The sequence below is a fragment of the Oceanicaulis sp. genome, assembly GCA_040112665.1.
Lineage (GTDB): Bacteria > Pseudomonadota > Alphaproteobacteria > Caulobacterales > Maricaulaceae > Oceanicaulis.
The window spans coordinates 1188937-1302649 of the sequence record CP157796.1; the positions used below are offsets into that span (position 1 = coordinate 1188937).

103 protein-coding genes, 1 tRNA gene and 1 pseudogene (2 of these 105 running past the window's edge) are annotated in these 113713 nt (G+C 66.6%); 76 read left to right on the plus strand and 29 right to left on the minus strand.

Annotated elements, in window-relative coordinates; translation table 11 throughout:
• Positions 1-2140, plus strand: the 3' portion of a protein-coding gene (locus tag ABL308_05615) for a CusA/CzcA family heavy metal efflux RND transporter (GenBank protein ID XBQ17356.1). The gene continues 956 nt to the left of window position 1, outside the view; only the last 2140 of its 3096 coding nucleotides appear in the window; its start codon lies off the left edge, out of view; it ends in the stop codon at positions 2138-2140.
• A 116-nt stretch (positions 2141-2256) separates the two neighbouring features.
• Here the strand turns inward: ABL308_05615 and ABL308_05620 are convergent, their stop codons facing one another.
• On the minus strand, positions 2257-2670 hold the full coding sequence (locus ABL308_05620) for a helix-turn-helix domain-containing protein (GenBank protein ID XBQ17357.1): 414 nt from the start codon (positions 2668-2670) through the stop codon (positions 2257-2259).
• Between the two features lie 86 nt (positions 2671-2756).
• Here ABL308_05620 and ABL308_05625 point away from each other — a divergent pair, with 86 nt between their 5' ends.
• Together ABL308_05625 and ABL308_05630 are read left to right on the plus strand one after the other, a co-directional pair.
• The gene (locus tag ABL308_05625) at positions 2757-3404 is read left to right on the plus strand and encodes a cation transporter (protein XBQ17358.1); all 648 of its coding nucleotides are present in this window, start codon (positions 2757-2759) and stop codon (positions 3402-3404) included.
• Positions 3394-3903 (plus strand): isoprenylcysteine carboxylmethyltransferase family protein, encoded by a 510-nt coding sequence (locus ABL308_05630; protein XBQ17359.1) that lies wholly within the window; start codon positions 3394-3396, stop codon positions 3901-3903. Before ABL308_05625 ends, ABL308_05630 begins: the two co-directional genes overlap by 11 nt.
• An 885-nt stretch (positions 3904-4788) precedes the next feature.
• Here the strand turns inward: ABL308_05630 and ABL308_05635 are convergent.
• The gene (locus ABL308_05635; GenBank protein XBQ17360.1) at positions 4789-5910 is read right to left on the minus strand and encodes an acyltransferase; all 1122 of its coding nucleotides are present in this window, start codon (positions 5908-5910) and stop codon (positions 4789-4791) included.
• A 203-nt stretch (positions 5911-6113) separates the two neighbouring features.
• Between ABL308_05635 and ABL308_05640 the strand changes: the two genes are divergently transcribed.
• From ABL308_05640 to ABL308_05650, 3 genes and pseudogenes are all read left to right on the plus strand, one after another.
• Complete coding sequence (locus ABL308_05640) at positions 6114-8528, plus strand: heavy metal translocating P-type ATPase (GenBank protein ID XBQ17361.1); 2415 nt, start codon at positions 6114-6116, stop codon at positions 8526-8528.
• Complete coding sequence (gene cueR, locus ABL308_05645) at positions 8525-8974, plus strand: Cu(I)-responsive transcriptional regulator (protein ID XBQ17362.1); 450 nt, start codon at positions 8525-8527, stop codon at positions 8972-8974. Before ABL308_05640 ends, cueR begins: the two co-directional genes overlap by 4 nt.
• A 116-nt stretch (positions 8975-9090) precedes the next feature.
• Positions 9091-9243 (plus strand): annotated as a pseudogene (locus ABL308_05650) (amino acid permease).
• Positions 9244-9993: 750 nt separating this feature from the next.
• On the opposite strand, the gene ABL308_05655 reads toward ABL308_05650, so the two are convergent.
• From ABL308_05655 to ABL308_05665, 3 genes are read right to left on the minus strand one after another with little or no spacing between them, the layout of a single operon-like run.
• Positions 9994-11088, minus strand: a complete 1095-nt coding sequence (locus ABL308_05655; protein ID XBQ17363.1) for a DUF2231 domain-containing protein — start codon at positions 11086-11088, stop codon at positions 9994-9996.
• A 10-nt stretch (positions 11089-11098) separates the two neighbouring features.
• On the minus strand, positions 11099-11881 hold the full coding sequence (locus ABL308_05660) for a copper resistance protein B (GenBank protein XBQ17364.1): 783 nt from the start codon (positions 11879-11881) through the stop codon (positions 11099-11101).
• Complete coding sequence (locus tag ABL308_05665; GenBank protein XBQ17365.1) at positions 11881-13755, minus strand: copper resistance system multicopper oxidase; 1875 nt, start codon at positions 13753-13755, stop codon at positions 11881-11883. The genes ABL308_05660 and ABL308_05665 overlap by 1 nt, the downstream gene beginning before the upstream one ends.
• A 292-nt stretch (positions 13756-14047) precedes the next feature.
• Here ABL308_05665 and ABL308_05670 point away from each other — a divergent pair, with 292 nt between their 5' ends.
• The 10 genes from ABL308_05670 (at position 14048) to ABL308_05715 (ending at position 23690) form a co-directional block, all read left to right on the plus strand.
• Positions 14048-15400, plus strand: a complete 1353-nt coding sequence (locus ABL308_05670) for an APC family permease (protein XBQ17366.1) — start codon at positions 14048-14050, stop codon at positions 15398-15400.
• Complete coding sequence (locus ABL308_05675) at positions 15397-15828, plus strand: ion channel (protein XBQ17367.1); 432 nt, start codon at positions 15397-15399, stop codon at positions 15826-15828. The genes ABL308_05670 and ABL308_05675 overlap by 4 nt, the downstream gene beginning before the upstream one ends.
• Positions 15829-15906: 78 nt before the next feature.
• Positions 15907-16242, plus strand: a complete 336-nt coding sequence (locus ABL308_05680) for an NADH-quinone oxidoreductase subunit A (protein ID XBQ17368.1) — start codon at positions 15907-15909, stop codon at positions 16240-16242.
• Positions 16233-17138: a hypothetical protein gene (locus tag ABL308_05685; GenBank protein ID XBQ17369.1), complete on the plus strand. Its 906-nt coding sequence runs from the start codon at positions 16233-16235 to the stop codon at positions 17136-17138. The genes ABL308_05680 and ABL308_05685 overlap by 10 nt, the downstream gene beginning before the upstream one ends.
• On the plus strand, positions 17135-18046 hold the full coding sequence (locus ABL308_05690; protein XBQ17370.1) for an NADH-quinone oxidoreductase subunit H: 912 nt from the start codon (positions 17135-17137) through the stop codon (positions 18044-18046). Before ABL308_05685 ends, ABL308_05690 begins: the two co-directional genes overlap by 4 nt.
• Positions 18040-18657, plus strand: coding sequence for an NADH-quinone oxidoreductase subunit J (locus tag ABL308_05695; GenBank protein ID XBQ17371.1), 618 nt, complete (start codon positions 18040-18042; stop codon positions 18655-18657). Before ABL308_05690 ends, ABL308_05695 begins: the two co-directional genes overlap by 7 nt.
• Entirely contained in the window at positions 18654-18959 is a 306-nt protein-coding gene (nuoK, locus tag ABL308_05700; protein XBQ17372.1) for an NADH-quinone oxidoreductase subunit NuoK, read from the plus strand. The genes ABL308_05695 and nuoK overlap by 4 nt, the downstream gene beginning before the upstream one ends.
• A complete protein-coding gene (locus tag ABL308_05705; GenBank protein XBQ17373.1) occupies positions 18956-20842 on the plus strand; it encodes a proton-conducting transporter membrane subunit in 1887 nt (628 codons plus the stop codon). The genes nuoK and ABL308_05705 overlap by 4 nt, the downstream gene beginning before the upstream one ends.
• 3 nt (positions 20843-20845) lie before the next feature.
• Positions 20846-22324: an NADH-quinone oxidoreductase subunit M gene (locus tag ABL308_05710; GenBank protein XBQ17374.1), complete on the plus strand. Its 1479-nt coding sequence runs from the start codon at positions 20846-20848 to the stop codon at positions 22322-22324.
• Between the two features lies 1 nt (position 22325).
• Entirely contained in the window at positions 22326-23690 is a 1365-nt protein-coding gene (locus ABL308_05715) for a proton-conducting transporter membrane subunit (GenBank protein XBQ17375.1), read from the plus strand.
• Positions 23691-23715: 25 nt separating this feature from the next.
• Here ABL308_05715 and ABL308_05720 read toward each other — a convergent pair whose 3' ends face one another.
• The 6 genes from ABL308_05720 to ABL308_05745 are packed head-to-tail and all read right to left on the minus strand — an operon-like array spanning position 23716 to position 31525.
• Positions 23716-24549: a CopD family protein gene (locus ABL308_05720; protein ID XBQ17376.1), complete on the minus strand. Its 834-nt coding sequence runs from the start codon at positions 24547-24549 to the stop codon at positions 23716-23718.
• Positions 24542-24901, minus strand: a complete 360-nt coding sequence (locus ABL308_05725; GenBank protein ID XBQ17377.1) for a copper resistance CopC family protein — start codon at positions 24899-24901, stop codon at positions 24542-24544. Before ABL308_05725 ends, ABL308_05720 begins: the two co-directional genes overlap by 8 nt.
• Positions 24898-25419 (minus strand): copper-binding protein, encoded by a 522-nt coding sequence (locus ABL308_05730; protein XBQ17378.1) that lies wholly within the window; start codon positions 25417-25419, stop codon positions 24898-24900. Before ABL308_05730 ends, ABL308_05725 begins: the two co-directional genes overlap by 4 nt.
• A gap of 2 nt (positions 25420-25421) precedes the next feature.
• Positions 25422-28616 (minus strand): CusA/CzcA family heavy metal efflux RND transporter, encoded by a 3195-nt coding sequence (locus ABL308_05735; GenBank protein ID XBQ17379.1) that lies wholly within the window; start codon positions 28614-28616, stop codon positions 25422-25424.
• On the minus strand, positions 28603-30330 hold the full coding sequence (locus tag ABL308_05740) for an efflux RND transporter periplasmic adaptor subunit (GenBank protein XBQ17380.1): 1728 nt from the start codon (positions 30328-30330) through the stop codon (positions 28603-28605). The genes ABL308_05735 and ABL308_05740 overlap by 14 nt, the downstream gene beginning before the upstream one ends.
• 4 nt (positions 30331-30334) lie before the next feature.
• Positions 30335-31525 (minus strand): TolC family protein, encoded by a 1191-nt coding sequence (locus tag ABL308_05745; protein XBQ17381.1) that lies wholly within the window; start codon positions 31523-31525, stop codon positions 30335-30337.
• 153 nt (positions 31526-31678) lie between these two features.
• Between ABL308_05745 and ABL308_05750 the strand changes: the two genes are divergently transcribed.
• The 6 genes from ABL308_05750 (at position 31679) to ABL308_05775 (ending at position 39091) form a co-directional block, all read left to right on the plus strand.
• A complete protein-coding gene (locus tag ABL308_05750) occupies positions 31679-31990 on the plus strand; it encodes a hypothetical protein (protein XBQ17382.1) in 312 nt (103 codons plus the stop codon).
• On the plus strand, positions 31987-32427 hold the full coding sequence (locus tag ABL308_05755) for a periplasmic heavy metal sensor (GenBank protein ID XBQ17383.1): 441 nt from the start codon (positions 31987-31989) through the stop codon (positions 32425-32427). Before ABL308_05750 ends, ABL308_05755 begins: the two co-directional genes overlap by 4 nt.
• A complete protein-coding gene (locus ABL308_05760; GenBank protein XBQ17384.1) occupies positions 32427-32990 on the plus strand; it encodes a sigma-70 family RNA polymerase sigma factor in 564 nt (187 codons plus the stop codon). Before ABL308_05755 ends, ABL308_05760 begins: the two co-directional genes overlap by 1 nt.
• Positions 32991-33293: 303 nt before the next feature.
• Positions 33294-35594, plus strand: a complete 2301-nt coding sequence (locus tag ABL308_05765) for a TerB N-terminal domain-containing protein (GenBank protein ID XBQ17385.1) — start codon at positions 33294-33296, stop codon at positions 35592-35594.
• Positions 35587-36897: an ATP-binding protein gene (locus tag ABL308_05770; protein ID XBQ17386.1), complete on the plus strand. Its 1311-nt coding sequence runs from the start codon at positions 35587-35589 to the stop codon at positions 36895-36897. Before ABL308_05765 ends, ABL308_05770 begins: the two co-directional genes overlap by 8 nt.
• 10 nt (positions 36898-36907) lie before the next feature.
• Positions 36908-39091 (plus strand): DEAD/DEAH box helicase, encoded by a 2184-nt coding sequence (locus tag ABL308_05775; protein XBQ17387.1) that lies wholly within the window; start codon positions 36908-36910, stop codon positions 39089-39091.
• A gap of 169 nt (positions 39092-39260) precedes the next feature.
• On the opposite strand, the gene ABL308_05780 is transcribed toward ABL308_05775, so the two are convergent.
• The gene (locus ABL308_05780; GenBank protein XBQ17388.1) at positions 39261-40055 is read right to left on the minus strand and encodes a WYL domain-containing protein; all 795 of its coding nucleotides are present in this window, start codon (positions 40053-40055) and stop codon (positions 39261-39263) included.
• Positions 40056-40128: 73 nt separating this feature from the next.
• Here ABL308_05780 and ABL308_05785 point away from each other — a divergent pair, with 73 nt between their 5' ends.
• Together ABL308_05785 and ABL308_05790 are read left to right on the plus strand one after the other, a co-directional pair.
• The gene (locus ABL308_05785) at positions 40129-41271 is read left to right on the plus strand and encodes an exonuclease SbcCD subunit D C-terminal domain-containing protein (protein XBQ17389.1); all 1143 of its coding nucleotides are present in this window, start codon (positions 40129-40131) and stop codon (positions 41269-41271) included.
• Complete coding sequence (locus ABL308_05790; protein ID XBQ17390.1) at positions 41268-44339, plus strand: SMC family ATPase; 3072 nt, start codon at positions 41268-41270, stop codon at positions 44337-44339. The genes ABL308_05785 and ABL308_05790 overlap by 4 nt, the downstream gene beginning before the upstream one ends.
• Before the next feature lie 911 nt (positions 44340-45250).
• On the opposite strand, the gene ABL308_05795 is transcribed toward ABL308_05790, so the two are convergent.
• On the minus strand, positions 45251-45478 hold the full coding sequence (locus tag ABL308_05795) for a helix-turn-helix transcriptional regulator (protein XBQ17391.1): 228 nt from the start codon (positions 45476-45478) through the stop codon (positions 45251-45253).
• A 62-nt stretch (positions 45479-45540) separates the two neighbouring features.
• Between ABL308_05795 and ABL308_05800 the strand changes: the two genes are divergently transcribed.
• The 13 genes from ABL308_05800 to ABL308_05860 all read left to right on the plus strand — a co-directional run bounded on the left by ABL308_05800 (position 45541) and on the right by ABL308_05860 (position 57328).
• Positions 45541-46491, plus strand: coding sequence for a hypothetical protein (locus ABL308_05800; GenBank protein ID XBQ17392.1), 951 nt, complete (start codon positions 45541-45543; stop codon positions 46489-46491).
• Positions 46492-46826: 335 nt separating this feature from the next.
• Positions 46827-48176: a DNA methyltransferase gene (locus ABL308_05805; GenBank protein XBQ17393.1), complete on the plus strand. Its 1350-nt coding sequence runs from the start codon at positions 46827-46829 to the stop codon at positions 48174-48176.
• A complete protein-coding gene (locus ABL308_05810) occupies positions 48177-48596 on the plus strand; it encodes a DUF5681 domain-containing protein (protein XBQ17394.1) in 420 nt (139 codons plus the stop codon). It begins immediately after the preceding gene.
• A gap of 94 nt (positions 48597-48690) precedes the next feature.
• The gene (locus ABL308_05815) at positions 48691-48894 is read left to right on the plus strand and encodes a hypothetical protein (protein XBQ17395.1); all 204 of its coding nucleotides are present in this window, start codon (positions 48691-48693) and stop codon (positions 48892-48894) included.
• A gap of 113 nt (positions 48895-49007) precedes the next feature.
• A complete protein-coding gene (locus tag ABL308_05820; protein XBQ17396.1) occupies positions 49008-49433 on the plus strand; it encodes a DUF3489 domain-containing protein in 426 nt (141 codons plus the stop codon).
• On the plus strand, positions 49433-49867 hold the full coding sequence (locus tag ABL308_05825) for a DUF2924 domain-containing protein (GenBank protein XBQ17397.1): 435 nt from the start codon (positions 49433-49435) through the stop codon (positions 49865-49867). The genes ABL308_05820 and ABL308_05825 overlap by 1 nt, the downstream gene beginning before the upstream one ends.
• Positions 49864-51564: a recombinase family protein gene (locus ABL308_05830; GenBank protein ID XBQ17398.1), complete on the plus strand. Its 1701-nt coding sequence runs from the start codon at positions 49864-49866 to the stop codon at positions 51562-51564. Before ABL308_05825 ends, ABL308_05830 begins: the two co-directional genes overlap by 4 nt.
• A gap of 499 nt (positions 51565-52063) precedes the next feature.
• Positions 52064-53311 carry an integrase arm-type DNA-binding domain-containing protein gene (locus ABL308_05835; protein XBQ17399.1) on the plus strand — a complete coding sequence of 416 codons (1248 nt, stop codon included), beginning with the start codon at positions 52064-52066 and terminating at the stop codon, positions 53309-53311.
• 3 nt (positions 53312-53314) lie between these two features.
• Positions 53315-54175 carry a hypothetical protein gene (locus ABL308_05840; protein ID XBQ17400.1) on the plus strand — a complete coding sequence of 287 codons (861 nt, stop codon included), beginning with the start codon at positions 53315-53317 and terminating at the stop codon, positions 54173-54175.
• A gap of 67 nt (positions 54176-54242) precedes the next feature.
• Positions 54243-54434, plus strand: coding sequence for a helix-turn-helix domain-containing protein (locus ABL308_05845; protein ID XBQ17401.1), 192 nt, complete (start codon positions 54243-54245; stop codon positions 54432-54434).
• Between the two features lie 2 nt (positions 54435-54436).
• On the plus strand, positions 54437-54766 hold the full coding sequence (locus ABL308_05850; protein ID XBQ17402.1) for a hypothetical protein: 330 nt from the start codon (positions 54437-54439) through the stop codon (positions 54764-54766).
• A 486-nt stretch (positions 54767-55252) separates the two neighbouring features.
• Positions 55253-55552 (plus strand): hypothetical protein, encoded by a 300-nt coding sequence (locus ABL308_05855; protein XBQ17403.1) that lies wholly within the window; start codon positions 55253-55255, stop codon positions 55550-55552.
• Positions 55553-55555: 3 nt separating this feature from the next.
• Complete coding sequence (locus tag ABL308_05860) at positions 55556-57328, plus strand: hypothetical protein (GenBank protein XBQ17404.1); 1773 nt, start codon at positions 55556-55558, stop codon at positions 57326-57328.
• A gap of 6 nt (positions 57329-57334) precedes the next feature.
• On the opposite strand, the gene ABL308_05865 is transcribed toward ABL308_05860, so the two are convergent.
• The 3 genes from ABL308_05865 to ABL308_05875 form a co-directional block, all read right to left on the minus strand.
• Complete coding sequence (locus ABL308_05865) at positions 57335-57937, minus strand: XRE family transcriptional regulator (GenBank protein XBQ17405.1); 603 nt, start codon at positions 57935-57937, stop codon at positions 57335-57337.
• A gap of 189 nt (positions 57938-58126) precedes the next feature.
• The gene (locus ABL308_05870) at positions 58127-58408 is read right to left on the minus strand and encodes a hypothetical protein (protein XBQ17406.1); all 282 of its coding nucleotides are present in this window, start codon (positions 58406-58408) and stop codon (positions 58127-58129) included.
• Positions 58409-58515: 107 nt separating this feature from the next.
• Positions 58516-58605, minus strand: a tRNA-Ser gene (locus tag ABL308_05875).
• Between the two features lie 231 nt (positions 58606-58836).
• Here ABL308_05875 and ABL308_05880 point away from each other — a divergent pair.
• The 21 genes from ABL308_05880 (at position 58837) to ABL308_05980 (ending at position 74741) form a co-directional block, all read left to right on the plus strand.
• A complete protein-coding gene (locus ABL308_05880) occupies positions 58837-59499 on the plus strand; it encodes a 50S ribosomal protein L21 (GenBank protein XBQ17407.1) in 663 nt (220 codons plus the stop codon).
• 30 nt (positions 59500-59529) lie between these two features.
• Complete coding sequence (gene rpmA, locus ABL308_05885) at positions 59530-59799, plus strand: 50S ribosomal protein L27 (protein ID XBQ17408.1); 270 nt, start codon at positions 59530-59532, stop codon at positions 59797-59799.
• A gap of 133 nt (positions 59800-59932) precedes the next feature.
• Positions 59933-60505: a GNAT family N-acetyltransferase gene (locus ABL308_05890; GenBank protein ID XBQ17409.1), complete on the plus strand. Its 573-nt coding sequence runs from the start codon at positions 59933-59935 to the stop codon at positions 60503-60505.
• A gap of 10 nt (positions 60506-60515) precedes the next feature.
• Positions 60516-61577 carry a GTPase ObgE gene (gene obgE / locus ABL308_05895; GenBank protein ID XBQ17410.1) on the plus strand — a complete coding sequence of 354 codons (1062 nt, stop codon included), beginning with the start codon at positions 60516-60518 and terminating at the stop codon, positions 61575-61577.
• A gap of 112 nt (positions 61578-61689) precedes the next feature.
• Entirely contained in the window at positions 61690-62295 is a 606-nt protein-coding gene (locus ABL308_05900; protein XBQ17411.1) for a nicotinate-nucleotide adenylyltransferase, read from the plus strand.
• Positions 62258-63334 (plus strand): L-histidine N(alpha)-methyltransferase, encoded by a 1077-nt coding sequence (egtD, locus tag ABL308_05905; protein ID XBQ17412.1) that lies wholly within the window; start codon positions 62258-62260, stop codon positions 63332-63334. Before ABL308_05900 ends, egtD begins: the two co-directional genes overlap by 38 nt.
• Positions 63335-63424: 90 nt before the next feature.
• Positions 63425-63787 carry a ribosome silencing factor gene (gene rsfS, locus ABL308_05910; GenBank protein ID XBQ17413.1) on the plus strand — a complete coding sequence of 121 codons (363 nt, stop codon included), beginning with the start codon at positions 63425-63427 and terminating at the stop codon, positions 63785-63787.
• Positions 63788-63844: 57 nt separating this feature from the next.
• Complete coding sequence (locus tag ABL308_05915) at positions 63845-64318, plus strand: 23S rRNA (pseudouridine(1915)-N(3))-methyltransferase RlmH (GenBank protein ID XBQ17414.1); 474 nt, start codon at positions 63845-63847, stop codon at positions 64316-64318.
• Complete coding sequence (locus tag ABL308_05920) at positions 64318-65556, plus strand: peptidoglycan DD-metalloendopeptidase family protein (GenBank protein XBQ17415.1); 1239 nt, start codon at positions 64318-64320, stop codon at positions 65554-65556. The genes ABL308_05915 and ABL308_05920 overlap by 1 nt, the downstream gene beginning before the upstream one ends.
• 36 nt (positions 65557-65592) lie before the next feature.
• On the plus strand, positions 65593-66897 hold the full coding sequence (locus tag ABL308_05925) for a S41 family peptidase (protein XBQ17416.1): 1305 nt from the start codon (positions 65593-65595) through the stop codon (positions 66895-66897).
• Between the two features lie 110 nt (positions 66898-67007).
• Positions 67008-68132, plus strand: a complete 1125-nt coding sequence (locus ABL308_05930) for a divergent polysaccharide deacetylase family protein (GenBank protein XBQ17417.1) — start codon at positions 67008-67010, stop codon at positions 68130-68132.
• Positions 68129-68617, plus strand: coding sequence for an RNA pyrophosphohydrolase (locus tag ABL308_05935; GenBank protein XBQ17418.1), 489 nt, complete (start codon positions 68129-68131; stop codon positions 68615-68617). The genes ABL308_05930 and ABL308_05935 overlap by 4 nt, the downstream gene beginning before the upstream one ends.
• A 59-nt stretch (positions 68618-68676) precedes the next feature.
• The gene (locus ABL308_05940; protein ID XBQ17419.1) at positions 68677-68931 is read left to right on the plus strand and encodes a type II toxin-antitoxin system ParD family antitoxin; all 255 of its coding nucleotides are present in this window, start codon (positions 68677-68679) and stop codon (positions 68929-68931) included.
• The gene (locus tag ABL308_05945) at positions 68918-69232 is read left to right on the plus strand and encodes a type II toxin-antitoxin system RelE/ParE family toxin (GenBank protein ID XBQ17420.1); all 315 of its coding nucleotides are present in this window, start codon (positions 68918-68920) and stop codon (positions 69230-69232) included. The genes ABL308_05940 and ABL308_05945 overlap by 14 nt, the downstream gene beginning before the upstream one ends.
• Before the next feature lie 190 nt (positions 69233-69422).
• Positions 69423-69983, plus strand: a complete 561-nt coding sequence (locus ABL308_05950; protein XBQ17421.1) for a F0F1 ATP synthase subunit delta — start codon at positions 69423-69425, stop codon at positions 69981-69983.
• A gap of 3 nt (positions 69984-69986) precedes the next feature.
• The gene (atpA, locus tag ABL308_05955; protein ID XBQ17422.1) at positions 69987-71519 is read left to right on the plus strand and encodes a F0F1 ATP synthase subunit alpha; all 1533 of its coding nucleotides are present in this window, start codon (positions 69987-69989) and stop codon (positions 71517-71519) included.
• Between the two features lie 78 nt (positions 71520-71597).
• Positions 71598-72482, plus strand: coding sequence for a F0F1 ATP synthase subunit gamma (locus ABL308_05960; GenBank protein XBQ17423.1), 885 nt, complete (start codon positions 71598-71600; stop codon positions 72480-72482).
• A 67-nt stretch (positions 72483-72549) separates the two neighbouring features.
• Complete coding sequence (atpD, locus tag ABL308_05965) at positions 72550-73989, plus strand: F0F1 ATP synthase subunit beta (protein XBQ17424.1); 1440 nt, start codon at positions 72550-72552, stop codon at positions 73987-73989.
• A gap of 6 nt (positions 73990-73995) precedes the next feature.
• Positions 73996-74211 (plus strand): hypothetical protein, encoded by a 216-nt coding sequence (locus ABL308_05970; GenBank protein XBQ17425.1) that lies wholly within the window; start codon positions 73996-73998, stop codon positions 74209-74211.
• A complete protein-coding gene (locus ABL308_05975) occupies positions 74204-74347 on the plus strand; it encodes a hypothetical protein (protein XBQ17426.1) in 144 nt (47 codons plus the stop codon). The genes ABL308_05970 and ABL308_05975 overlap by 8 nt, the downstream gene beginning before the upstream one ends.
• On the plus strand, positions 74340-74741 hold the full coding sequence (locus ABL308_05980) for a F0F1 ATP synthase subunit epsilon (protein XBQ17427.1): 402 nt from the start codon (positions 74340-74342) through the stop codon (positions 74739-74741). Before ABL308_05975 ends, ABL308_05980 begins: the two co-directional genes overlap by 8 nt.
• Positions 74742-74802: 61 nt before the next feature.
• Here the strand turns inward: ABL308_05980 and ABL308_05985 are convergent, their stop codons facing one another.
• A complete protein-coding gene (locus ABL308_05985) occupies positions 74803-76650 on the minus strand; it encodes a serine hydrolase domain-containing protein (GenBank protein ID XBQ17428.1) in 1848 nt (615 codons plus the stop codon).
• Between the two features lie 67 nt (positions 76651-76717).
• Complete coding sequence (locus tag ABL308_05990) at positions 76718-78895, minus strand: primosomal protein N' (GenBank protein ID XBQ17429.1); 2178 nt, start codon at positions 78893-78895, stop codon at positions 76718-76720.
• A gap of 127 nt (positions 78896-79022) precedes the next feature.
• Here ABL308_05990 and ABL308_05995 point away from each other — a divergent pair, with 127 nt between their 5' ends.
• Positions 79023-79682: a DUF484 family protein gene (locus tag ABL308_05995; GenBank protein XBQ17430.1), complete on the plus strand. Its 660-nt coding sequence runs from the start codon at positions 79023-79025 to the stop codon at positions 79680-79682.
• On the plus strand, positions 79667-80602 hold the full coding sequence (locus ABL308_06000) for a tyrosine recombinase XerC (GenBank protein XBQ17431.1): 936 nt from the start codon (positions 79667-79669) through the stop codon (positions 80600-80602). The genes ABL308_05995 and ABL308_06000 overlap by 16 nt, the downstream gene beginning before the upstream one ends.
• Here the strand turns inward: ABL308_06000 and proB are convergent.
• The gene (gene proB, locus ABL308_06005) at positions 80599-81753 is read right to left on the minus strand and encodes a glutamate 5-kinase (GenBank protein ID XBQ17432.1); all 1155 of its coding nucleotides are present in this window, start codon (positions 81751-81753) and stop codon (positions 80599-80601) included. The two genes, ABL308_06000 and proB, sit on opposite strands and share 4 nt — an antisense overlap.
• Positions 81754-82035: 282 nt before the next feature.
• Here proB and ABL308_06010 point away from each other — a divergent pair, with 282 nt between their 5' ends.
• From ABL308_06010 to putP, 3 genes are all read left to right on the plus strand, one after another.
• On the plus strand, positions 82036-82824 hold the full coding sequence (locus ABL308_06010) for a pyrroline-5-carboxylate reductase (protein ID XBQ17433.1): 789 nt from the start codon (positions 82036-82038) through the stop codon (positions 82822-82824).
• A 43-nt stretch (positions 82825-82867) separates the two neighbouring features.
• Entirely contained in the window at positions 82868-84151 is a 1284-nt protein-coding gene (locus ABL308_06015) for a glutamate-5-semialdehyde dehydrogenase (GenBank protein ID XBQ17434.1), read from the plus strand.
• Positions 84152-84232: 81 nt separating this feature from the next.
• Positions 84233-85762: a sodium/proline symporter PutP gene (putP, locus tag ABL308_06020; protein XBQ17435.1), complete on the plus strand. Its 1530-nt coding sequence runs from the start codon at positions 84233-84235 to the stop codon at positions 85760-85762.
• 18 nt (positions 85763-85780) lie between these two features.
• Here putP and ABL308_06025 read toward each other — a convergent pair whose 3' ends face one another.
• Positions 85781-87484 carry a hypothetical protein gene (locus ABL308_06025; GenBank protein XBQ17436.1) on the minus strand — a complete coding sequence of 568 codons (1704 nt, stop codon included), beginning with the start codon at positions 87482-87484 and terminating at the stop codon, positions 85781-85783.
• Between the two features lie 177 nt (positions 87485-87661).
• Between ABL308_06025 and ABL308_06030 the strand changes: the two genes are divergently transcribed.
• From ABL308_06030 to ABL308_06045, 4 genes are all read left to right on the plus strand, one after another.
• Entirely contained in the window at positions 87662-88366 is a 705-nt protein-coding gene (locus ABL308_06030; GenBank protein ID XBQ17437.1) for a response regulator transcription factor, read from the plus strand.
• Positions 88335-89984 (plus strand): stimulus-sensing domain-containing protein, encoded by a 1650-nt coding sequence (locus tag ABL308_06035; protein ID XBQ17438.1) that lies wholly within the window; start codon positions 88335-88337, stop codon positions 89982-89984. Before ABL308_06030 ends, ABL308_06035 begins: the two co-directional genes overlap by 32 nt.
• 99 nt (positions 89985-90083) lie before the next feature.
• Positions 90084-90488 carry a PTS sugar transporter subunit IIA gene (locus ABL308_06040; protein XBQ17716.1) on the plus strand — a complete coding sequence of 135 codons (405 nt, stop codon included), beginning with the start codon at positions 90084-90086 and terminating at the stop codon, positions 90486-90488.
• The gene (locus ABL308_06045; protein ID XBQ17439.1) at positions 90485-90757 is read left to right on the plus strand and encodes an HPr family phosphocarrier protein; all 273 of its coding nucleotides are present in this window, start codon (positions 90485-90487) and stop codon (positions 90755-90757) included. Before ABL308_06040 ends, ABL308_06045 begins: the two co-directional genes overlap by 4 nt.
• Positions 90758-90782: 25 nt before the next feature.
• Here ABL308_06045 and ABL308_06050 read toward each other — a convergent pair whose 3' ends face one another.
• Complete coding sequence (locus tag ABL308_06050; protein ID XBQ17440.1) at positions 90783-92384, minus strand: hypothetical protein; 1602 nt, start codon at positions 92382-92384, stop codon at positions 90783-90785.
• A gap of 290 nt (positions 92385-92674) precedes the next feature.
• On the opposite strand from ABL308_06050, the gene ahcY reads away from it, so the two are divergent.
• The 6 genes from ahcY (at position 92675) to ABL308_06080 (ending at position 102416) form a co-directional block, all read left to right on the plus strand.
• Complete coding sequence (gene ahcY / locus ABL308_06055) at positions 92675-94093, plus strand: adenosylhomocysteinase (GenBank protein XBQ17441.1); 1419 nt, start codon at positions 92675-92677, stop codon at positions 94091-94093.
• A gap of 111 nt (positions 94094-94204) precedes the next feature.
• Positions 94205-94642, plus strand: coding sequence for a TonB family protein (locus ABL308_06060; GenBank protein XBQ17442.1), 438 nt, complete (start codon positions 94205-94207; stop codon positions 94640-94642).
• A gap of 66 nt (positions 94643-94708) precedes the next feature.
• Entirely contained in the window at positions 94709-95398 is a 690-nt protein-coding gene (locus ABL308_06065; protein ID XBQ17443.1) for a hypothetical protein, read from the plus strand.
• 139 nt (positions 95399-95537) lie between these two features.
• Positions 95538-98006, plus strand: a complete 2469-nt coding sequence (locus ABL308_06070) for an ATP-binding protein (protein ID XBQ17444.1) — start codon at positions 95538-95540, stop codon at positions 98004-98006.
• 76 nt (positions 98007-98082) lie between these two features.
• Positions 98083-102021 (plus strand): CheR family methyltransferase, encoded by a 3939-nt coding sequence (locus tag ABL308_06075; protein ID XBQ17445.1) that lies wholly within the window; start codon positions 98083-98085, stop codon positions 102019-102021.
• A gap of 11 nt (positions 102022-102032) precedes the next feature.
• Complete coding sequence (locus ABL308_06080) at positions 102033-102416, plus strand: response regulator (protein XBQ17446.1); 384 nt, start codon at positions 102033-102035, stop codon at positions 102414-102416.
• On the opposite strand, the gene bioB is transcribed toward ABL308_06080, so the two are convergent.
• Positions 102413-103435, minus strand: a complete 1023-nt coding sequence (gene bioB / locus ABL308_06085; protein ID XBQ17447.1) for a biotin synthase BioB — start codon at positions 103433-103435, stop codon at positions 102413-102415. The two genes, ABL308_06080 and bioB, sit on opposite strands and share 4 nt — an antisense overlap.
• Between bioB and ABL308_06090 the strand changes: the two genes are divergently transcribed.
• Positions 103434-103889, plus strand: coding sequence for a VanZ family protein (locus ABL308_06090; protein XBQ17448.1), 456 nt, complete (start codon positions 103434-103436; stop codon positions 103887-103889). The two genes, bioB and ABL308_06090, sit on opposite strands and share 2 nt — an antisense overlap.
• Entirely contained in the window at positions 103886-104683 is a 798-nt protein-coding gene (locus ABL308_06095; GenBank protein XBQ17449.1) for a heme-dependent oxidative N-demethylase subunit alpha family protein, read from the plus strand. The genes ABL308_06090 and ABL308_06095 overlap by 4 nt, the downstream gene beginning before the upstream one ends.
• 56 nt (positions 104684-104739) lie before the next feature.
• Here the strand turns inward: ABL308_06095 and ABL308_06100 are convergent, their stop codons facing one another.
• The 3 genes from ABL308_06100 to ABL308_06110 form a co-directional block, all read right to left on the minus strand.
• A complete protein-coding gene (locus ABL308_06100) occupies positions 104740-106227 on the minus strand; it encodes a sodium:alanine symporter family protein (protein XBQ17450.1) in 1488 nt (495 codons plus the stop codon).
• A 107-nt stretch (positions 106228-106334) separates the two neighbouring features.
• Positions 106335-108032, minus strand: a complete 1698-nt coding sequence (locus ABL308_06105; GenBank protein ID XBQ17451.1) for a sodium:alanine symporter family protein — start codon at positions 108030-108032, stop codon at positions 106335-106337.
• 160 nt (positions 108033-108192) lie between these two features.
• Positions 108193-109182, minus strand: a complete 990-nt coding sequence (locus tag ABL308_06110; protein XBQ17452.1) for a cation diffusion facilitator family transporter — start codon at positions 109180-109182, stop codon at positions 108193-108195.
• A gap of 97 nt (positions 109183-109279) precedes the next feature.
• Here ABL308_06110 and ABL308_06115 point away from each other — a divergent pair, with 97 nt between their 5' ends.
• Complete coding sequence (locus tag ABL308_06115) at positions 109280-110083, plus strand: undecaprenyl-diphosphate phosphatase (GenBank protein ID XBQ17453.1); 804 nt, start codon at positions 109280-109282, stop codon at positions 110081-110083.
• A gap of 4 nt (positions 110084-110087) precedes the next feature.
• Here ABL308_06115 and ftsY read toward each other — a convergent pair whose 3' ends face one another.
• The 4 genes in view from ftsY to ABL308_06135 are tightly spaced (at most 58 nt apart) and all read right to left on the minus strand, a layout consistent with a single transcriptional unit that may run on beyond the window.
• Positions 110088-111461, minus strand: coding sequence for a signal recognition particle-docking protein FtsY (gene ftsY, locus ABL308_06120; protein ID XBQ17454.1), 1374 nt, complete (start codon positions 111459-111461; stop codon positions 110088-110090).
• Entirely contained in the window at positions 111458-112765 is a 1308-nt protein-coding gene (gene mtaB / locus ABL308_06125; GenBank protein ID XBQ17455.1) for a tRNA (N(6)-L-threonylcarbamoyladenosine(37)-C(2))-methylthiotransferase MtaB, read from the minus strand. The genes ftsY and mtaB overlap by 4 nt, the downstream gene beginning before the upstream one ends.
• A 58-nt stretch (positions 112766-112823) precedes the next feature.
• Positions 112824-113285 (minus strand): NAD-binding protein, encoded by a 462-nt coding sequence (locus tag ABL308_06130; protein XBQ17456.1) that lies wholly within the window; start codon positions 113283-113285, stop codon positions 112824-112826.
• Between the two features lie 15 nt (positions 113286-113300).
• Positions 113301-113713 carry the 3' end of a TrkH family potassium uptake protein gene (locus ABL308_06135; GenBank protein XBQ17457.1) on the minus strand. It continues 1048 nt past the right edge of the window, so the window shows 413 of its 1461 coding nt (coding positions 1049-1461); the start codon falls outside the window, past its right edge; it ends in the stop codon at positions 113301-113303.

The window sequence follows — 113713 nt, forward strand, 5'->3', positions numbered from 1 at the left end:
CAACGCCGCCCTGCCCGAAGGTGTCACGGCGCGCGCCTATTACGACCAGTCCGAACTGGTGAACAAAGCCGTGGCCACCATGACCACCGCCCTGTGGCAGGGCGCGCTTCTGGTCGTCGTGCTGCTCATGGCCTTCATGGGCGGCTGGCGGCCGGGCCTGATCGTCGCGGCCTCGATCCCGTTCTCGGTCGCCTTCGCGCTTGTGGCCATGGGCCTGTTCGGCGTGTCTGCGAACCTCATGTCGCTGGGCGGCGTCGCCATCGCCATCGGCATGATGGTCGACGGCGCGGTGGTGATCGTGGAGAACGCGCAGGCGCGGCTCGCCCGGGCGGAGAGCGCTGACCGCGCCGGCGTCGTCGCGTCGGCGGTGAGCGAAGTGGTCAAGCCGCTCGCCTTCTCCATCGCCATCGTCATGCTGGTCTTTCTGCCGATCGTCACCTTGCAAGGGGTGGAGGGGAAAACGTTTCGACCCCTCGCCTTCGCGGTGATCCTCGCCATGGCCGGATCGCTCGTCTTCGCGCTTCTGATCGCGCCGGCGGCGTCGAGCCTTCTAAAGACCGGCAAGCGCGAAGCCGCCGATCGGCCGAACCGCCTCACCGCGATCATGGGCCGCGCCGTCGGCTTCTTCGTGGCGCGCAGGATGTTGGCGGCCGGGCTCGCCCTCGCCATGCTCGCCGTCGGCGGACTCGCCTTCACAAGGCTCGGCTCGGAGTTCACGCCGCGCCTTAACGAGGGCGACATTCTGGTGCGCATGACCATGGCCCCCTCGATCTCGCTGGACGCGGCCGCCGAGACCGTCTCCCGCTTTGAACGCCGCGTGCTCGACGAGTTCCCGCAAGTGGAGCGCGTCGTCACCCGCGTCGGGCGCGGCGAGGTGGGCGCCCACGCCGACCCGGTCAACAATGCGGAGTCCTTCCTCGCCCTGAAGCCGCGATCGGACTGGGAGGGCGTCAGGAGCCAGGAGGCGCTTCTGGCTCAGATGAGCCATGCCTTCGAGGACTTCCCCGGGGCCCAGTTCAACTTCACCCAGCCCATCGCCGCGGCCACCGACGAGCTTCTGACCGGTTCGCGCGCGGAGCTGGCGATCAAGCTATTCGGTCCGGACAGCGACGTGCTCGCCCGAGAGGCCGAGGAGATCGCCGCTGTCGTGCGCGGGGTTCGCGGCGCGGCGGATGTGCAGGTCGAGCAGGTCGGCGGCGCGCCCCAGGTCCGCATCATCGTCGACCGGCCCGCGATCGCCCGCTACGGGCTTCAGGTCGCCGACGTGCTGGAGACGGTGCGCGACGCGGTGGGCGGGGCGACCGCCGGCGAGGTCTATGACGGCGTGCGCCGGTTCGACATCGTCGCGCGCTATGACGAGGAGGCGCGGAACACGCCCGAACGCATCGCGCGCACGCTCATCGACGGGCCGAACGGCGAACGCCTCCAGCTCGGGGCGCTGGCCCGGATCGAACGCATCGAAGGCCCCCGCCAGGTGACCCGCGAGAACGGCCGGCGCTTCATCACCATCCAGGCCAATGTGCGCGAGCGCGATATCGGGTCCTTCGTGGCGGAAGCCCGCGCCGCCGTCGCCGACGAGATCGCCCTGCCGCCCGGCAATCTGGTGGAATGGGGCGGCCAGTTCGAGCTGCAACAGCAGGCGAATGCCCGCTTCGCCCTCATCGTCCCGGTGACGCTGGGCCTCGTCTTCCTCCTGCTGCTGGCCGCGTTCGGCCGCATTCGAAGCGCGCTTCTGATCGTGTCGAACATCCCGCTGGCGCTGGTCGGCGGGCTGGTGGCGCTCTGGATCGCCGGGCTGAACCTGTCGGTGCCGGCCTCGGTGGGGTTCATCGCCCTGTTCGGGATCGCGCTCGGCAACGCCATGGTGCTGGTCTCTTTCCTCGACCGGCTGGCTCAGACCCGCAGCGACGTGGACGCCTACAGCGTGGAGGGCGCGCTGATGCGCGTGCGCCCTGTCCTGATGACCGCGGCGACGACCATGCTGGGGCTCGCTCCGCTCCTCTTCGCCTCAGGCGTCGGATCGGAGGTGCAGCGCCCGCTCGCCACCGTGGTGATCGGCGGACTGGTGAGCTCCACCCTGGTGACGTTGTTTGTCCTGCCGGCGGTGTACGGGTGGTTCGCGCAGACGAAGTCTCAATGACGCGGCGGCGTCCGTGTCGCGCTCTACCGCACCCGGATGCCTTGATGCGTGTTGCTTTGCAGAGTTGAGACGATGCGCGGCCTCGGTTTGGAGTTTGATCTGGTGCGGCATTGCGATCACTCTGGTGAATTGTGCCCAGCGATCGACTCCAGCACTCGGCAATCCCCGACCCGCTCGCTGGCGCAGGCGTGCAGCACGCGTTCCAGCTCGCCTTTCAGCGCCGTGAGGCGCGCGATCTTGCAGGCGATGGCGTCCATATGGCGCTGGGCGATCGTATCAACCGCGACGCACGGCCGGTCGGGATCGGCTGCAAGATCAAGCAGTTCCCGGATCGAGGACAGATCAAAGCCCAGCTCGCGCGCCTGCCGGATGAAGCCGAGCCGCTCGAGCGCCATCTCGTCATAGCGGCGATGGCCGCTGGCGGCCCGTTCAGGCTCCGCCATCAGCCCGTTCTGCTCATAATAGCGGATCGTCGTGACCTTCACGCCGGTGAGGCGGGAAATGTCCCCGATGGCGTAGCTGCGGCTCATCTTACAAAGTCCCTTGTATCTACAGTGGCTGTAGATCGTATGTGTACCACCGGCGCTGAACGCGCAAGCCGAACCGGAGACGATACATGGCCGGGTCCTGCTGCGAAGCGCAGCCGAAATTCGATGGAATGAGCGCAGGCTTCAAGCGCGCGCTCTGGATCGTCATTGCCATCAATGCGGTGATGTTCGCCGTGGAGATGGCGGCCGGCGCGTTCGCCGGCTCCCAAGCGCTGAGAGCCGACGCGCTCGATTTTCTCGGCGACACGATCACCTATTCGATCAGCCTGTTCGTCATCGGCCGGTCGATTCGGGCGCGCGCCTCGGCCGCCCTATTCAAAGGGCTGGGCCTCGCCGCCATGGGGCTGTGGGTGTTCGGCTCCACGCTCTGGCAAGTGATGGTGCTGGACCAGCCGAACGCGCCGGTAATGGGCGCGGTGGGCTTTCTGGCGCTCGCCGCGAACCTCGCCAGCGTCTTCGTGCTGATAGCTTGGCGCGACGGCGACTCCAACGTGCGCTCGGTCTGGGTGTGCAGCCGCAACGACGCCATCGGCAATGTCGCTGTGATCGGGGCGGCGGGCCTGGTCTTCCTCACGGGCGCGGCCTGGCCCGATCTCGTCGTCGCCGCGCTCATGGCCGGGCTTTTCCTCTGGTCGGCCGTCCAGATCCTCCGCCAGGCGCTGGGCGAGTTCGGGCTGAGCGGCGGCGAGCAAAAGGAGGCGGCCGATGCGCCCTAGCGACTTCTATGACCGGATCTTCGGCTCGGGGCCGATGATCGCCGCAGCTAGCGGAAGCGCGCTGGCGCTCGCCTGGATAGTTGAGCAGGCCAGCCCGGATCTGAGGTGGCCGATCCCCGCATGGCTCCGGCTGGGCGCCATCGCCGCGGGCTGCATTTTAGCTGCGGCGATCATCATCTGGAGCGTATTGACCCTACGCCCCGAAAGGCGCGGAGCCGAGCTTGTGACGGACGGGCCGTTCCGGTACGTGCGCCACCCGCTATACGCCGCCTGCCTGGCGATCTTCGGCCCCGCGCTTGTCGTGGCGCTCGCCCATCCGGCCTATGCGGGCGCGCTGGTGCTGGCGCATGTGGCGGCGCATCAGCTGATCCGGCGCGAGGAACGCCTGATGACAAGCTGGTTCCCGCAAAGCTACGACGCCTACGCCGCGCAAACCGGCCGGTTCCTGCCGCGCCCACGCATCGGCTCGGCGTCTGCTTCGCCGCCCCCGGAGGCTTAATGAAACTGAATCCGCAAACGCCCGGGTCACGAGCCCGGACCTCGCTCGAGCACAATAGATTTCACACAGGCCGACTATGACACGATCCATCCTCGCGCCCCCCTCTCCTCCACCGCGTTCGCCGGCTTTCGCAATCTATCCACCCCACGGCGACTACCCCGACCATGAAGCCGAGAACGCCCATGAAGAAAACGGCGGGGACCACGAAGGCGACCCGCATGCAGGGGCTCTATAGCTGCTACAGCCAGCTGCTCACCGACGGGCCGCCGCGATATAGCGGTTAGGCGGGCTCCATCGGCGTGTTGTTGATTCCGCCAATCGTTCTTGCTCGGGTCAAGGTGATTATGGGTTCGGCTTCCTCGCTCTTCGGCGCCTCGGAGCTGGGCGGGGTGATTAACCTAGCCTCCCGCGAGCGGGGCGAAGCTCCCCTATGCTGAAGTGCGCTTCGAGGCCACCACGCGCGACGGCCAAGACCTCACCAGCTTCGCCTTATCGCCGCTCACTAATCAGCTCGCGGCCTCGCTCCTCACCGGCACCCACCGCCAGAGCACGGTCGATATCGACTATGATAGCAGGATCGACATCCCGGCTATAAGCGATGCACTATGCGCGCCCGCCCCCGCTTCGAGAGCGAACCCGTCACCCCGGCCCGGATCAGGGGGCTGGGTCAATTTATATCGCCTTCCGGATATCCGCATACCAATCACGACGTACAATTTCCTCCCTGTGTGTGCCAGAGCCCGGGCCTGAAGCGACGGATAGCAAAGGGCAGAGCAATGTAAGAGCGGGCGTTCGTCTACTCTAAGGTCGCCGCTCTCGCCTGAAGGCTGAGAGAGCGCTAACTCAAAAAATCCTTTCACGAAACCGTCATTTAGCCGGCTCCAGTTAGTGCAGGAGATTGTCCCCCAAGACCCCGCTCGGCGAAGGCCGCTTTCGGCCAATGACGCCTTGCAAAGATAACCGCAAGCGGGGCTTCGCAGCCAGCGCCGGTTTCTCGACAAGACGGCGAAGCAGCACGGCCGTCACAAGCGCGCTTGCGCCCATAATCGCGAACAGAGCGCCGGTCCCGATCTCCGGATTCAGCGCGATCACCAATTGACCCACCGGCCAGTGAAGGATGTAGAGGCCGTAGGAGATATCCTCGACCTCGCGCACCTGGCGGCCAATCTCGCCGGGGACAGTCTTGAAGCCGAGCCACAGGAACACATAGGCGATGGCGATCTGACCGGCGATCATGCCTGCTGGTGTGGCATACAGCGCGAATGCTGCGAGACAGAGCAGCGCGGCCCCGGCGGCGTTCAAGGCGATCCGGTGACGGAAACGGTAGAACATCGCTCCGGTCAGGAAGGCTGGCCCAAACCGGGACATGACCTCGATCGTGTCATCGAGCGGTCCGGAGTATGGGAAGGCTTGGGCCGTCAGCGAGGCCGCCACGGCGAGGACGAACAGGACAGGCACGCCCCAGCTGCGCCGCCAGACCCCGACGGTCGCCGCCGCGCCAGCAAGGACATAACAGACCAGCTCATAGCGGATCGTCCACAGCGGCCCGTTGATCTCCGCCATGGGATTGGCTTCGAACACGCCGGGCAGCGTACCCTGCGGTTCAAGCTGACTGATGGCCAGGATCGGATACGCCCAGCTTTCAAGCGAAGTGAAGTACGCTGTGAGCGGAAGCCCTGTCATTACTGGCCCAAGCACCAACCAACACAGCAAGACCGCGACGATGAGGCCGGGAAAGATGCGCAGGCCCCGAGACAGCCAGTAGCCCGCCATGTCACGCGAGTGGAACAGCGAAGCCGCCAGCATGTAGCCTGACAGAATGAAGAAGCCGTCGAGCGCATACTGCACAACCGTATCCACAAACACCGCCCAGGCCCCGGTCATGGGCAGCCCCTGCGGCAGCATGAGCGCGTGCCCGTAGAGGATCAGAACTGCGAAGCCGATCCGCATGGCGGTGAAGTTATTGGCCCTGTCCTCGAGCCGACCGTGTCCCAGTGCGTTTTTCATGGTGCACCTTCCGAATTGCCTGCGTAAGCGTCGAGCAACTTTCGGGCCAACAAGATTGCCCGAGCGGGATCGGAAGAACTTGGTTGCCTTATGGGCAAAAACAGCTCCGCAGAGAAAAGCCGTATAGATTTTCGCTTGACCCTCCCATCGTTGGAACCCTCATCGTGCGTAGCGATGTTGGTTCCTGTGATGGAGTGAGCGGGATGATTGCGCCTTCGAGGATATCGCAACCAGTCAGTCTTCCGATCGAAGGCATGACCTGTGCGTCCTGCGTCGGACGGGTGGAGCGCAGCCTGCGCGCCGTGCCCGGCGTGACCGAGGCCAACGTCAACCTCGCCACAGAACGCGCCGACGTGCATTTCTTCGGCCCGCCCGACCGGGCGGCGCTGGTGAAGGCCGTCGAGGATGTCGGCTACGAGGTACCGGCGGGCAGCGTGGGACTCGCTATCGAGGGCATGACCTGTGCCTCTTGCGTCGGCCGCGTAGAGCGCGCGCTGAAGGCCGTGCCTGGTGTGACCGAGGCCAACGTCAACCTCGCGACAGAACGGGCCACGGTAAAAGGCACCGCCGATGCGGGTACGCTGATCGCCGGTCTCCTGACACTCCCCGTCTTCGTCCTGGAGATGGGCAGCCACGTCATTCCCGGCATGCACAATCTCATCATGGACACGATTGGGATGCGGACGAACTGGATGATCCAGTTCGCCTTCACCTCGCTCGTCCTCTTCGGGCCGGGGCTACAATTCTACACCAAGGGCATCCCGGCGCTCTTCAAGGGCGCGCCGGAAATGAACAGCCTCGTCGCGGTCGGCACCTCGGCGGCCTATCTCTTCTCGGTCATCGCGCTCTTCGCGCCAGGGCTGCTGCCACAGGGCACAGTCAACGTCTATTTCGAGGCGGCGGCGGTGATCGCCACGCTGATCCTTGCGGGCCGCTGGATGGAGACGCGCGCCAAGGGGCGCACCTCCGAGGCGATCAAGCGGCTCGTCGGTCTCCAGGCCAAGACGGCGCGGGTCCGTAGGGACGGTGGGGCCATCGAGATCGTCATCGCGGAGGTGGCGCCCGGAGACGTCATCGAGGTGCGCCCCGGTGAACGCGTGCCTGTCGACGGCGAGGTGATCGAGGGCAAAAGCTACATCGATGAAAGCATGATCACCGGCGAGCCGGTGCCTGTCGCCAAGGAGAACGGCGCCACGGTCGTCGGCGGCACGGTCAACCAGACCGGCAGCCTCGCCTTCCGCGCGACCGCCGTTGGCGGCGACACGATGCTCGCCCAGATCATCCGCATGGTCGAGGAGGCGCAGGGCTCCAAGCTGCCGATCCAGGCGCTGGTCGACAAGGTGACGATGTATTTCGTGCCGGCGGTCATTACGCTTGCGCTTATGACCTTCAGCGTCTGGTTCTTTTTCGGACCGGAACCCGCGCTGACTTTCGGCCTCGTGAACGCGGTGGCGGTGCTCATCATCGCTTGCCCCTGCGCCATGGGCCTCGCCACGCCGACCTCGATCATGGTCGGCACGGGCCGAGGCGCGGAGATGGGCGTTCTGTTCCGCAAGGGTGAAGCGCTGCAGCTCCTGAAGGAAGCTCGCGTCGTCGCGCTCGACAAGACCGGCACTCTGACCGAGGGCGAGCCGCGCATGACCGACCTGACGGTCGCCGACGGCTTCGACCCGGACGACGTGCTCGCCCGCATCGCCGCGGTCGAGGCGAAGTCCGAGCATCCGATCGCCCGCGCCATCGTCGCGGCGGCCAAGGACCAGGACCTGAGGCTGCCCGAGGTCACCGACTTCGACAGCGTCACCGGTATGGGTGTCGTGGCATCCGCAGGCGGACAGGAGGTCGAGATCGGCGCGGACCGCTACATGGCCTCGCTCGGCCATGACGTGTCTGTCTTCGCCGAGACCGCCGAGCGCCTCGCGGATGAAGGCAAGTCGCCGCTCTACGCTGCGGTTGACGGAATGCTCGCCGCCATCGTTGCCGTGGCCGACCCGATCAAGGAGACCACGCCCGCGGCGATCCGCGCGCTGCACGATCTCGGCCTCAAGGTCGCGATGATCACCGGCGACAACCGCCGCACGGCCGAAGCCATCGCACGCAAGCTCGGCATCGACGAGGTGGTGGCCGAGGTCCTGCCCGACGGCAAGGTCGACGCGGTGAAGGCGCTGAAGGCCGAGAATGGCCGCACGGCCTTCGTCGGCGACGGGATCAACGATGCGCCTGCGCTCGCCGAGGCGGACGTGGGTCTCGCCATCGGCACGGGCACGGACGTGGCGATCGAGGCGGCGGACGTGGTGCTGATGTCCGGCTCGCTAAAGGGCGTGCCGAACGCCATCGCGCTTTCGAAGGCGACGATCCGCAACATCAAGCAGAACCTGTTCTGGGCCTTCGCTTACAACACGGCGCTGCTACCGGTCGCGGCGGGCGTGCTCAACGCGCCTTTAGGGATCCTGCTCTCGCCGGTCTTCGCCGCCGGCGCGATGGCGCTGTCGTCGGTTTTCGTCCTCGGCAACGCGCTGCGCCTTCGCCGTTGGGCGCCACCCACACGTGAGCCCGCCGCAGCGATTGAGGGAGCGGCGACATCCCGACCCCACTTAAGGACTCGAGGAGCTGTTCAATGAATATTGGCGAAGCCGCACGGCGCTCTGGTGTGACCGCGAAGATGATCCGCTATTATGAACAATCCGGACTCATTCCCGAAGTCGCCCGGACCGATGCGGGATATCGCTCCTACACGGACGCAGATGTCCATCGGCTGAGGTTAGTGAGGCGGGCGCGCGATCTTGGCTTCACAGTGCAGGAGATTTCAGAACTCCTGTCGCTCTGGAGAGATGATGGACGTCGCAGCGCTGAAGTCAAAGCGCTTGCGCTTGGACATGTCGACGCTCTTCGAAACAAAATCACAGAGCTCAAAGCAATGGCGGATACGCTCCAAACCCTTGCAGACAGGTGCTCGGGCGACGACAAACCTAACTGCCCGATCCTCGCCGATCTTGAATCTGAAAATGATCGTTATTTCCCGAAAGAAGCCAAAACATTTGGAAGCTTCGGTTCAAGGCACAGGTAGTTTCATCCAGAACTGAGGCCTACGCCCGCGCTTCACATATTGGAACCCTCAGTTGATCGGCAACGCGAGTACTCTTTGCGACGTTCGGTGATTGGAAAAAACTGGAGGGATAGTTTTTGCAAGGCGAAGATCGATCGACAAACTATCAGCGGAATAGTCTGACCCTCGCCGGCGCCGTCGCGATGGGAACCGGGGCCATGATCGGCGCGGGGATATTCGCGCTGACCGGGCAGATCGCCGAGTTCGCCGGTCCCTGGTTCCCGCTCGCCATTCCGGGGTCCAAACCCAATCAGCCTATTGATGGCCATATGCAGATCATGACCCCAACGGCTTGAGGCTGTTGGAAGCCGGTGAATGGCACGCCTGTTTTGGCTGAGCGATGCGCGGTGTGCGCTGATTGAACGGCACGTTTCGAGAAACTGGCCTGGCGCACGGCGTGTCGATGATCGGTACGTGATTCCAAGCATCATACATGTCCTTAAGACAGGGTTCTGATGGTGTGATTGCCTGCCCTAGTGTGGTCCCTCTACGACGATCTACGACCGGTTCAATAGCTGGTCCCGGCGGCGCTTTTGGACCAATCTGGTCGAGGCTCTGGCGGTATTCGGAACGGTCACGAAATCGACCTCCCTCGACAGCACCTACGTGAAGGCGCACCGCTCGGCCCATGCCGTAAAAGGGGGGGCAAATATCAGGCGATCGGCCTCTCGAACGGCACCCAGGCAACTAGGGTCCACGCCCTCACCGAGACGCTCGGGCAGCCCTACGTCTTCGACCTGACGCCGGGCCATGTCTCTGACGTGAAAGCCGCAAACCTGTTGCTCCGCCGCGCAGCAGGCGCGCGCTACTTGATCGCCGACAAGGGCTACGACGCCGACGCAATCTGCAAGAGCCGGCGCCAGGAGGGCAAGGTCCCCGTCATCTCAGGGCGCATAAATCGAAGCGCAAGATCGGCTACGACAAGGCCAGATACCGCGACCGCCACCGCATCGCCTTCTGGTTATGAATGAGTCTGGACCCTAATGGTCGTGATCTGAGTGCTCATGCCCATCATCTGAGTCGGGATGATCTCCGGAATCAGCAGGGGACGCGGTCTCCGGTAGCGCACTGTTCGACCAGTGAACGTGCTCGATGGTCCAGCGCCCGTCCTCGCGGCGCATCACCAGGCTCTCCTGGCTTTTCACGGCGATTTCGCGGTCGTTGAAACGGCCGCGAAGGGCGGTCTCCGTCGCCACCCAGGCGGTATCGCCGAAGATCTCGGCGGTTTGCGACAGAGTCTCGCTCGACACGCTCGAGAGGAAAGCCATGTCCGACATCATGTGGTGGGAGGCGTATTGCGCGAGAGAACGCTCCGCACCTCCCGATTCCAGGATCAAGACGTCGTCCGCGAGAAGGCGGCGCACCTGGGCTTCGTCCTGCCGGGCAAGCGCGGCGTGAAAGGCGAGCGCCGTCGCTTCAGGCGTACCAGGCATCGGCTCCGCCGGCGCTCCGCTTTGCGCACGGCCGTTGCCAGAGGCGTGAGCGTGATCGCTGGAGCTTTCCCCATCGGGGGCGTGGCCATCCTCTCCATGAGCGTCTTCACGCGCTTGATCGCTGCCGTCCTCACCGGTCGCGTGAGCGTGCCCACCATCGCCGTGATCGTGGTCATGGCCCTCTCCTGTCACGGCGGGCAGGCTTTCCACGCCCAGCCCGTGCTTGAAGACGAGATTCCCGCCCCACCAAGCCGTCACGGTCAGAAGCGCCGCGCCGACAAGCCCGGCGAGGGCGAAGAGTGGGCCGGGCTGCTCCGAGCGCTTCAGCCAGCGCCAGACGCCGAGGCCGGCAAATACTGCTACGGTGGGCAGCGCCCAGTTACGGTGCGTGGTCATGGCCGCGTGGGAGGGGCCGTCGTGGGCGACCGAATAATAGGCGTCGAAACCGGCGATCACGGCTCCGAGCGCGGCCAGAATACCCAGCCCCAGCGTCCAGTCGCCAGCCGCCTGAAGCGTCGAGCGCCAGCGCGCATCGGTCGGAAGGAGGCTGCTCGCGGCCAGGCCAAGCGCGCTCGTGAACAACAATCCGACGACGAAATGAACGAAGATCGGATGCAGGTTCGGTTCGATCAGCGCGTCCATTAATTTCCCCTCAATACCAGAGCCGCAGACCGAGCACGAAGGAGACGCTGTGCGTATCCTCGCCTTCGAGCCGGGCAAAATCGGCCGTCTCGCCGAATTTTTCATGCCAGCTCAGGCCCAGATAGGGGGCGAACTGGCGATCGATCTCATAGCGCAGCCGCGCCCCGGCTTCTGCCGAGGTGAGCCCTGAGCCGAGGCCGAGTTCCGGGACGTCCTGGGCCGCAAAGGCCAGCTCGGCACGAGGCTGAAGGATCAGACGCTGGGTGAGCAGCAGCTCGTACTCGGCCTCGAACCCGGCCGTCAGGTCACCGTCCTCACTCAGATAGGCCGCGCCATCGACCTCGAACCAGTACGGGGCGAGCCCCTGCAGCCCGACAACGGCGTAGGTCGTCGCGAAGTCTGGATCGAAATCCTGGCGCACCCCGGCCTGCAGGTCGAAATACGGTGTGATGGCTCGGCTGTAGAGCGCTTCGACCTCGAAGCCCTCGATGGAGTCCGCCTCCAGGCTGTGTTCACCCTCGGTCTTGACCCAGATCCGGTTCAGATCGCCGCCATACCAGCCCTGCGCGTCCCACACGAGCAGAGGCGCGCCGTCATTGGACTGGTATTCGAGCCGGTCGGCCTGGAGGAAGAGGTGGCGCGTGCCGCCGCTCTCGTGCTGAAGCTGGCGGCGGGCCTCGTCCATTTCGGCCGGGTCGTAATATTCATCGGCGGCCGACCATTGACCTTCCTGCGCGAGCGCGGGCGCTCCAACGGCGGCGCAGAGGACACTGGTGGTCAGAAGAGCGCGCATCAGTCCCTCCCCGTAATATGAGCGTGATGGCCGGCATGGGCGTCAGCATCCGGAAGGCTTTCCGCGCCTGGGCGCACGGAGACGACCTGCATCATGCCGGCGTGCATGTGATAGAGCAGGTGGCAATGGAAGGCCCAGTCGCCGACCTCGTTCGCGGTGATGTCCACCGAGAGCCTTTCCCCCGGCTTCACGACGATGGTGTGCTTGCGCGGCAGGTGATCGCCCTCTTGGTTGACCACATCGAAGAACATGCCGTGCAGGTGGATCGGATGGGGCATCATGGTGTCGTTCACCATCGTCAGGCGCAGCCGCTCGTCTTCGTGGAAAACGATCGGCTCGACGACCTCGGAGAAGCGCACGCCGTCGAATGACCACATATAGCGTTCCATGTTGCTGGTCAGGTGCAGCTCGATCTCCCGGCCGGGCGCACGCGTATCGGGGTTGGGATCAAGGCTGCGAAGCTGGGCGTAGGTGAGCGTGCGGTGAGGCACATCCTCGAGCCCGATGCCCGGCTCGTCGAGGCGGCTGATCGGGGCCATCGCAACATTGGCGACGCCCGGTCCCTGCGGATGGTTGTGCTCGACCATGCCGCCGCCAGCGGCCATCGCGCGGTGATCCGTTGAGCCCTGATCCATCGAGCCGTGGCGCATCGCCTGCTGGCCCTGGCCATCGTTGCCCATGACCGCGTGCTCGCCGCCCGAGTGCTGATCCATCCCCATAGCCGCGCCAGCCCCCATCGCGCCGCCATGGCCGGCATGACCGCCCATGCCCATATCGGTCATGGTCAGCAGCGGGCGTTCTCTAAGCGGCGGGGCTTCGGCGCGCATTCCGGGCCGCGGGGCCAGCGTGGCGACGCCCATCCCGGACCGGTCGATCGCCTCGGCGACAATGGCATAGGCCCGGTCCTCGCGCGGCTGGACGATCACGTCATAGGTTTCAGCGACCCCGATCTGGAACTCGTCGGTCTCGATCGGCTGAACGTTCAGCCCGTCGGCCTGGACCACCGTCATGGGAAGGCCAGGGATGCGGAAATTGAGCAGGCTCATCGCCGAGGCGTTGATGATCCGCAGGCGGACCCGCTCGCCGCGATTGAACAAGGCGGTCCAGTTGTCTTCCGGGCCGTGCCCGTTGATCAGATAGGTGTAGGTCGCGCCGGTCACGTCGGAGATGTCGGTGCGCATCATGCGCATGCGCGCCCACATATCGCGCTGCACGAGCGCGTCGCCGAGCCCGTCCTCATGCACATCAGCGAGGAAATCGGCGAAGGTACGCTTCTGGTAGTTCAGGCTGTCCGCGCTCTTCTTCAGCTCGTCGAAAAGCCGGTGCGGATCCATGAAGGTCCAGTCGGACAGGACAATGACGTATTCACGGTCGTATCTCACCGGGTCGGGGCCGGCCGGATCGATGACAATCGGACCGTAATGGCCGAGTTGCTCCTGAAGTCCGGAATGGCTGTGATACCAGTAGGTCCCGGCCTGGCGCAGCGGGAAGCGGTAGGTGAAGGTCTCTCCCGGCCGGATCCCGGGGAAGCTGACCCCGGGTACGCCATCCATCTGGAAGGGAATAAGGATGCCGTGCCAGTGGATGGAGGTATCGGCATCCAGCGTGTTCGTGACGCGTAGCGTGACCTCGTCGCCCTCGCGCCAGCGCAGCAGCGGCGCGGGAATAGTGCCATTGATCGTGATGCCACGCCCCGGCCGACCATCGATCCGCACCGGAGAGCGGCCAATGGTGAGGTCGAACTCAGTTCCGTTCAGAGTCGTGTGGGGCGCCAACCCGCTCTGACTGCGCGCCCAGGCAGGCAGCAAGCCGGCTGCGGCCAGCCCGCTGGCAGCGCCGGTGGCGAGAAAACTGCGTCTGTTGATAATCGACATGGAGCTCAGACCCTCAAATCTTGCTTGAATTGCGCGCGGAGGGCGCTTGCGATTTATGACCTTAAACTAATTACGGCCCGCAAGGCGGCATCCCTCAGATCGGTTGCATCAGCCTGATCAAGGCTATCGCCTCTGAGGGACGGACGGATGCGCCGCGTAAAGGCATTGAGAGCTCCGCGCGGATGGTGACCCGTTCGACCAACGTAACCATGAGCGCAAGGATCGCAGCGGCGGCGATGCCCCTGTCATCGGTCTCCGCGTTCGGCTCTAGGCAGAAGCTGGAGGTCTTCCTTTGCAGAACGACGACCGCTCGGCGAAGTACGAGCAAAACAGTCTGACCCTCGCCGGCGCGGTGGCGATGGGGACCGGGGTCATGATCGGTGCGGGGATATTCGCGCTGACCGGGCAGATCGCCGAATTCGCCGGTCCCTGGTTCCCGCTCGCCTTCCTGGTGGCCGCCATCATCAGCGGCTTCAGCGCCTACACCTATATCAAGGTGTCCAACCGCTATCCGTCTGCGGGCGGCATCGCGATGATCCTCAACAAGGCCTACGGTCCTGTCGCCGTGACCGGCGGATCAGCTCTGCTCATGGCCTTCTCCATGATCATCAACGAGAGCCTCGTGGCGCGCACGTTCGCCACCTACACGCTGCAGCTCTTTCCAGGTGACACGCCGTCCGTGCTTATCCCGCTTCTGGCGGTCGGCCTCATCGTGTTCGCCTTCATCGTGAACGTCGCCGGCAACCGGTTCGTGGGAGGCCTTTCCAAGGTCGCAGCGGTGGTGAAGATCGGCGGCATTCTGGTCTTCGCAATCGTCGCGCTGGCCGCGGCCGGATTCAGCTTCGAGCCGGCGACGGGCGATGAACCGGCGCAAGCGGGTTCGATCGGGGGCTTTCTCGCCGGCGTCGCTCTCGCCATTCTCGCCTACAAGGGCTTTACGACCATCACGAACAGCGGGTCGGAGCTGAAAAATCCGCACCGCAATGTGGGCCGCGCGATCATCATCGCGCTCGCAATATGCCTCGTGGTCTACATGCTGGTCGCCTGGGCGGTCGGCTCGACGCTTTCCATTGAGGAAATCATCGCCGCGCGGGACTATTCGCTGGCTGAAGCTGCTCGGCCGGCGGTGGGAGATCTCGGGGTCCAGTTCACCGTGACGCTCGCCATCATTGCGACCGCATCGGGCGTCATCGCAAGCATCTTCGCCGTCTCGCGCATGATCGCCATGCTGACCGACATGAAGCTGGTCCCGCACAAGCATTTCGGGATGCCCGGCGACATCCAGAAGCATACCCTGGTCTATACGGTGGTCGCGGCGGGCGTCCTGGCCGCCTTCTTCGACCTGGGCCGCATCGCATCGATGGGGGCGATCTTCTATCTGGTGATGGACATCATCATCCATTGGGGCGTGCTCCGGCGCATGCGCGAGGAAGTCGACGCGAAGCCGGTCATCCTGGTCAGCGCGATCATTCTCGACGCCGTCGCTCTAATCGCTTTCATCGTGATGAAGGCGCTGAACGACCCGCTGATCATCGTGATTTCGCTCGGAGGCATCGTCGCGATCTTCGCATTTGAAAGCTGGTTCTTGCGCCGCGCAGGGGGGAGCGAGGCGGACGACGGCGAGACGGAGGCCGACGCGCAATGACAGCCATAACGGTCTCGCTGGTGGTGATGATCGGCCTCGCCGCGTTTCACCACCTCTCGCTGACAAGCCTCGTTCGGACCCGGCCTGACTGGGCCAAGCGCAGCACCATCGCGCCGATCTATGTCTTTACCGGGCTCGTCTTCGTACATCTGGCCGAGATCGGAGTGCTCGCCTGCGCCTCCGCCGCCGTCGACCGGTGGCTCTGGAAAGACAGCTTCGACCCGGCCTTCGGGCAGAGCTGGGTGGACTGGTTCTATCTCTCCGGAACGCTTTACACGACGCTGGGCTACGCCCCGTTCGACGTCGTGGGCGATATGCGGGTCCTGGCGGTCGCCATCGGGTTGGTCGGCTTCATGCTGCTGACCTGGTCAGCGACCTTCCTCTACGCCGTTTGCTCGCAGACGTGGAAGTCCGAGGCGGAAGACTGAGGGCGTCAAGATCGGAACCAAACTGCGTCTCGACCCGCTTTCGTAGCAAACCCAGCCAAGGGGAAGACCGGCGAATTCATGATCCTTGTCATCGGCACTCTAACCGCCGTCGCGACCGCGACGGTTCTGGCACTGTGGGCCCTTTCGGGGCCGACCTCCTCGGCGCCTGAGGCGCGGCCTTATCTCGGCGGGGGCGAGGCGAAAACGCACGCCTGGAACAGATTTCATTTCCGCGCCTACACGATGACGCTCGTCTTCATCGCCTTCGAGATGGAAATGATGTTCATGTACCCTTGGGCGGTGGTCTTTGTCGAAGAAGGTTCCAAGGCGATGGCGGAGATGGGCATGTTCCTGGCCATCCTCGCCGTCGGCTTGACTTATGGCTGGCGCGAGGGGGCGTTTCGATGGGCTTAGGCCTTACGACCGCTTTCGCCCGCCGCGCCCCGGTCACAGCATACGCCTGCATCGGGCCCGGCGCTCTGTCCGCCGTCGAAGCCGCGTTCCGCTCGCCGGCCCTGAGGCGCGCAGCGTCTCCCCGCGAGGCGTCCGTGCTGCTGGTCGCAGGCGAGCCGCCCAATGAGGATGCTGAAGGGTTCGACCGCGTCCACGACCAGATCCCGAAACCCCGCGCCGTTTACAGATGGGATTGCACTCAGGACCCCGCCGACGCTCTTGTGGACCTGCGGGATCGCCTTCTCGATGGCGCCAGGGGCGATCCCGACCGGCTGCCCGACACGCCGCCCAATCCGTGGCGCGGGCGCGGCGTTCATGGACAGGGCGGCGAAGGCATGATGGGCGGCACGCCCTACGGTCGCCCCATGGCGATGACCGACGCCGACATCCGTGACGGGCTGAACCTCGACGCCTACGCCTGCCGCGTGGGGCCTTTCGCCTCGATGCTACCGCCCGGCCTGACGCTGGACCTTGTGCTGCAGGGCGATGTGATCGTCTCCGCCAAAATCGCATCGGCCCCCTACGAACAACCGTCCGAGGCCGACGCGCCCGGCGCCTGCGCGGCGAGACTGCTTCGGCTGATGGGCCTCGACCATGCGGCCGACCGGGTCGCCTCGGGCGAAAGCGCGTTGGCTCCGTTCGCCACGCGTGCGCTTCCACCCGGTCTCGCCCAAAGCCCCGACGGCGACGACGCTCGCCGCCGCCTGGCGCGCTGGCTCCGCGGTTCGCCGGCGGGTGCCGTCGCGCCCGATCCGGCCGCCATGCTCCTTGGCCTTGAATGGTGCGAGGCTGTGCTGGCGCTCAACAGCTTCGCCCCGTCCCGCCTTCGCGCCGGCACGCTGGAGGAGGCGTCATGATCGAAGCGCTCCTCGTTCTCTTCCTCCTCGCCACCCTCGCCGCCGGCGCAGCGCTCGCCGCCGGCTTCGACCGCGCCGTCCCGATCCTGTGGGGTGCGCGCCCGGCGGGTGTGATTACGGCCTTGAACGAGGGCGCCGCGTTGATCCTGCGGCCCGTCGTGCGCACCGAAGCCCCGGACCGGCTCACCGGCGTCCTGGCGCCCGCGAGCTATCTCGCCCTCTCCTTCATCGGCCTGTCAGTGGTTCCGGTCGCATCGGGTTACGCGCTGGTCGACAGCCCCGTCGGCGTCGTGGTCTGGGGCGCGTGCGAGGCGCTCGTCGTGGTCGCGGTTTTCCTGCACGGATGGTCGCCGAACAGTCCGTTCCCGCTCATCGGGGCTTACCGATACGCGGCGATCGCCTTGCCCATGATGCTGCCCTCGATGTTCGTCCTGATTGCGGCCGCGCTCCCCGCGGAATCGCTTTCACTCACCGCAATCGTCCGTTCGCAAGAAACACTGTGGAATGTCCTGCGCCAGCCGCTCGGCCTTCCCCTGTTCTTGCTGACCGGACTAGCCCTGACATTGCGCGGGCCGTTCGACTTTGCCGACGGCGCCGACCTGGCGGGGGGTACGTCGGCGGAGGATAGCGGCCCGGCGCGCGCGCTCTGGCAGGGTGCGCGCCTCGCCATGCTCACCGCATTTTCTGCACTGGCCGCCACGGTGTTCCTGGGCGGACCGATCGGACCGTGGCTGCCCGGCCCGATCTGGCTGTGGCTGAAGAGCGCGCTCGTCATGGCGATCACCGTGGCTGCAGGGGCGGTCCTTCCGCGCCCTCCGCCATCGCGCATGCTCGGGCTTATCTGGACCGTGTTGCTTCCTCTCTCCTTTCTCCACCTGGTCTGGACCGGAGGGCTGGCGCTATGGTGACGCTCGGCGCGGTCGCGGCCCTTATCCTCTTCGCGGTTTGGACCGGATGGCGAGTTTTCCGCACCGACTCCATGGTGCGCGCGTCATTTTCCCTGATGCTGTCCTTCATCGCGGTCGGGGGCGTGGCGGTCATTCTGGCCACGCCCTACATCGGCGTGGCCACCGTCTTCATGATGGCGGTGGAGATGATGGTGATGGCGATCTTCATGGTCGCCTTCATGATGAACCCGGCCGGTCTGAACCCCATGCAGATGGTTCACAAGCACCGCGTGTCGATCGCGGCGGGCCTTCTTGCATGGCTGGGACTTTCGGCAGCAGTCATCGTCTCGGAGACGCCTTCGGTCCCCGCGCCGCAGAACGATCGCGATGTGTTCGAGCTCGGTCTCGAGCTGCTCGGTCCGTCCATGCTGATCTTCGAAACCGCCGGCGTGACCTTGCTGGCCGCCATGCTGGGCGCGGTGATCCTGTCGGCGCGAGGCGGGCGCTACGGCGACGCTGACGACGGGTCGCGGCCGCCAGGCCTGGCGCCCGGCGGCGACCCGGCCGGCCGCACGCCCGGCGAGGATGGTGACGAAGGCGGTCACCGCCATCACCATGGAGGCCACGGATGATCCTGGTCCTCGTCCTTCTCGGCGCCGCCGCCCTGTTCGGGATCGGTCTCTACGGCGCGCTCTCGCAGCAAAGTTTCGTCATGGTGATGATGGGCTTCGAGCTGATGCTGAACGGCGCCCTGCTGGCCGTGATCGGCTTCTGGAGCCAGGCGCTGGGCGGCATGCCCGAAGGGCAATTGCTAGCCATTCTGATCATGGCGGTGATGGCCGTGGAGATGGCGATCGGTTTCGCGTTGGTCGTTGCGGTTTATCGCCGGCGCCAGGCGGACGTCACTGAAAGCCTGGACACGTTGCGCGGATGATCTGGACGCTCGCCCTTTTGCCGGCCGCGACCGGTCTGATGATCTGGACGCTCGGCTCGGCGAGCCGCGTCGCTCTGGCTGTGCTCGGCGGCGCGGTCATGGTGGGGATCGCCGTTCTGAGCGCGCTTGAGCCGGCGCCGGCGAGCTTCGTCTGGGCGCCCGACTTTCCCTTGTTGCTGGATCTGACCGACACGGCGCGGGCGGTGGCGCTTACCGTGTCTGTGATTGGTCTGGCGGTGCTGATCTTCGCCGCGTTTCACGAGGCGCAGACCGGACTGGCCCGGCTCATGGGATTGCTGCTGATCTTCATCGGGGCGATGCAGCTCGTGGTGAGCGCGGCGGACTTCGTCTCGCTGCTGATCGGCTGGGAGGTCATGGGCGCGTGCTCGTGGGCGCTCATCGGCCACCGCTGGCGGGAGGCGCAGGCCGCACGGTCGGCCGGATTCGCGTTCGTGACGACGCGGCTGGGCGATCTCGGACTGTTTCTCGCCGCGTTCGCCTGCTACGCGGGAACCGGAGGCCTGGCCTTCGCGGACCTCGCAGACCTGGACGGCGGTCTTCTCGCCGTCGCTGCGTTCGGCGTCCTCATCGCGGCCGCCGCGAAGGCCGGCCAGGTGCCGTTCACGGCCTGGCTGTTTCGCGCCATGGACGGCCCCACCTCGGTGTCCGCGCTGCTGCACAGCTCGACCATGGTCGCCGCCGGGGCCTATCTGCTGATCCGGCTCCAGCCCGCCCTCGTCGAGGCCCCGGGCTTTTCGACCGGCGCGGTGATGATCGGGCTCTTTTCGGCGCTCGCCGCAGGCGCGGCCGCCCTAGTCCAGACCCACGCCAAGAAATTGCTCGCCGGGTCCAGCTCGGCGCAACTGGGCCTGATGATCGCCGCAGTGGGCGCAGGCTATCCCGGCGTCGCGGCGGTCCACCTGATCGTGCACGGCGCTTTCAAGGCGCCGCTGTTCTTCGCAGCCGGTCTGGCGAAGGAGGTTCGCGGCGGGTTCGACCTTGAAAGCCTGCGCCTCGGGCGCGTGCTTCCGCTTGTGGCGGTACTGGCCGGCGTCGCGGCGCTCGGCCTCGCCGGGCTGCCGCCGGCAGGCGGCGCCTGGAGCAAGGAGAAGATCGTCGCCGCCCTCGGCCACGCCTCAACGGGCTACGCGCTCGCCGCGATGCTGGCCGGCGCCCTGTCAGCGGCTTACGCCGCGCGCTGGTGGATGCTCGCCTTCGCTCCGGGCGAGGCGACACGCGACCGGGTGTCGCGCGCTGCTGTGGCCGCGCTCGGCCTCCTCGCCTCACTCTCGCTGGCCGCCACCGCCCTGTGGATCGGGCCGCTGCGCAGCCCGGTCCTACGCTGGGCCGGAGTCGACCCGGTATCGGGCCCTCTATGGGAGCTTGCGCTTTCGGTGACCCTCGTCATAGCCGGGCTCGCCGTTGGCGTAGCGCTCGCGCGCCGGCCGGTCGCCGCCCTCCAGCACGATGGTCTGGGGGCCGCCAGCTTTGCTTTCGCCGGCGATGCGGCGGACCGAACCGCGCGCGTAGCAGCCTGGATCGACGATCGCATTCTCGACGCGCCGCGCCGCGCCGTCGTCGCCGCCGCAGATCGGCTTCCAAGGTTGATCGAAACCGTCGAGGCGGTGCTGGTCGACGGCTCCGGTGAGCGGTCAAGGACCGGCGCGGTGGGCTGGAGCACGACCGCGGTGCGCGGCCTTTCCAGCTTCGGGGCGCGCGCGGGCGAAGCCGCCGCCAATCTGGCCGCGGCCGCGTCAGCGCGCCTCAGCGGCCGCGGCGCACAAGGCGCAAGCCGGCTGCAAACCGGCATGACCCACGATTACTTCATCTTGCTGGCCGCCGTGGCGTTCCTCGGCGCGGCGCTCTTGATTTTCGGAGGCTGACACATGCTCACCCTCGCCGTCCTCACGCCGATCCTGGCGTCCGTGCTGTTGTTCATGACGCCTTCGTCAAGGCCGGGCCTCGCGCGCGGCCTGGCGATCGCCGCCGCCGCCGTTCCGCTCGCCGCGCTAGTGATCGTGTGGACCCGGTACACGCCCGGCGCCGGATTTCAGCTCGTGGAGGAAGCCGTATGGGCGCCCGGGCTGGGCGTCGCCTGGCGAATGGGCGTGGACGGCGTCTCGCTGAGCCTGTCCTTGATGAGCGCGCTCGTCTTCCTCGCCGCCACGGCCTGGCCCATGCCCGGCCTCGCGCGGCCCGGCGCGTATTACGCCTGGATCCTGTTTCTCACCGGCGTTTCGCTCGGCCTGTTCCTGACGCTGGACCTGATCTGGTTCTATATCTTCTTCGATCTTTCGCTCGTCGGGATGTACTTTCTCATCGGGCGTTGGGGCCATGGCGACGCGCAGGGCGCCGCCTTGAAATTCTTTCTCTACACCTTTGTGGGGTCGCTTCTGATCCTGATCGGCATCATCGTGCTGGCCCTGTCCATGCCGACGCTGACCTTCGACATGCGCGCGATCATCGCGCAGACGCCCCTCGCCGGCGGCGGTCTCGGCGCAACTTTGGTGCTCTTCGCTTTCCTTGCCGGGTTCGCGATCAAGACGCCGCTCGTTCCGGTCCACACATGGCTTCCGCCCGCCCATGTCGACGCCCCCGGGCCGGCCTCGGCGATCCTTGCAGGCGTGCTTCTGAAAATGGGCGGCTACGGCCTGATCCGCATCGCCATGCAGATGACGCCCGAAGCCTTTGCGAAATGGTCGCTGCTGCTCGCGTCGCTCGCTGTCGTGTCTATCCTCTGGGGGGCGCTCGTGGCGCTGGGTCAGAGCGATCTGAAGCGCCGGATCGCCTACACCTCGGTCAATCACATGGGCTACACGGTGCTCGGCATCGCGGTGGCGGGGTCGGCCATAGGCTCGGAGGCCGCACGCGGCCTCGCTTTGACCGGCGCCGTCGTAGAAATGATCGCACATGGCCTTATCACCGGATCGCTTTTCCTAATCGCCGGCGCCTTCTGGCAACGCCGGCAGGACTACGAGATGGACCACTACGGCGGGCTGGCCGGGCAGGCGCCCCGTTTGACCGGCTTTACGATCCTTGCAAGCTTCGCCTCGCTCGGCCTTCCCGGTCTCGCCGGCTTCGTAGCTGAGCTTCATGTCTTCCTGGGCGCCTTCGCCGTCTACCCCGTGCTCGCAGCGGTCGGTCTGTTCGGCATCCTGATCACCGCCGCTCTTTTCCTCCAACTGCTGCGACGGGTCTTCTTCGCAGAACCGGCGAGCGCGCCCAGCGGGGACTTCCCCGACCTCAAGCCGGGGGAGATCGCAGTGTTGGCCTTGCTTCTTGCGCTCGTCGTCCTGATCGGCGTCTGGCCCGCCTGGCTTCTGGAAATGGTCGACGCCGCCTCGCTGCTCCCGGCCGGAGGCTGAGATGCCAATCGCGGATCTCGCGCCTGAAATCGCGGTTCTCCTGTGCGCCGTCGCGATCGTTCTGGGCGCGCTCATTCTACCGCAGAAACGGCTCAGGCTCGGCGCGGCCGTCGCGATCGCCGGCTTCGCCCTCGCGATCGGGCTCGCATTCGCAGAGCGCGACGCCGACCGGCTGACCTTCTCCGGCGTGTTCGCGCTCGATACGCTGAGCTTCCACGCGCGCGTTCTGATCTACACAACGGCGGCGCTGTCCGCCGCCCTGTCCGCGAAATGGTTCAAGACCGACCACCGTCACGGCGAATACTACGCGATCCTCGCCTTATCGGCGCTGGGCGCCATGGCCATGGCGGGCGCGGCCGATCTGCTGCAACTGCTTATCGCCGTGCTCCTGTCCTCGATCACGGGCTACGTGCTTGCGGCGTTTCATCGTGGGTGGGCGCCGTCGCTTGAAGCCGGGATGAAGTATTTTCTCGTCGGCGGACTTGCGAACGCTCTGCTGACGTTCGGCGTCGTCCTGACCGTCGGCGTCGGCGGCGCCACGTCCTACGACACGATCGACGCCGCTCTTGTTGAAGCTCCGCTCGGCGCCGCCGGCCTCGTCCTGATCATGATCGGACTGTTCTACAAACTCGGCGCCGTGCCGGCGCACGCCTGGGTGCCGGACGTCGCCGAGGGCGCCCCCGCCCCCTCGGCCGCCTTCCTGACCGTCGCCCCCAAGATCGGCGCGGCGATCGCCTTGATGCGCCTCGTCTCCGAAGCGGCGGACACGCCGGTCGTCCCGCTGTTCGCGGCGCTGATTTCCCTGGCCACCATGACGCTCGGCAATCTCGCCGCGCTCGCTCAGAATGATATGCGGCGGATGCTCGGCTGGTCCTCCGTCAGTCAGTCGGGATACGCGCTGATGGCTGTGGCCGCAGGCGGCGCGAGCGTGCTCGCCGAGCCTGCGCTGACAGCCTTCATGGCGGCCTACGCCCTCGCCAACCTCGCCGCCTTCGCCGTGATCGTTTCGCTGAGAGGCCGCACGGCGAGAAAGGGTTTCGCGGGGCTCTTTCGAACCCGGCCCCTGGAAGCGATCGTGCTGACGGGCGCGCTTCTGTCTCTGGTGGGGATACCCCCGCTCGCCGGCTTCGCCGGCAAAGCCGCGCTTTTCGCGGCCGCGCTGGAAGCGGATTTGGGATGGCTGGTGATCGCGGCCGCCGCCAACACGGTTTTGTCGCTGGCCTATTATCTGCGCTTCATAGCGCCCATGGTGTTTCAGGACCCGGGAGAAACGCCGCACACGCTCGGCGGCGGAGCGCGCTTGGTGCAGATCCTGACCACCGCCGCCGTTGTCGCGGCGCCGCTCGCATACATGGCCTGGAGCTGAAGCGCGCCCCCTGTCGCGCGCTCACCTAGGACGGGCCGCTCACCGTGGTCGCCCAGCTCACCAGAGCCAGCGCCGTGAGGAAGACCGCCGCATCAGCTCCAAGCGTGAGTCGCAGAAGACGTCGCCCCTGAGGCGGATCCGTGGCGAGCCACCGGCTCACGATCTGCTTGTTGACGGCGCCGAGTGCGAGCACAACCAGGGCGACGGCGAGTTTGGCGCTCAGGAGCTGTCCGTAGGCGGTGGTGAAGAGTTCGGTCAGCCCGCCGGCGAGGCGCCAGGCGAGATATCCGCCTGCAGCGAAGACCATCGGGACGATCCAGATCGCCGCTTCGCTGAACCGCCTGACGACGCTCGCGTCGTAGCCATCGCCCCGAGGCCAAAGGAGCAGCGGTGCGATGAACCAGAACGACGCGGCGAACCCGTGAATCGCTACGCCGATCTGGGCGAGGAGCCCGTCTTCCAGAGCCGCGGCGTGGCCGCTCAGGGCGAACGACACGCCGATCAGCAGCACGGCGGCGAGACCGAGCAGACGGAGCTTGGCGACTGACGCCGCGACTACGGAAGCAAGTCCAAGGCTGAGCACCAGCACTTGAGCCTGGCGGCCGGGCCATATCCAGCCGAGTGTGGAAGGATCGAGCGCGGACGCCCAGGCGCCGCCCAGCTGGGCGTTGGCGGTGAGCAGAAGTAGCGCATAGGCGAGAACCGCGGCCAGCGCAGCCGCGAAGACCAAAGCCCGCCTCACCCGGCGCGCAAGATCGCCGCCGAGCGCGATCGCCCAGCCCAGCCCCGCGGACGTCAGCGCAGCGGCGAGGACGCAGAGCTTCGCCGCGAACACAGCCAGCGTAAACGCGTCAGGCATCGCCGCCGGTCACGGAGAAGCTGATCTCTCCTGTCATGACGTGGCCGTCCCGTGCAAGCGCGCGCCATTCAAGGACGTATGCGCCTTCGGACAGTTCAGGAAGCGGCGCGGCGTGCTCCACCGCAAAGCTTCGGTCTGGTGAAAACCCGGTTTCGAGCGAACTGCCGTCGGCGGTCTCCAACTGCACCGACGCCAATCCGACCTCAGCAGTGAATTCGAGCGTGATTTCGGGCGGCGCCGTTTCCAGCGTCGCGCCATCCTCGATCGAGGATGACTTGAGGCCGGCATGGGCGTAGGCGGCCGCGGTGAAACTCACCAGGGCGACCGCAGCGGTGAGAGCGCGCACCATCATTCGTCCGCCTCAGCCGGCGTCATCTCCACGATGCGGAAGACGTCGTCGCGTCCGCGCCGAACAGTGAAACGCACCGTATCGCCCTCGCTGAACCCGGAAAGGTCGACGGTTCCGGTGACGGGAATGTCCATGGTCATTTCCGGCCAGTTGATCTCGGGCATAGGCGGATGGGTGATGTTTACCGAGCCGGCGTCCGGGTCGATGGTGTTGACCACGCCCTCGGCTGTGGCTTCAGCCGCCGTCATGCCGCCGTGATCCATACCGCCATGGTCCATTCCCGCGTGCATGTCGCCGTCGGCCATTTCGCCATGGTTCATATCGCCATGGTCCGTCTCCGCGTGCATGTCATCGCCGTCCATCTCGCCGTGGTCCATACCGCCGTGATCCGTACCGGAGGAAGCGGTCTGCTCGCCCGCGGAGAACGCTTCGGCGGCGTCCTCGCGCGCCTCGGGCTCAGAGCAGGCCGCGATCAGGGCTGCGGTGGATGCAGCAATCAGAAACAGGGGTGGACGGGTCATGGTCAGGCCTCCGTTCGGGTTGAGAGAGAGTTTGAGACTTCGGACGCATCCCGGTCCAGCCTGAGCCGGAACGCCTCCCACAGGAAATAGATCGCTGGAACCACCAACAGGGTCAGCACCAGGGTCGAGACCATGCCGCCAACCATGGGCAGCGCGATCCGGCGCATCACGTCTGCGCCGAGCCCGTCGGTGATGAAGACCGGCGCCAGGCCGGCGAAAATGGTCAGCACCGTCATCAGTTTCGGACGAAGTCGCATGGCCGCGCCGGCCATCACCGCTTCGAACAGCTCGTCCTGAGTTCGGGGCGGATGCTCGCGGACCTGCTGGTCGAGATAGAGCACCATCACCACTGCGGTCTCCACCGCGATGCCGCCAAGCGCGATGAACCCGACAGCGGTCGCGACGGACATGTCGTAGCCGGCGAGCCAGAGCGACCACAGGCCGCCGATCAGGGCGAAGGGCAGCGAGGCCATGATCATGAGCGTCCGGTCCACACGCCCGAAATGCAGCATCAGCAATACGAACACGATCAGAATGGCGGCGGGGATCGCGAGCGAAAGGCGTTCGCGCGCCTCGATCATCTGTTCGAATTGGCCCGACCATTCCACCGCATAACCGGACGGCAGCGCGACCTCTTCAGCCACCACGCGCTGCGCATCGTTGACGAACGAAGCGATGTCGCGGCCTGCGACGTCCACGAACACCCAGCCGGTCAGACGGGCGTTCTCCGAGCGGATCATGGGCGGCCCGTCGACGAAAGCGATGTCGGCGAGTTCCGACAAGGGGATCTGAGCGCCGTCCCGGCTTGTCACCAGGAGGTCGCCGACTGCGGACGGCTGGTTTCGGAACGGCCGGTCGTAGCGTACTGCGATGGCGTAGCGCTCGCGTCCCTGAACGCTCTCGCTCACCGGGCGTCCGCCCATCGCGGCGTTGATCACCGCCTGAACGCTGGCGAGATCGACATTCTGCCGCGCCAGCTCGCGGCGGTCCGGCGTGATTTCCAGATAGCGCCCGCCCATGGTGCGGTCCGCGAACGCCGAACGTGCGCCGTCCACGCCTTCCACGACACGGGCCACATCGGCGGCGACGCGTTCGATTTCGGACAAGTCGTCGCCGGTGATCTTCACCCCCACCGGCGTACGCACGCCGGTCGAGATCATGTCCATGCGGATCTTGATCGGGTAGCCCCAGGAATTGACAAGCCCCGGCATCGCGACGCGCTCGTTCAACTCTTCGATCAGGGCCTCCGGCGTCAGGCCCGGTCGCCATTCCTCGCGCGGCTTCAGGCGTATCCAGGTCTCGATCATGGACATGGGCGCGGGATCGGTCGCCGTGTCGGCCCGCCCGGCCTTGCCGAAGGCCTGTTCGACTTCGGGGACCGTCATGATCAGCCGGTTCGTGGTGGAGAGGATGTCGCGCGCCTCGGCCGTCGAGACGCCGGGAAGCGTCGTCGGCATATACAGAAGCTCGCCCTCATAGAGCGGCGGCATGAACTCACCGCCGAGTCGGGCGAGCGGAAGCGCCGAGCTCGCGAGCAGCACCACGGTCAGCCCGAGCGTCACCCAGCGGAACCGCAGCGCCAGGCGCAGGACGGGCCGATACCCGGCGATGAGGACCCGCATGATCGGATTGGCGCTCTCGGGCCGCACGCGGCCGCGCACCAGCAGCATAATCAGGACCGGAACCAGCGTCACCGACAGGGCCGCCGCGAACGCCATGGCGTAGGTCTTGGTGTAGGCGAGTGGGGAGAAGAGCCGGAAGCTTTCACCGGTAAGGGCGAAGACGGGAAGGAAGGAGACCGTAATGATCAGAAGCGAGAAGAAGACGCCTGGCCCGACCTCCTGCACAGCCTTGATCCGCGCGGCGTCCCGATCGGCCTTCGAGGCGTCGGGCGGTAGGTCTGCAAGGCGGCGGTTGGCGTTCTCCACCATGACGATGGAGGCGTCGACCATGGCGCCGATTGCAATGGCGATTCCGCCCAGCGACATGATGTTCGCGGTGACGCCCTGAGCCTGCATGACAATAAAGGCGGCGAGGACGCCGAGCGGAAGGGTGATGACCGACACGAACGCGGAACGCACGTGGAGGAGGAAGATCAGCACCACAAGCGTGACCGCGATCGCCTCCTCGATGAGCTTGTGCTGTAGATACTCGACCGCGCCTTCGATCAACGGCGCGCGATCGTAGACTGAAACGATCTCCACGCCCTCCGGCAGGCCGGCCGACAATTCATCGATGCGTTCGGTCACCCGGTCGATGACTTCAAGCGCGTTCTCGCCATCGCGCATAACGATGATGCCTGAGACCACCTCTCCTTCGCCGTTGAGCTCGGTCACGCCGCGCCGCAGCGCCGGCCCCTCGATGACCCGGCCGAGATCGGCGAGGGTCACCGGAGCGCCGTCCTCGGCGTAGAGCGAGACCTGCTCAAGTTCTTCGGCGGTCGTCACATAGCCTCGTGCGCGCACGAAAAATTCGGTCTCGGCCTGCTCGACGATGCTGCCGCTTGCTTCAAGCGAGGACCGGCGCACCGCTTCGATCACGTCAGGAAGCGCCACACCGAACGCGCGCAGCCTGTCGGGATCAAGGAGCACTTGAAACTCGCGCTGAAAGCCGCCGACCGAGGCGACCTCCGCCACACCGTCCACGGCGGCGAGTTCAAAGCGCAGGAACCAGTCCTGAAGGGCGCGCAAATCGGCGAGGTCGCGCTCGCCGGTGCGGTCCACCAGGGCGTACTGATAGACCCAGCCGACGCCTGTGGCGTCGGGACCGAGCTCCGGAGTCGCGCCGGCGGGCAGTTCGGCCTGCATGCGCGAGAGCGCCTCAAGCACGCGAGAGCGCGCCCAATACTGATCCACCCCGTCCTCGAACACCACGTAGATGAAGGAGGACCCGAACATGGAGACGCCGCGCACGTCCTCCGTCCGCGGCAAGCCCAGCAGCGCGCTCGCCATCGGATAGGTGACGAGGTCTTCGACCAGCTGAGGGCTCTGGCCAGGAAACTCCGTGCGTACGATGACCTGGGTGTCGGTCATGTCCGGCACCGCATCGAGCGGCGTCGACTGGACAGCGCGAAGCCCGCCCACCAGCAACACCACCGCGCCGATCAGGACCAGGAGCTTGTTCTGGATCGACCAGGAAATGAGGCCGGCGACCCAGCCCTTGGACGGGTCGCGAAGCCCGGAGTCAGTGGTTTGCATGACCCCCTCCGGCGCGCATGGGGTCTTCGGTCATGCCTTCGGCTTGTTCATGCTCCGGCGCCGCTTCGGGCCACGTCACCCGTCTCGGGTCTGCATCGCCGTAGGGGTTGAACGGCCGGGCGGTCCCTGCCTCAAGCCAGGCGCGCCCGTCCGCTTCATAAATCGACAGCCCGAGCGCTTCATAGCGCTGCGGCCGGCTCATCAACCATGGGCGGATGGTCTCCACCAGAGCGTCCAGACCGACTTGAAGTTCGGACGCGGTCCGCGCCTCGGTCAGATCCTGCAGAGTCGTGACCGACTCCTCCATGATCGTTCCCAAACGCCCCGGATACCGATCCGCGATCATCTCCGCCGCGTCGATTGCGGGCTGGAAGAAGGAGGGCTGGACGTCATAGCCGTCGCGCAGCGCCTCGTGGACATAGAGCGCCGCGTCAACGACATGATCCACCATCGCGAACTCGGCCTCGGACAATTCAAGCGCGCTCAGAGGCGTGTCTGCGCCCTGCATGCGAGCAAAGCTCTCCCGCAGTCGGCTTTCACTGTCGATGAGGAACTGGCCGGAAGCGACGACGGTCTCGCCCTCCGCGAGGCCGCGTCTCACCTCGGTGAAGCCGTTTTCGCTGAGCCCGGTCTCGATCGCACGCGGTTCGAAACGACCGCCGCCAAGCGCGACGACGACGCGCGCGCCATCCTCGCTGTAGAGCACCGCTTCGCTGGGCACGGCGAGCCGGCGCTCGCTATCACCCGCAAACGTGACGCTGGCGAACGCGCCGGGGCGCAGCGCGCCGGACGGGTTCGGCACGGCCACGCGAACACGTCCTGTCCGTGTGCGCGCATCGAAAGTCGGATAGATGTAATCCACTTCGCCGCTGACCGCCGCGCCGCCGCGAGCCAGCCGCACATCGGCGCTCTGCCCCTCGGCCAGGTGCACCAGATCGCTCTGCGGGGCCTCGGCGATCACCCAGACCGTCGAATAATCCTGCAGCGTCAGGACGTCCGCACCGACCGGCAGATAATCGCCTTCGGCGACGTTCAGCTGGGATACGACACCATCGCGTTCGGCGAAGACCGGGACGATGCGCAGGGGCTCGCCGCGCTCGCGCATGCGGGCGATGGCGATCGGTCCCATGCCGAGCGCCTCCAGGCGGCGAAGCGACGCCTCGGCGCGGCGCGCATTGGAGGCGCGCGCCGAGAAATAATCCATCTGTGCGGCCACCAGCTCGGGACTGTAGAATTCGAACAACAGATCGCCGGTGCCCACCTCGTCGCCGACGGCGCGCACATAGAGCCGTTCGATCCAGCCCGGGGTGCGGGTGGAGACCGCAGACTGGAGACGCTCATTGGCTGCGATCTGGGCGAACGCTTCGATACGCCCCCCGAACTCGGCGCGCTCGACCTCGGCGGTCCGTACGCCCACCGTCTGAAGCATGGCGGGAGAGATGGTCACGGCCGGACGCGCGCCGGCCGAAGCTCCCCCTTGGACGTCCGCGCCGCCCCCCTCCATCGGCACCAGGTCCATCCCGCAGATCGGACAGCTTCCAGGGTCATCCGAGATGTAATGAGGATGCATCGGGCAGGTATAGCGCTGCTCGCCATCCTCAGACGACGCGGCCTCAGGCGATTGCGCATGGGCGGTGGTCGCAGCGATAAGGATCGGCGCCGGCGCGGCGAGCATGGCGATCCCCGCCGACAGCATGAGCAGTGTGCGTTTCATCGGATCAATCCAGCGTAAGGGCGTTAATGCGGGCGGCCGCGCGGTCGGCCTCCAGATCCAGCTGGAGCAAGCGGACCTGAACCTCGAGCGCACTTGCCCGCGCTTCCAGAACCGGGCGCAGATCCCCGTAGCCGGCCTCGTACTCGCGTTGCGCGGCGGCGGCGAGCGCCTGAAGGGCTTCGATGCGCCCTTCCAGCGCGCTGCGCGAGCGGCGGGCCGCAGCGTAGGCCGCCGTCGCCGCCCGGAACTCGTCAAGCGCGCTGCGCCGGGCGTCGGCGGTTCTCAGGGCCGCCGCATCGGCGTCACGCCGCGCCGCCTCCAGCGCAGGCTGCTGGTTCCACCGCGACCAGAGCGGAACCGAAACCCCGACCCGCGCCGACACCCAGTCGTCGCCGTCGAACATCGCCCCGGACTCGCGCTGGAAGTAGCTGACCGACACCTCGTAGCCGAGGTCGAAATCGCGTTCCCGGATCTCCACGCCCGCCTCGGCCGCGCGCGCCTGGGCCTCGGCAAGCGCGACCGCATGGAAGCGGAGGTGCCTGTCGCTCGTCGGCGGCTCGATGGTTTCAAGGTTCGGCGCCGTATCGACAGCGCCCACCAGGCTTTCCAGACGGCTGCGCGCCTGGGCCGCCATGCGGGCGGCGTCGGCGGCGGTCGTGTCGGCGACGGCGCGGTCGGCGTCGATATCGGCCAATGCAACAAACCGGCTTTCGCCGGCCGCCGTAGCGCTTTCCAGCACTTCGGCCAGGTCGTCGTAGACCGCGAGCTGACGGGCGACCAGCTGTTCGATATCGCCAGCCGCGTCGATCTCGCGCAGCGACACACGAAGTGCGGCTTCAAGCTGGTCGCGGCGCATGCGCATCATCGTCATTGCGACGTCTGCGCGGGCCTGGTCGGCGGCGGAGCGGGCCTCGCGCAGTCCCCGGCTGGGCAGGGCCTGGGTCAGCGTGACCGATTTCGAGCTCGGCAGGTATTCGTCGAACTGAAGCGGGTCGTTCACCGGCACGTTGTTGACGCCGAGCGCGACGCTGGGGTTCGGCAGGCCGAGCCGGCTGCGACCGTCAAGGCGGCGCGCCTCGGCCTCGACCGCGAGGGCGGCGAGCGCCGGGTGCTCGTCGAGGCGCGCGCTCAACGCCGCCACGTCAGGAGCGGGCGTTGCGGACAGGGTGGCGGCGAGTGCGGCGAGGATCAGCATGAGACTCTATCCCGTGTGTTTCATTCTCCCCTACGCGCCGGGCGGCGGCGTCCCTCACGCCGCGTGCAGGACTGGGCGGCGGGCTGTATTGAATGTGAGGGACGCCGCGTCAGCGCGCGTATCAGAGGGATGAACACCCACGGGAGCCGCGCGATGCCGGATATCGACCGCGTACTCAAACAGATCGCCGAAGAACCGGCCGAGGCCGACCTCACCACGGTGGAGGCCGAAGTCTGGGCGCGGATCGACAAAGCGCGGTCCTCCGCCGAAACAGGGCTGACGGGGCTCGCAGGACCGGTCCGGATTGTCACCAGCCCTGCAGCGGCGATCCTTTCCGCCCTGCTTATCGGCGCGGCGATCGGAGCCACCAGCCTTCAGGGTGCAGGCCCGGCCGGCCCCATGAGCGCCTTCTCCGCCTCGGCGCCCTATGCGCCGTCCACCCTGCTTGGAGGGGCGCCGCGATGAGCAAGCTCGGCTTCTACCAGGCGCTCTGCGTCCTTCTGGCCCTCGCCGCAGGCGCACTCGGGGCCTGGTGCGTGACGCATTATTTCGCGCCGACCGACACCGGCCCCTCTCTTCACCAGATGGTCCATGACGAGCTTGAGCTTTCGGCTGAACAGGCCGACGCCATCGCCGGGATCGAGGCGCGCTATCAAACACGGCGCCGCGCCCTGGAGGACGAAATGCAGGCGGCCAACGCCCGCCTCGCCGCGGCGATCGACGCGGACAAGGCTTACACCGACGAGGTTCAGGCGGCGATCGAGGACTTTCACGGCGCCATGGGCGCGCTCCAGCGAGAGACCATCGTTTTCGTCCTGGAAATGCGCGAGGTGCTGACCCCCGAGCAGCAGGCGCGCTTCGACGCCACCGTCACCGCGACCCTGACCCACCCCGGGCGGTGATGCAGGACGGGGGCGCATCGGACGGCGACCTGGTGGCCAGGGCGCTCGCCGGCGAGGACCGGGCGTTCACCCTGCTCATGCGCCGGACCAAGGAGCCGCTGTACCGGTTTGCTCGTCGCCATATCGGCGATGAGGACCTCGCCTACGACATGGTCCAGCAGGCGTTCGTTGCGGCCTGGCGGTCGCTGCGCAAATACGATCCCGCCTACCCCTTCGAGGCGTGGATGCGCACCATCGTGCGCAACAAATGCCGCGACGAACAGCGAAAGGCGCGCGTGCGCCGCTGGATCAATTTCAGCCCGGTGACCGGTTCCGGCGCCGAGCGGGACGCACCGCAAGACGCCGCCGACCCGGAACGCGCCACGGCCGATCGAGACCAGCTCGAGCGGGCGAAGACGGCGATCAACGCCCTGCCCGACGGTCTCAAAACCCCGCTCATCCTCACCGCCTTCGAAGGCCTGACGATGGCCGAAGCCGCCCAAGAGCTCGGCCTGACGGAAAAGGCGGTGGAGACCCGGCTGTACCGGGCGAGGAAGAAAATGGCGCAGATGTTGGGAGCGTAGTCTGGCTGGCGGGGCTTCTAATAATGTAAGATTATGCGCGGCAGAATGAACGGCCTCAGCGCAAACCATTGCGCCGCGCCCAAAAAAAAGGTGAAAGCGGCGCAGGCCGCAGGTCACACGGTATTTCATCAGACTGGTGACGTACGCAGCACACGCACAATGCCCGACGGCTCGCACCTCTTGCGTCATCCGCTTGGCGCCGATTTAATTCTCCACACACAAACGTTGTTTTGTTCGGGGCATTTCAGTCGCCCTTGGGGGATTTGCCTAAGCGGCAAATTTTGATGGCCTACGGGGGTCTGGGTGGAGGTTTTCCTAATTCTACTGGCGGTCGCCGCAGTCTTTATCGGATTGGGAATCGCGAATGCGAAAAAAGAACGCAAGGCAGCTGAGACCAAGGCCGCGGCTGACGCCTACAGGGCGCTTACAAGAGATCGGTATACGGAAGCCGGGGCGATACGTGAAACCCGGACATATCGCGGCAGCGCTTCGAGCGAGCTCGATCTCGGCGACGGAGCCAGCAGACTAAGGGCGAGCCAGGCGTGGGTCGCACCAGGACAGTCTCGGACTGTGCAGGATCGGATCTTAAATGGATTAGTTTATGTCGGCACCCCGCCAAGACAGAGGCGCTATGGTTACGACGAGAAATGCCGGGCCTTCATCGACCCATCTCTACCGGTTTCGAAGCTAGGTGACGACCGTACCGGCACCCAATTACCCTATTGGCCCGGTTATTCCGATATCCCGCCTATCTGCCGCGCCACATACCTGGATTGGCTTGCGAATGGGGCATCCGATGCCAGCTACAATGCTGGTTACATGTTCTTGTATTTCTATGGACTGGAACGCAGATTTTTTTTGGATGAACCGGCAGCGGACGAAAAGCGCTCCATCTTGGCCGAGGTTCGTCGACTTGCAGACCTCTACTCTGAGAACCATTCCGCCCGGCGCTACCTAAGTGAGTTCATATCGATCGCCGAGGCTGCCACCACACCATTCGATGAAATAGAGCCGATTTACGAGAATCCAGGCTGGGACCTTCCATTCTCCGTGAAGCTTGCCGTTGGTGCTCGGCTCGAGCGGGGCGAAAGCCTTAGTTCCGAGTGGGTCCTCAGCTGGTTTCTTTGCCACCCAGAGAAGGCTTTACGCACACCGGCGCGGCGCTGCCAAAATGAATTCATAGTGTTGTTCAAGAAGCATTTTGAAACGCGGTTCCCGAACGGACTCAAAGTGAACAGGCCTCGCCGGACGCTCGATACCGCTTACGAGGCTGCATCCCGAGAATTCAGTGCTTCCGTAACCCCGACAGTTGAAGGGAAGCCAGTGCCAGATATCGCCGGCTTGCGTAAGCCCGTTGAGATTGCACAGGAAATTGCCGATGAAGCAATGTCCGACCTTGAAAAATTCAGTAGGTACTTAGGACGTCATCCAGACGGACGCGGCACGGTAGAAGCACATGCCCTTCTGCCGTTCGCACTCCGCGACCAATTTCCGTCAAAGGACTTCGATGCGCTCAAATCTTGGGCCGAGGCGGTCGTCAGCGGCGGAGGCCTCGTCCCGATCGGCGACGTTCTGGAGCGACTGGAGGGAGAGCGCCCATCCAAGATCGGCAAGCGACAGCTGACCGGCGCCGCAGACGCGCTTGCGAGGCTAAGCTTTGGACTAGCTCCGGATCCACGATTTGGCCTTAGGTCACCCCGCGAAAACGAACCAGTCGTCCTCTTTGAATTAGGTGGGCCGGTGGAGCAGCTGGAGGACGTGTCCACTCGATTCCGTGCGAGCCTGATAGAGATTGCACTGGGGTCGTTTGTCGCTCACGCCGACGGGAACTTCCTGGAAGCGGAGCGAAAATCGCTCGGTGCACACATTGAAGCGGTCGATGGTGTTTCCGAGCATGAGCGGCGGCGGCTGCGCGCCAATCTCGCCTGGTTTCTTTCTGTACCGCCCGACATGCCTCTATTGCGCCGGCGCCTCAAGGAGGTTGGAGCAAGCCAGCAGGCCGCTCTTCGAGCAGCGCTTATCTCAGCCTCTCACGCAGATGGCGTCGTGCAGCCGGAGGAAGTGACCGAAATCGAAAAGGTCTATCGGGCCCTTGGGCTTGATCCGGACCTCGTCTACTCGGACCTTCATGCGGGAGCTGTGAACGATGCGCCTGTAACCGTCCGCTCTGCCCAGCCAGGAAGCCGTGGCGAAGCGATCCCTGAAGAAGGAAGACCCAAGGCGCCCCTTGATGGGAGCCGGATCGAACGCATTCGTGCGGACACCGACCGGGTTTCCGCTGTCCTTGCAGAGATTTTCACAGAGGCCGATGATGAGCCAAGTGATGAGAATAGCGCTTTGACGGCCAAGCTCTCCGGCTTGGACGACAAACACACGGCGCTCGTTCGAGATATTCTGCAACGCCCTCACTGGAGCGAAGATGATTTCGTCAGCCTGACGAAAAAGCACGGTATGCTGGCCGCAGGTGCGCTTGAGACGATCAATGAATGGTCTTTCGGGGCTTTCGATGAAGCCCTTTTAGACGAATACGATGGCTATGACGTCTCTCCAGATGTTGCGGATGCGCTTGCGGACGAGTTCGAGAAGGAAAACCAGCATGTCTAAACTCAAGCCGCGAGAGCGCGACGCGATTGTGCAGGCCTTACGAGCCGGCGTGGTGCCAAAGCTCGGGTTGCGCCACATCCAGGTTGGTCGAGCCCGGGAGATTGGAGAACTGGTCAAGGATATCGACCGTGTCGCTGATGGCGGTTCAGCCATTCGCTTCATCATCGGCGAGTACGGGTCCGGCAAGACCTTCTTTATGAACCTCGTGCGCCTGATTGCGCTTGAGAAGGGCATGGTGGCGATGTTCGCTGATCTCGCGCCTGATCGCAGAATTTACGCGACGGGGGGACAAGCGCGAGGCCTTTATGCGGAGATGGCCCGGAACCTTTCAACTCGCACTAAGCCCGACGGTGGCGCGCTCGCTAGCGTGGTTGAGCGCTTCGTCTCGCAAGCGCAACGAGCCGCAGAAGAACAAGGCGTGCCGACCGGGACGATTATCAGGGAGCGTCTCGGCCATTTTGAGGAACTCACGGGCGGCTTCGAATTCTCCGAAGTAGTCCGCCGATACTGGGAAGGCCATGAGACCGGAGATGCGGATCTGACCTCGGCGGCGCTCAGGTGGCTTCGCGGCGAATATGCTACGCGAACCGATGCTCGGCAGGCACTGGGCGTCAGGACCATTATCGACGACGCCAACGTCTATGATCATCTAAAGCTGCTGTCGGCCTTCGTTCGTGAGGCAGGATATGCCGGCCTGTTGGTCGGTCTGGATGAGATGGTAAACCTCTTCAAGCTTCCCTCCTCCCAGGCACGGAATGCGAACTACGAGCAAATTCTGCGAATCCTGAACGATGTGCTTCAGGGGAGCGCAGAGCACATCGGCTTCGTGATGGGAGGCACGCCAGAGTTCCTCATGAACACGCGGCGCGGCCTTTACAGCTACGAGGCGCTCCAGACGCGGCTGGCGGAGAATACCTTCGCCCGTGATGGTTTGGTCGATCTCTCCGGTCCGGTGATACGGCTGGCCAGTCTCACGCCAGAGGACTTATTTGTCCTTCTGAGCAACATACGTGCGGTAATGCAGGATGAGGCAAGCGCGCTACCAGACGAGGCGCTTGAGGCCTTCATGTCTCACTGCTCCGATCGCATTGGTGAGGCTTATTTCCGTACGCCTCGCAATACGGTCACCGCATTTGTGAACCTGATTTCCGTGCTTCAACAGAACGAAAACACCGCCTGGCACGAGTTGATTGAAGCGGTGGAGGTTGCCCCTGATCAAGCTGACGACATCTCGGATTTGGATGGGCAGAGCGAGACGCCAAGAGACGCCAGTGGCGATACACTGACCAGCTTCCGGCTTTGAGATCGATAGGGTGAGCGCCGCATTCCAAAAGCTTGCCCGGCCGGTCCAGAAATGGATTCGAAGCAAAGGCTGGCGCGAGCTCCGTCCGATACAGGCGGAAGCAATCCATCTGATTGCGGACTCACCTGCTGATCTCATCATCGCCGCCAGCACGGCCGGAGGGAAGACGGAAGCGGCGTTCCTGCCGCTGATCTCGCAAATTCTCGAGGCGCCACCGGCAAAATCAGGGTTCGACCTCGTCTATGTCGGTCCATTGAAGGCGCTGATCACTGATCAGGCGGAACGTTTGAAGGACATCTGCCGCGAGATCGAGTTGCCAATCGTCCCTTGGCACGGCGACGTCTCAGCTCAGGTCAAAGCGCGCGCTCGGAAGAACCCGCGTGGCATCCTACTCATCACACCTGAGTCGCTCGAAGCAATGTTCGTCCGTCGCGGGCTGGAAATTCCGGGACTTTTCGGCGCGGCACGAGCGATTGTGATCGATGAACTCCACACCGTGCTCGACAGCGAGCGTGGAGTTCAGCTTCGGTCCCTACTCGCTCGAATGGAGCTTGCCCTAGGTAGACGCATTCGAAGAGTTGGCCTCTCCGCAACTCTCGGCGACATGAAGCTCGCGTGCGCATACCTGAGGCCTGATGCGCCCGACGGGGTGAAGCTGGTCAATGCGGAGGGAGGCGAGTCCGAACTTAAATTGCAAGTTCGAGGCTATGTTCAAGGCGACCAAACTGGCGGGCCGGAGGCCACCGCGCAGGAAATCGCCGCCCACCTCTTCGCTAATCTTCGCGGCAGCGACAATCTCGTGTTCGCCGGCTCGCGGCATTCGGTCGAACTCTACGCAGACAAGCTTCGAGAGATTTCTGAATCTGAGCGCCTGCCTCAAGAGTTCTACCCACACCATGCCAGCCTCTCCCGCGACCACCGAACCTTTGTTGAGCAACGTCTGAAGAACCCGGGCCAGCCGACGACTGCGGTGTGCACCTCCACCCTGGAGCTCGGAATCGACATTGGCGACGTCACATGCGTCGCTCAGATCGGCGCACCCTTTAGCGTGGCGGCTCTTAGGCAGCGGTTGGGTCGATCAGGCCGCCGCGAAGGTCAGGCAGCTGTTCTGCGCCAATACTGCGTAGAAGAAGGCCTAACGCCAAAGAGTGCCTACGTCGATCGACTTCGCCTTGGTTTGGTTCGCTCCATCGCGATGATCGAGCTGTTGCTTGAGGGGTGGTGTGAGCCACCGCGGCGCGAGGCCCTTCACCTCTCGACTTTGGTTCATCAGATCCTGTCTGTGATCGCGCAACGAGGTGGCGCCTCTGCTGAACGCCTGTTCCTGACGCTCTGCGAGGCCGGCCCATTTAAGCAGGTCTCGCAATCCATCTTCCTCGACGTTGTTCGGTCCCTGGGAAATCAGGACCATCAACTGATTGAACAAGACCGCTCAGGGCTGCTTCACCTGGGACGAGGCGGCGAACGGCTGGTCGAGCACTATTCCTTCTACGCCGTCTTTCAGACGCCGGAGGAGTACCGGCTTATATGCGCGGGCAACGAGCTGGGAACACTACCCATATTGAACGTGCTCGCTCCGAAAATGCTGGTCATTTTCTCCGGGCGCCGCTGGACCGTTGAAGATGTCGACGACCGCGACAAGGTCATCGTCGTCTCCCCAGGCAAAGGAGGAGTGCCGCCCAAATTCGGTGGCGATCCGGGTGACATTCACGACCGGGTCATCCAACGCATGTTCGAGCTCCTGACGGGCGACAAGCTTCCCACCTACCTGGATGTGGGCGCGCGGGATATGCTCGCAGAAGCGAGACGAGAGTATAAGCTGTTAGGGTTTGCCAACACTTCGATCGTGATGTTCAGCGAACGCACGGCAGCGATTGCGACCCGCTCTGGAACCGTAAGATCGAACACCTTTGCACTCGCGCTTCGTGCCATAGGCTACGAGGTCGAGGTCTACGATGGCTTCCTTACGATCGCGTCGGATGGCGGGCTTGTCGAGCTCATAGCTGACCTTGGGAGAGTCGAGGCCGGCGAAAAAATCCAGCTCTTCAGCAATGAAACGAACCTGATCTTTGAGAAATTCCACCCATACCTAACGCGTCCCTTGCTGGAAATGGACGCACTTGCCTCGAAGCTGGATATGGTCGCACTTCCAGGGATCGCCAGGTCGGTTCTTGAGCGGGCGAACCGAGGCTGAGAACCCATTTCTTGTCAGGTAGGGATTTAGGGTGAGCGCACCGGCGGGGCGCAATAGAACTTGTGGGCGGCGCGGGGCGCAGCTCACTTCACGCCCAAAAACACGGAGCCACGCCAAGATAATTTATAATCCGATCGCGGGTTAAATGATTAATCATGTTGAATTGAACTCAAATTTCTGTCGCTTCGGTTCTTACCTTTTCAAGCCGCGATCCAGGAAGATCTAAACCCCAACGTCTATCGATATAGAACTCCATTGCTTTTCTCACTTTTATTTCAAGTAATTCATCTCTGAAACCATATTCTCTTCGAACGACCGCAGCTTGCGCAGGACTCAGGTGCGCGCTTGGGCGAAGCCAGATAACGCTAATTGTGTGCCATTCAACGTCAAATGGTAATTGAGTATCTGTTTCATCGGTTTGATACTCACTCTCCGGTTCGACGCGCGCGGGATGGAAGTTCCGGTATTCACGGCGTTTGAAGCTGTATGCCCGAAAGTGAATGGCCTCGCCATCGAATATGAAGCGCGTCGGGGCGACCCATTGCGGCGCGGTTTCCCCCGAACTCATCGACGTATAGGCGATCCTGATTCGTCGTTGGTTCGAGATGGCGTTGTAGAGAGCGGTCGCGACGCAGGGATCCAGCCACTTCTTCGCGCGAGGCAGCGATGCCGGCATCGCATCAGCAGGGCTCGTGTCCAGCACGCCAAAAACGTCCAGCATAGAGGGAGATGCTATCGGCACATGTTCCGGCGAGGCCACATAAGCCTTCAAGTGCGCGTCATATTGCGGTGCATTATGAGCGATCAACGACAAGTATGCCCGAAAGTCATTGGCGGCTTGCGCATTCGAGATTCCGAACCGATCGACTAGATCGCGTCGCCTGGCAACGCCTCGCCAGGTGAAGCACCTATCGAGAAACAGTAGGCGCTGTCGCTGAGCATGCTTCAGGTTGTCAATCGCCATCCGGTTTCCCCCTTGACTCCCATTAATTAGTACGGTTAAAAAATATACGTATAAAATCTGTACGGAGCAAGCCATGAAGCTGCTGCACACCTCCGACCTGCATCTCGGTCGTCAGTTCAACGGGATATCCCTTGAGGAGGATCACGCAGCGGTTCTCGACCAGATCGTCGAGGCGGTGAGCGCGAATAGCGTCGATGCGCTAATTATCGCCGGCGATGTCTTCGACCGGGCGTCGCCGCCTCAAAGTGCGGTGCGGCAGTTCAACGGATTTCTCCAGCGAATCAAAACCAAGACGGACGCCGCCGTCGCCATGATCGCGGGCAATCACGATTCAGGGGACCGTATCGATTTGTCAGCCATCGCGGCGGATCGCTCGCGCTGGCTCATCCGCGGTGCGATCAGTGCTGAGGAGGCACCGCTTCTGCTCTCAGACCTGCATGGCACGGTTGCGATCTCGGCGCTGCCTTTCGCATACGAGTATGCGGCGCGCGATTGCTTCGAGAGCGAGGCCATTGATACGCCCGAGGATGTATTGGTAGCGCAGGTCGCAGCCGCCCGCACCGAGGTTCCGGAAGGTGCGCGGTGGGTCATCGTCGCGCACGCCTTCGTCACGGGTGGCTCGGTCAGCGAAAGCGAGCGATCTCTGACGCGGGTTGGCGGTATCGAAACCGTCAGGGCCTCCGCTTTTGACGGGGCGCACTATGTCGCTCTCGGGCATCTCCATCGTCCCCAGTCGGTGGGCGCGGAACATATTCGTTATTCCGGCTCGCCTCTCGCCTTCGGCTTCGACGAAGCCGACTCGGAAAAGTCGATGAGCCTGATCGAGATGGATGCGGTCGGTCAGGTTTCGGTCGAGGTCCTCCGGTTCAAGCCGGTCAGGCGTGCCCGGGTTCTCCGCGGCAAACATGCAGAACTCATGCTCTCCGATCCGTCGAGCGATTTCATCAAAGCGGAGCTGACTGATGATGCCCCTGTCATTGACGGTATGAAGCGCCTGAGAGACGTTTTTCCGAACGCCTGCGAGCTGGTCTATGTTCGCAATCATCGCCCGCTTGAGACGAAACCTGCGGAGGAGTCAACTGTCACTGCAGCCGAGCCAGTGGACGTGGTCCGAAACTTCCTCGGCGAAGTCGGCCTGAGGGACATTACCGACACCGAACAGGACGTTGTTGCGGCTTCCCTCACGCGCTTGCGGCAGAGGGAGGATGCGGAATGAGACCCGTCCGACTCACACTCCAGGCCTTCGGTCCCTATGCGAACAGGGAGATCATCGATTTTCGCAACGCCGTTGAAGCGGGCCTGTTTGGCATCTACGGCCAGACTGGCTCGGGCAAATCCACAATCTTCAGTGGAATTACCTTCGCGCTGTTCGGCGAGGCGTCGAAGTCGGAACAGGAGCGTACTTCCCTTCGCTCGGACCATGCGGCGGCCGACCTCCTTACGGAAGTCGAATTCGTCTTCGACGTGGGCGAGCGGCGCTTCGTGGTGGTTCGCCAACCGGACCAAATGCGCCCGAAACAGCGAGGCGAAGGAGAAACCAGGACCGCTCATGAAGCCTATCTGTTCGAGGCCACAGGGCTATCCCTTGATGAGATCACCGGTGAGAAGCGCGGCAAGATCATTGCGGAAAGGAAGGTCCGCGATGTCGATGCTGCGGTTTCGGAGCTGCTCGGTTACGGCGCAGAACAGTTCCGACAAATCGTTTTGCTTCCGCAAGGCCGGTTTGAAAAGTTTCTGTCCGCCAAAACCAATGAACGTGTGACGATCCTGCGGGACCTGTTCGACGTCTCGCTCTATCAGGCCCTGATGGCTGACCTGAAGGACAAGGCCGTTGAGGCCGAGCGGCAGGTGCGCGACGAGCGGGCGGTCTGCGCCGGGCGGCTTAGGGCCGAAGGGTTTGAGAGCACGGACGCCCTGCTCGAAGGTATAAACGCAGCTCAAGCCGCGGTTCTGGACCGATCAACCGTTGAGGCCGACGCAAAGAGACAAGCGCAAACAGCCGAGACCGCGTTTCGGTCTGCTGAAGCGGTTGAGGCCAAATTCGTGGCATCGGAACAGGCGCAGGCGAAGCTCACCGTCCTGATGGGTCGCAAGGCGGAGTTCGCCGCCATCTCAACTCGGGTAAAGCAAGCGGAGCGCGCCCGGCTGATTGTGGATATAGAAGCCCAGCAAAGCGCCGCGCGGCAAGACGTTCAGGAGGCCGACAAAAAACTCGCTGCCGCCAAGGAAGCGGCGAAAGAAGCCCAACAAAACGTCAAAGACGCCACCGAGGCCCTGGCAAGAGAAGAGGCCAGAGCGCCTGAGATGGAAGCCGCGCGCAAACGCAAGGATGATCTTGAGCGATTTGTGGAGGTTCTTGAGGCGGCTTCAGCCAGCGCCGAAGCGGTGGAGGCAGCGCTCGAAGCGCAGCGGATCGCCGAGGCGGCATTGGAGAAGAGCAATGATCGGCTTGACCAATTGCGCAATACCCGCACACGGCGCACCAACTCGCTCAAGTCCGCCCGGAGCGCTGAGAGCACACGCGGTGAGCTTATCAAAGCGCAAACGCATCTTCTAACCCAGAAGAAAGCTGCCGAGGATTATGCGAGAGCAGAAGCTAACGTCCGGTCGGCGAGAGCGGTATTCAAAAAAGAAAGCGTAGCATCCGTTGAGGCGCTAGAGCGCGAAGCTGAGGCGCGCACCGCCTATGCAGCGGCGGAGCAGGCCCTGGCCGCCGCGCAAGCTCTGCATCTCGCCACCAAGCTGGAAAACGGTACGCCCTGTCCTGTGTGCGGATCGACCGATCATCCGAACCCCGCGACGGGCGATATCGAGAACGCAGGACGCGATCAGGCTTTCCGCGACGCTCGCGGCCGGCTCGAAAAGGCTGAGCGCGCGGCCCGCGAGGTCGGCGAAAGACTTGCCGGGCAGAAAGCCACGTTGGAAGCCCGTGAGGAAACCCTCTCGGCGCTTGAGCCGCCGACAGACACACTCGCGGTAATTCTCGATAAAGTGAGACAGACTGAGGCTGACCTCGCAGCGCTAGGTCCGGCCGTCGATCTTGCGGAGGCCGAGTCCGCAATCGAGGCGCTCGATAAACAGATTGAAACCCAAGAAGCCGAGACCGAACGCCTCCGCGGTGAGGCGGACACACGCCGCAACGACGCGACAGAGGCCAGAGCGGTCCGTGAAGGAAAACTCGAGGAAGTCCCCGACGCGCTCCGCACACAAAGTGCAGTGACGTCGGCAATGGACGAGACGTCACGCATACTCACCGAGTTGGTCGAAGCGAAAGACAAGGCCGAAGCTGTGCTAAAGGCGGCCCGCGAGGCTGCCCTCTCTACCGATGCCACGCGCAAGGGCGCTGAAGAGTCGGTTGCAGCCTGCAAAGTCCGCCTCGAAAGATCTGAAGCGACGTTCCGCACGCGTCTATCTGAGCAAGAGCTCACGGAGGAAGTATACCAGTCTCTCAAACCCGCCATCTCGACGATCGATTCAGACAACGAATCCGTCAGGACGTACGAGACTGAATTGAACGAGGCGCAGGGTGCCGCAAACGCTGCGGCCTCGGCGATTGGCGATCTGACACGCCCGGAACTTCCCGTGATGAAGGAGGCACATGAAGCCGCCGTTGCCGCCCTGACCAAAGCAACGGAAGACCGGATCGCTGCAAGCAACCGCGTCGAGCAGCTGGAAAAGCTGAGGCAAAGTCTCGAAGACACCATGCGCAAATTGGACGAGGCCGAAGCCGAGTCCGGTCCCCTCCGCAAAATCGCGGCGCTGGCGAACGGCGATAATCCGCTGAACCTCAAGCTCGAAACTTACGCGATCGGGGCCATGTTCGATCGCGTCCTCGAAGCCGCCAATCTTCGGCTCGGCCCGATGACCTCCTCCCGATACCAACTCGAACGCGACACCGAAGGCGGACGCGGCAGCCGTGGCCTGGGCGTCCAGGTCTTCGATGTCCATACGGGCAAGTCGCGAGGAACCGACACCCTATCCGGCGGCGAGACGTTCATCGCGGCGCTCGCCCTCGCGCTGGGTCTCGCTGATGTTGTCGAATCCGCAAGCGGCAAAGTCCGCCTCGATACAATCTTCATCGATGAGGGATTCGGAAGTCTAGACACCGAGAACGGCTCAGGCACTCTCGATCAGGTGCTGAACGTCCTGAATAGCCTCGTCAAACAATCGCGCGCCGTAGGCCTGATTTCGCATGTCCCGTTGGTCCAGGAAGCGATTCCGAATGGCTTCTATGTTCGCAAAGCGCTCACCGGGAGCACTGTTGAAGAAAGAGGTGCGATGTGATGTCAGCGCGACTTTCTAGAAGAAGCGCCCACACCCGACATTTGAAGAACGGAACAGTTGTAAACGTTCGTGAATGTTGGGTGCTACGGAACCATAATCCTACTGATGAGAGTCGCAGCTACCGGCACCCTTGCCCACAGTGCGGAGCAGCGATCATTAGTGTCCACATGCCAAACGGCGGATGGGCGCACTTTGAAAGTGAGCGGGGCCTGAGGAGAATTAAGCACCCCTGCATGCATGTTGGTGAAGCGATCAGGGGTGGCAGAGATGCCCGTACACCAGATTTATTTAGGGATGATAGCGTTCATGCCAACCTATAAGGACGTCGACAAAGACTCCGGGATACTGAGTTATGAGTATGGTGCCGACTGGATAACGGTTGAATTTAAAAGCGGCGCATACCGGCACTACAGGTACACTTCCGCCAGCGCTGGCTCTTTGCACATCTCCCAAATGAAGAAGCTAGCGGATCATGGTGAAAATCTGAACTCCTATATAAATAGGTATGTGTGCAATCTTTACGATAAAAAATGGTAATGATGCAACTTTTTGGAGCCGGTTGACGCCACTCATAACGCCTCTCACTCAAGCCATGCCTTCAGGCCAGCCCAAGAGAACCGACTCGCTTCTCTGGCAGTCGGCGCATTAAGCGCCAAGCCGCGATTTCCAATTACGCTGATAGTTCCTTGAAAGCGGAATCGTGATCACGCCTGACCGGAGCCCTGCGTAAGCCTCGCGCACTATGAGACACCACGGTTACCTAGTCCCGTGCATCGAGCCAGATTTCTTGGAGTTTGTCCAACGTTCAATGGCGCCCAACAAAACCGATAGGGCTTCTGGGAGAGTCACACCTCTCACCTCTGCCTTCGGAGACCGCAGCTCTATCCCGCTGCGCTATGGGTGCTCTTCTGCTAACGCAACAGTTCCCCCGCCTCCACCCCAAGCGCCACGGCGATCTTCTCCACCACAGTGACAGTCGGGTTACGCACGCCGCGTTCGACGCCGGATATGTAGGTGCGGTGCAGTTCGGCCTGTTCGGCGAGCTCTTCCTGGCTCCAGCCCTTTTCGGTGCGGGCGGCTTTGATGTTTCGGGCGAGGCGTAAGCGGATATCCATCCCCAGGAGAGGACGGCGCTGCATCTGATAAGACTACAGACGATGAGTCTCATTTCGAGTTGACTGTCCGGCGGCGACTGCGCTGTGTGGCCGACATGCGAGACCCATCGGATGCATTCCCGATCACGGCGACCGTTGTACGCTATATCAAACTCGGCCCCGGCGGCGCCTGGGCGGAGCGCGCGATCGCGGAAGGCAAGCTCGTGCTCGATTTCAGGGAGGTGCCGCATGAGGTTGCGGCGAGCGGCGACGAGGCCGCCCTCCTCGACGCCTGCCTCAGGTTTCGCGGGGGCCATGAACGCAATGCGAAGACCGACGCCGGCGAGATCAGCGCCTTTTACCAGGCGAGCTCGAGCGATCTCTGGATCACCTTCCATGCCGGCCGGCTCTGGTGGGCCTTCTGCGAGCGCGGTGTCCATCCTAGCGCGCCGGAAGATGGGCTCGGCGCGCGATATCGCCGCGTCATTTACGGCTGGCGCTCAACCGACGCCGACGGCGCGCCGCTTCATCTAGCTTCGCTCGATGGACGCATCACCCAGCTGGCCGCCTACCGGCGGACGATCTGTGCGGTGAAGGCCGCCGACCGGGTGCTGCGCGCCATCAACGCCGAGCCCCATCCCGACGGGGTCGCAGCGGCGAGCGCGCGCGACACACTGCTCGCCTCGGTGAGCAACCTGATCCAGCAACTCAGTCCTCAGGACTTTGAGGTGCTGATCGATCTCATCATAGCCCGGCTTGGCTGGCGCCGCGTCGGCGCGCTCGGCGGTCCACAGAAGACCGTTGATATCGAGCTCGAGCAGCCGCTTACGGGCGAGCGCGCCTTCGTGCAGGTGAAGTCGCGCAGCTCTCAGGCCGAGCTCGATTCCTACGTGGCTGAGTTCGAGCGCCGCGATGAAGACCGGATGATCTATGCCTGGCATTCCGGGCCGGAGCTGACATGCGAAAATTCTGCAGTGCTTTTGATGGGCCCTGACACAAATGCCAATTCGGTCCTGAAAGCCGGGTTGTTAGACTGGCTTATGCAGAAGGCCCGCTGATCAATACGGCGCCGGCGCTGATTTGTGACTTTTATGGTTCAGCCATTCTATATTGAATACTTCTATATTCCCTGCTATCTCCATCCTGTCTGAGGCTCCGAACCTCATCTTTGCGTTATGCTCTGATGTGAGGGATGGGCACGGGATCGGCCGGACATGGGTTGCAGGCCGCCCAACGCCGCTGGCTCACGCCTGCGCCATGGCGCGCACGTATCGCCGCACGACCCTTCTTCCGCCATGGGGCGGGCAAGGCTTCTCACAAACATCGTTGTAACGGGCGCGTTTGCGGCCGGTGACCCGGCGCGCGCACCGCCCTTTCCCAAAAGGAGCGTCCCATGACGCATTCGACGGCCCATGAGTCCTTGTCGCTGAAGGTCGAGTATGTCGACCCTCACACCCTCATCCAGTATGAACGCCACACCCGCATCCATTCCAACCGCCAGATCTACAAGATCGAGCGCTCGATCAGCCGATACGGTTTCGTCAATCCGATCCTCATCGATGACCAGAACGGCGTAATCGCCGGCCATGGCCGGCTCGTGGCGGCCTTGCACCTTCGCTACCATGAAGTCCCGGTCATCCGCCTCAGCCACATGAGCGCGGCGGAGAAGCGCGCCTACATCATCGCCGACAACCGGCTGGCCGAAGAGGCGGGCTGGGATGTGGAGCTGCTGCGCCTGGAACTCGGCGATCTCATTGAGCTGAAGGACGAGATCGACATCACCGACACCGGGTTCGACATCGCCCAGGTGGACATGATCCTGCTCGAACCCGAAGGCCGTCCGACCGGGCCGGACACCGATGATGTCGTGCCCGAAGAAGCGCCGGCGGTGACCCGCCAGGGCGATCTCTGGCTGTTCGATGATGAACGCCACCGCGTGCTCTGCGGCGATGCGCTGGAGCAGGCCGATGTGGCGCGCCTCATCGACGGCCAGGCGGTGCGCATGCTCCTGACCGACCCGCCCTACAACGTGCCGGTCAAAGGCCATGTGAGCGGGCTGGGCAAAGCCGAACACGGCGAGTTCGCCTATGCGTCTGGAGAAATGGACGCCGGCCAGTTCACCCAGTTTCTAAAGGACACGCTGTCGAACGGGGCGGCGCACCTGGTCGATGGCGGGCTGGCCTACGTATTTATGGACTGGCGCCATATCGAGGAGGTGATGGCGGCCGGGCGCGCGGTGTTCGATCGCTTCGAGAACATGTGTGTCTGGACGAAAACCAATGGCGGCATGGGCTCGCTCTATCGATCCTCCCATGAGCTCTGCTTCATCTTCAAATCCGGCAAGGCCTCTCACCTGAACCACGTCCAGCTTGGCCGGTTCGGGCGTAACCGCACCAATGTCTGGGCGTTCGCCGGGGCGAACGCGTTTTCGAAAAACCGTGATGCGGATCTCGCCGATCACCCCACGGTCAAGCCGGTCGGCATGCTGGCCGAGGCCATGCTGGATGTGACCAACCCAGATGATGTCGTGCTCGACCTGTTCGGCGGATCGGGCTCCACCCTGCTCGCCGCCCGGCGGGTGCACCGGTGTGCCTGCCTCATGGAGTACGAGCCGGGCTATGTGGACGTGATGATAAGGCGCTGGATCGGGCGCTACGGCTCGATCCCGGTGCTGGAAGAAACCGGTGAGAGCTATCACGAGGTCGCGGCGCGCCGCGAGGCTGAAGCGATGGAGGAGGCGTGAATGGCTGACTATGATGTGGGCTATAAGAAGCCGCCGAAAGAACACCGGTTCAAGAAGGGCCAGAGCGGCAACCCGGCCGGACGGCCGAAGAAGAAGGGCCCGGCGGCATCCGATCTGATGGCCGCGTTCATCACCGAGCACATTGCAGTGACCAAAAACGGCGAGATCACCGATGTCTCCCGGTTCGAGGCCTTCCAGTCTCAGGTCTACACCCTCGCCATGAAAGGCGACAAAGCCGCAATGCGCTTGTTCATCCAAATGTGCCAGGCCGCCGGGGTGATGCGGCCTGCACAGAAGGATGCCGACGAGGCGCCCAAAGGCGGGATCCTCGCCGTGCCGATGTTCAGCGGCTCGGTTGAAGACTGGGCGGCCTTGCCGGACGATCAGGTGGTGCCCGAGGTGATCGGGAAAGAGACCTGACGCCCTGCCCAACCCTGTTTCCAGCCGGGGCGGTCTCGCCCCGGCTTTTTTCTTGCGCGATCACCGTGGACTTCTAACCCCATTCGAGCCTTGCATGGCGGCCATGCATGATATCGCCGCCCTCTTCGCCGACGTCGCCGCCGCGCTTGAAGACGCCCATGAGGTCGCCATAGCCGGCCAAAATCCGTCCGCCGACACCGAAGCCCTGGCCGCAGCCGCGCAGGATTTGCAGCACCGCACCGAGGCGGCCGGGCGTATCGCCGCAGCGATCGTCAGCATTCTGGAAAAACCCCACTGAACCGACTGGACTTCGGCCCCGAGCCGAGCATGCATGGCTGCCAAGCCCGGGCTCCCGGGCTCGTCTCGGTGCAAGCCGGCGCACTTTCGCGCCGGCCCGAACCAGAGGCGATCATGTCAGAACTCACCAAACCCCACACAGAGATCCTCACCGCCCTTGATGAGGCTGGAGGCCCGATCCACCGCGACGCCCTGTCGGTGTCCTCCCAAGCCGGGGCGCTGAACGCCCATATCGACCATCTCGCCAGCCGCGCGTTGATCGCGGTTGCAGGCGAGACGCTGAGCCTGACTGAGATCGGCGCGGCGATACTCGCTCCCGCCGAACCAGGTCGGCAACCGACCAAGAAAGCCCGGCTCATCGCGCTTTTAGGCGCCAAGACAGGCGTCACCATCGCTGATCTCGCCGCGGAGCTTAGCTGGCAGCCCCATACCACTCGTGCGGCTCTGACCGGCCTTCGAAAGGCGGGCCATGAGATCGAGAAGATGGCCCCAGCCGAGGGCGCAAAGCAGGCGCGCTACCGCCTGAAGGCAGCCGCGTGATGGCGCGCGATTCTGTGAGGGATATCGACCTCGATCTGGACCGCCTACCCGACCGGTCTCGCGACGAGCTGGCCGATCTCTGGCGCTCTGCGTTCGCGGCCGACCCGCCCGCCGGCATGAGCCGGGCCCTCCTGGCCCGGCTGCTGGCTTACGATCTGCAGGCCGCACGGCGCGGTGGCCTAACCCAGCGGGTGAGGGCCAGACTTGCAAAGATCCGCGCCGGCGATGCGCCGCAGCCCTCCACTCCAAAGCTCAAGCCCGGCGCCCGCCTGGTGCGCGAATGGAACGGGATCAGCCATACGGTCGATGTGACCGAGACCGGCTTTGTCTATCGCGGCGAGAGCTGGCGGTCCCTGACCGCGATCGCGAAGGCCATCACCGGCACGCGCTGGTCCGGGCCGCGGTTTTTCGGGCTGAAAGGTAAGGCGCGATGACGATGCGCTGCGCGATCTATACCCGCAAATCCACCGAAGAGGGGCTCGATCAGGCGTTCAACTCGCTCGATGCCCAGCACGAGGCCTGTGCAGCCTATATCGCCTCCCAGCGCCATGAAGGCTGGAAACTGCTGACAGAGCGCTATGACGATGGCGGCGTATCAGGCGGCACGCTCGATCGACCGGCGGTTCAGCGCCTGCTCGCCGATATCGATGCCGGCCGGGTGGACATGGTCGTGGTCTACAAGATCGACCGTCTGACGCGTTCGCTGGCCGATTTCGCTCGGCTGGTCGAGCGCTTCGATAAGGCCGGCTGCTCCTTCGTCTCGGTGACCCAAGCCTTCAATACCTCCACCTCCATGGGCCGGCTCACCCTCAATGTCCTGCTCTCCTTCGCCCAGTTCGAGCGCGAGGTCACCGGCGAGCGGATCCGCGACAAGATCGCCGCCTCGAAGAAGAAAGGGATGTGGATGGGCGGCATGGTCCCGCTGGGCTATGACGTGCGCCGCGAGCCAGAGCGGGGCCTGGTGGTGAACGCAGGCGAGGCCGCCACCGTGCGCACGATATTCGCGCTCTATGACGAGCTTGAAGACCTCAAGGACGTCGCCGAGACCCTCAAGGCGCGGGGCGTCGTCTCGAAAGTGCGCACCTTCGAGCGCAGCGGGCGGAGATTCGGAGGCAAGCCGCTTTCCCACGGCCAGGTCCATTTCATCCTCACCAATCCGGTCTATCGCGGCCTGATCCGTCACAAGGGGGAGGTCTATGAAGGCCAGCACAAGGCCATCATAGATGCTGACCTCTGGGAGCGTGTTCAGGAGAAGCTGCAGGCCCATGCCAGGCGCAAGCGTCGCCGTGATGACAACACCGGCAAGCTTGCAGAACCGAAGGACCGCTCACCCCTGGCGGGCCGGGTCTATGACGAAACCGGCGATCGGCTCACGCCCTCGGCCACCTCAAGCCGGCGTGATGGCTCCTCGAAGCGGCGGATCCGCTATTATGTCTCCACGCGCCTCATCAGAACCAAGGCCCGAGACCGGGCCGATGATCCCGCCGGTTGGCGCCTACCGGCCGCCAAACTCGAGCGCGCTGTGGCCGGAGCGGTCATCGAGCATCTGATCGAAACCGGCGAGCGCCTCACCACCAGCGACGAGCCCACACAGCTATTCCGGGTCGCGGATAGGATCAACAGCCTGACAAAGGCGCTTCAAAGCGATCTCGCCAAGGGCCCCTTGCGCGAGATCACCGAGAGAATCCTCGTCGCGCCCGGTTCGCTCGCGATCACATTGAGCCGGGCCGGACTAGCGAAGATGCTGGACATCGCGCCCGGCAAGGTCGACGCAGATAAGCTCGCCTTCGAGACCGGGTTTACGATCCGCCGGCGCGGGGTGGAGATGAAACTGGTCACCGGCACGTCCGAGCGGGCTCGCGACAACACCTTGATCCGCATGCTCGCGGCCGCGCAGGCATGGCTCGACGAGGTTCGCGCCGGCACGTCCATGGCCGAGATCGGCCGGCGCTATGGATGGACCGATGCGCCGGTGCGCCAGCGCATCCGCCTCGCACTTTTGTCGCCTGCTATCACCGCCGCGATCCTTGAAGGCCACCAGCCGCCCGAACTCACCGCCCACAAGCTGCTTAAGACCGACATCCCGCTCGACTGGGATCGCCAGGCCGAGAGGCTCGGATTTAATAGCTGAGAGTGATTTTCCCTGGATCGCTGTTCTCGCCGATACCTTTCCCTGAAAGCGCGCTGATCAGGGATAACCATTTCCCTGTTCGTCGCGCAGGGAAATCTCCCCTAAGTCAATGAAATATATCGTGTAAGGCGCACCCGCCGATCGGCAGATCGGTGCTTTTTTGTTGGATTTGCCTGTATATTGGGGGTTTTCAGGGAAAACAGGCTAACCGATCTGCCCGGACTGGTCATTGGAGACTTTGGCGCGAGTTCGGGCTCGAACTGGGTAGAGACAAGAGTCTCTGTTCCGCGCACGCGCGCTAACGCCCGGAAGTGCGGGGCAATTCCGGGCGGTGCCAGTTTACTGGAATATCAGGGTAGATTGCTGGCGGAGAGGGAGTCCCCTTTACCCCCGTCTAGCGCTGTCTCTACCCGTCAATTAGGACAGGGGCTTAGGCCCATTTTCTGTCCACCTGTGTCTATCTCGTGCGCTCTATATCCACTATGTATTGTGGGTAACGTTGTGGGTACAGGAGCGAACGGCCATGTCCCGCAGGCGCAGAGAGCTTACGTTCAAGGAGGTCGCGGCGCTAGATCAGCCTGGCCGTCACCGGGCCGGGCCGAACCTCTACCTGCAGATCACGAAGGCCGGCGCCCGGTCCTACCTCTTTCGCTACAAGCTCGCCTTCCCCGGCGCGAAACAGCGCGAGATGGGCCTCGGCTCGTTCAAGGAGATATCTCTCGCAGCCGCCCGAGAGGAGGCAGAGCGCTTCCGCAAGCTGGTGCGCCAAGGCGTCGATCCGATCGAGCACCGGCGCCGAGAACGCGAGGAAGCGGCGCGAGCCGCCGCGGCGCGGAAGACCTTCAAGGAGGTCGCGGAAAGCTTCCTGGAGAACAACGAAGGCGAATGGCGCAATCCGAAGCACCGCCAGCAATGGCGAAACACGCTCGCCACCTACGCCTATCCGCACATCGGCGATCTGTTCGTGAACGAGATCACCCGCGCTCACATCTTCGATCTTCTCCTGCCGATCTGGACCACCAAGCAGGAAACAGCCTCCAGGGTCCGCGGGAGGATCGAGCGGATACTCGACGCCGCGCGGGCCGAGGAGCTTTACGAAGGCGAGAACCCGGCGCGGTGGAGGGGCAATCTCTCCGCCCGGCTTCCGAGCCCGAAGAAGGCCCAGGCCGTCCGCCACCACCCGGCGCTCCCTTATGACGAATTGCCGTCCTTCATGAGCGATTTGCAAAAGCGCGAGGGCTGGTCCGCGCTGGCGTTGGAGTTCCTGATCCTGACGGCCGCTCGCTCCGGCGAGGTCCGCGGCGCGCGCTGGGATGAGATCGACCTGAAGCGCGGTGAGTGGATCATTCCGGCCGACCGCATGAAGGCCGGCAAGGCACACCGTGTGCCGTTGAGCGAGGCCGCTCAGAATGTCCTTTCCCGCGTCAAAAACGCCCGCACAGAGGCTTTAGTGTTTCCCGCGCCCCAAGGGGGCCAATTCAGCGACGCGGCGCTCTCCGCGCTTCTCAGAAGGATGAAACGCGACGGCATCACCGTGCACGGCTTCCGCTCCACATTCCGCGACTGGGCGGCCGAACAGACCAGCTTCCCGCCCGAGGTCGCAGAGCGCGCCCTCGCGCACGTGAAACGAGATAAGGTGGAGGCCGCCTACCAGCGCAGCGACCTGATCGAGAAGCGACGGGCGCTGATGGACGCATGGGCGCGCTTCTGCAAGGGCGAAGGCAAGGCGCTTCGGTTGGTCGGCTGAACCATGCCCCGGCCGAAAGCTGATTTGGGCGGCGGCGTCTTTGTCGGGCGCCGGCTGTGTCCCCGATCCATCGACCCTGACACCGTCACCGAGAAGGACCGCCGGCGCGCGGTGAATGCATGGATAGGCGCGCGCCTGGACGCGGCGCGACGATCAGGACAGGCGCCCACACTCTCGCCGCAGAAGCGCGCTGCACGAGCCAGAGCGTTCGCGCGAGAGCTGGAGTTTTTCTTCTCAGCCTCGACCGGCCTTCCCGAGCCCACGGCCACAGAGCTGCGGGCGATTGGTGAGCCGATAATCAGCGCGGCGCGCAAGATCGTGCGCGGACAGACGGTAATTGATGACCGCAGCGCCTACCGCCAGCTCGGCAAGATGATCGCGACCCCTCGTAATTCGGCGCCGGACCACTGGCGCTTTCGGGCGCTTCAATGGATCACCAAGGAGATGCGCCTCGCGGGCTGGACGGGGCCGAACCTTCTGACGGTCGGGCGAAGGCTGGCGCGGTATCGACGCGAACCGACCGTCGACGAGGAGGCCAGAGCTGCGATCCATGCCGTCGCCGGGGTAAGCCTAGAGGCGAAGAGTCTCCGCCTGCCAGCCGGCGGGTCCACCTTCCTGCAGTCACTGTTGAGGGTCGCCGGCCCGATCTATCAAGAATGGACCGCGCGCAGCCCCCATCCGCCGCGCGACATCGGAGATCCCGACGCCGATCCGAGCGCCCCGCGCTTGCGCCACTCACTCTATGCGGTCCTGGATGACGCCAGCGCAGAGCTTACCGCTCACTGGGCCGAGCCCGTCAGATGGCGCGGAATCGTGAAGGCTGGTGGCTTTGGAAAGGCCGCTCGCGTCCTACGCCAAAAATAACGCTGCTATGGCCCAGCGCAGACGCTGGGCAGGCTGTCCACGGTCATCAAGCGTGGAGCCGACAGCTATGAGCGCAGCCCCTTCCGAACGTCGCGCCTACACCGTCCGCCAATTCAGCGAGGCGTTCAGCCTCTCCCGGGCCACCGTCTACAATCTCATTCGCCGCGGCGAGATCGAGGCTCGCAAAGTGGGCGGCCGAACCCTCATCCCGGTCGAGAGCGCTGACGCCTGGTTCGCCGCGCTGCCTGAGGTGGGGTGATCATGGCCTCGCTGAAGGAAATCCATCTGTTCAGGGTCTCAGAGCCAAACGGCTCGACCTTCCAGGCCGCGCTCTCGCGTAACCCGGCGCGCCTTCTTCGCGCGCTTCTGGAGCACTCTGAAGGACTGCAGGAAGAGACCGCGGCGCGCCTTTGCGACGACCTTCCCAGCACGCTTCTGAACGTCCAGCGCGCCGGCGTGCGCGTCGAATGGGGCCGCGAAGACGGCCTTGCGCTCATCACCCTTTCCGACGTCCAGACGGTCGAGCCCATGCGCCCGGCGCCGAGCTCACTCCCAGTGCGTTCGGCCGAGCCGGATTCAGCCGTCTCCTGAAGCAGAAACGCCCCCGTGTCAGCGGGGGCGCTTCGGAAGCGGGTTGGTTTCGACGGGCAAGTCCCCAATCCGCGACCAAGGACACTGTTGCACTACCGCAACACCGGTCCCCATGCAAGTCAAAACTGCCCGGACGGTTCGCGGCGCTCCCGCTCCCAAAAGCGCCGACTGACGCGGGAGCACTTTGCCGGCGGTTTAGAGGACAGCCGCCGGACTTCCGATCCCCCGACTGGCGTGGGTGCGCCTGAGGGAAAACCAGGACGACGACCCCCTAGTGACGTGGCGACGGCGAAACAGTCGCGGGGAGGCGAGGTGGCGCTCGAGAAAACGCATCCTGGCTATACGCGTCGTGAACACCCCGCCTGTGATCCTTCCGTGCGCCGAGAGCGGGAGGGGAGGCGAAGCGGAAAGGAAACCTGCGCCTTGTCCTCGCGCGCGCGTGTGAGAGGCTAAGGGAAGGCGGGACACATGTGCACGGAGACCGGCATGGGCGACGAGGACAGGGTCAGAATAGCCGCGCTCGTTATGGGAGGCGTTCTCGGCTTTGCAGTGGGGGCAGGATGGATGGAAACGCGGATGGCGGCCCTCTTTAAGTCCGACTTCGAACGGCTGGACGAGATGCTTTCGACCGACATTTGCGATGAGCTGGCGGACCGACGACTTGCAAGCGAGATTTTCGCGCGGGGTGGCTCACTGGACGGCTCGCCTGAAGAAATCGAAGCGCACCGCCGCGAGCTAGCGCGCTTCTGCATGGACCTGTTCTCCCCTTCTATCTCTGGTAATTAACCGATGACCCAGCGCCTTCCCGGCCTTCCGGGCCTTCCGGGCCTTCCCGATGTCACCCCGTCGCGCGGCACGCCGACGGTGCAGCAGGCCAATCCCAGCGCGGGCGACGCGATGGGGTCGGCGTTTTCGGCGCTCGCCCAGGCGTCGCGGGACATGCGGCGCGAGCTGCAGCCGATGCTCGACGACCGCGCGCGCCGCAAGGCCCGCGAGGATTATCAGGCGGCGTCCGACGAAGCGGAAGAGGACGCGCCGATCAGCCCGGCCATGCGGCGCGTCATTTCCCGGCAGGATGCGGTCTATAACCAGACCCTGCAGCAGCTGACGCAGGCGCGGGCCATGAACCAGGCCGAGCGCTCGCTGGCCGATCTGCGCCGGGAGCACGCCTACCAGCCCGACCAGTTCCGGGCGGCGGCGCGGCAGTGGCGCGACCGCTATCTGCGCGGGGTGGACAGCGCGTTTAAGCCCGAGCTCGAGCTGGCGATGAACGCTCAGATCGACGATCTGGAGCTGGCTGTGATCGACGAGCGGCGGGCGAACGACACGAGTGAAGCGCGCCAGGCGCTTGAGCTTCGGCTGGAAAACGTTGACGCCCGAATCACGTCGGGCTTTGCAGAGCAGGGGCCGGATTTCGCTACGACGGCGGCGTTCCGCGAGGCGCAGGCCGAAGCGCAGGACGTCATCTCGATCCTGGTTGAAAGCCCGCAGTACGAATGGAGCGCCGAGCAGGGCGCGGCTGCGCTCGACGGTCTGGCGAGTTCGGGGCGGGAATCGCTGGTCTATCACGAGGTCGACGCGGTTCTGCGCACCGAGGGCGAGGCCGCCGCCCTGGCGTTCGTCGAGGACTTTCTGGCCGGTCAGGAACTGAGCCCGAACGACCGGATCGCGCAGCGCTCGCGGCTTATCAACCGCGTGGCGAACACGCAGCGCCGGCTCGATCTGATCGCGGCCGAGCGAAACCGGGAGGACGCGCGGGCGCGAGCCGTCGCCGAGAGCGAGGCGCGGGGGCTGTTGAACGCGGTGACGCGCGCCCGCGCCGAAGGGCAGCCGGTCGACCCGCTGCAGGTCGACGCGCTCCAGCGCTACGCGGACGCGGGGCTGATTTCGGCATCCGAGTTTCGCACGACCGTGAACGCGCTGAACGCCAGCGCCAGCGATAACGAGGTGGATCAAGGTCTCCTAGCGAGCCTCTACGACGAGGCGCGTGATTTGGCGGTTCCAGTGGAGGATCTTGAGCGCATGACGTTGGCCGCCGTCGGCGCTGGGAGCATCACTGCAGCGAACCGCGAGGCGATCCTGTCCCAAGCACTGGAATTGCGCGAGGACGGAATGGAGCGCGGCGTCGATGCGATCAAGGCCACGTTTGAGCGGGGATGGATGGACGGCGCAACCGATCGCCAGGCGCTGGCCACGGCCGAGGACGCCGCCATGAACGACCTGATCGACTGGCGCCGACGGAACCCCGACGCGCCCAGCTACGAAGTCCGCCAGGCTGCAATCCGGTTCGCCGCCCTCAGAGGTCGGGAAATCCCGCCACCTTCCGCGCCCTTGATCGAGGCGGCCGGCGCGCCGCCGGGCGCGCATGAAGGCGGCCAAGCCTTCGCAGCGTGGCGAGAGCGCGCGGAGATCGCAATTGAGGAGCTCGCACTTGAGCCCGGCGCTCCGCTGGACCAGCAGCGCCAGGCGGTCCGCTTACAGAACGAGCTCGACGCCTACGAGGCTTGGCACGCTCGACAGCGCGCGGCGCTGGAGGCGTTGCAGACGACGCCCGCGAACTAGCCTCGGCTAGATGGGCGCAGACTTGATCCATTCGATCGGCGCCGCCCATTCTATGTCCTGGTCGGCGAGCGGCGAGGCGTTGGGGCTGGTCAGCGTGAACCGGCTGGGCGCCGATCCGGGCGTGATGGTCTTTATGAACCGGCGTCCATCGGTGAGCGCGACCACGGCGCGGCGGAACAGCAGATCCTCCGGGGGCAGGTGGCGCCAGTAGATCAGCGTGTCGCCGGGATTGAGTTCGGGCCGGCAGGAATCGCCGCGCACGACGACCGCGACCGCGTTGTCCGGGCATCCCGGCGGCGCTTCGACCTCATCAAGACCCGCGCCCTTCGCGTGATCGTCCATTGCGCACAGCTCTCCACCGGCTCTAACGGAAGCGGACAGAGGAAGCACACGAACGGCTCCGCGCTGCTCGCCAGTTAAGAGCCAGGCGGCGGAAACCTTGAAGGCTCTGGCGTAGCGCTCGGCGGCGTCCTTGCGCAGTCCGCGCGTGCCGTTCTCGTGTGCGAAATAGGTGAACCGCTTCCACCCGAAGCGCTCTGCGGCGGCTGCGGCGGTGTCGTATCCGGCGTCACGCCGGGCGCGCTTAAGTCTTTCGTTCGCCTCTTCCACGCGGATTGCTCCCAGCGCCTCAAACACATCGACACCTTCGCCGCCGTTTGCTGCAGTCGGCAATACGGCAAGGCGTCAAATTGGGGTGGGGGTCTCAAAAAGTCGGGGGTGGGAAAGATATCCTGCACCAACCGGCGCCGAATTTTCCCCCCGCCCCCTTCTCTGAAGCGTTGACCCCCCCCTGGGGGCCTATTCGCCGGCCGCGCTCGCGATCCGCTCCACGTCAGCGCGCATCGCCTCGACGGCTTCGATCTGTTCCGGGTCCAGGTGATCGCGCTCGAATTTCAGGAACAGAAGCAGCTTGGCCCGAAGATCGGCCAGCGTGCGCGCTTCACTGAGATAGCCCGCACGGATCGCGGCGAGCTCCATCGCCGCCAGCCGGTCCGAATATGCGCCGACCGCCGGAGCTGTCCCGGCTCCAACGCTGCGGCTCGATCCGGCCGTGCCGGTGGCGGTGTGTCCATTCTGCATCGTCTCTACTCCAATCGCTTCGCCCCCTAAGCCGCGGAGGCATAGGGGGTCGGGTTGTGGGTAGAGACTTCAGAATTCACACAAGCGCCTGAAATCGTTTAGAGCTGTGGCGGAGAGGGAGGGATTCGAACCCTCGGTACCCGTAAAGGCACAACGGTTTTCGAGACCGCCCCGTTCGACCACTCCGGCACCTCTCCGATCGGGAGCGCGCTGTTTGGCCCATCGCGCGGGTGAAATCAAGGCCGTCCGGCGCCGCGCGCGCATTGACTCTGCAAAGGCTCTGAGCCTATAGACCGCGCTCCGCCCGCGCCGGGCCTGTCTCGGCGGGGCGTTTTGCTGTTCACAACGCCGGATCGGATAGAACCGGCGAAGAAAAAGGGCTCCGGCGGCTGACGCCGTACGGAAGGCCGGAAAAGAAGGATGAAGCCATGTACGCGGTGATCAAAACCGGCGGCAAACAGTATCGCGTCGCGCCCGGCGACGTGCTGCGCGTCGAGAAGCTCGAAGCCGAAGCCGGCGACGTCGTCAGCTTCGACGAGGTCCTGATGCTCGGCGGCGACGGCGACGCGACGGTGGGCTCGCCCCTCGTCGACGGCGCTGCGGTGACGTGTGAAGTGCTGGACGTGCGCAAGGACAAGAAGGTCCTCGTCTTCAAGAAGCGCCGCCGCCAGAACTATCGCCGCAAGAAGGGCCACCGCCAGTGGATCTCCGTGCTGTCGGTCTCTGAAATCCTGAAGCCGGGCGAGAAGTCCAAGCTCTCGGGCAAGGCGAAGGCGGCCAAGACCGCCGACGCGCCGAAGGCCGACGAGAAGAAGGCCGCCCCGAAGAAAGAGGCGCCCAAAGCCGAGGCCAAGAAAGAGGCGCCGAAAAAGGCCGCCGCCAAGGCCAAGAGCGACGACCTCACCCAGCTGACCGGCGTGGGCCCCGCCTTCGCCACCAAGCTGAACGACGCCGGCGTGACGAGCTTTGATCAGATCGCCAAGTGGGACGACGTCGAGATCGAGCGCCTGGACGGCGAGATCTCCGGTCTGAAGACCAAAGCCGAAAAGGGCGACTGGGTCGCCGAAGCCAAGAAGCTCGCCGGCGAGTAAGCCGCGCGACCGAACTGATAGGAGGCCACCATGGCTCACAAAAAAGCAGGCGGTTCGTCGCGCAACGGCCGCGACAGTGAAGGCCGGCGTCTCGGCCTGAAGAAGGCCGGCGGCCAGCACGTCATTCCGGGCAACATCATCGTGCGCCAGCGCGGCACGAAGTATTATCCGGGCGACAATGTCGGCATGGGCAAGGACCACACCCTGTTCGCCCTGACCGAGGGCCGCGTCGTGTTCCGCAAGAAGAAAGACGACAAGACCTTCGTCAACGTCGCCCCGCTCGCCGAGGCGGCCGAATAGGGCGATCGAGACATCAGCGATCGCCTCACCCGACAGGGGGCGATCCGGTCCGGTAAGGACAGTCGAAGGGGAGACGGATCGCCGTCTCCCCTTTCTTCGTCTCCCCTTCATCCAGCCTGGACAGGAGGCTGTCATGAAGGACCAGATCGAGGCGTTCGCGCCTCCCGACGCCGCGCAGGCGATCACGACGGACCGGCTCGTCCTGCGCCCGCTCGAGATCGCCGACGCGGGATGGGTGGGCCGTGAAAGCGGCCGGCCCGAGGTCGCAGGCAAGCTCGCCCTCGTGCCCAGCCCCAACCCGGCCCTGTTCGCGGAGATGTTCATCCTCGCCGCGCGGGCCCGGGCGCTGAACGCCGGCGATCTCGTGAGCGCGATCGTCGCGCGCGAGACCGGCGCGCCGCTCGGCGTGATCGGGGCGAGCGCGCGCGGCGAGGGCCGGTTCGGCTTCGGCTACTGGCTCGCGCCGTCGGCTTGGGGGAAGGGCTACGCGACCGAAGCCGGCCGTGCGATGGTGGCGGCGCTGACCGCGCGCGGCGCGCGGACGCTGAAGGCGGGCTGGTTCACCGACAACCCTGCCTCGGCGCGCGTTCTGGAAAAGCTCGGCTTCGTTCACAATGGCGAGGACGAGCCGCAGTTTTGCACCGCCGCGCTCAGCAAGCGGCCCCATCGCGGCATGACGCTCGAAATCGGGCCGAAGACCGTATAAGGCGAGAGCCATGAAGTTCCTCGATCAAGCCAAAGTCTTCGTCAAATCCGGCCATGGCGGGCAGGGGTGCGTCTCCTTCCGGCGCGAGGCCTATGTCGAATACGGCGGGCCGGACGGCGGCGACGGCGGCGAGGGCGGCGACGTGATCGCCGTGGCGGTGGAGGGGCTGAACACGCTGATCGACTACCGCTACAAGCAGCACTTTAAGGCCGAGCGCGGGGTTCACGGCTCGGGCCGTAACCGCACCGGACGGGACGGCGAGGACGCGGTGCTCGAAGTGCCTGTGGGCACCCAGATCCTGGACGAGGATCAGGAGACGGTTCTTGCCGACCTCACCGAGGTGGGCCAGACCGCCCTGCTCGCCCGCGGCGGGCGCGGCGGCAAGGGCAACGCCCATTTCAAGACCTCGCGCAACCAGGCGCCGCGCAAGTCCCAGCCCGGCGAAGAGGGCGAGGAGCGCTGGGTCTGGCTGCGCCTGAAGCTGATCGCCGACGCCGGCCTGATCGGTCTGCCGAACGCGGGCAAGTCGACGCTTCTGAGCGCGGCGAGCCGGGCGCATCCGAAGATCGCGGCCTATCCGTTCACTACGCTTCACCCCCATCTGGGCGTGGTGGAGATGGGCGATGCGAATCGCTTCATCCTGGCCGACATTCCCGGCCTCATCGAAGGCGCGCACGAGGGCGCAGGGATCGGCGACCGGTTCCTGGGTCATATCGAGCGCTGCGCGCTTCTGGTCCATCTCATCGACGCGGCCGGCGAGGATCCGCTGGACGCCTACCGCGTGGTCCGGTCTGAACTCGAAGCCTACGGGGCGGGGCTCGCCGACAAGCCCGAGATCGTGGCGCTGAACAAGACCGACGCCGCCGATCCCGAAACCGTCGACCAGCTCGCCGCCGAACTCGCCGGGCTGACCGGGAAAGAGGTCTACCGCGTGTCCGGTGCGACGGGTGACGGGGTGAAACCGCTTCTGGGCCGGATCTGGCAGGCGGTCGAAGCGCGCCGCGCAAAGGAAGCCGAAGCCAAGGCCGAGGCCGAGAAAGCCGCGCGCGGCGAGACGGGCTGGGCGCCTTGAGCGCGGCTGCGGCCGGGCTCAGAACCGAGGCGATCGAGGCTGCGTTAGGCTACAGGCGCGGCGCGGCCCTTGTGCACGCCGCCGACATCGTGCTCGCAACGGAGGCTCGCGCGTGAGTTTTCCCGGCAAACCCGCCTTCAAGTCCGAAACGCTCGCGCCGGGCATGCGCGTGGGGCTCTATGGCGGGTCGTTCGATCCGCCCCATGCCGGCCATGTGCATGTCGCGCGAACGGCGATGAAGCGGCTGGGCCTTCACCGGGTGTGGTGGCTCGCAAGCCCCGCCAACCCGTTCAAGGCCTGCCCGCCCGCGCCTCTGGACGAGCGCCTTAAATGGATCGAGGACGCCGTGCCCGAGCCGCGCATGGTCGCCTCGGGCTTCGAGGCGCGCCTGCCGTCCTCACGCACCGTCGACGTGATCGCCGCGCTCCAGGCGCGGTTCCCGCGGGTGCGGTTTTACTGGGTGATGGGCGCGGACGGGCTATTGGAGCTTCATCGCTGGAAGGGCTGGGGCGAGATCGCCGCGCGGGTGCCGATCTGCGTGGTCTCGCGGCCCGGCGCGTCGGTGAGGGCGCGCCTGTCGCCGGCCGCGCGCCGGCTCGCGCCCTTCCGCGTGCCGCCCTCTCGGGCCGGCGCGCTCGGGGCCGGGCCGCCGGGGTGGACATATCTGACCGAGCGGTTACATGCTCACGCCTCGCGCGACCTTCGCCGACCCGCCTGAGCCCGCAGCCGCAGCGACCGATCCGAGCGATCCTGGACATCCGATGACCGACACCGCCGAGCCGGGGGAGGGCGCGCTCGCCTTCTTCGAGGACATGCACCCGCACGCCGCCGATTTCCGCGCCGACGTGCTGGCCGGGCTGTCGCGGCCGCAGAAGCTGCTGCACGCGAAGTATTTCTACGACAAGACGGGTTCGGAGATCTTCGACCGGATCACCGAAGCGCCGGAATACTACGTGATGCGCACCGAGCTCGCTCTCCTCGACCGGATCGGGCCCGAGCTGCGCGGCATCGCCGGGCCGGGCGCGGTGGTGCTCGAACCGGGGGCGGGTTCGAGCCTGAAGATCAGAAAACTGCTCGACGCGCTCGACCGCCCCGCCGCCTATGTCGGCATGGACATTTCCGGCGAGCATGTGCGCGAGGCCTGCGCCGACATCGCGCGGGACTATCCCGAGCTGCCCGTCGGCGCGGTGTGCCACGACTTCACCCGCCCGCTCGATCCCGGCGCGCTGCCGATTCCCGACGGCCGCCGCGTGGTCTTCTTCCCCGGCTCGACCATCGGCAATTTCGAGCTGATCGACGCGCTGGCGCTTCTGAAGACGCTGCGCGGCTGGCTGCGCCCCGGCGACGGCATCCTGATCGGCGCGGATCTGAGGAAAAGCCGCGAGACGCTCGAAGCGGCGTATGACGACGCGGGCCGGGCGACGGCGGACTTCAACTACAATCTCGTGGACCGGATCAACGCCGAACTCGACGGCGATATCGACAAGTCCGCGCTGACCTACCGCGCGTTCTGGAACCCCTACCGGTCGCGCGTGGAGATGTATCTGCAGGCGACGAAGGACTTCGATTTCACCGTCGCCGGCAAGCGGTTCACCATCCGCGAGCACGAGACGATCCACACCGAGAACTCGCACAAATTCACCGTCAGCACGTTTCAGGACCTTGCGGTTGCGGCCGGGCTGAAGCCCGCCCATGTATGGGTTCACGAGGACGTGCCCTTCTCCATTCACTGGCTCGAATACGCCGTCGAAGCGTGATAGGGTGCGACCCGGTTCAACAAGGGAGCTTGGACGCTGTCCATAGAACTCAATCGCCGTGAGGCCGACGCCCCCCGCCACGCAGACGCCGTGACGGACGAGAGCGCCGGCTCGATCGGAACCGAAGCGCTCGAAGAGCTGGTGCTCACAGTGCTCGACGACGACAAGGCTGAAGACGTCGTCTCCATCGATCTGCAGGGCAAATCCTCGGTCACCGACGTGATGGTCATCGCCTCGGGCCGGTCCAACAGGCATGTCGGCGCGATCGCCGACCACCTTCTGCGCAAGCTCAAGGAGGCCGGTCACGGCCGGGCGCGCGTGGAGGGGCTGAAGACCTGCGACTGGGTGCTGATCGACGCCGGCGACGTGATCGTCCACGTCTTCCGGCCCGAGGTGCGCCAGTTCTACGATCTGGAGAAGATGTGGTCGGTCGCCCCGGGCGGCGCGGCCTGACGTCTTCGGATCGGCGGGCTCCGCCGGAACGGCCCGTCTCGCCGAAAGGGCTTCGCCGTGCGCTGTGAGATCCGGGCCGTCGGCCGGCTGAAATCCGGGCCTGAGCGCGACCTCGTCGACGACTGGCTGGGCCGGGCCACAGCGCTCGGCCGTTCCCACGGGCTCGGCCCGTTCACCGAGCGCGAGTTCGACCCTCGATCCCTCAAAGACAAGGCCGCCGAGACCGAGGCGCTGACCGCCGATCTTCCGGCCGGGGCGCTGGTCTTCGCGCTGGACGAGACCGGCCGCGACATGACCTCCTCGGCGTTCTGCGAAGCGCTGGCGCGCGCCCGCGACGACGGGGTGCGCGACGCGGTGTTCCTGATCGGCGGGGCGGACGGGCATGATCGCGGCCGCCTGCCCGAGGGCGCGCGGCGTCTGAGCTTCGGCAAGGCGACCTGGCCGCACATGCTGGTGCGCGCCATGCTCGCCGAACAGCTTTACCGGGCGGTCTCGCTGGCCGCCGGCACGCCCTATCACCGCGAGGGATGATGCTCGCCGCTCTCATCGCCGCCAGCCTCGCCTTTCAGGAGCCGCCGCCCGATCCCGAGGCGGCCGAAGCCCTGCGCGAGGAGGCCGAGACGTTGCGCGAAGCCGCGCGCGCCCGCGAACTCGCCGCCGAGGCGGCGAGCGCGGAGATAGCCAGGCTGCAGCGCCGGCTCGTCGAAGCCGCGGACCGGGTCCGCGCCCGCGAAGCCGAAGCCGAGGCGGCGGCCGCGGAGACCGCGCGCCTGGAAGCCGAAGAAGACGCGCTAGTCGCCCGCCTGGCGGCGGAGCGCGAAGGGCTCGCCCGCGTACTCGCCGCGCTTCAGCGCATCGAACAGGCCGACCCGCCTGCGCTGGCGGTCACCCCTGAAGACGCGGTGGAAGCCGCCCGCGCAGCTGCGCTTCTCGCGCGCATCGCGCCCGAGCTCGACGCGCGCGCGGCTGCGGTTCGCGACCGCCTCGAAGAGCTTCGCCGCCTGCGTGAGCGGCTGGGCGATCAGGCCGAGCGGCTGGCCCAGGCGCGCGAAGCGCTCGCCACGACCCGGCAGGAGGTCACCGCGCTGGTCGAGGAGCGCCGCGCCGCCGAGATCGCGCTTCGGGCCGAAGCCGACGAGCTGTCGCGCCGCGCCGCTGAGATCGCCGCGCAGGCTGAAGACCTCGACAGCCTGATCGCGGAGATCCGCCGCTACGCCGAAGCCACGCCGCGCCTCGCGCCGCGGCCCGAACCCGCCGCCGTTCCCGATGACGGCGTGCCGGTTCCCCGCGTCAGGCCTGAACCGGTCGCAGCCGGAACGCTGGTCGACGCCGCGCCGTTGACCGGCCCGGCCGAGACGCTGCGCTTTGCGGACATGCGCGGCCGGCTCGGCCCGCCCGTGCGCGGGCGGCTGACAATCGCCGCCGACGAGCGCGGTCCTGACGGCGCGGTTCGCGACGGGGTCTGGTTCGAGACCGCCTCGCGGGCGAACGTCAGCGCGCCGTTCGACGGCGTGGTGGTCTACGCCGGCCCGTTCCAGAGCTTCGAAGGCGTGTTGATGATCAACACCCCTGACGGATACACTCTCATTCTCGCGGGGTTGGGACTGGTGTACGCTTCTGAAGGGCAGAGCCTTCTGGCCGGCGAACCGGTCGGAGTCATGCCCGACCGTGAAAACCCGCCGCCGATGCTCTATCTGGAGATCAGACGCAGCTCGAACGCGGCAGACGACCCGGAGCTCTGGCTCCGGCCCGAATTTCGCAAGGGGTGACCCCTCGCCGCCCGGCGCCACTGAGGACTGTTCCGAATGCGCATGCACATCCTGGCCTCCGCCGTCTTCTTCGGCCTCGGCGCCGCGACGATCGCAGTCTCCGCCGAGGGCGACGACCGCAATCGCGACGAGACCTTCCGCCAGCTCGAACTGTTCGGGGACGTGCTCTCGCGCATCGAAGCCGATTACGTGACCGAGCCGGACAAGGCGGAGCTGATCGAAAGCGCCATCGACGGCATGCTGCAGGCGCTCGACCCGCATTCGAGCTATCTCAGCCCGGACGACTTCCAGGACATGCAGGTCTCCACCCGCGGCGAGTACGGCGGGGTCGGCATCGAGGTCACCATTCGCGACGAGATGATCACCATCGTCTCTCCGATCGCCGACACGCCGGGCGAGCGCGCCGGTCTGGAATCGGGCGACCGGATCATCGCCGTGGACGGGGACTCCATGCTCGGCGCGGACATGAGCGAAGCGGTCGACCGCATGCGCGGCCCTGAAGGCGAGCCGGTGACGCTGACCATCGCGCGCGAGGGCGTCGATCCGTTCGACGTCACCATCGTGCGCGACATAATCGAGGTAGTGAGCGCGCGCTGGCGGCTCGAGGAGGGCGACACGCCCTATCTGCGCATCACGACCTTCAACGAGCACACGACCGAGAACGTGGTCACCGGCCTGCGCGATCTGACCGAAGCCTATGGCGGGCCGCTGCCGGGCCTGGTGCTTGATCTGCGCTCCAATCCGGGCGGGCTTCTGGACCAGTCGGTGACGGTGTCGAGCCTGTTTCTCGACGGCGGCGAGGTGGTCTCCACCCGCGGCCGCGATCCGCGCGACACCCAGCGCTACAACGCCGATCCGGGCGACATGCTGAACGGCGCGCCGATCGTGGTGCTGATCAATCAGGGCTCGGCCAGCGCGTCGGAAATCGTCACCGGCGCCCTGAAAGACCGCGAGCGGGCGACCGTTCTGGGCATGACCAGCTTCGGCAAGGGCTCGATGCAGACCGTGGTGCCGCTCCGCGGGGGCCGAGACGGCGCGCTGCGCCTGACCACGGCGCGGTATTACACGCCCGCCGGCGTCTCCATCCAGGCCACCGGCATCCTGCCCGACATCGCGGTGTCTGCGCGCCGGATCGATCCTGACGCGCCCTCGCGCTTCACCGAGGCCGATCTGAGGAACGCGCTGACCAACGAGACCGGCGTCGAGCGCGAGGAGATCGACGCGCAGACGGTCGAGCAGCCGCCCGAGGACTGGGACGAGGAGCGCGACTATCAGCTGCACCGCGCCATCGAGGTGCTGCAGGCGATGATGGAGACCGACCAGGCCGCGCTGGAGCGCTGAGCGGGGCCCGGGCTGACGCCGCCCGGCTTCGTTAACGCTTCTTTACGTCTGCGCCGGTAAGGCTCGAACCTCGATTCGGCGCGTGTCGCGCCGCTGACGGAAAACCGAGCATGCCTGGCGAACCGCGCGACAGCTCTCCCTTGCGCAATCCGGCCCTGGCCGGGCTGGCCGCCGCCGTGCTGCTGGCCGGCGGGGTGGGCGTGCTGGCCTTCATCGCAGGCGGCGAACCCGATCCGGTCACCGCCGCCGCAGACATCGCCCGCACCGCGCCTGAAACGTCCGCCTCCACCGAGCTGGCGGAGGCCGATCCCTTCGCCGACGCGCCGGTGGACGGCGTCACACTGCCCGGCGTGGAGGACACCGAGACCGCGCTCGCCGCAGCGCCCGTGGCCGCGCCGCGCCGGCCCCAGGCCCCGCCTGCGCCGGTGAGCGGGCTTTACGAGCCCGGCCCCGGCGGCCCGCTGCCCGTGATCGCCGCTGACGGCCGCCGGCCCGACCAGGTCTACGCCAAGCCCTTCGACGGGGTCGCCGAGGCGCCGACCATCGCGGTGGTCGTCGGCGGGCTGGGCCTGTCCGAACCGCTGACCCGGCGCGCCATCGAGGCGCTGCCTTCGGAAGTCACGCTGAGCTTCGCGGCCTATTCGGAAAACCTGCAGACGCTGATCGATCTGGCGCGCGCGGACGGCCATGAAGTGCTGATCGAACTGCCCATGGAGCCGTTCGACTATCCCAACAACGATCCCGGCCCGCAGACCCTGTTGCTGGACGCTGCGGCCGAAGAGAACCGCCGCCGGCTGATGACGCTGCTGTCGCGGGCGGCCGGATATGCGGGCACGGCGAATTATCTGGGCGCGCGCCTGGGCGCGTCGGAGCCCGCGATGACCTGGCTCTTCACCGAGCTCGAAGCGCGCGGGCTGACCATGATCCATGACGGCGCGGGCCGGCGCGGCGTGATCGACGGCGCGGCCGGGGCCGCCGGCGCGCGGGTCGCGATCGCCGACCGGGTGCTCGATTCAGATCCCGATCCGTCCGCGATCGACGCGCGCCTTCTGGAGCTTGAAGCGCTCGCCCTGCAGAACGGCACGTCGCTGGGCTCGGGCTTCGCCTATCCCGCCACGGTGGAGACCGTCGCAAGCTGGGCCGAGGGGCTGGCCGCCCGCGGCTATCAGCTGGCGCCGGCGAGCTATCTCGTGACGGCGCGCCGCAACCGCGCCGCCGCCGACGCGGAGACATGAGCGCTCCGGACTATCCCGAGCACCGGCCGAACGTCGGCGTGGTGCTGTTCAACACCCAGGGGCTGGTCTGGATCGGCAAGCGCTATGCGAGCTCCGGCCCCTGGACCTGGCAGTTTCCCCAGGGCGGCGTGGATCCCGGCGAGGATATCGAAACCGCCGCGCTGCGCGAGCTTTACGAAGAGACCGGGGCGACCGAAGACCTCGTCGAGCCGCTGGGCGCGATCGAGGACTGGCTGGTCTACGACTTTCCCCCCGACGTGCTCGCCCAGCGCAAGAAGAACCGCTGGAAGGGCCAGAAGCAGCGCTGGTTCGCCTATCGCTTCATCGGCACCGACGCCGCCTTCGACCTGCGCGCCGTGCCGCCCCAGGAATTCGAGACCTTCCGCTGGGAGCGGCTCGAGAGGGTCCCGCAGCTGATCATCCCCTGGAAGCGCGCGGTCTATGAACAGGTCGCAGACGCCTTCGCCCCGTTCGCGGCCGGCTGAAACGCGACAATCTTTGACAAAGCCTGTATGATGGCCGCGCCAGCCAAGGAGCGCCCGCCATGCACGTGTCCCTCACCGAACGCCTGGAAGCCTGGGTCCGCGAGAAGGTCGAAAGCGGGCTCTACAACAACGCCAGCGAAGTCGTCCGCGAAGCCCTGCGCGCCAAGATGCTCGCGGAAATGAGCGAGGCGGAGAAGCTGGAGATCCTCAAGGCCGAGCTCGAGAAGGGCATGGCCGACGTGCGCGCGGGGCGGACGCGGAAATGGGACAAGGACGCCTTCCTCGCCGAGATGCGGGCCGATGCCGACGCGTGAAGTCGAAATATCGCAGGCCGCCGAGCGCGACCTCGAGGCGATCTTCCGCTACACGCGCGAGCGTTGGGGGGAGGCGCAGGCGGTCTCATACATCGAAGCGCTCAACGAAGGCTTCGACGGTATCGCCGAGACGCCGGGGCTGGGTCGCGACCGGTCTGAGGAGATCGAGGGCGGGCGCAGCCGTATCCTGGCCAGGCACGTGGTATTCTACACGTTCACCCGCGAGCGGGCTGTCATCATCCGCGTGCTCCACCCGGCGCAGGATCCGCGGACGCTGCTCGGGCCGGGACCGGACGGCTGACCCCCCTGCGCCGGCTTTCCCTAACGGTGTTGCCGCCCCCGCCCCCCTGTGCTAGTTCGGCGCCGGGCTTGAGAGAGCGGGCGGCGCGGCGCGCCGTGTGCTGACAAAAAAGCCAAGTTCCTACAAGCGCTTGAGGCCCGCTCTGCGGCTTCGTCGTAAGCGCGATCACGAGAAGAAAGCGGCGTTCCAGGTGACCACGCAGACTGATGCGATCACGGGCGAGACGGGCGAGCGTTATGCGCGCGCCCTGTTCGAGCTGGCTGAAGAGGCCGGCGAGCTTCAGGCCGTCGAGTCCGATGTCGACGCGCTGCAGGCCGCGATCGGCGAGAGCGCCGATCTGCGCCGCGCGCTTGCGAGCCCGGTCTACAAGACCGTCGAGAAGGCCGCCGCGCTGAACGCGCTGGCCGGCTCGCTCGGGCTCCACACCATGACCGGCCGGTTCCTCGGCGTGGTCGCGAACAACGGGCGCTCTGCGGAGCTGCCGAAGATCCTGCGCGCCTTCAAGGCGCTCGCGGCGAAGAAGCGCGGCTCGGCGACTGCCGAGATCGTGACCGCCGACGCGCTGACCCAGGCTCAGCTCAAGGAGCTGACCACCGCGCTGAAGACCGCGCTGGGCCGCGACGTGGAAGTGCGCACCGAGGTGCGTGAAGACATAATCGGCGGGCTGATCGTCAAGGTCGGCTCGCGCATGTTCGACTCCTCCCTCAAGACCAAGCTTGAGGGGCTGCGCAAAACGATGAAAGAGGCGTAGGCCATGGACATCCGGGCGGCGGAAATCTCCGCGATCCTCAAAGAGCAGATCAAGAATTTCGGCGCGGAGGCGGACGTCTCCGACGTCGGTCAGGTGCTGTCGGTGGGCGACGGCATCGCCCGCGTCTACGGCCTCGACGAGGTCCAGGCCGGCGAACTCGTCGAGTTCCCGGGCGGGGTTAAGGGCATGGCCCTGAACCTCGAGCGCGACAATGTCGGCGTGGTGATCTTCGGCGACGACCGGGGCATCAAGGAAGGCGACACCGTCAAGCGTCTGGGCTCGATCGTCGACGCGCCGGTGGGCAAGGGCCTTCTGGGCCGCGTCGTCAACGCGCTGGGCGAGCCGATCGACGGCAAGGGCCCGATCGAAGACATCGCCGAGCGCCGCATCGTCGACGTGAAGGCGCCGGGCATCCTGCCGCGCAAATCGGTGCACGAGCCGATGGCCACCGGCATCAAGGCGATCGACTCCATGATCCCGATCGGCCGCGGCCAGCGCGAGCTGATCATCGGCGACCGTCAGACCGGCAAGACCGCGATCGCGCTCGACACCATCCTGAACCAGAAAGCCGCCAACCAGGGCGACGACGAGAGCGCCAAGCTCTACTGCGTCTACGTGGTGGTCGGCCAGAAGCGCTCCACGGTGGCGCAGCTTGTCAAGACGCTCGAGGAAAACGGCGCGATGGACTACTCCATCGTCGTCGCCGCGACCGCGTCCGACCCGGCCCCGATGCAGTTCCTGGCGCCGTTCACCGGCTGCGCGATGGGTGAGTATTTCCGCGACAACGCGATGCACGCCCTGATCATCTACGACGATCTGTCCAAGCAGGCCGTCGCCTATCGTCAGATGTCGCTGCTGCTGCGCCGCCCGCCGGGCCGCGAAGCCTATCCCGGCGACGTGTTCTACCTGCACTCCCGCCTGCTCGAGCGCGCGGCGAAGATGAACGACGAGCTGGGCGCGGGTTCGCTGACGGCGCTGCCGATCATCGAAACCCAGGCCAACGACGTGTCGGCCTACATCCCGACCAACGTGATCTCGATCACCGACGGTCAGATCTTCCTCGAGACCGACCTGTTCTACCAGGGCGTCCGCCCGGCGGTGAACGTGGGTCTGTCGGTCAGCCGCGTGGGTTCGGCCGCTCAGACCAAGGCCACCAAGCAGGCCGCCGGCAAGATCAAGGGCGAGCTCGCCCAGTACCGCGAAATGGCCGCCTTCGCCCAGTTCGGCTCCGATCTGGACGCGGCGACCCAGAAGCTTCTGGCGCGCGGCGAGCGTCTGACCGAGCTGCTCAAGCAGCCGCAGTTCAGCCCGCTGTCGATGGAAGAGCAGGTCTGCGTGATGTACGCGGGCACGCGCGGCTATCTCGACAAGCTGCCGGTGAACAAGGTCGGCCGCTACGAAGCCGAGCTTCTGCGTCACCTGCACGCGGAGAAGTCTTCGATGCTGAACAAGATCCGCACCGAGAAGAAGCTCTCCGACGACACCGAGGCCGAGCTGAAGAAGACGCTCGACGCCTTCACGGCGAACTTCGGCTAAGCGCGCGGCACGAACAGGCGCCGGGCGGGCGAAGGCCGCACGCCCGGTGCTGAACTGAAAGGCTGGTCAGGACACGCCATGGCGTCTCTCAAGGACCTGAAAAACCGGATCAACTCGGTCAACTCGACCAAGAAGATCACCAAGGCGATGCAGATGGTCGCCGCCGCGAAGCTGCGCCGCGCGCAGGACGCGGCCGAGGCCGCGCGCCCCTACGCCGAGCGCATGGCTGCGGTGATGGCGAACCTGTCCTCGGCCATGGACGGCCCGGACGCGCCGCGTCTTCTGGTCGGCACGGGCGCGGACGACACGTATCTGCTCGTCGTGGCCACGGCCGATCGCGGCCTGTGCGGCGGCTTCAACACCAATATCGTGCGCCTGGCCCGCGAGCGGATCAGCGCGCTGATCTCGGCGGGCAAGACGGTGAAGGTCTTCACCGTCGGCAAGAAGGGCTATGAGCAGCTCAAGCGCCTGCACGCCGACAAGATCGTCGAGCGGATGGAGCTCAAGGACGTCAAGAAGATCGACGGCGCGGTCGCCGGCTCGATCGGCGAGAAGGTCCGCACCCTGTTCGATCAGGGCGCGTTCGACGTCTGCGAAGTGATCAGCTCGGAATTCGTTTCGGTGATCAGCCAGAAGCCGCGCGCCCAGACCCTGATCCCGGCGCGCGACGCGATCGACGAGAGCGTCGAGCGGCCCGATCTCAAGGGCGCGATCTACGAGTACGAGCCCGATGAGGAGACCATCCTCGCCGACCTGCTGCCGAAATATGTGAACACGGTCATCCTGTCGGCTCTGCTGGAGAACGCGGCCGGCGAGATGGGGGCCAAGATGGCCGCCATGGACGCCGCCACGCGCAACGCCGGCGAGCTGATCGACAAGCTGAACCTGGAATACAACCGCACCCGCCAGGCCAAGATCACCAAGGAGCTGATCGAGATCATCTCCGGGGCCGAGGCGGTCTAAGGGCGAACGTTGAGGAACACCGGCGGGCGCCCGCGCCGCCGAACGAGGAAGACGAGAGGCTGAGACGATGAGCAATCTCAAGGGCCGTATCGCGCAGGTCACCGGCGCGGTGGTGGACGTGGAGTTCGAGGGCGGTCTGCCCGAGATCCTCAACGCTCTGGAGACCATGAACGGGGACCGCAAGCTGGTTCTGGAAGTGGCGCAGCACCTGGGCGAGAACGCCGTGCGCACCATCGCCATGGACGCCACCGAAGGCCTCAAGCGCGGCCAGGACGTCACCGACACCGGCACGCCGATCCAGGTTCCCGTGGGCCCGGCGACGCTGGGACGCATCCTGAACGTGACCGGCGAAGCCATCGACGAGGCCGGCGAGGTCAACGCGGAAGGCACCGCGCCGATCCACCGTCCGGCGCCGGCCTTCGAGGATCAGTCCACCGAAGCGGAAATCCTGCCCACCGGCATCAAGGTCGTCGACCTGCTCTGCCCCTACGCCAAGGGCGGCAAGATCGGCCTGTTCGGCGGCGCGGGCGTGGGCAAGACCGTGCTCATCCAGGAGCTGATCAACAACATCGCCAAGCTGTTCGGCGGTTACTCGGTGTTCGCCGGCGTCGGCGAGCGCACCCGTGAAGGCAACGACCTTTACTACGAGATGATCGAATCGGGCGTGAATGTCGACCCGAAGAAGAACAACGGCTCCACCGAAGGCTCGCGCTGCGCGCTGGTGTTCGGCCAGATGAACGAACCGCCGGGCGCGCGCGCCCGGGTGGCGCTGTCCGGCCTCGCCCAGGCGGAATACTTCCGCGACGAGGAAGGCAAGGACGTGCTGTTCTTCGTGGACAACATCTTCCGCTTCACCCAGGCCGGCGCCGAAGTGTCCGCGCTGCTGGGCCGCATCCCGTCGGCGGTGGGCTATCAGCCGACCCTGTCCACCGACATGGGCGCGCTGCAGGAGCGGATCACCTCGACCAAGAAGGGCTCGATCACCTCGGTGCAGGCCGTCTACGTGCCCGCCGACGACCTGACCGACCCGGCCCCGGCCACCACCTTCGCCCACCTCGACGCGACGACGGTTCTTAACCGCTCGATCGCCGAGAAGGGCATCTACCCGGCCGTGGACCCGCTCGATTCCACCTCGCGCATCCTCGAGCCGCGCATCGTGGGTGAAGAGCACTATCAGACCGCCCGCCGCGTGCAGGAGATCCTCCAGCGCTACAAGGCGCTTCAGGACATCATCGCGATCCTGGGCATGGACGAGCTCTCCGAAGAAGACAAGCTGACCGTGGCGCGCGCCCGCAAGATCGAGCGCTTCCTCAGCCAGCCCTTCGACGTGGCCGAAGTGTTCACCGGCTCGCCGGGCATCCAGGTGCCGGTCGAAGACACCGTCAAAGGCTTCAAGGCGATCTGCGACGGCGAATACGACCACCTGCCCGAGCCGGCCTTCTACATGGTCGGCACCATCGAGGACGCCGTGAAGAAAGCCGAGCAGCTCGCCGCGGACGCGGCGTAAGGTCCGATGCTGCGCGCGGCGCTCCTGTGGCTCGGATCGGCCTGGCTCGATCACGCCGCCGGGACGCTGCGCGCGATCGGTCTCGCATTGTTTCTCGCGGCCATTCTTGCGGATGAGGGCGTGAGTATCGAACTGCTCGGCGTCGGTGCTATAGTCTTGCTCGTCAGCCCCTTCGTCGCCCGAACGGCGGCGAGCGTTGAACGGAGCGAAGACCATGATTGAGGACGCGACGCCGTTCGTGATTTTCGGGGGGTTCTTCGCCGTCATCGGCGTTTTGCTCGCCGCGATGGGAATATTTGCGGATCTCCGACCACGCGAGGCCGGGGATCGCCGCGGAGACGGAAAGCAAAATGGCTGACAAGCTCAATTTCGATCTGGTCGCGCCCGAGGCGCGCGTGTTCGCCGGTCAGGTGGACATGGTCGTGGTGCCCGGCAGCGAGGGCGATTTCGGCGTGCTCGCCGGCCACGCCCCCTTCATGTCGACGATCCGCTCCGGCGCGATCGCGATCCATGACGGCGGCCAGGTGACCCGCACCTTCATCCATGGCGGCTTCGCCGAGGTGACCCCGGCCGGGCTGACCATCCTCGCCGAGGAAGCGCTCGACCTGTCCACGATCGACCCGAGCGAAGTCGAGCGCCAGCTGACCGAAGCCCGCGAAGACGCAGGTCAGGCCCGCGACGAGGCCGAGCGCCGCGAATGTGAGGCCCGCATCGAGAAGCTCGAAGCCCTGATGGCGGCGATCCGCAACTAGCGCGGCGCGTCGCGCCAGACGAACGAACCCCGCGCCCGGTGAAGGCGCGGGGTTTTTCGTGTCAGCCCATAACCCCCGGCGTGTAGCTCCACGGGGTGAGCCCGGCCCAGCCATAGGTGAACATCCAGCCCCAGGCGAGCACTAGCAGGGCGCTGGTCAGGCCGGCCTGGGCTCGGGCGAACAGGCGCACGTCCTGTGCGCGCACCGCTGCCCACACGCCCACCAGCGCGATCGGGCCGAAGGCGAGCGTGCCCAGCTGCAAGACGCGCCCGCCGAGGCTGGGTCCGGCGAAATTCGCCAGCACGTCGCCCATGCTCAGCATCATGAGCGCGCCCATGCCCAGCCCGAAGGAGAGCGCGGCGAGGCTCGGCCAGGTCCAGACCCGCCAGCGGTTCTGCCCGGCGAACACGCCGAACGGGCGTGCGGCCGCCCAGACGAGAAGCGTGATCAGCCCGGCGATCAGCGCGACCAGCGTCGCGATCCACAGCGCGACCGGCGCGCCCAGGCGCAGGGCGCTGGTCTGGCTGAAGGTCTCGCCGCCGCCATAGACGAGCTCCCATCCGCGCGGGCCTTCGATGAGGGCGAGGCGTTTGAACGGCTCGTCGGTCTTGTAGAAGCGGCCGCCGCCCATGGGCGTATAACGCAGCGGTTCCGACCCGAGTCCGCGCGCCACGCAGAGCTCCGCGCCGCATGCGGTGACGCTGATCGGCTCGAACAGGTCGATCAGGGCGCGGGTCATCTCCTGGCGGGGATTGACGATGCGGTAGGTTCCCGCCGCGCTGTCGGCCAGCGTCCAGCCGGGCGCGGGTTCGGGCGCGGGCTGGGCCCCGCCCAGGGCGTCGCGCAGCGCTCGCCGCATGTTGCGGATGGCCGGGCCGGAGGTGTTGACCATCAGGGCGTAGGCCATGCCGGTCTGCCGGTTGTAGAAGACCTCGGCCTGGGCTGCGTCGATCGCGCCGTTATGGCCGATCCAGAGGCCGGTCTCGTCCCGGCTCTCGAAAAGCCCCAGACCGTAAGGGTTTCCGCCGTTCTGCGCTGAAACGCTGGTCTCGCCGCGCTCCATGCGCGCCACCGTCGGGGACGTCATGAAACCCGCCCCGTCCGTCATCAGGACAGCGCCCACCGTCACCAGATCGCGCGCGCTGATCGCGAGCGCGCCGGACGGGCCGGCCCAGATGCGGGTGAAGTCCGATCGTTCACCGTCGCTCGCATAGCTCGCAGGGCGGATCTCGCCGTCCTGATCGAAGCTCGCCGTCTCGAGTCCCAGCGGATCGAAGATCAGCGCCTCCATCGCCTGCTCGAAGGGCCGGCCAGTCTCGATCTCGATCACCCGGCCGATCACGGCGGGGCCTGAATTGGCGTAGCTGTGATAGAGCCCCGGCGCCCAGCGGGCCGTCCGCGAGCGGGGATTGTCGGCCAGGCCTTCGGCGATCGTGGTGCCTTCGGGGAAGCTGCGATATTCCTGAAGCTGGATGTCGTCCCAGCCCGCGGTGTGCTCGACGAGGTGCACCAGGCGCACCGGGGCCTCGTCCTCCCAGCGATTGGTGAAGGCGATTTCCGGCGCAATGTCGGCCAGGGGCGTGTCGAGGTCGAGCCGGCCAGCCTCGACCAGCCGCATCGCCGCCATCGCGGTCAGCAGCTTGGACACCGAACCGGCGCGGAAGGGCGTGTCCCCGGTCGCCTCGATCCCGGCTTCGCGGTCGGCATAGCCGATCCCGTCGGCGAAGATCACCCCGTTCGCGTCAGCCAGCGCCCAGCTCGCGCCGACCACGTCGTGGTCTTCGGCGATCTCGTCGAGGCGCTCGTCTAGCGCGGCGAGTTCGGGCGGGAGGTCCTGCGCCAAGGCGTCGGCGTGCGGCAGGCAGAGCGCGGCGATTGCGGCGGCGGCCGCGGCGAAACGGTTGAACATGAGCGTCCCCTTGAAAGCGTCGCCCCTAGGATGCGCATCATGCGCCGTCCGGATGCCCCCGTCCTGTCTAAAGGAAGGAATAGGGCTCGATGTCGACGTTCACCCGGACGCTGGCGGGCGCTTTGAACCGGGCGGTCCAGGCGCGCATATAGGCGCTGACGTCGATCGACTTGCCCGCCTGCACTAAAAAGCGCTTGCGCCACCGGCCGCGCACCACGCCCAGGGGCGCCTCTGCGGGGCCGAACACCTCCACGCCTTCAGCGGCCGGGGCGGCGGCGGCGATCATGCGCGCGGCGTCGTCCAGAACCTCGGGGTCGGGCGCTGACAGGATCATCGCGGCGAGCCGGCCGAACGGGGGCAGGCCGAGCGTTTCGCGCATCATGCGTTCAGCGCTCAGAAAGCCCGCCCGGTCGCCCGCGGCGAGCGCCTGCAGCGCCTCGTGCTCGGGCTTCCAGGTCTGAAGGATCGCCCGGCCGGGGCGATCCGCGCGCCCGGCGCGGCCGGCGGCCTGCACCAGCGTCTGATAGGTGCGCTCCCCGGCCCTGAGATCGCCGCCGGCGAGCCCGAGATCGGCGTCGACCACGCCCACCAGCGTCAGGCGGGGGAAGTTGTGGCCCTTCGCGGCGATCTGGGTGCCCACGAGGATGTCGATCTCGCCCGCCTCCATGCGCGAGACGACGTCGCGCACCGCGTCGCCGGACTGGGCGGTGTCGGAGCTGAAGACCTCGACCTTCGCTTCGGGGAAGCGCCGGGCGGCTTCTTCTGCGACCCGTTCGACGCCGGGGCCGACCCCGATCAGGCTGTCGAGCGCCCCGCACTCGGGGCAGGCTTTGGGCTTGGGCATGGAAAACCCGGTGACATGGCAGACCAGCCGGCCGGTATAGCGATGCTCGACCAGCCAGCGGTCCGCCTCCGGGCTCTTCATCTTGTGACCGCAGGACTTGCACAGCACCAGCGGCGCAAAGCCGCGGCGGTTGAGATAGAGCAAAGCCTGCTCGCCGCGCGCCAGCGTTTCGGCCACCGCGTCGACCAGAGGCGGGCTGAGCCAGTCGCCCTTCTCGGGCGGGGAGAGCCTTAAATCGAGCAGCTCGATGTCGGGCAGAACTGCGCCGGCAGCCCGGCCGGGCAGGACGACATGGACGTAGCGCCCGGCTTCTGCGTTCACCAGGCTCTCCATAGAGGGCGTGGCGCTCGCCAGGATCGTCATCGCGCCTGAGAGTTTCGAGCGCGCCACGGCGAGATCGCGGGCGTTATAGGCGAGATTGTCGTCCTGCTTGTAGGTGGGGTCGTGTTCTTCGTCGACGATCACCATTCTGGGGTTCGGCAGGGGCAGGAAGATCGCCGAACGCGCCCCGGCCACGATCCGCGCCCGGCCCGAGGCCGCCTCGCGCCAGACCCGGCGGCGGTCCTTGTCGGGAAGGGAGGAATGCCACAGCGCAGGCGCCGCGCCGAACCGCTCTTCAAAGCGCCGGGTCACGGCCTGTGTCAGCGCGATCTCGGGCAGAAGCACCAGGATCTGCGCGTCGGGCTCGCGGCGCAGAAGCTCGGCGATCGCCTCGAAATAGACCTCGGTCTTGCCCGATCCCGTAACCCCGTCCAGCAGGGCCGCCTGAAACCCGCCCGCGGCCACCAGACGGCGCAGGGTCGCCGCCGCGCGGGCCTGGATGTCGCTCAGCGCCAGCCCCTCGCGATAGGGGTCGGGCGCGTCGAAGGGCGGATCGACGGGCAGGTCCTCGGCCTCGAGCGCGCCGGCTTCGGCCAGCCCCTTCACCACCGAGCTCGACACCCCCGCCCGGCGCGCCAACTCGGCGGCGGAGGCGGGGCCGTCTTCGGCCGCGTCCAGCACGGCGCGGCGCGCCGGGGTCAGCCGGGCGATTTTCTCCCCCGTGGGCCTGTAGACCGTCTCGACCGGGGAGGGTTTCAGCGCCGCCGGCGAACGCAGCACGGCGCGCAGGATCACGCCGGGCGGCTCGACCAGATAGCGTGCGGTCCAGTCGATGAAATCGCGCACGCCGTCGGACAGAGGCGGGCCGCATATCACCTGATCGACGGGTTTGAGCGCGCGCGCGCCGTCATGCTCGCCGACCGACCAGACCACGCCGGGCACGCTGCGCTTGCCCAGAGGCGCGAGCACGTGATCGCCCGGCGCCAGGACGGCGCCGTCTGGGATCTCGTAGTCGAACGGCTCGGGCAGCGGCATGGGAAACAGCACGCTCGCCCGGCGCCGGGCGCCGAAAAGGGTCATCGCCACCGCCGCAAGGTGAATCGGATCTGGTACGAGCCTAGCAAACCTCAGGGCCGAGCGGTCAGGGTTAACGCATTCGCAAAGCCGCCGGGGTTAACCGGGGGGATCGGCATTTCGCGAGGGCTCCATGACCGACACGCTCGACATCGACGCGCTGCGCGCCGCGCTTCGCGACCGGCCCGACATCGTCACCGGCGATCCGGCGTTGATGGCGGTGGTGCGCGACGCCCTGGCGGGCGAAGGCGTGGTCGATCTCGGCGCGCGCGCGCGCCAGAAGCTCGAAGCCGAACTCGCGAAAGTCCGCGCGACGAACACCGCGCTCATCGCGCTGGCCAAGGCCAATCTCGCCGCTCAGGCGCAGACGCATGCGGCTGTGCTGGCGGTGATGGAGGCGGAGACCCTGTCTGCGCTCGACCGCAAGCTCGCCGGCCGGGCTGCCGGCGCGCTGGGCGTGGATGCGATCCGGGTGTTCATCGAGGGTCATGCCCCCTTGAAGGGCGGCGCCGCGATCCAGGGCTGCTCGCCCGACCTCGTGGACGCGCTGATGGGCGAGAAGGCCGAGCGGCTGGGCCCGGTCGACGCCCGCTTCGCCGACGCGCTTTACGGCCCTGTCGGCACGGGCCTGCGCTCCGAAGCGCTGGCGCGGCTGGAGGTCGGCGGCCGGCCCGGCGTTCTGTGCCTGGGTGCGCGCGACGGCAAGGCCTTCACCCCCGATCAGGGCGCGGACCTTCTGCATTTCCTGGCCCGTGCGCTTGAGCGCCGGCTCGCGCCATGGCTCAAGCACTAGACGCCGGAGCGGCGCGGCGCGCCTTCCTCGCCCATCTGGAAGGGCGGCGGATGAGCCCGCGCACGGTGGAGGCCTATGGCCGCGATCTCGACCAGCTGTTCGAGTTTCTGACCGGCCATCTCGGCGCCCGGCCGCACCTGTCCCACCTCGCAGCGCTGAAAGCCGCCGACTGGCGCGCCTTCCTGGCCGCGCGCCGCATGGACGGGGCGGGGGCGCGCACGCTGCAAAGGGCGCTGAGCTCGATCCGCAGCTTCTTCGCCTATGGACGCAAGGCCTGGGGGCTCGAAAACCCCGCCCTGGGGCTGATCGAAGCGCCGAAAGCGCCGCGCCGCCAGCCCCGCCCGGTGAGCGAAAGCGCGGCGAAGGCGCTGATCGAGGACGCCGGGGCGGGCGAAAAAGAGCCCTGGATCGCCGCGCGGGACGCCGCCGTGCTGAGCCTTCTTTACGGCTGCGGGCTGAGGATTTCAGAGGCGCTCGCCCTGACCGGGCGGCAGGCGCGCCCGCCGCAGACCCTCAGGGTGGCGGGCAAGGGCGGCAAGACGCGGATCGTGCCGGTGCTGCCGGCGGTGAAAGAGGCGGTGGAGCGCTACGCCGCGCTGTGTCCGTTCAAACTTGAGCCTGACGCGCCGCTGTTCCGTGCGGTGCGCGGCGGCCCGCTCAGCGCAAGGCAGGTGCAGGCGTCAATGCAGACCCTGCGCTCCCGGCTCGGCCTTCCGTCGAGCGCGACGCCGCACGCTCTGCGCCATGCGTTCGCAACGCATCTTCTGGCCCATGGCGGCGATCTCCGGGCGATCCAGGAATTGCTGGGCCACGCCTCGCTGTCGACCACGCAGATCTATGCAGGTGTCGACGGGGCGGCGCTGTCGCGCCTGCACGCCAGCACCCATCCCAGAGCCCGCCGCAAGGCGCAGAGCGGCTAGCCGACCTTGATCAGCTCGTCTGTGGGCGCGTCCCAGGGCAGGTGGTGATCTTTCAGGACCGCCATGTTTTCCCGCGCGATGACCCGCGGGACGGCCTCGAAGCCCAGAAGCTCCTTGACCGTGCGGTCGGGATTGCGGGCGAGCAGGATGATCTCCGCGCTGGTGAAATTGCTCATGCCGCGGGCCAGCTCTTCGCCGTCCTCGTCATAGACGTGCAGCACCTCGCCTTTGCCGAACTCGCCCTGGACCTCCACGATGTCGGCCCGGCCGATATCGCCGCGGCCGCCTGACAAGCGCTCGGCGGTGGCGGCGTTGACCGTCAGCCCGCCGGCCTGCTGCAGCCGGTCAGTCAGCCAGATCGACCAGGAGCTGTCGGGGTCGCCGATCGCCACGCATTCGGTGTGCCGGCGCGAACCGTCGAGCACGGCGGAGACCGGCTTGTCCATCTCGCCCTTGGCGATCCGGGTGGTGCAGCCCGCGTTCTGGGCCATGTTCGCCGCGCGCATCTTCGTCAGCATGCCCCCCGTACCCAGTTCGGACACGGACTTGGTCACTTCGAGATAGGCCGAGACGTCTTCGACCCTCGGCACGTGCCGGGCGTCGGGATCGTCGGGGTTCTTGTCGTAGAGCCCGTCCACGCTGGTGAGGATCACCAGCTCCTCGGCCTGGATCATCTGGGCGACCTTGGCGGCGAGCCGGTCGTTGTCGCCCACTTTGATCTCCTGGGTGGTCACCGAGTCGTTCTCATTGACGATCGGCATGACCCCGCGCTCGATCAGACGGGTGATCGTGTTCTTGGTGTTCAGGAAGCGCCGCCGGTCTTCGAGGTCTTCGAGCGTGACCAGCACCTGGGCGATGTCGAAGCCGTATTCCAGCGCGATCTGCTTGTAGGCGTTCATCAGGAGCGGCTGGCCGCAGGCCGCGGCGGCCTGCTTGTCCAGAAGCCCCGCCTCCTCGGGCGCGACGCCCATCACCGACAGGCCCAGCGCGACCGAGCCCGAGCTGGTAAGCACCACGTCCCAGCCCTGCGCGCGCAGCCGCGCGGCGTCCTCCATCACCCCGTGCATGAACGCATAGCGCAGGGTGAGGTGTTCTGAGTTGGCCAGAAGCGAAGATCCGATCTTCAGGACGACGCGTTTACGCTCGGTCAAATGTATCCTCCAAAAGGGCGCGGCGCTGGAGCGGCCGGTTTTGCGGCGCACAAAATACTTTCAGCACGAACTATTACAAGGCGCCCGGCGCAGATCGCTGCAGCCTCACCAAATCGCTAAAATACTGTGATTCAGAAGTGACAGCCGCGCGCCGCATGCCGGCTGCGGTTGCCAGCGTTTGTTTCGGCCTCTAAATGTTGCACCGCATCGCGCCGGGGATCATCGTCGGCGCGGGCTTTTCTGCGCGCCGATGCGGCGCGCGCGTGAGACGAAGGAGACGGCGTGAGCGCGAGCGTACTGATGGTGGGGTGCGGACATATGGGCGGGGCGCTTCTGGCCCGCTGGGCCGAATTGGGCGGTGTGGACTTCACCGTGCTCGATCCCGCCTCGCCGGAGCTGCCTGACGGCGTCGCCCTGCACACAACGCCGGACACGCTGGGCGAGGCGCGCTTCGACGCGATCGTGGTCTCGGTGAAGCCCCAGCTTATCGACGCCGCCATTCCGCCCGCCGCGCGCTTCGTGAAAGAGGACGGTTTCGCGCTGTCGATCGCAGCGGGCGCGCCCACCGCGACGATCTCCAAGGCGGCCGGCGGCCGGCCTTCGGTGCGCCTGATGCCGAACATGCCCGCCCGCATCGGGCGCGGGGTGAGCGGGCTCTACGCCCAGGACCGTGTCCGCCCGGCCCAGCGCGACCTCACCGAGCGCATGGGCGAGGCGGTGGGAACCGCGCTCTGGCTCGCCGACGAAGACCAGATCGACCGGATCACCGCCGCGGCGGGCTCGGGTCCCGGCTATGTCTACGAGTTCGCCCGGGTCTATCAGAAGGCCGCCGAGGAGCTGGGCTTCGACGCCGACCAGGCGCGCGCGCTGGTGCTCGAAACCATCGCGGGCTGCATGGAACTTGCCGCCGAGACCGGCCAGGATTTCGAGACCTTGCGCGATTCCATCATGAGCAAGGGCGGCACCACGGCTGCGGGCGTGAACGCGCTCAACGGCGACGACCAGCTGACCGGGCGGCTGAAGGCCACGCTTCAGGCCGCCTATGACAGGGCCTGCGAGCTGCGCGGCTGACGCGCGCGCCGGGGCCCTCAATGCAAGACAAGAAAGGACGTTCATGACCGCCGAGACCACCACCGGATTTGACGCGACTGCCTATGTGAACCGCCTCGCAGCGCAGGCGAAAGCCGCCGCGCGCGTGCTCGCTGCGGCGACGACCGAGCAGAAGAACACCGCCCTGCGCGAGGCCGCACAGGCGTTGCGCGCCAATCGCGACCGGCTGATCGAGGCCAACAAGAAGGACGTCGAGAGCGTCAGGGACAAGGGCAAGCCCGCCGCCTTCGTCGACCGTCTGATGCTGGACGCGGACCGGATCGAGGCGATGGCCGCGGCGCTCGAACAGATCGTCTCCCTGCCCGATCCTGTCGGCCGTGTGCTGCACGAGACCAGCCGCCCCAACGGGCTGAAGATCGAGCGCGTGGCCACGCCCATCGGCGTGATCGGCATGATCTATGAAAGCCGCCCGAACGTGGGCGCGGACGCCGGCGCGCTGTGCCTGAAATCAGGCAACGCCGTGATCCTGCGCGGCGGCTCGGAGAGCCTGAATTCCACCCGCGTCATCGTGGGCTGCCTGGCCGAAGGGCTGAAGGCGGCGAACCTGCCCGAGGCCTGCGTGACCATGATCGACACGCCCGACCGCGAGGCGGTGGGCGCGCTTCTTCAGTGCACCGAGCATGTGGATCTGGTGATCCCGCGCGGCGGCAAGTCGCTGGTCGCCCGCGTGCGCGACCAGGCCCGCGTGCCGACGCTTCTGCACCTGGACGGCAACTGCCACACCTATGTCCATGAGAGCGCCAAGCTCGACGAGGCGGCCGCCGTGCTCGCCAACGCCAAGCTGCGCCGGACCGGCATTTGCGGCGCGACCGAGAGCCTGGTGGTCGACCGCAAGGTGGCGAGCGCCTTCCTGCCCAAGGCGCTCGACGCGCTGGACGCGAAGGGCGGGTGCGAGGTGCGCGGCGAGCCCGAAGCCTGCGAGATCGACTCCCGCGTCCAGCCTCTGGCCGCGAACGATTTCGATACGGAGTTTCTCGACGCCGTGCTCAGCGTGAAGATCGTCGAGGGGCTCGATGAAGCGCTCGCCTTCGTCGCCGAGCACAGCTCGAACCACACCGACGCGATCCTCGCCGAGGACGCCGGCGCCGCCGAGCGTTTCCTCAACGAGATCGACAGCGCGGTGGTGATGCACAACGCCTCCACCCAGTTTTCCGACGGCGGAGAATTCGGCATGGGCGCGGAGATCGGCATCGCGACGGGCAAGATGCACGCGCGCGGCCCGGTCGGGCTCGAACAGCTCACCAGCTTCAAATACCGCGTCCGCGGCGCCAATCAGACCCGGCCGTAAGGCCCGGCGAAATCAAGGGCATCAACGCCGGCGGGCGTGTTCCGCCGGCGTTTTCATAACGCCGACCAAGAAGGGGGAAGCATGCAGATCGAAGCGATCGTCTCGCTGGCGGGATATTTCATCCTGATGCTCGGCATCGGGCTCTACGCCTACAAGAAATCCACCGACGACGTCTCGGGCTACATGCTCGGCGGCCGCAAGCTGCACCCCGCTGTGGGCGCGCTCTCGGCCGGCGCGTCCGACATGTCGGGCTGGATGCTGATGGGCCTGCCCGGCGCGATCTATCTGTCGGGCCTCAGCTCGGCCTGGATCGCGATCGGCCTGGTGATCGGCGCGTATCTCAACTATCTGCTCGTCGCGCCGCGCCTGCGGGTGTTCACCGAAGTGGCCGACGACGCGATCACCATCCCCGACTATTTCGAGAAGCGCTTCAACGACGACACGCGGATCCTCCGGGTGCTGAGCTCGGTCGTGATCGTGATCTTCTTCACCCTCTACACGTCTTCGGGCGTGGTCGCGGGCGGCAAGCTGTTCGAGGCGAGCTTCGGGCTCGATTACCGTCTGGGCCTGTTCCTGACCGCGGGCGTGGTCATCGCCTACACCCTGTTCGGCGGCTTTCTGGCGGTCAGCCTCACCGACTTCGTGCAGGGCGTGATCATGTTCATCGCGCTCATCATGGTGCCGATCGTGGCGCTGACCCAGCTCGGCGGCTGGAACGAGATCGCCGAGACCACCCGCACTGCAGCGGCGACGACGGACTATCTCTCCCTGCTGCCTGAGACGCTGACCGCGGTCGGGGTCATCGGCATCATCTCGGCGATGAGCTGGGGGCTGGGGTATTTCGGTCAGCCGCACATCATCGTGCGCTTCATGGCGATCCGTACGCTGAAGGACGTCGCCGTGGCGCGCTGGATCGGCATGTTCTGGATGATCGTCACGGTGATCGGCGCGGTGCTCACCGGCATCGTGGGTCTGGCCTTCGTGACGGTGAACGACCTCACGCTCGAGGACAGCGAGACGATCTTCATCCTGATGAGCCAGGTCTTGTTCCACCCCTTCGTGGGCGGCTTCCTGCTCGCGGCGATCCTGGCCGCGATCATGTCCACGATCTCCTCGCAGCTACTTGTCTCGTCGAGCTCGCTGACCGAGGATTTCTACAAGACCTTCGTGCGCCGCAGCGCGAGCCAGAAGGAGCTGGTGTTCATCGGCCGGATGAGCGTTCTGGTCGTCTCGCTGGTGGCGATCGCGCTGGCCTTCGACCGGTCGAGCAACATTCTCGAGCTGGTGTCGAACGCCTGGGCGGGCTTCGGCGCGGCCTTCGGTCCGCTGATCCTGTTCAGCCTCTATCGCAAGTCGATGAGCCGGGCCTCGGCGATCGCGGGCATGGTCACCGGCGCGGCCGTGGTGCTGTTCTGGCTCTACGCCCCCATCACGGTGACCTGGAACGGCGAGCCGGGCGCCAGCCTGTCTGGCGTGATCTACGAGATCATCCCCGGCTTCATCGCCTCCACCCTCGCCATCCTGATCGTCGATGCGATCACCGGCGCGCCCAAGGGCAAGGTGAGGGACCAGTACGAGACGATGGAAAGCGAGATGGAGACGCGGGGCTGATCCGCCGCGCTTGCAAGCTCAGGCCGCGCCCTCTTCGGGCGCGGCCGGCTTCAGCTGCGCCATCAGCTGCTGGATGTCCTTGAGCTTGGCCTTGTTGGCCGGCTCGGCGCTTTCGCCCCGGCCCATCTCCCCGGCGAGCAGGCGCATCGCGCGGGCCTGCGCGTCCTGAAGGCACCGGCCCGTGGGCAGCACCCCGCCCGCGGCGAGCTTTAGAAGCGCCGAGGCGCGATCGAGCGCAGGCCGGTCCCCGCCGGACACGGCGGAGAGGATCTTCGTCTCGTCGAGCAGCTTCATGCCCAGCTGGTCGAACGCGTCGGCCAGCTCGGTCTTGTCCTCGGCCGGGAAGGAGCCCTTGAAGGCGCGCTGCTGCAGGGCGGCGAGCCGGGCCAGGCGCTCGAGCGGCCGGCCGTCGCCGCGCACGAAGAAGCTTTCGGTCTGCGGCGTCTTCAGCTTGGCGCGGACATAGGCGGCGAGCTTCTTCTTGTTCTGCTCGCCGACCAGATTGTCCTCCATCTTGTACAGCCGCTCGATCTGTTCGGCCGGGTCCCTGGTGTTGGCCAGGGCTTCCTCGACCGCTTCGGGCGCGAGCAGCTTGGCCGAGCGGTGGGTGAAGGCGTCCACCAGCGAATCAGGATGCAGGTTCGGCCCCGAGGCCGCGATCAGGCGCTGGGCCAGCTTCCGGGCGAGCTCGATCTCCGCCATCACGCTGTCTGGGCGGAAGCGCTTGGGCGCGCGCAGGGCGGCGAGAATGCGCTTGGCGAGCTCGATATGCGCGCTGGGCAGCTGACGCCGGGCGAATTTCTCCGCCAGCCGCCGCGCGGTGTCCGGCGCGCCGACCAGCTCGACGCAGTTCGGCGAGCCTTCATAGACGCCGGTCAGCCGCTCGACCTCCTCGCCCAGATCGTCGGTCCGCCCCAGCATGGCGCGCACGGTCTGATCGAAGCTCAGCATCTCCGCGATGAAGGCGTCGGCCTGTTTTTCCGCGAAGGCGCGCGCTTCAGGATCGCTGGGCAGGTCGTCGTGCAGGTCGAGCAGCAGCGCGGTCTTGCCGTTATAGTCGCGCGCCTCGGCGAGCCGCTCGGCGATCGCCCGGCGCAGCCGCTTTTCCGGCGAGCCTTCGTTGAAGATCTTTTCGGTGAGCTCGGCGAAGCCCCTGGCCTTGGGCGGCTTTTTCGCGGCCTTGGCTTCGCGGCGGGCCTGCTCGACGCCCTTTTCGACCAGCTCGTTGATCAGCCGGACATAGGCGTGCACCGACGCGTCGGAGGATTGCGCCCGGGCCACGGCGACTTTCTGGATGGCGTGCTGCAGGTCGGTGTCCGATCCGTCGAGCTCCTCGATCAGATCGGGCCGGTTCAGAAGCTCGAGCGGGACCACCTGGCGGCGCTCGAACCAGCCTGAAAGCACGCGCCGGATCGTCTCGCGCGCGGCGGGGCCGTTGAGATCGTCCGGGGTGAGGCAGGGCAGGCTCGCCTCGCCGGTCTTGGCTTCAGGCTCGGTGAAGCGTTCCGGGCCGGTCTCGAAAATGATCCCGCCGCGAAAGGCGTTTTCCTCGGCCACCCAGGTTTCGCGCTGCACCCGGACCGAGCCCTTGGGATGGCGGCGCACCAGAGCCTGGGCGAGATCCATCGCCTCCTGACGGTCCTCGCGCGCTTCCACAAGCGTCCAGGACGCCTTCTTGTGTTTCTTGAGGAAGACCTCGAAATGAACGTCGCGCCGCGCCATGAGTTGTCCCGACCCCCGGATGTGCGGGGGAAGTGTGCCCTGAATACGCTTAATCGCCGGTAACCGTGTCTCTTCACCGGCGCTTTGCCTTGCGGGCCGGGCGCTTATAAGCTGCGCGCAAACTCCGGGTGACGAGGCGGACGGCCCGCCGGCTCGAATTTTTGGAAGGACCGGGTCATGGCTGCGATCGCGCTGGTCGACGACGACGAAAACATTCTGACGACCGTTTCGATGTTCCTCGAACACGAGGGCCATCACGTGCGGACCTACACCGACGGCGCGGCCGCGCTGCCCGCGCTGATCGACAACCCGCCCGATCTCGCGATCTTCGACATCAAGATGCCGCGCATGGACGGGCTGGAGCTGCTGCGCCGGGTGCGCCAGAACTCGAACCTTCCGGTGATCTTCCTCACCTCCAAGGACGAGGAGTTCGACGAGGCGCTGGGGCTCGATCTGGGCGCGGACGACTACATCAAGAAGCCCTTCGCCAACCAGCTGCTCGCCCGGCGGGTGAAGGCCGTGCTGCGCCGGGCCCAGTCCGATCCGATGGGGACGGGCGAGGCGGACGCCAGCGACCAGAAGGCGATCCAGCGCGGCAAGCTTCTGATGGATCCCAACCGGCACGCCTGTCTGTGGGACGGAAAGCCGGTGCGCCTGACGGTGACCGAGTTCCTGATCCTGCATGCGCTGGCCAACCGGCCGGGCTTTGTCAAAAGCCGCGACAATCTGATGGACGCGGCCTACGACGATCAGGTCTATGTCGACGACCGCACGATCGACAGCCACATCAAGCGCATCCGCAAGAAGTTCAAGGACGTCGACCCGGCGTTCGACGGCATCGAGACCCTTTATGGCGTCGGATACCGTTACAAGGAGGCTTGAGCAGGTCCGCGCCGCCCTGTCGGGCCTGCGCGCGCGCCTGCCGGGCTTGCTGCCCTCGCGTGTCGCGGGCTGGATTCTCGGCGTGTATGCGGCGAGCTTTCTGGTGCTGGTCCTGGGCATGGCCGGGATCACGGAGAACCGCCGCGGCCTGGTCGAAGCCAAGATCGTCTCGCTGAGCGATCAGGCCGAGTTCCTGGCCAACGTGCTCGCCGAGGCCGCCATTCCCGAGGAGGCGTCCGAACCCGTCCTCGATCCGGTCGCCGCGCGCGAGGTTCTAAGCCGGCTGCAGACCCTTTACGTGCCCGACGAGACCCGCGCGCTCATCCACACGCCCGGCCCCGAGCTGGTGGCGGATTCAAGCTTCATCGCCGGGGAGATCGAGCAGAGCGTGCTGCCGCCGCCCGGCGTCGCACCCGATGAGGACGCCCACCCGCGCGGGCTGTTCGGACGCGCCGAAGAAGCGATCGGCCGGCTGTTCGCCAGTCCCGAACTGCGCGCCCTGCTGGACCGTTCGCGCGAGGCCGAAGTCACCGCCGCGCTCGAGACCGCCGAGCCGCAAAGCGGCATCAGGCGCGCGCCGAACGGGGCGCGCATCGTGTCGGTCACCGTCCCTGTCGCGCCGATCAAGGCCGTGGTCGGCACGGTGACCTACGAGTCCTACGACCTCGAAGCGCTGATCGCGGCGGAGCGCTATTCCATCCTGCCGTATATCGCGATCGCGGGCGCGGTGATGATGCTCGGCGCGATCCTGCTCACACGCTCCATCGCACGGCCGATCCGCCGGCTGGCGGGCGCCGCCGACAAGGTGCGCCGGGCTGGCGGACGGCGTGTGGAGCTGCCCGATTTCAGCGGCCGCAAGGATGAGATCGGCGAGCTGGGCCGGGCATTCACCGGCATGACCAACGCGCTCTACGACCGGCTCGACGCCATTGAGAGCTTCGCGGCCGATGTCAGCCACGAGATCAAGAACCCGCTCGCCTCGATCCGCTCGGCGGCCGAGATCCTGCCCATCGCCAAGGACCCGGAAAAGCGCGAACGGCTGATCAGGCTGATCGAGCACGACGTCAAACGCCTCGACCGGCTGGTCACCGACATCTCCAACGCCTCGCGGCTGGACGCCGAGTTGTCGCGCGAAACAGTCGGACGGATCGATCTCAAGGCGCTTCTGACCGACATCGCGAACCTTCAGCGGCGCGACGCCCGCCGCGAGATCGCAGTCACGGTGGACGCCGCGCCGGGCCTCATGGTCGCCGGCCATGAAGGTCCGCTCAGCCGGGTGTTCCTCAATCTCGTTGAAAACGCAGCGACCTTCTCGCCCGAGGGCGGGCAGGTGCGCGTGAGCGCGCGCCGCGCGCCGGGCTCGCAGGGCCGGGTCAGGGTCGTCGTCGACGACGACGGTCCCGGCATCCCCGAAGAGAACCTGCAATCGGTCTTCGAACGCTTCTACACCAAGCGTCCCGAGGGCGCGGCCTTCGGCGGGCATTCGGGGCTGGGCCTGGCCATCGTCCAGCAGATCGTGACCGCTCACGCCGGCCGGGTCTGGGCGGAGAACCGGACCGGACCGGACGGCGCGCGGCTTGGGGCGCGTTTCGTGGTCGAATTGCCAGGCGCGGACTGAGGCCCGCCTGCCTGCTGTGACCGCACGGGGCTTTTCGCGGGCGCGAAAGCGCGTTTACATATGCGCACCGGAACTGTCCTGAGAGGCTTGCTGCAGCGCATGATCGGCATCGTCGTCGTCACCCACGGCCGTCTGGCCGACGAGCTGGTCGCCGCCACCGAACACGTGGTCGGCCCGCTGGACGCCTGCGCGTCGATCTCCATCGGGCCTGACGACGACATGGAAAAGCGCCGCGAGGACATTCGCGCGGCGGTCGAGGAGGCCGACCAGGGCGACGGGGTGGTGATCCTCACCGACATGTTCGGCGGCACGCCGTCCAACCTCGCCATCTCGCTTCTGGACAAGGACAAGATCGAGGTGATCGCCGGGGCGAACCTGCCCATGCTGATCAAGCTCGCCGAGGCGCGCGCGCGTCTGGGCGTGGCCGAACTCGCCGACAGCGCAGCCGAGGCCGGCAAGCGCTATATCGCCGTGGCGTCCCGCATTCTCGACAGCGCGTCGTGAGCGCCTCGCGCACCGTCACCATCTGCAATCAGCGGGGGCTGCACGCCCGCGCCTCGGCCCGCTTCGTCGCCGAGGCCGCCCGGTATGACGCTGTGGTCACCGTCGCCCGCGAGGGCGAGAAGGTGCGCGCGGATTCGATCATGGAGCTGCTGATGCTCGCCGCCGGTCCGGGCGCTCAGATCACGATCAGCGCCGAAGGAAACGACGCCGAAGCCGCGCTCGACGCGCTGGCGGGCCTTGTCGAGTGCGGGTTCGACGAGACCGACTGACCGCCGGTCCCGCCTTTCACCTTGATCAGCTGTCCTCGCGCGGCGCAGGCGCAGCGAAGATCGGCACGACATTGTCCGGGAGCGGACGGCCGGGATTGAGCGTGCGGGTTTCAGGCCCGCCCGCGGTCTCGAGCTCGGGCTCGCCCGGCGCGGGGTCGGGCGTGCGGCGCGCGACCGGCATGGGCGGGGGCGGGGGCAGCACGATGGCCCGGGCGGCGTAGCGCGGATCGGTCTTAAGCCGCTCGGCCTCTTCAGGATCGAGTCCGCCGTCGGCGTGCGCGTTCGGCCCGTCCGCCTCGCCCGCGCTCAGCGCAGGCTCGAGCGGGCGCTCGTCTTCGCTGGCGACGACGTCTTCGCTGGCGGCTACATCGTCCGTAGACGGCGCTTCAGCTTCCACCGGGTCCGGCTCGGCCTGGTCCACGAGCGCGTCCGGCTCGGCTTCGGTCTCGGTCGCAACCTCGACCTCGGCTTCGGCGGCCACCGTCTCTTCAGCCGTCTCGGCTTCGGGCAGGGCGGGGTAGCGGCGCTCGGGCGCTTCACCATCCGTCGCCGTCTCCGCGTCGATCGCGGCTTCCGCAGGCGCTTCGAGCGTCTCGGCTTCGATGTCGCCGGGCTCCGCCTCGCCTTCGAGACGGCTCAGCGAGGCGGCGACGGCGCCGGCCGCACCGGCCCCGACGAGCACGTCGGAGTCATCATCGGAGGCGGGGTCGCCATCTTCTGAAACCGCGGCTTCATCATCGGCGGCCTCGTCGCGCGCGGCGCGGACGGTTTCTTCGGGCGCCTCGGACAGGAGATGGTCGGCCAGAAGCGCGATCCGGCGCTCGAGCCGGGCTTCGTCCGAGAGCCGGTTCCACACCCCGCCGGCGAGGAAGACGGCGGCTGCGATCCCGAGGCCGGAGACGAACGGCGTCACGGCTTCGGCCGGACCGCCGAAGCCGAGCGCCGCAGCGCCGATCCCGCCCACGAAGAGCGGGGCCCACAGGAGGCGCCAGGAGCGCGCGCCGAAGACCACGATTGCGGCGAGAAGCGCGATCCCGCCGAACGCGGCGGCCGGACCCCAGGCGCCGAGGCCCGGGCGGATCTGTTCGAGCAGGGCGGTGACCGGCGCGGCGGCGACGGCCATGTCGAAGCTGGCGATCGGCGGCACGGACGCCGCGGCGAGCGCGAACACGTCGAAGCGCGGCAGCGGGGCTGCGGCGGCGGGAATAAGCTCGGCGAGGAAGGTGTGCAGGAACGGCCAGACCGAGGCGAGCGCGGCGAGCGCGAACAGGCCCATGGTCAGCGTCCAGTTCACGTTGCGCGCGATCCCGGATCGGGACAGCACCGCGCTGGCGCCGGGATGGGTGCGCGTCCAGGTCCCGCGGGCGTGATTGACCACCGCGACCGGGCGCGAGCGGCGCTCGGGTCCGGGCTGCAGGCGCAGAACGGTCGCCTGATCGCCGGGTTCGAGCGCGAATTTGCTTTCACTCAGGCGGACCGTATGCCGGGCGCCGTCGAAATCCTGAAGCCGGCGTTCGTCGCTGCGCGCGCGGGGATCGGCTCCGATCGCTTCGCCGGAGGCGGCGTAGAAATCAAGGCTTTTGCGGCCGTAACGCTGGCTGGCGTAGGCGGTCGGCAGGTTCGCCATCTGACGTCTTTCCCTCGATCGGCGCGCGTCGGCGGAAGGCCTTCAAGGCGCGCGGTGTCACCCCTCGGAAACTCGCGCCGGACCCCGTCCCCTCGGCCCCTCGCGGCACGGCGCGTTTCCTTAACAGGAGGTTTATACAAGATCGGGACCGGTTTGAGAAATGATGGAAAAATTACGGCGTAGCGGACCGATTTGATCCGGGCGGGCGGCGGCGTTATACCCCGCTCGTCCCGCGCCGGGACGGCGCCCGCCGTTCCGCACCGATCCGACAGCAATAAAGGGCAGCGCCCATGACTCTCCTGCACGCCGGCGCCGACGGCGAAGACTTCTACGTCAAAGACATCAGCCTCGCCCGTTGGGGCCGCATCGAGATCGAGATGGCCGAGATCGAGATGCCCGGCCTGATGGCGCTGCGCGAGGAGTACAAGGGTAAAAAGCCGCTCGCAGGCGCGCGCATCGCCGGCTCGCTGCACATGACCATCCAGACCGCTGTGCTGATCGAGACCCTGGTCGAGCTCGGCGCGGAAGTGCGCTGGGCCTCGTGCAACATCTTCTCCACCCAGGACCAGGCCGCCGCCGCGATCGCCGAGAAGAAGATTCCGGTCTTCGCCTACAAGGGCGAGACGCTGCGCGAGTACTGGGAGTTCGCCGACGCCATCTTCCACTGGCCGAACGGCGAAACCGCCAACATGATCCTCGACGACGGCGGGGATGCGACCATGTATCTCCAGCTCGGCACCAAGGCGGAGGAAGACCCCTCCGTGCTCGGCGAGCCGAAGTCCGAGGAGGAGAAATTCCTCTTCGAAACCATCAAGCGCCGCATCGAGAAATCCCCGGGCTGGTTCAAGAAGGCCAAGTCCGCGATCAAGGGCGTATCCGAAGAGACCACCACCGGCGTCATGCGGCTTTACCAGATGGCCAAGCGCGGCGAGCTCGCCTTCCCGGCCATCAACGTCAACGATAGCGTGACCAAGTCGAAATTCGACAACCGCTACGGCTGCCGCGAAAGCCTGGTGGACGCGATCCGCCGCGGCACCGACGTGATGATGAGCGGCAAGACCGCCGTGGTCTGCGGCTATGGCGACGTGGGCAAGGGCTCGGCGGAATCGCTGGCTCAGGCCGGCTGCCGGGTGTCGGTGACCGAGGTCGACCCGATCTGCGCGCTTCAGGCCTGCATGGACGGTTTCGCCGTGGTGCGCCTGGAAGACGTGATCGAGGACATCGACATCGTGGTCACCGCCACGGGCAACAAGGACGTCGTCACCGTCGATCACATGCGTTCGATGAAGAACATGGCGATCGTCTGCAATATCGGCCACTTCGACAACGAGATTCAGGTCGAGGCGCTGAAGAACTTCCAGTGGACGAACGTCAAGCCGCAAGTGGACCTGGTGGAGTTCCCCACCGGCAACAAGATCATCCTTCTCTCCGAGGGCCGTCTTGTGAACCTGGGCAACGCCAACGGTCATCCCAGCTTCGTGATGAGCTCGTCCTTCACCAACCAGGTGCTCGCCCAGATCGAGCTCTGGACCAAGGGCGACCAGTACGACAACCAGGTCTACATCCTGCCCAAGCACCTCGATGAGAAGGTCGCAGCTCTGCATCTGGAAAAACTCGGCGCCAAGCTCACCGAGCTCAGCGCAGAGCAGGCCGACTATATCGGCGTCGAGCAGAAAGGCCCGTTCAAGGCCGAGCACTACCGGTACTAGGCGCAGCGACGCCCCACCGGGACGAAACAGCCCCCGCCGGAGCGATCCGGCGGGGGTTTTCATGTCCGCGCCGTCTTGCGGGCCGCGCCCGCCTCGCGTTTAGTCCGGGCCATGCGCTCACTCCTTCTCGCCACCCCGCTCCTGCTCGCCGCCTGCACGCCGATGACGGGGCTCAATCCGCTCGTCGATCCGCGCGAGCGCGGGCCGTTCATCGCCAGCTCCGACATGCCGGTCCCGCCCAATGTCGAGCGGGCCGCCGACACCAGCCAGTGCGCCGGCGAGCCGCTGAGCGCGGTTTCCGCCAGCCTGCCCGACTATCCCGCGCGCGGCTGGTCCAGAGGGCTTCAGGGCTGGTCGATCGTGCAGTTCGACGTTTCCGAGAGCGGTGAGACTGCAAACGTCCGCGTCGCGCGCGGCGTGCCCGGCGGCAGCTTCGACACCGAGGCCGAGCGCGCGGTGCGCGACTGGCGCTTCCGCCCCGTCTCCCGCCCGCTGACCGGCTGCGTGGTGCTGTTTGAATTCACGCAAGGCGAAGTGCGCATCGGGTGATCGCGCGCTTGGCCTGAGGGGCGCCGGCGGTTAGCCTCGCGGTGCACTCGAACTCCGGAGCCCGTGATGCGTGTAATTTCCGCCCTGTTCCTCGCGCTTTTCGCGAGCCCCGCTTTCGCGCAACAGCAGCCGCCGCTTCTCCAGTTTCTGATGCCCGGAGACGGAGACGTGCGCGAGCGGCTGGACGCTTACGACACGCTGATCACCGGTGCGTGCGAGGATCGCGCATGGACCGAGCCCGAGACGGTGGAAGCCTCCGCCGGGCTGGCCGGCCTCATCGCTCAGGGCGCGCTGCCTCGAGGGACGACGCGCACCGTCTCGACGCTCACCGCGTCAGGCTGCGAAACCGAGCCGCGGCGCCATCGCTACGAAGTGCTCTCCGTACCTGTCGTGAACATCGACATGCATTATCTGGGCTTTGTCGGCGAGACGCGCGTTCCGGCGATCAACCTCCTGGACTTCACCCAGCAGATCGCGATGGCCGCGGGAATCCTGACTGAAAAGCATGGCGCGTGTTCCGACCAAGAGGCGATGAGCGCTCTGGCGATCGTCGATACGCGAGACGACGGCGAGGTGTCGCTCGAGACCTATCTAGAACAGCGTGGTCCCGCCGAGGCGCCCGCCCCGGCGGTGTCCGCCTGGCGGGAGACCTGGACGCTCCGCTACTGCCCGGACGCCGAGGCGGACATCGACGTCTATCTCGGCGATCATGGCGAGGAGGGCGGGATCGGCATTGCGATCGGGCTGGATCCCTAAGACCAGACCCGGACCGGGCCGCCCCTCCCACCCCGCCTCATTGACGGTCGCGCGCGGATTCACCTTCCGGTAAGATGCGATTCGCGCCGCCTTGCGCCGCTTCGCCGCGCGCCACGCCTTCCGGGGGACACACAGCGCCATGGCCGCACCAGAGCCGGTCCAGCTCGCAACGCTCGTCGTCACTGCAGGCGCGGTGGCTTTCGCGCTCGCCGCGTCGGTCTGGGCCTACAAACTCACCGCCGGGGTCCGGCGCGCCCGCACCGCCTGGCGCGACAAGGTTTCAAGGCTGGAAGACCGGGTCCGTCGCGCCGAAAGCGTGTTCGCGGCCCATCCGGGCCTGGTTCTGATCTGGGACAGCCCGCCCGACCCGGATGCGCGCGACTGGTCGAAACCCGCCATTCACGGCAGCCCCGCAGCGCTCGCCTCGATGGTGGAGTTCGCAGAACTCGGCCAGGGCGTGGCGAAATCCGGCGACGCGGGCGCGGAGATCCTCGACGGGCTGGCCGATTTCGAAGCCTTCGGGCCGGGCGGGGAGACCACCACGCTGCGCCAGCGCATGGTCAAGCTGATGGACCGGGGCGAAGCGTTCTCGATCCGCATTTCCGGGCCTTCGGGCCGGGTGATCGAGGCCGAGGGCCGGCCCGCCGGCCGTCAGCTCGCTTTGTGGCTGGCCGACGCCTCCGCCGGCGGCCGGCAGGCCGCTGCGCGCGGCGGGGTGGCGGAAACCCGCGCCGCGGCGTTCGAGGATCCGGCCGCGTTCGAGGACATGGTCCGCCGCCTGCCCGCCCCGGCCTGGCGCATGAACGCCGCGGGACGGCTCAGCTTCGTCAATCCCGCCTATGTCGAGGCGGTCGAGGCGAGCGACGCCGAGGACGCGCTCTCCCGCCAGATCCTGCTCGAGCCGGGCCTGGCCGACCAGACGCGCGAGGCGCTGAAAACCGGCGAGCCGAGGCTCGGCGTGCGTGGCGCGGTGCTGGCCGGCCAGCGCAAGCTGATGCGCTTCGTGGTGTTCCCGGTGAACGGCGGCGCGGCGGGGCTCGCGATCGACGTCACCGAGGGCGAGGAGGCCAAGGCCGCGCTCAAGCGCTTCCGCCAAGCCCATGACGAGACGCTCAACCACATGGCCGAGGCGGTGGCGATCTTCGACCGCGCCAAGCGGCTGGTGTTCTACAACACCGCGTTCTCGAAGCTCTTCGATCTCGAAGAGGCCTTCCTCAACGACCGGCCCGCGCACGGCGCGCTGCTCGACCGGCTGCGCGAGCGGCGCAAGCTGCCCGAACAGCTCGACTATTCGAAATGGCGCGAGAGCGAGCTGGCCCATTACGAAGCCGCGCCGGACGCCTCCACGCCTGACGAGCTGTGGCCGATCGGGGACGGGCGCACGCTGCGTGTCGCGCGCCAGCGCCACCCGATGGGCGGGCTTCTGCTGATCTTCGAGGACATGACCGACCAGCTCGCCCTGCAGGCGCGCTACAACACCCAGCTCAAGGTCCAGCGCGCCACGCTCGACAAGCTGCACGAGGCGGTCGCGGTGTTCGGCTCCGACGGCCGGATGAAGCTGCACAACGCCGCGTTCGAGACGCTGTGGCAGGCCGAGGGCGAAGCGCTGATCGAAGCGCCGTTCGACGATGTCGCCGCAACGCTCGCCAAGCTTCACCCCGACACCACCGCCTGGGCGGAGCTGAAGGCGCGGATCACCGATCCGAGCCCGGAAAGCCGCAAGCCGGTGAAGGGCGAGATCCGCCGCGCGGACGGCCGGGAGCTGACCTATCTGACCCGGCCGCTGCCCGACGGGGCGACCCTGATCGCCTGGGACGACGTCACCGACTCCCGCCGCATCGAGGCCGCCCTGCGCGACCGCGCCGAGGCGCTGGAAGCCTCCGAGCGGATCAAGACCGAGTTCGTCGAACATGTGAGCTATCAGCTCAGAACCCCGCTCACGACCATTCACGGCTACGCCGATCTTCTGGCCGGCGGGTTCGCAGGGGAGCTCAACGAGCGGCAGACCGACCATATGGGCGCGATCCAGTCCGCCTCCGCCCAGCTGGGCAAGCTGATCGACGACATTCTCGACATCGCCGCCATCGACGCGGGGCGGCTGGAGCTCGAACTGGGCGATGTCCAGCTCGATGCTCTGTGTACGGAAGCCGCCGATCTGATCGCCGCGCGCGCCGAGCACGCCTCGGTCAAGCTCGCCGTCAGCGCCGAGGCTGAACTGCCGCTCGCGCGCGCGGACGCCAAGCGGCTCAAGCAGGTGCTCTATAACCTCCTCACCAACGCGCTCGACCATGTGCCCGCCGGCGGCACGATCGAGGTGGGCGCGGATGTCGAGGACGACGAGGCCGTGCTCTGGGTGGCCGACGACGGCGAGGGCATCGCGCCCGAACGCCAGGCCACCGTCTTCGAACGCTTCGAGCGCGGCGAGGGCGGCGGCGCGGGGCTGGGCCTGGCGCTGGTCAACGACATCGTCCGCCTGCACGGCGGCTGGGTGGCGCTTGAAAGCGCGCCGGGCGAGGGCACGCGCGTGACCTGCCGCCTGCCGCTCGCCGCAGCCTCGGAAAACGCTGCGCCCGAACTCGACCTCGCCGCGCGCCGCAGCGCCGAGTAATATCCGCCATTCAGCGTTGCGCGGGCGGGGCTGAGGGCGTTACATCGCCCTTGAGCTGCGAAGCGGGGCTTCGACCATGACCGGCGAACGCGAGAACAACCTGCCGATCGTGGTCGGGGTGGGCGCGTCCGCAGGCGGCCTCGAAGCGTTGATGGAGCTGGTGCACGCCATCCCCGAGGACAGCGGGATGAGCTACGTGATCGTCCAGCACCTCGCCCCCGACCATAAATCGATCATGGACGAGCTTCTGAGCTCGCACACGCCGATCCCGGTGAAGAAGATCGAGGACGGGGCGGCGCCCGAAGCGGACATGATATTCGTCATCCCCGCTGGTCCCTCCGTGGTGCTGGAGGGCGGCCGGTTCAAGCTTATCGAGCGCGACGCCGCCGCCACCCTGCGCACCCCGATCGACAAGTTCTTCAACTCGCTCGCCGAGGAATGCGGGCGCGACTCATTTTGCATCGTCCTGTCCGGCACGGGGACGGACGGCACTGAAGGCCTGCGCGCGGTGAAGGCCGCCGGCGGGATCGGGATCGTCCAGGACAGCGACAGCGCGCGTTTTCCCGGCATGCCCGACAGCGCGGCGGCGACCGGGCTCGTCGACTTCGTGCTCAAGCCCGACGACATGCCCAGCTGCATCGCCGACATCGTCGAGCACCGCCAGGGCCGGAGCGGCCGGCGCGACACCGAGGCGCGCCAGAAGGAGATCGAGGAGAAGCTCGACATGATCCTCGACGCGCTCGGCGAGGAGGGCGGCGCGGACTTCACCAAGTACAAGCCGGGCACGCTGGTGCGCCGTGTGGACCGCCGCATGGTGCTGCGCCGCCAGCGCACCGTGGACGGATATGTGAAGTCGCTGCGGCGCGAGCCCGAGGAGCGGGCCCGGCTGCTGCAGGATTTCATGATCGGGGTGACGCGCTTTTTCCGCGACCCCGAGGCCTTCGAGGTGCTGCGCGCCGAAGCGATCGAGCCGCTGGCCGACAGCGATCAGGACGAGTTCAGGATCTGGACGCCGGGCTGCTCGTCCGGGGAAGAGACCTACACCGTCGCCATGATGATGATCGAGGCGATGGAGAAGACCGGACGGCGCCGCGCGCTCAAGGTTTTCGGCACCGATATCGACAGCGCCGCGCTGCGGCAGGCGCGGTCGGGCTATTTCTCCGAAGGCGCGCTGGCCGAGGTGGGCGAAGCGCGCCGCGAGCGCTTCTTCCGCAAGGAGAACGGAAGCTGGCGGGTCTGCGCCGAGCTGCGCGAATCCTGCGTGTTCGCGCCGCACAACCTGGTCGAGGACCCGCCGTTTTCACGGCTTGATCTGATCACCTGCCGCAATCTCCTGATCTATCTGACCGATCGCACCCAGGCGAACGTCATTCCGCGCTTTCATTACGCCCTCAATCCGGGCGGATTCCTGATGCTCGGCGGTTCTGAGTCGATCGGATCGCAGGGCCGGTATTTCCGGACGATCGACCGCACCCACCGCATCTTCAAGCGCCAGGACAGCGTACCGCCGGGGTTCAGCGCCCTGAGCTCGGAGCGCTTCGAGACGCGCACCCGCACCCCGAGGCTGACCGCCCAGGCCCGGCCGATGGACCGGACCGATATCGGCGGCGCGCCGACCCGGCCCGACCAGACGATCGAAACCGAGGCCGAGCGGCTCTATCTGCGCCGCTACGCCGCCCCCTTCCTGGTGGTGAACCATCAAGACGAGGTCACCTACGTCTCGGAGGCGATGGCCGACCATGTCCGGCCGCGCAAGGGCGCGCCGTCTCTGGCGGTGGAGCAGTTCGTCGCCGAGGGGCTGCGCCCCGCAGTGCAGACCGCGCTGGCCAGGGCCCGGCGCAACAAGGCCGAGGCGGTCAGCCGCAACGCCGTGGTCAAGGACGACGGCGAGCCGCGCCTGGTCGATGTGATGGCCGCCCCGGTCAAAGAGGGGTCGGGGGAGTACATCCTGGTCCTGCGGCCGGTGCGCACCCAGGGCGCGGCGGATCTGGAAAAGGCCGGGACGCCCGACGCTGACGATTCTGCGCTGCTCGAACACGAGCTGGCGAACGCGAAGACCCAGCTCAACCAGGCGCTCGCCGACTATGAGAGCATGGAGCAGGAACTCCGGACCACGAACGAAGAGCTCCTGTCGATGAACGAGGAGCTGCAGAGCTCCAACGAAGAGCTCGAGACCAGCCGCGAGGAGCTGCAGTCGATCAACGAGGAGCTCGAAACGATCAACGCCGAGCTCACCGAGAACAATCGCCAGCTCGCCCGCGCAAACTCGGACCTGAAGAACCTGTTCGAGTCCACCGACGTGGCCACGCTGTTTCTCGATTCCAACCGCTGCGTGCGCCTGTTCACCCCCCGCCTGACCGAGCTGTTCGGCGTGCGTGACCGCGATGTCGGCCGGCCGATCGCCGATCTGGCCTCGCGGGTGAATTACCCCGAGCTGGAAGACGATGCGCGCGAGGTCGGCCGGACCCTGCAGCCGCTGGAGCGCGAGGTGACCAGCGAGGATCCCGGAGCGCGCACCTTCATCGCCCGGGTCCGGCCCTACCGCACGGTGGAAGATCGGATCGACGGGGTGGTGATCACCTTCTTCGAGATCACCCAGCGCAAGCGCAACGAACGCCAGCTGGAGGAAAACGCAGAGGTCCTCGCCCGCCAGTACGCTGAACTCGAAACGCTTTACGACACCATCCCCGTGGGCCTGAACCTTCTGGACCGCGAGCTGCGCTATCTGCGCATCAACGAGCGCCTGGCGGAGATCAACGGCTATCCGGCGGCCGACCATATCGGCAAGACCCAGGAGGAGATGCTGCCCGAGATCGACGCCGAGGTGCGCGAAAAGCAGCAGAAGGTGCTCGATACGGGCGAGCCGATCCTGGGCACCGAGGTCAGCGGCGTCACCCCGGCCTCCGACGAGATCCGTCACTGGATCGTCGACTATTATCCGGTTCACAGCCGCGAGGGCGAGGTCGTCGCGGTGGGATCGGCGGTGCGCGAGGTCACCGGGGAGGTCCGCCTGCGCGCCGCGCTGGAGGAGAGCGAGGCGCGCCTGCGCCGGCTGTTCGACCAGGCGCCGGCCTTCATCGCGATGCATAAGGGCCCCGAGCACGAATACATCTATTTCAATCCCGCGCTTCAGGACACGCTGGGCGGGCGGCCGCTCCAGGGCCGGCCGATCGCCGAGGCCGTGCCCGAGCTCGAAGGGCAGAACGTGATCGAACGGTTCGATCACGTCTTCAACACCGGCGAGGCCGATTTCACCGAGGAGTTCCAGGCCTCGCTTCTGATCGACGGCGAGGAAAGGCTCGGCTGGTACCGCCAGATCCTGCAGCCCTGGTACGACGCTCGAGGCCATGTCGGCGGCGTGATGAGCTTCGCCTTCGAGATCTCCGACATTGTCGAGGCCCGCCATAGCGCCCAGCGCAACGAAGAGCGCAAGGAATTGCTGCTCAACGAGCTTCAGCACCGGGTGAAGAACACGCTGGCCACGACCCTGTCGGTGATGCGCTTCACCGCGCGGAACGCGGACTCGATCCCTGACATGGCGAAGAAGCTCGAAGAGCGCCTCTCCGCCATCGCCAGAACCCATGACGTGCTCACCGAGGCCGAATGGGCCGGCGACAGCCTGACCGGGCTGATCCGCCGGGAGCTCGCCCCTTACGCCGACCCGGACGGGGATCGCGTCGTGATCACCGGCGAGGACGTCACCGTTACGCCCAAACAGGCCCTGTCGCTGTCCCTCGCGCTGCATGAGCTGACCACCAACGCGGTCAAGCACGGCGCCCTGAAGGCCGGTGAAGGCCGGGTCGAAGCGGCGATCGCCGGAGGCGCGGAGACGATCGAGCTGGTCTGGCGCGAGCTCGGCGGACCTGAAATCGACAGCGCGCGTGAAACTGCGCCCGGCTTCGGTTCGTTCTTGTTGGAACGAGTTCTGGCCGAGGAGCTGCGCGGGGAGACGACGTTCGATCTTGCAAAAGACGGGCTCGTCTGCACGATCCGCTTTCCGGCCAATGGCGGCTGACAGGATATTTCATGGCAGGCAAGGGCGCGGTGATCGTCGTCGAGGACGAGATCATTGTCGGCATGGATCTGGCGATGAGCCTTGAGAGCGCGGGTTACACCGTGATCGGGCCCTACGCCTCGGCCAGCGCCGCGCTGGCCGCGCTGGCGGACGCCGAGGCCGAGCCGGTCGCCGGCGTGCTCGACGTCAATCTCGGCGACGGGCAGACCAGCGAACCGGTCGCCGAGAAGCTTCAGGCGATGGACGCGCCCTTCCTGTTTCTGACCGGCTACGCCTCGGGCCGCAACGCGGTGTTCGAGCGCTTCCCCGACATCCCGCGCCTGTCAAAGCCCTGCATGCCCGAAGCGCTGATGGCCGCGGTCGACCGGATCGCGCGCAACGGGCGCAGCGCCTAGGCGCGCTCGACGACCGGGGCGCCCGCACGGCGCGCGCCGCCGGGCTCGTCGCCTTCCAGGCCCAGCGCGCCGAGCATGGCCGCGTCCGAGCCCAGCTCCGGGTTGGGCGTGGTCAGAAGCTCCTCGCCGACGAAGATCGAGCCTGCGCCGGCCAGGAAGCACAGCGCCTGCAGCTCCCGGCTCATCGTCTCCCGGCCCGCCGACAGGCGCACGACCGAGGTCGGCATGATCAGCCGCGCCGTGGCGATCGCACGGACGAAATCGATCCCGTCCAGCGGCGCCGAGCCCGAGAGCGGCGTGCCCGCCACGTCCACCAGGTGATTGATCGGTACGCTTTCAGGATGCGGCGTCAGGCCCGCGAGCTCGGTCAGAAGCCCGATCCGGTCGGCCTTGTCCTCGCCCATGCCGATAATCCCGCCGCAGCAGATCTGGATGCCGGCGTTCCGGACGCGCGCGAGCGTCTGTATGCGGTCGTCCCATGTCCGTGTCGTGATGATCTTCGCGTAGTATTCCGGCGAGGTGTCGAGATTGTGGTTGTAGAAATCCAGCCCCGCCTCGGCCAGACGCTCGGCCTGGCCGTCGGCCAGCATCCCCAGCGTCATGCAGGTCTCGAGCCCCAGCGCCTTCACCCGCTGGATCATGTCGATGATTTTCGGCTCGTCGCGTTCCTTAAGCTCGCGCCAGGCCGCGCCCATGCAGAAGCGCGTCGCACCGCCCTCCTTGGCCTCTTTCGCCTTGGCCTCGACGGTCTCGGGGTCCATCAGCTTTGAGGCTTTCAGGCCGGTGTCGAAATGAGCGGATTGATTGCAGTAGCCGCAATCTTCCGCACACCCGCCGGTCTTGATCGACAGAAGCCGGGATTTCTGGACCTTGTTGGGCCGGTGGCGCGCGCGATGCACGGTCTGCGCTGCGAAGATCAGATCGGCGAAGGGCGCGTCATGGATCGCGGCGACGTCCTCGCGCGTCCAGTCGAAACGGGGTTCGGCGAGCGCGTGCGGATCGGCTAGAAGGTCGGTCATGGTCAGAAAATCATCCTCCGGCGGCGACGCGCACCGTAGAAACACCGTTCCGAAGGGGCAAGCACCCGGGACCGCTTCGCTGCTCACCCGCCGCGAAGGCCGGGCCGGCGCTGCCCTGGTCGCCGCCGCGATGGGCGTCATCGCGCTCATTCCCGGCCCGTCGGGGCCGCCCACGCTGATCGGCTGGGACAAGCTCGACCATCTCGCCGCCTTCGCCGCGCTGACCGTGCTGGCGCGCTGCGGCTGGCCGTCCTTGCCGCGCTGGGCGCTGGCGGGGATCGCTTTCGCCTACGGGGTCGCGATCGAGATCGGCCAGGCGACCCTGACACAGGGCCGGGTCGCTTCGGCGTCGGACGCGGTCGCCAACGGGTTCGGCATCGCGGCCGGGCTCGCGCTGGCCTGGGCGTTCGGCCGGGTCGGGCGCGCCCTGCCGATGCTAAACCGCCGCAGATGAGATCGCCGCCGCACGTCCCCTTCCGCGCCGGCCCGCCGGGCTTCGCCCCGGCGCTGAGCCCGATCGACCCGGCCAGGCGCTTTGATCCCGATACGGAAGATCACGTACTCGGCTGGAAGGCGGGACTGCTGGACAGGCCTGAACACGTCTATCGCGCGGCGCCCGAAAGCGCCGATGCCGCCACCGAAGCCGCGCGCCTGGTCGAGACCGATCTGGGCGCTCCGGTCACCGGCGATCTCCTCGCCGCCTCGCGGCTCGTCAGCGACGATCTGGTGGTGATGGAGCGGCGGGGCGAGGACTGGATCTGCACCGCGCTGACCCTGACCGCGCCGACCTTTTTCAGCGTCGATCATGCGTTTCGCGGCGGGCTCGGGGCCCTGCACGGCCCGGTGCCGGACGGCGAACGCCTCGCCCGGCGGATCGGCCGGGTCTTCGACGGTCTGAGGGACGGGCTGTGCCTGGAACGCTTCAACTGGACGCTTCAGCTGGACGCCGAGCGGCATACGCCGGACGCCGCGCCCCTGCGGGAGGCCGCAGGCAGCCTCGATCCCGACGCGGCCGCAGACCGGCTGCATCTGCGCGTCGAGCGCCAGACGATCACCCGCTTGCAAGGAAGCGGCGCGGTGCTCTTCACCATCCGGGTGTGCCTCGATCCTGTGGACGCTCTCGCACCGGACGACCGGGCGGCGCTGGCCGCCGCCTGGCGCGGGCTCGGCGCGGAAGGGCGCCGCTATAAGGGCTGGGCGAGCTATGAGCGGGCGGCGGAGGCGCTGTTTAACCGCTGGGGCGTCTGAATAAAAAAGGGGCGCGGCTCGCACCGCGCCCCTTGGGTTCAGGCTTTCGCCCCGGCTCAGGTGATGATGGTCTCACCGCGCTTGAGCTTTTCGTCGGCTTCGCGCGCCATGGTGGCGACGACGCCGGACAGGAACAGGATGGCCAGAAGGTTCGGGAAGGCCATCGACGCGTTCGCGATGTCGCCGAACCGCCAGAGCGTGTCGGTGAACGCCGTGGCGAGACAGCCCAGGAATACCACGCCGATCCACAGGAAGCGGAGCGGCAGGCTGGTCCAGTCGCCGAACAGATACCCCGCCGCCTGCTGGGCGTAATAGCTCCAGCCGATAATCGTGGTGAAGGCGAAGAGCGCCAGCGCCACGGTGATGATCCACTGACCGCCCGGTATCGCATTGGCGAAGGCGGCCGTGGTGATCGCCGAGGAATCCAGCGTCGACTGCCAGGCGTAGGTCACCGTGCTTCCGTCCGCACCCGGATAGGCGCCTGCGGAGACCAGGATGACCAGCGCCGTCATGGTGCAGATCACGATGGTGTCGATGAACACCCCGATCATCGCGATCTCGCCCTGGGCGACCGGCGACTTGGTCTGCGCGGCGGCGTGCGCGATCGGCGCGGAGCCCTGGCCGGCCTCGTTGGAGAACAGCCCGCGCGCCACCCCGTAGCGGATCGCCTGCAGCACGCCGTAGCCGGCCGCGCCGCCGACGGCCTGCTCGAAGCCGAACGCGTAGGAGAAGATGGTCACGAAGGCGCCGGGCACCTTGTCGATGTTCAGCACGATCACGACCAGCGCGCACAGCACATAGAACACGGCCATGAAGGGCACGACCTTGCCCGCGACCGAGCCGATCGACTTGATCCCGCCGATGATCACCAGGAACACCAGCGCGGCGAGCACGCCGCCGACCGCCCAGTTGGGGATCGCCGTGCCGAGCTCGTTGCCGGTCTGAAGCACCGATTCGGCGATGGAGTTCGCCTGGATCATGCCGCCCGTGGCGATGGCCGAGATCAGGGTGCCGATGCAGAACAGCGCCGCCAGCCAGCCGAACGGACCGGCCAGGCCCGCCTTGCCTTTGTTCAGGCCGTTCTTGATGTAGTACATCGGCCCGCCATGGATGCGGCCGTCGGCGTGGGTCTCGCGGTATTTAACCGCCAGGCTGGATTCCGCGAACGCTGCGGCCATGCCCAGAAGCGCGGTGATCCACATCCAGAAGATCGCGCCCGGCCCGCTCAGCGAGATCGCGGTGGCGACGCCGGCGAGGTTGCCGGTGCCGACCTGGCCGGACAGGGCGGTGGACAGCGCCTGCCAGGGCGTGATGTCGCCGTCTTTGCCCTGCGCCTTGCGGCCGGCCCAGAGCTCGGACACCGCCGGGGCGAACCGCCTGAGCGGGCGAAAGCCCAGCCGCAGCATGAAGAACAGGCCGGTGCCCAGAAGCACCACGGCGAGCACGCCGACGGGCAGGATCTGAGCCCCGTTCCACGAGCCGCCCCAGATGAAGCCGGACACGTTGTCGATCAGGGCCACGAGCCCTTCGGTGAATTGAGACACGCCACTCCCCCGGTGTGTTTATGATCGGGGGAGATTAGTCGAGCCGCGGAAAAGGGGAAGAGGCGGCGTGTACATGGCGCTGCGCCGCCTCTTCAGACCAGATCGGATCAGGACTTCGGCGGCTCCGGCGTGTCGTCCGAGGCGCTGGGCGCAGGCATGGGCGTCTCGCCGTCGCCCAGCTTGTGGTCGCCGTCGTCGCCGGGCCGCGCGCCGTGGCGCTTGGCGATGGCGAAGACGGTGCCGGACAGCAGGAGCAGCGCGATGAGGTTGGGCGCGGCCATCATGCCGTTGCCGATCGAGGCGACCGTCCAGGCGAGATCATTGGTCCAGATCGCGCCCACGAACACCACCACGCACCACATCACGCGATAAAGGAAGATCGGCTTGGTGCCGACCATGAATTCGAGCGCGCGCTCTCCGTAGAGCGCCCAGCCCAGAATGGTGGTGAAGGCGAACACCATCAGGCCGAAAGTGACGATCCACTCCCCGCCGGGCAGCGCCGCGCCGAAGGACTGGGCGGTCACGTCCGCGGCCGAGGCGATGCCCGACTGCCAGACCCGCTCGGTGTCGGCCAGAACGTTCGCGTCGACCGCCGCCTCGAAGGCGGCCGGCTCGATCTCGAGCCCCGAGGCTTCGCAGGCCTGCAGCGCGGCGAGCACCTGCTCGCCGCCCGCCGAGATCGCCTCGGCGCGATTGTCGAGATCGGACTGCGGGGCCGCCAGATAGAGCCCGGTGATCGTCGTGCCTTCAGGCGCGACGAGCAGGCCGGCGTTCTCGCACTGGCCCAGAGCGGCGCGGGCGGGGTTGTACTGGAAATTGCCCACGGCGGTGAGGATGACCAGCGCGGTCATCGTGCACACCACGATGGTGTCGATGAAGGGGCTCAGCATGGCTATGGAGCCCTGACGGTGCGGGTTGCGCGTCTGCGCGCTGGCGTGCGCAATCGCCGCCGAGCCCAGGCCGGCTTCGTTCGAGAAGCTGCCCCGGTTCGCGCCCTCGCGGATCGCCGCGGCCAGCGCCGCCCCGATGAAGCCGCCCGCCGCCGCGCTGCCGGAGAACGCGCCTTCGAAGATCGAGAAGAAGGCGGCCGGAACCGCGTCGGAATTGACGATCAGCACCGCCGCCGCGCCGACCACGTAGGCCAGCGCCATCAGCGGCACGAGGATCGAGGCGACCCGGGCGATGGACTTCACCCCGCCGATGATCACGAAGAAGACCAGCCCCGCCAGCACCGCGCCGGTGATGATCGCCGGCACGCCGAGATTGGATTCAAACAGGGCCGCGACCGAATTGGACTGCACCAGATTGCCGGTGCCGAACGCGGCGATGGCGGTGCACAGGGCGAACAGCCAGGCCAGCCAGATCCAGCCTTTCCCGAGCCCGTTCTTGATGTAGTACATCGGCCCGCCGACATGCTCGCCGCGATCGTCGACCTCCCGGTAGGTGACCGCCAGCACGGCCTCGGCGTATTTCGTCGCCGAACCCACCAGCGCGGTCATCCACATCCAGAACACCGCGCCCGGACCGCCCAGCGTGATCGCCGTGGCGACGCCGGCGATGTTGCCGGTGCCGATCGTGGCGGACAGCGCGGTGAACAGCGCGGCCAGCGGGCTGATCTCGCCTTCGCTCTCATCCTCCTTCTTGGGCTTGGAGAACATCATCGCGAAAGCCGCCGGCAGGCGGTAGATCGGCATGAGTTTCAGGCCGATGGTCAGATAAAGGCCGGTGCCGAACAGAAGGGCGACGAGAACCGGGCTCCAGACCCAGCCGTCGATTTGGACGAGCAGCTCTTGCAAGGCTTCCATGGCGCGCGTGGTCCCCTGAGGTCGGCCGGTTTTCCGGCCTGTTGCTTCGTTGTCGAAGAAAGGCGCGCCGCGACCTCACTCGCGGCGCGCCCGCCTTCCTCAGGACGCAGCCTAGCGCTGTGCGCCGGATTTTCAAAAGGTTTCGCCCGCAGGGGCGCGCTCAGCCCTGCGCAGGGTCGGCGTCCGGGGACGCCGCCTTAGACCCTTCGCCCCGGAAATACCGGCTGCCATGAGGCTCGGCCCTGCCCTTGGGGTCGGGATGGATCAGCACGTCGGCGGCCGGATAGGCGGCCATCACCCGGCGCTCTGCGGCGACGACGATCTCATGGGCGTCGGTCAGGCTCTGATCAGGGTCGAGATCCATGTGCATCTGGATATGGATGAACGGCCCCGAGGCGCGCGTGCGCAGCTGATGCACGCCCAGCACGGCGGGATCGTCGCCGGCCAGCGCAACGATCTTCTCCCGGTCGGCGTCGGGCAGTTCGCGGTCCATCAGGCTTTCATAGGCGTTCTTGCCCACCTCGAAGGCGGTCCAGAACAGCCACAGCGCCACGCCGAAACCCACGACCGGGTCGGCGCGCTCAAGCCCGATCGGGCCGGCCAGAACGATGCCGGCGATCACCGCCACGTTCGCGCCGAGATCGGAGAAGTAATGCGCCCGGTCGCCACTGACCGCCAGCGAGCCGGTCTTCTTGATCGCGCGGTTCTGCGCCCAGACCAGCCCGATCGTCAGCACGATCGAGAGCGCCATCACCGACAGCGCCGTGTTCGTCGCGCTGATGGGTTCGGGATCGAGGAAGCGAATCACCGCCTCGCGCATCAGAAGCCCCGCCGAAAGCGCCACCAGCATGCCCTGAAACAGGCTCGCCAGCGCTTCGGCTTTGCCGTGCCCGTAGCGATGCTCTGCGTCCGCCGGGCTCGCCGCATAGCGCACGGCGAAGAAGGTCACGAGCGAGGCGAACAGATCGAGGCCGCTGTCGGCCAGCGAGGCCAGCATCGCCACCGAACCCGACAGCGCATAGGCGATCACCTTGGCGATCACGAGCGTCAGAGCCACGCCGACCGACAGCGTCGTCACCTGTCCGGTGATCTTGCGCGCCTGGCCGGGGGGAAGCTTGCCGGGGCCGGCGTCCAGGGAATCGTGAGGCATGTGAGGCTCGCTGCGAAGAAACGTCCGCCGGGCTTGGCGAAGCGCCCGGCCCGTCGCACTGTGCCCGCGCGGGCGTGGTCAGGACAAGCGAGCGGTCATGGGCCTTGTGTATCTTCTCGTGCTCGCCCTCATCCAGGGCGTCACCGAATTCCTGCCGATCTCTTCCTCGGCGCACCTGATTCTGGCGCCGGAAATCTCCGGCGCGGCCGATCAGGGACCGCTGGTGGACGTGATGGCCCATCTGGGCACGCTGTTCGCGGTGCTGGTCTATTTCCGGCGCGACATCATCAACGTCGCCGCGGGCAAGCTCGCCTTGCTGCGCGGACGGATCACGCCGGGCGGCCGGCTGGTCCTGCTGATCGCGATCGCCACGCCCCCGGTTCTGATATTCGGCGGCGCGCTTTACGTGACCGGCCTCGCGGACGCGCTGAGAGACCCGCTGGTGATCGCCTGGGCGACGCTGATCTTCGCGGCCCCGCTCTGGCTCGCCGATCATTACGGCAGGCAGGTCGAGACCGCGGAAACCGTGAGCTACCGCTCGGCCTTCCTGATCGGCGTGGCGCAGATGTTCGCCCTCATTCCCGGCGCCAGCCGGTCGGGCGTGACCATGACCGCAGCGCGCGCGCTGGGCATGACCCGCAGCGAGGCGGCGCGCTTCTCCATGCTGATGGCGATCCCGGTGATCGGCGCGTTCGGCCTTCTCGCCGTGATCGAGCTCGCCCGCGGCGCCGATCCCGGCGCGAGCCTGGGCGACGGCCTGATTGTCGCAGTGCTCAGCTTCTTCGCCGCCTGGGCGGCCATCGCGGTGCTGATGCGCGTCGTCGACAAGGTGGGCTTCCTGCCCTTCGTGATCTACCGGGTCGTGCTGGCGGGCCTGCTGTTCTGGTGGGTGCTGGGGTAGGGCGCTAAGCCTCAAGCCCCGCCAGCGCGCGTGCGAAGGCGGTCGCGTCGAAGGCCTGAAGATCGGCTTCGCCTTCGCCGACGCCGATGAAGTGGATGGGCAGGCCGAATTTCTCGGCGACCTGGACCAGCGCGCCGCCCTTCGCGGTGCCGTCGAGCTTGGTCATGATCACGCCGGTGACGTTGGCGGCCTCCATGAAGGCCTCGGCCTGGCTGATCGCGTTCGAGCCGACCGTGCCGTCGAGCACCAGCACCACGTGATGGGGCGCGGTCTCGTCGATCTTTTTCAGGACGCGGACGATCTTCCGGAGCTCGTCCATCAGCTCGGCCTTGTTCTGAAGCCGTCCTGCCGTGTCGATCAGCACCGCGTCCGCGCCGTTGCGGCGGCCGGTCTCGAACGCGTCATAGGCGAGCCCCGCCGCGTCGGACCCGATCGGACGGCTGAGGAAGCTGGCCCCGGCGCGTTTGGACCAGACTTCCAGCTGCTCGACCGCGGCGGCGCGGAAGGTGTCGCCTGCGGCGGTCACCACGTCTGCGCCCTCTCGCGTCATCTTCACCGCGATCTTGCCCAGCGTCGTGGTCTTGCCCGAGCCGTTCACCCCGACGAACAGCACGACCTGCGGGCCGGCGCCGGACATGTCGAGCGGCTGGGCGTAAGGGGCGAGGGTTTCGGCGACCACCTCGGCGACGGCGCTCTTGATCTCGGCGGGGCTGACATCCTTGTCGAAGCGCTCGCGGGCGAGCTTGGCGCTGACGCGCGCCGCCGCCGGCGCGCCGAGATCGGCGGCGATCAGCAGGTCCTCGAGCTCCTCGAGCGCGGCGTCGTCGAGCTTGCGCTTGGTGAAGACCGCCGAGACCGAATCCGAAAACCGCGAGGAGGATTTCTTCAGACCCGAAGCGAGACGCGCGAAAAAGCCCGGCTTGTCCGGCGTATCGGCGGGGGCGTCGTCCGGCGCGTCCTGAGGGTCGCTTTCAGGCGCTTCTCCGGGGTCGGGCTGGGGCGGCAGGGAGGCGGCGGGGATCTCTTCGGGCGTGTCGCTCGCCGGTTCGATCACCGAGTCCGCGCCTTCGGGTAGGGGCTCGGCCGTCTCGCCCGCCGGATGGCGCATCACGCCGGGCCGGTCGATCGCCTCGCCGCCTTCGGATTCCAGCGGCGGTTCGGGATCGGGCGAGGGCTTGGCTGCCGTTTCGGGTTCGGAGATCGGCGCAGGGGCGTCCTCAAGCGCCGCGTCTTCGGCCTGCGGCTCGTCGGGTGGAGACTCGGCGAGGGGCGCGGCCTCGGGCGAAGGCTCCTCAGCCGGCGCGGATTCGACCGTTTCAGGCGCCGCCTCGTCCTGGGGCTTTTTCTTTTTGCCGAAGCCGAACTTGAACCAGCTCATGCCGCCTCCGTCGCCACGCCGATGAGCCGCGCTCCGTCATGACCGGTGGCGCGCGCCCTTAGAAGCGCGCCGGGCCGGGCGGGGGCGTCCAGGATCATCGGGGTGAAGTCCTCGGCCCGCGCCGAGCCGGGCTTCTCCATGATCACGGTCAGCTCCGCACCGACGCGCGAATTCAGGTGCCGGACCAGCGCCTCTTCGCCCTTGGCGCGCAGGCGCGCGGCGCGCTCCTTGATGACCGCGCCGTCCAGCTGCGGCATGCGCGCGGCCGGCGTGCCCGGGCGCGGCGAGTAGGGGAAGACGTGCAGGAAAGCCAGGCCGCACTCGTCCACGAGCTTGAGCGAGTTTTCGAACATCGCCTCGGTCTCGGTGGGAAAGCCCGCGATCAGATCCGCACCGAAGGCGATCTCGGGGCGCACGGCCCTCAGACGCTCGGTCAGCGCGATCGCCTCGGCCCGCAAATGCCGGCGCTTCATGCGCTTGAGGATCATGTCGTCGCCGGCCTGAAGCGACAGGTGCATATAGGGGCAGAGCCGCTCTTCCTCGGCGACCGCGCGGAACAGATCGTCGTCGATTTCGATCGCGTCGATGGAGGACAGGCGCAGGCGCGGCAGGTCGGGGACCTGTTTCAGGATCGCACGCACCAGCCGGCCGAGCTTGGGCGTTCCCGGCAAATCCTGGCCCCAGCTGGTCAGATCCACCCCGGTCAGCACCACCTCGCTATGGCCGGTCTCCACAAGGCGGCGCACCTGATCAACCACCTCCCCGGCGGGGGCGGAGCGGGCGTTGCCACGGCCGTAGGGGATGACGCAGAAGGTGCAGCGATGGTCGCACCCGGTCTGCACCTGGACATAGGCGCGCGCCTTGCCGTCCAGCCCGTCGACCAGATGGGAGGCGACTTCGCGCACGCTCATGATGTCGCCGACCTCGACGGACCCTCCGCTGACCGCGCGGGTGCGGAAGGTCTCGGGGCGCAGCTTCTCGGCGTTGCCGATGACGCGGGCGACCTGGGGCATGTTCGCGAACATGCCGGGGTCGATCTGCGCCGCGCAGCCGGTCACCACGATCTCCGCGCCCGGACGCTCGCGCTTGAGCCTGCGGATGGTCTGGCGCGCCTGACGCACCGCCTCGCTGGTCACCGCGCAGGTGTTCACGAGGATGGTGTTCGTCATCCCGCCCGCACGCGCATGGTCGCGCATCACCTCGGACTCCCAGGCGTTCAGCCGGCAGCCGAAAGTGACGATGTCGACGTCCTCGCCGCCGTCCGAAGCGGCCGGCGGGGCGGGGTTTTCCACAGGTGCGGTCATGGCCGCGCAAAGTGGGCGCGGCGAGCCGTCCGGTCAAGGCGGCGCATGCGCGCGCCCGCTATGCGTCGTCGGCGGCGTCGCCGCGCGCGTCGCGTTCGAGCCGGCCCTGATCCAGCCCGCCGCCGTCCTCGCCCATATGCACCAGCGCGCGGGCGATGGCGTGGGCGGGATCGATGCGCTCGGTCAGCCCGATCTCGTCGCAGATCGGGTGGTAGGACCGGTCCTCGATCTTGGGGATGACCCGCTCGATGCCGGCCGCGCGGCCCACCAGGGCGGCGATGATGTTGTCCTTGTCGTCCTCGCACAGGCAGTACATCACCTCGACCTTGCCCGGATCGGCCTGCTGCAGGATGTCGGGCCGGGCGCCGTCGCCGGCGATGAAGGCGACGTCGAGATCCTGGGCCTGATCCTCGAACGTCTCCCGGTCGGGATCGATGACGATGACGTCGTCGCCCCGGTCGGCGAAAGCGCGGGCGGCTTCGATCGACAGGGGCGTCAGCCCGCTAATGACCACGCGCATGGCGGCCTCCTTGGTTCAGCTTTTCCGGGGCGCGCCGCCCAGCCAGGTCGGCGGCCAGACCAGGACGAACAGCGCGACGAATTCGATCCGCCCCAGGATCATGCAGGCGATGATCACAGCCTTCAGTCCCGGCTCCAGCTCGGGTCCGATCACGCCGACCGACAGGCCGGCCGTGCTGACCGCGCTGACGACGTCGAACAGCGCCGCCACGCCGTACCCGGCCAGCTGAAACGGCAGCCAGGCGGCGAAGATGGTCGCGATCGAGAGTACAGCGACGGTCAGCACGCCTTCGAGCTGTTCGCGGCGGACCAGCCGGCCCTGCGCGCTCAGCCGGGTCACCGCGTCGGGCGGAAGGCTCGTGCGCTGAAGGCTCAGGCGCACCATCGCCAGAACGATCATCGCGCGGAAGGTCTTGATCCCGCCTGCAG

What these genes read in the sequence shown, in the direction of transcription:
- ABL308_05620 (XBQ17357.1), bottom strand. Translation starts at nt 2,670, where the DNA reads ATGAGCCGCAGCTACGCCATCGGGGACATTTCCCGCCTCACCGGCGTG.
- ABL308_05625 (XBQ17358.1), top strand. Translation starts at nt 2,757, where the DNA reads ATGGCCGGGTCCTGCTGCGAAGCGCAGCCGAAATTCGATGGAATGAGC.
- ABL308_05630 (XBQ17359.1), top strand. Translation starts at nt 3,394, where the DNA reads ATGCGCCCTAGCGACTTCTATGACCGGATCTTCGGCTCGGGGCCGATG.
- ABL308_05635 (XBQ17360.1), bottom strand. Translation starts at nt 5,910, where the DNA reads ATGAAAAACGCACTGGGACACGGTCGGCTCGAGGACAGGGCCAATAAC.
- ABL308_05640 (XBQ17361.1), top strand. Translation starts at nt 6,114, where the DNA reads ATGATTGCGCCTTCGAGGATATCGCAACCAGTCAGTCTTCCGATCGAA.
- cueR (XBQ17362.1), top strand. Translation starts at nt 8,525, where the DNA reads ATGAATATTGGCGAAGCCGCACGGCGCTCTGGTGTGACCGCGAAGATG.
- ABL308_05655 (XBQ17363.1), bottom strand. Translation starts at nt 11,088, where the DNA reads ATGGACGCGCTGATCGAACCGAACCTGCATCCGATCTTCGTTCATTTC.
- ABL308_05660 (XBQ17364.1), bottom strand. Translation starts at nt 11,881, where the DNA reads ATGCGCGCTCTTCTGACCACCAGTGTCCTCTGCGCCGCCGTTGGAGCG.
- ABL308_05665 (XBQ17365.1), bottom strand. Translation starts at nt 13,755, where the DNA reads ATGTCGATTATCAACAGACGCAGTTTTCTCGCCACCGGCGCTGCCAGC.
- ABL308_05675 (XBQ17367.1), top strand. Translation starts at nt 15,397, where the DNA reads ATGACAGCCATAACGGTCTCGCTGGTGGTGATGATCGGCCTCGCCGCG.
- ABL308_05680 (XBQ17368.1), top strand. Translation starts at nt 15,907, where the DNA reads ATGATCCTTGTCATCGGCACTCTAACCGCCGTCGCGACCGCGACGGTT.
- ABL308_05685 (XBQ17369.1), top strand. Translation starts at nt 16,233, where the DNA reads ATGGGCTTAGGCCTTACGACCGCTTTCGCCCGCCGCGCCCCGGTCACA.
- ABL308_05690 (XBQ17370.1), top strand. Translation starts at nt 17,135, where the DNA reads ATGATCGAAGCGCTCCTCGTTCTCTTCCTCCTCGCCACCCTCGCCGCC.
- ABL308_05695 (XBQ17371.1), top strand. Translation starts at nt 18,040, where the DNA reads ATGGTGACGCTCGGCGCGGTCGCGGCCCTTATCCTCTTCGCGGTTTGG.
- nuoK (XBQ17372.1), top strand. Translation starts at nt 18,654, where the DNA reads ATGATCCTGGTCCTCGTCCTTCTCGGCGCCGCCGCCCTGTTCGGGATC.
- ABL308_05705 (XBQ17373.1), top strand. Translation starts at nt 18,956, where the DNA reads ATGATCTGGACGCTCGCCCTTTTGCCGGCCGCGACCGGTCTGATGATC.
- ABL308_05710 (XBQ17374.1), top strand. Translation starts at nt 20,846, where the DNA reads ATGCTCACCCTCGCCGTCCTCACGCCGATCCTGGCGTCCGTGCTGTTG.
- ABL308_05715 (XBQ17375.1), top strand. Translation starts at nt 22,326, where the DNA reads ATGCCAATCGCGGATCTCGCGCCTGAAATCGCGGTTCTCCTGTGCGCC.
- ABL308_05720 (XBQ17376.1), bottom strand. Translation starts at nt 24,549, where the DNA reads ATGCCTGACGCGTTTACGCTGGCTGTGTTCGCGGCGAAGCTCTGCGTC.
- ABL308_05725 (XBQ17377.1), bottom strand. Translation starts at nt 24,901, where the DNA reads ATGATGGTGCGCGCTCTCACCGCTGCGGTCGCCCTGGTGAGTTTCACC.
- ABL308_05730 (XBQ17378.1), bottom strand. Translation starts at nt 25,419, where the DNA reads ATGACCCGTCCACCCCTGTTTCTGATTGCTGCATCCACCGCAGCCCTG.
- ABL308_05735 (XBQ17379.1), bottom strand. Translation starts at nt 28,616, where the DNA reads ATGCAAACCACTGACTCCGGGCTTCGCGACCCGTCCAAGGGCTGGGTC.
- ABL308_05740 (XBQ17380.1), bottom strand. Translation starts at nt 30,330, where the DNA reads ATGAAACGCACACTGCTCATGCTGTCGGCGGGGATCGCCATGCTCGCC.
- ABL308_05745 (XBQ17381.1), bottom strand. Translation starts at nt 31,525, where the DNA reads ATGCTGATCCTCGCCGCACTCGCCGCCACCCTGTCCGCAACGCCCGCT.
- ABL308_05750 (XBQ17382.1), top strand. Translation starts at nt 31,679, where the DNA reads ATGCCGGATATCGACCGCGTACTCAAACAGATCGCCGAAGAACCGGCC.
- ABL308_05755 (XBQ17383.1), top strand. Translation starts at nt 31,987, where the DNA reads ATGAGCAAGCTCGGCTTCTACCAGGCGCTCTGCGTCCTTCTGGCCCTC.
- ABL308_05760 (XBQ17384.1), top strand. Translation starts at nt 32,427, where the DNA reads ATGCAGGACGGGGGCGCATCGGACGGCGACCTGGTGGCCAGGGCGCTC.
- ABL308_05770 (XBQ17386.1), top strand. Translation starts at nt 35,587, where the DNA reads ATGTCTAAACTCAAGCCGCGAGAGCGCGACGCGATTGTGCAGGCCTTA.
- ABL308_05780 (XBQ17388.1), bottom strand. Translation starts at nt 40,055, where the DNA reads ATGGCGATTGACAACCTGAAGCATGCTCAGCGACAGCGCCTACTGTTT.
- ABL308_05785 (XBQ17389.1), top strand. Translation starts at nt 40,129, where the DNA reads ATGAAGCTGCTGCACACCTCCGACCTGCATCTCGGTCGTCAGTTCAAC.
- ABL308_05790 (XBQ17390.1), top strand. Translation starts at nt 41,268, where the DNA reads ATGAGACCCGTCCGACTCACACTCCAGGCCTTCGGTCCCTATGCGAAC.
- ABL308_05795 (XBQ17391.1), bottom strand. Translation starts at nt 45,478, where the DNA reads ATGCAGCGCCGTCCTCTCCTGGGGATGGATATCCGCTTACGCCTCGCC.
- ABL308_05805 (XBQ17393.1), top strand. Translation starts at nt 46,827, where the DNA reads ATGACGCATTCGACGGCCCATGAGTCCTTGTCGCTGAAGGTCGAGTAT.
- ABL308_05810 (XBQ17394.1), top strand. Translation starts at nt 48,177, where the DNA reads ATGGCTGACTATGATGTGGGCTATAAGAAGCCGCCGAAAGAACACCGG.
- ABL308_05815 (XBQ17395.1), top strand. Translation starts at nt 48,691, where the DNA reads ATGGCGGCCATGCATGATATCGCCGCCCTCTTCGCCGACGTCGCCGCC.
- ABL308_05820 (XBQ17396.1), top strand. Translation starts at nt 49,008, where the DNA reads ATGTCAGAACTCACCAAACCCCACACAGAGATCCTCACCGCCCTTGAT.
- ABL308_05825 (XBQ17397.1), top strand. Translation starts at nt 49,433, where the DNA reads ATGGCGCGCGATTCTGTGAGGGATATCGACCTCGATCTGGACCGCCTA.
- ABL308_05830 (XBQ17398.1), top strand. Translation starts at nt 49,864, where the DNA reads ATGACGATGCGCTGCGCGATCTATACCCGCAAATCCACCGAAGAGGGG.
- ABL308_05840 (XBQ17400.1), top strand. Translation starts at nt 53,315, where the DNA reads ATGCCCCGGCCGAAAGCTGATTTGGGCGGCGGCGTCTTTGTCGGGCGC.
- ABL308_05845 (XBQ17401.1), top strand. Translation starts at nt 54,243, where the DNA reads ATGAGCGCAGCCCCTTCCGAACGTCGCGCCTACACCGTCCGCCAATTC.
- ABL308_05850 (XBQ17402.1), top strand. Translation starts at nt 54,437, where the DNA reads ATGGCCTCGCTGAAGGAAATCCATCTGTTCAGGGTCTCAGAGCCAAAC.
- ABL308_05855 (XBQ17403.1), top strand. Translation starts at nt 55,253, where the DNA reads ATGGGCGACGAGGACAGGGTCAGAATAGCCGCGCTCGTTATGGGAGGC.
- ABL308_05860 (XBQ17404.1), top strand. Translation starts at nt 55,556, where the DNA reads ATGACCCAGCGCCTTCCCGGCCTTCCGGGCCTTCCGGGCCTTCCCGAT.
- ABL308_05870 (XBQ17406.1), bottom strand. Translation starts at nt 58,408, where the DNA reads ATGCAGAATGGACACACCGCCACCGGCACGGCCGGATCGAGCCGCAGC.
- ABL308_05880 (XBQ17407.1), top strand. Translation starts at nt 58,837, where the DNA reads ATGTACGCGGTGATCAAAACCGGCGGCAAACAGTATCGCGTCGCGCCC.
- rpmA (XBQ17408.1), top strand. Translation starts at nt 59,530, where the DNA reads ATGGCTCACAAAAAAGCAGGCGGTTCGTCGCGCAACGGCCGCGACAGT.
- ABL308_05890 (XBQ17409.1), top strand. Translation starts at nt 59,933, where the DNA reads ATGAAGGACCAGATCGAGGCGTTCGCGCCTCCCGACGCCGCGCAGGCG.
- obgE (XBQ17410.1), top strand. Translation starts at nt 60,516, where the DNA reads ATGAAGTTCCTCGATCAAGCCAAAGTCTTCGTCAAATCCGGCCATGGC.
- egtD (XBQ17412.1), top strand. Translation starts at nt 62,258, where the DNA reads ATGCTCACGCCTCGCGCGACCTTCGCCGACCCGCCTGAGCCCGCAGCC.
- ABL308_05920 (XBQ17415.1), top strand. Translation starts at nt 64,318, where the DNA reads ATGCTCGCCGCTCTCATCGCCGCCAGCCTCGCCTTTCAGGAGCCGCCG.
- ABL308_05925 (XBQ17416.1), top strand. Translation starts at nt 65,593, where the DNA reads ATGCGCATGCACATCCTGGCCTCCGCCGTCTTCTTCGGCCTCGGCGCC.
- ABL308_05930 (XBQ17417.1), top strand. Translation starts at nt 67,008, where the DNA reads ATGCCTGGCGAACCGCGCGACAGCTCTCCCTTGCGCAATCCGGCCCTG.
- ABL308_05935 (XBQ17418.1), top strand. Translation starts at nt 68,129, where the DNA reads ATGAGCGCTCCGGACTATCCCGAGCACCGGCCGAACGTCGGCGTGGTG.
- ABL308_05940 (XBQ17419.1), top strand. Translation starts at nt 68,677, where the DNA reads ATGCACGTGTCCCTCACCGAACGCCTGGAAGCCTGGGTCCGCGAGAAG.
- ABL308_05945 (XBQ17420.1), top strand. Translation starts at nt 68,918, where the DNA reads ATGCCGACGCGTGAAGTCGAAATATCGCAGGCCGCCGAGCGCGACCTC.
- atpA (XBQ17422.1), top strand. Translation starts at nt 69,987, where the DNA reads ATGGACATCCGGGCGGCGGAAATCTCCGCGATCCTCAAAGAGCAGATC.
- ABL308_05960 (XBQ17423.1), top strand. Translation starts at nt 71,598, where the DNA reads ATGGCGTCTCTCAAGGACCTGAAAAACCGGATCAACTCGGTCAACTCG.
- atpD (XBQ17424.1), top strand. Translation starts at nt 72,550, where the DNA reads ATGAGCAATCTCAAGGGCCGTATCGCGCAGGTCACCGGCGCGGTGGTG.
- ABL308_05970 (XBQ17425.1), top strand. Translation starts at nt 73,996, where the DNA reads ATGCTGCGCGCGGCGCTCCTGTGGCTCGGATCGGCCTGGCTCGATCAC.
- ABL308_05975 (XBQ17426.1), top strand. Translation starts at nt 74,204, where the DNA reads ATGATTGAGGACGCGACGCCGTTCGTGATTTTCGGGGGGTTCTTCGCC.
- ABL308_05980 (XBQ17427.1), top strand. Translation starts at nt 74,340, where the DNA reads ATGGCTGACAAGCTCAATTTCGATCTGGTCGCGCCCGAGGCGCGCGTG.
- ABL308_05985 (XBQ17428.1), bottom strand. Translation starts at nt 76,650, where the DNA reads ATGTTCAACCGTTTCGCCGCGGCCGCCGCCGCAATCGCCGCGCTCTGC.
- ABL308_05990 (XBQ17429.1), bottom strand. Translation starts at nt 78,895, where the DNA reads ATGACCCTTTTCGGCGCCCGGCGCCGGGCGAGCGTGCTGTTTCCCATG.
- ABL308_05995 (XBQ17430.1), top strand. Translation starts at nt 79,023, where the DNA reads ATGACCGACACGCTCGACATCGACGCGCTGCGCGCCGCGCTTCGCGAC.
- ABL308_06000 (XBQ17431.1), top strand. Translation starts at nt 79,667, where the DNA reads ATGGCTCAAGCACTAGACGCCGGAGCGGCGCGGCGCGCCTTCCTCGCC.
- ABL308_06015 (XBQ17434.1), top strand. Translation starts at nt 82,868, where the DNA reads ATGACCGCCGAGACCACCACCGGATTTGACGCGACTGCCTATGTGAAC.
- putP (XBQ17435.1), top strand. Translation starts at nt 84,233, where the DNA reads ATGCAGATCGAAGCGATCGTCTCGCTGGCGGGATATTTCATCCTGATG.
- ABL308_06025 (XBQ17436.1), bottom strand. Translation starts at nt 87,484, where the DNA reads ATGGCGCGGCGCGACGTTCATTTCGAGGTCTTCCTCAAGAAACACAAG.
- ABL308_06030 (XBQ17437.1), top strand. Translation starts at nt 87,662, where the DNA reads ATGGCTGCGATCGCGCTGGTCGACGACGACGAAAACATTCTGACGACC.
- ABL308_06035 (XBQ17438.1), top strand. Translation starts at nt 88,335, where the DNA reads ATGGCGTCGGATACCGTTACAAGGAGGCTTGAGCAGGTCCGCGCCGCC.
- ABL308_06040 (XBQ17716.1), top strand. Translation starts at nt 90,084, where the DNA reads ATGATCGGCATCGTCGTCGTCACCCACGGCCGTCTGGCCGACGAGCTG.
- ABL308_06050 (XBQ17440.1), bottom strand. Translation starts at nt 92,384, where the DNA reads ATGGCGAACCTGCCGACCGCCTACGCCAGCCAGCGTTACGGCCGCAAA.
- ahcY (XBQ17441.1), top strand. Translation starts at nt 92,675, where the DNA reads ATGACTCTCCTGCACGCCGGCGCCGACGGCGAAGACTTCTACGTCAAA.
- ABL308_06060 (XBQ17442.1), top strand. Translation starts at nt 94,205, where the DNA reads ATGCGCTCACTCCTTCTCGCCACCCCGCTCCTGCTCGCCGCCTGCACG.
- ABL308_06065 (XBQ17443.1), top strand. Translation starts at nt 94,709, where the DNA reads ATGCGTGTAATTTCCGCCCTGTTCCTCGCGCTTTTCGCGAGCCCCGCT.
- ABL308_06070 (XBQ17444.1), top strand. Translation starts at nt 95,538, where the DNA reads ATGGCCGCACCAGAGCCGGTCCAGCTCGCAACGCTCGTCGTCACTGCA.
- ABL308_06075 (XBQ17445.1), top strand. Translation starts at nt 98,083, where the DNA reads ATGACCGGCGAACGCGAGAACAACCTGCCGATCGTGGTCGGGGTGGGC.
- ABL308_06080 (XBQ17446.1), top strand. Translation starts at nt 102,033, where the DNA reads ATGGCAGGCAAGGGCGCGGTGATCGTCGTCGAGGACGAGATCATTGTC.
- ABL308_06090 (XBQ17448.1), top strand. Translation starts at nt 103,434, where the DNA reads ATGGTCAGAAAATCATCCTCCGGCGGCGACGCGCACCGTAGAAACACC.
- bioB (XBQ17447.1), bottom strand. Translation starts at nt 103,435, where the DNA reads ATGACCGACCTTCTAGCCGATCCGCACGCGCTCGCCGAACCCCGTTTC.
- ABL308_06095 (XBQ17449.1), top strand. Translation starts at nt 103,886, where the DNA reads ATGAGATCGCCGCCGCACGTCCCCTTCCGCGCCGGCCCGCCGGGCTTC.
- ABL308_06105 (XBQ17451.1), bottom strand. Translation starts at nt 108,032, where the DNA reads ATGGAAGCCTTGCAAGAGCTGCTCGTCCAAATCGACGGCTGGGTCTGG.
- ABL308_06110 (XBQ17452.1), bottom strand. Translation starts at nt 109,182, where the DNA reads ATGCCTCACGATTCCCTGGACGCCGGCCCCGGCAAGCTTCCCCCCGGC.
- ABL308_06115 (XBQ17453.1), top strand. Translation starts at nt 109,280, where the DNA reads ATGGGCCTTGTGTATCTTCTCGTGCTCGCCCTCATCCAGGGCGTCACC.
- ftsY (XBQ17454.1), bottom strand. Translation starts at nt 111,461, where the DNA reads ATGAGCTGGTTCAAGTTCGGCTTCGGCAAAAAGAAAAAGCCCCAGGAC.
- mtaB (XBQ17455.1), bottom strand. Translation starts at nt 112,765, where the DNA reads ATGACCGCACCTGTGGAAAACCCCGCCCCGCCGGCCGCTTCGGACGGC.
- ABL308_06130 (XBQ17456.1), bottom strand. Translation starts at nt 113,285, where the DNA reads ATGCGCGTGGTCATTAGCGGGCTGACGCCCCTGTCGATCGAAGCCGCC.